Origin of the sequence: Vibrio azureus (assembly GCF_002849855.1) — a bacterium.
GTDB classification, from domain to species: domain Bacteria; phylum Pseudomonadota; class Gammaproteobacteria; order Enterobacterales; family Vibrionaceae; genus Vibrio; species Vibrio azureus.
This window is the reverse complement of the sequence record NZ_CP018616.1, coordinates 1843793-1959135: the sequence shown is the minus strand read 5'-3', so window position 1 is coordinate 1959135 and position 115343 is coordinate 1843793. Positions and strand designations below refer to the sequence as shown.

General features: G+C 41.1%; 106 protein-coding genes, 4 tRNA genes, 1 pseudogene and 1 other annotated feature (1 of these 112 cut by a window edge). Of the genes and pseudogenes, 84 read left to right on the top strand and 27 right to left on the bottom strand.

From position 1 onward, the window contains the following. Positions 1 to 80: 80 nt before the first annotated feature. From acpP to BS333_RS08820, 11 genes are all read left to right on the top strand, one after another. Positions 81 to 314, top strand: a complete 234-nt coding sequence (gene acpP / locus BS333_RS08870) for an acyl carrier protein (RefSeq protein WP_004406112.1) — start codon at positions 81 to 83, stop codon at positions 312 to 314. 92 nt (positions 315 to 406) lie between these two features. Continuing rightward, entirely contained in the window at positions 407 to 1654 is a 1248-nt protein-coding gene (gene fabF, locus BS333_RS08865; RefSeq protein WP_021707864.1) for a beta-ketoacyl-ACP synthase II, read from the top strand. Positions 1655 to 1761: 107 nt separating this feature from the next. Then, a complete protein-coding gene (gene pabC, locus BS333_RS08860) occupies positions 1762 to 2577 on the top strand; it encodes an aminodeoxychorismate lyase (RefSeq protein WP_021707863.1) in 816 nt (271 codons plus the stop codon). Further along, positions 2574 to 3590, top strand: coding sequence for an endolytic transglycosylase MltG (gene mltG, locus BS333_RS08855; RefSeq protein ID WP_021707862.1), 1017 nt, complete (start codon positions 2574 to 2576; stop codon positions 3588 to 3590). Before pabC ends, mltG begins: the two co-directional genes overlap by 4 nt. Continuing rightward, on the top strand, positions 3587 to 4231 hold the full coding sequence (gene tmk / locus BS333_RS08850; RefSeq protein ID WP_021707861.1) for a dTMP kinase: 645 nt from the start codon (positions 3587 to 3589) through the stop codon (positions 4229 to 4231). The genes mltG and tmk overlap by 4 nt, the downstream gene beginning before the upstream one ends. 3 nt (positions 4232 to 4234) lie before the next feature. Then, positions 4235 to 5197: a DNA polymerase III subunit delta' gene (locus tag BS333_RS08845; protein ID WP_021707860.1), complete on the top strand. Its 963-nt coding sequence runs from the start codon at positions 4235 to 4237 to the stop codon at positions 5195 to 5197. Then, positions 5188 to 5955: a TatD family hydrolase gene (locus BS333_RS08840; protein WP_021707859.1), complete on the top strand. Its 768-nt coding sequence runs from the start codon at positions 5188 to 5190 to the stop codon at positions 5953 to 5955. The genes BS333_RS08845 and BS333_RS08840 overlap by 10 nt, the downstream gene beginning before the upstream one ends. 442 nt (positions 5956 to 6397) lie before the next feature. After that, the gene (locus BS333_RS08835; protein WP_021707858.1) at positions 6398 to 8014 is read left to right on the top strand and encodes a PTS transporter subunit EIIC; all 1617 of its coding nucleotides are present in this window, start codon (positions 6398 to 6400) and stop codon (positions 8012 to 8014) included. After that, complete coding sequence (locus BS333_RS08830) at positions 8014 to 8451, top strand: RDD family protein (RefSeq protein ID WP_021707857.1); 438 nt, start codon at positions 8014 to 8016, stop codon at positions 8449 to 8451. The genes BS333_RS08835 and BS333_RS08830 overlap by 1 nt, the downstream gene beginning before the upstream one ends. Positions 8452 to 8864: 413 nt before the next feature. Further along, positions 8865 to 9263 (top strand): hypothetical protein, encoded by a 399-nt coding sequence (locus tag BS333_RS08825; protein ID WP_033003060.1) that lies wholly within the window; start codon positions 8865 to 8867, stop codon positions 9261 to 9263. Positions 9264 to 9621: 358 nt separating this feature from the next. Next, positions 9622 to 11097, top strand: a complete 1476-nt coding sequence (locus BS333_RS08820; protein ID WP_021707855.1) for a hypothetical protein — start codon at positions 9622 to 9624, stop codon at positions 11095 to 11097. Between the two features lie 14 nt (positions 11098 to 11111). On the opposite strand, the pseudogene BS333_RS08815 reads toward BS333_RS08820, so the two are convergent. Next, positions 11112 to 11811, bottom strand: a pseudogene (locus BS333_RS08815) (IS1 family transposase). A gap of 363 nt (positions 11812 to 12174) precedes the next feature. Here BS333_RS08815 and cydH point away from each other — a divergent pair. The 11 genes from cydH to BS333_RS08755 all read left to right on the top strand — a co-directional run bounded on the left by cydH (position 12175) and on the right by BS333_RS08755 (position 29270). Next, the gene (gene cydH, locus BS333_RS08810) at positions 12175 to 12267 is read left to right on the top strand and encodes a cytochrome bd-I oxidase subunit CydH (RefSeq protein WP_158000774.1); all 93 of its coding nucleotides are present in this window, start codon (positions 12175 to 12177) and stop codon (positions 12265 to 12267) included. Further along, positions 12267 to 13424 (top strand): patatin-like phospholipase family protein, encoded by a 1158-nt coding sequence (locus BS333_RS08805; protein ID WP_033003059.1) that lies wholly within the window; start codon positions 12267 to 12269, stop codon positions 13422 to 13424. The genes cydH and BS333_RS08805 overlap by 1 nt, the downstream gene beginning before the upstream one ends. Before the next feature lie 259 nt (positions 13425 to 13683). Continuing rightward, positions 13684 to 15891, top strand: coding sequence for an inverse autotransporter beta domain-containing protein (locus BS333_RS08800; RefSeq protein ID WP_021707851.1), 2208 nt, complete (start codon positions 13684 to 13686; stop codon positions 15889 to 15891). 45 nt (positions 15892 to 15936) lie between these two features. After that, positions 15937 to 16668 (top strand): hypothetical protein, encoded by a 732-nt coding sequence (locus tag BS333_RS08795; RefSeq protein ID WP_021707850.1) that lies wholly within the window; start codon positions 15937 to 15939, stop codon positions 16666 to 16668. Positions 16669 to 16725: 57 nt separating this feature from the next. Beyond that, entirely contained in the window at positions 16726 to 17646 is a 921-nt protein-coding gene (locus BS333_RS08790) for a hypothetical protein (protein ID WP_021707849.1), read from the top strand. Between the two features lie 595 nt (positions 17647 to 18241). Further along, positions 18242 to 20833 carry a hypothetical protein gene (locus BS333_RS08785; RefSeq protein WP_021707848.1) on the top strand — a complete coding sequence of 864 codons (2592 nt, stop codon included), beginning with the start codon at positions 18242 to 18244 and terminating at the stop codon, positions 20831 to 20833. Between the two features lie 295 nt (positions 20834 to 21128). Beyond that, a complete protein-coding gene (locus BS333_RS08780; protein ID WP_021707847.1) occupies positions 21129 to 21842 on the top strand; it encodes a hypothetical protein in 714 nt (237 codons plus the stop codon). Positions 21843 to 22239: 397 nt separating this feature from the next. Beyond that, a complete protein-coding gene (locus BS333_RS08775; protein WP_039990954.1) occupies positions 22240 to 24810 on the top strand; it encodes a hypothetical protein in 2571 nt (856 codons plus the stop codon). A gap of 340 nt (positions 24811 to 25150) precedes the next feature. After that, positions 25151 to 26821, top strand: coding sequence for a carboxylesterase family protein (locus tag BS333_RS08770; RefSeq protein ID WP_021711918.1), 1671 nt, complete (start codon positions 25151 to 25153; stop codon positions 26819 to 26821). Between the two features lie 1143 nt (positions 26822 to 27964). Then, positions 27965 to 28780 (top strand): winged helix-turn-helix domain-containing protein, encoded by an 816-nt coding sequence (locus BS333_RS08760; RefSeq protein ID WP_152428738.1) that lies wholly within the window; start codon positions 27965 to 27967, stop codon positions 28778 to 28780. 91 nt (positions 28781 to 28871) lie between these two features. Next, positions 28872 to 29270 carry a hypothetical protein gene (locus BS333_RS08755; RefSeq protein ID WP_152428737.1) on the top strand — a complete coding sequence of 133 codons (399 nt, stop codon included), beginning with the start codon at positions 28872 to 28874 and terminating at the stop codon, positions 29268 to 29270. Positions 29271 to 29366: 96 nt separating this feature from the next. Here BS333_RS08755 and pyk read toward each other — a convergent pair whose 3' ends face one another. After that, positions 29367 to 30809 (bottom strand): pyruvate kinase, encoded by a 1443-nt coding sequence (pyk, locus tag BS333_RS08750; protein WP_021711315.1) that lies wholly within the window; start codon positions 30807 to 30809, stop codon positions 29367 to 29369. Positions 30810 to 31084: 275 nt separating this feature from the next. Between pyk and mlc the strand changes: the two genes are divergently transcribed. After that, positions 31085 to 32302: a sugar metabolism global transcriptional regulator Mlc gene (mlc, locus tag BS333_RS08745; RefSeq protein ID WP_021711314.1), complete on the top strand. Its 1218-nt coding sequence runs from the start codon at positions 31085 to 31087 to the stop codon at positions 32300 to 32302. Between the two features lie 180 nt (positions 32303 to 32482). Next, on the top strand, positions 32483 to 33445 hold the full coding sequence (locus BS333_RS08740) for a chemotaxis protein CheV (protein WP_021711313.1): 963 nt from the start codon (positions 32483 to 32485) through the stop codon (positions 33443 to 33445). Positions 33446 to 33504: 59 nt separating this feature from the next. Here BS333_RS08740 and BS333_RS08735 read toward each other — a convergent pair whose 3' ends face one another. Further along, a complete protein-coding gene (locus tag BS333_RS08735) occupies positions 33505 to 34248 on the bottom strand; it encodes a YciK family oxidoreductase (protein WP_021711312.1) in 744 nt (247 codons plus the stop codon). Positions 34249 to 34526: 278 nt separating this feature from the next. Between BS333_RS08735 and sohB the strand changes: the two genes are divergently transcribed. From sohB to BS333_RS08695, 8 genes are all read left to right on the top strand, one after another. Continuing rightward, the gene (gene sohB / locus BS333_RS08730) at positions 34527 to 35588 is read left to right on the top strand and encodes a protease SohB (RefSeq protein ID WP_021711311.1); all 1062 of its coding nucleotides are present in this window, start codon (positions 34527 to 34529) and stop codon (positions 35586 to 35588) included. 135 nt (positions 35589 to 35723) lie between these two features. Further along, positions 35724 to 36404 carry a (d)CMP kinase gene (gene cmk, locus BS333_RS08725; protein ID WP_021711310.1) on the top strand — a complete coding sequence of 227 codons (681 nt, stop codon included), beginning with the start codon at positions 35724 to 35726 and terminating at the stop codon, positions 36402 to 36404. A 110-nt stretch (positions 36405 to 36514) separates the two neighbouring features. Then, positions 36515 to 38185, top strand: coding sequence for a 30S ribosomal protein S1 (rpsA, locus tag BS333_RS08720; RefSeq protein ID WP_021711309.1), 1671 nt, complete (start codon positions 36515 to 36517; stop codon positions 38183 to 38185). A 212-nt stretch (positions 38186 to 38397) separates the two neighbouring features. Continuing rightward, on the top strand, positions 38398 to 38682 hold the full coding sequence (gene ihfB, locus BS333_RS08715; protein ID WP_021711308.1) for an integration host factor subunit beta: 285 nt from the start codon (positions 38398 to 38400) through the stop codon (positions 38680 to 38682). Between the two features lie 141 nt (positions 38683 to 38823). Next, on the top strand, positions 38824 to 39138 hold the full coding sequence (locus BS333_RS08710; RefSeq protein ID WP_021711307.1) for a LapA family protein: 315 nt from the start codon (positions 38824 to 38826) through the stop codon (positions 39136 to 39138). 21 nt (positions 39139 to 39159) lie between these two features. After that, positions 39160 to 40335, top strand: a complete 1176-nt coding sequence (lapB, locus tag BS333_RS08705; protein ID WP_021711306.1) for a lipopolysaccharide assembly protein LapB — start codon at positions 39160 to 39162, stop codon at positions 40333 to 40335. 129 nt (positions 40336 to 40464) lie between these two features. After that, complete coding sequence (pyrF, locus tag BS333_RS08700) at positions 40465 to 41166, top strand: orotidine-5'-phosphate decarboxylase (protein WP_021711305.1); 702 nt, start codon at positions 40465 to 40467, stop codon at positions 41164 to 41166. A 480-nt stretch (positions 41167 to 41646) separates the two neighbouring features. Continuing rightward, positions 41647 to 43485: an extracellular solute-binding protein gene (locus BS333_RS08695; protein ID WP_021711304.1), complete on the top strand. Its 1839-nt coding sequence runs from the start codon at positions 41647 to 41649 to the stop codon at positions 43483 to 43485. 125 nt (positions 43486 to 43610) lie between these two features. Here BS333_RS08695 and BS333_RS08690 read toward each other — a convergent pair whose 3' ends face one another. The 3 genes from BS333_RS08690 to BS333_RS08680 are packed head-to-tail and all read right to left on the bottom strand — an operon-like array spanning position 43611 to position 47222. Next, entirely contained in the window at positions 43611 to 44255 is a 645-nt protein-coding gene (locus tag BS333_RS08690) for a PqiC family protein (protein WP_021711303.1), read from the bottom strand. After that, positions 44252 to 45898 carry an intermembrane transport protein PqiB gene (gene pqiB, locus BS333_RS08685; protein ID WP_021711302.1) on the bottom strand — a complete coding sequence of 549 codons (1647 nt, stop codon included), beginning with the start codon at positions 45896 to 45898 and terminating at the stop codon, positions 44252 to 44254. Before pqiB ends, BS333_RS08690 begins: the two co-directional genes overlap by 4 nt. Beyond that, positions 45891 to 47222, bottom strand: coding sequence for a paraquat-inducible protein A (locus BS333_RS08680; protein WP_033004354.1), 1332 nt, complete (start codon positions 47220 to 47222; stop codon positions 45891 to 45893). Before BS333_RS08680 ends, pqiB begins: the two co-directional genes overlap by 8 nt. Positions 47223 to 48018: 796 nt before the next feature. Here BS333_RS08680 and BS333_RS08670 point away from each other — a divergent pair. The 33 genes from BS333_RS08670 to BS333_RS08510 all read left to right on the top strand — a co-directional run bounded on the left by BS333_RS08670 (position 48019) and on the right by BS333_RS08510 (position 75024). Beyond that, positions 48019 to 48264: a hypothetical protein gene (locus BS333_RS08670; RefSeq protein WP_021711300.1), complete on the top strand. Its 246-nt coding sequence runs from the start codon at positions 48019 to 48021 to the stop codon at positions 48262 to 48264. Continuing rightward, entirely contained in the window at positions 48264 to 48812 is a 549-nt protein-coding gene (locus BS333_RS08665) for a hypothetical protein (RefSeq protein ID WP_021711299.1), read from the top strand. Before BS333_RS08670 ends, BS333_RS08665 begins: the two co-directional genes overlap by 1 nt. Further along, positions 48799 to 49281 carry a hypothetical protein gene (locus BS333_RS08660; protein ID WP_033004340.1) on the top strand — a complete coding sequence of 161 codons (483 nt, stop codon included), beginning with the start codon at positions 48799 to 48801 and terminating at the stop codon, positions 49279 to 49281. Before BS333_RS08665 ends, BS333_RS08660 begins: the two co-directional genes overlap by 14 nt. Then, positions 49281 to 49796, top strand: coding sequence for a hypothetical protein (locus tag BS333_RS08655; protein ID WP_021711298.1), 516 nt, complete (start codon positions 49281 to 49283; stop codon positions 49794 to 49796). The genes BS333_RS08660 and BS333_RS08655 overlap by 1 nt, the downstream gene beginning before the upstream one ends. 20 nt (positions 49797 to 49816) lie before the next feature. Then, positions 49817 to 50986, top strand: a complete 1170-nt coding sequence (locus BS333_RS08650; protein WP_021711297.1) for a hypothetical protein — start codon at positions 49817 to 49819, stop codon at positions 50984 to 50986. 6 nt (positions 50987 to 50992) lie between these two features. Beyond that, a complete protein-coding gene (locus tag BS333_RS08645) occupies positions 50993 to 52180 on the top strand; it encodes a hypothetical protein (RefSeq protein ID WP_021711296.1) in 1188 nt (395 codons plus the stop codon). A gap of 126 nt (positions 52181 to 52306) precedes the next feature. Continuing rightward, positions 52307 to 53476 (top strand): type III secretion system translocon subunit SseC family protein, encoded by a 1170-nt coding sequence (gene sctE, locus BS333_RS08640; protein ID WP_021711295.1) that lies wholly within the window; start codon positions 52307 to 52309, stop codon positions 53474 to 53476. 14 nt (positions 53477 to 53490) lie between these two features. Then, positions 53491 to 54237, top strand: a complete 747-nt coding sequence (locus tag BS333_RS08635; protein WP_021711294.1) for a hypothetical protein — start codon at positions 53491 to 53493, stop codon at positions 54235 to 54237. 35 nt (positions 54238 to 54272) lie between these two features. Then, the gene (locus tag BS333_RS08630) at positions 54273 to 54866 is read left to right on the top strand and encodes a hypothetical protein (RefSeq protein WP_021711293.1); all 594 of its coding nucleotides are present in this window, start codon (positions 54273 to 54275) and stop codon (positions 54864 to 54866) included. Continuing rightward, positions 54866 to 55276 (top strand): hypothetical protein, encoded by a 411-nt coding sequence (locus BS333_RS08625; protein ID WP_021711292.1) that lies wholly within the window; start codon positions 54866 to 54868, stop codon positions 55274 to 55276. The genes BS333_RS08630 and BS333_RS08625 overlap by 1 nt, the downstream gene beginning before the upstream one ends. Before the next feature lie 5 nt (positions 55277 to 55281). Continuing rightward, a complete protein-coding gene (locus tag BS333_RS08620) occupies positions 55282 to 55854 on the top strand; it encodes a hypothetical protein (protein ID WP_021711291.1) in 573 nt (190 codons plus the stop codon). Continuing rightward, positions 55855 to 56151, top strand: coding sequence for a hypothetical protein (locus tag BS333_RS08615; protein WP_021711290.1), 297 nt, complete (start codon positions 55855 to 55857; stop codon positions 56149 to 56151). 1 nt (position 56152) lies between these two features. Then, positions 56153 to 58885, top strand: a complete 2733-nt coding sequence (locus BS333_RS08610; RefSeq protein ID WP_101903876.1) for a hypothetical protein — start codon at positions 56153 to 56155, stop codon at positions 58883 to 58885. A 122-nt stretch (positions 58886 to 59007) separates the two neighbouring features. Continuing rightward, positions 59008 to 59610 carry a hypothetical protein gene (locus tag BS333_RS08605; RefSeq protein ID WP_021709163.1) on the top strand — a complete coding sequence of 201 codons (603 nt, stop codon included), beginning with the start codon at positions 59008 to 59010 and terminating at the stop codon, positions 59608 to 59610. Then, positions 59607 to 61496 carry an FHIPEP family type III secretion protein gene (locus tag BS333_RS08600; protein WP_021709162.1) on the top strand — a complete coding sequence of 630 codons (1890 nt, stop codon included), beginning with the start codon at positions 59607 to 59609 and terminating at the stop codon, positions 61494 to 61496. Before BS333_RS08605 ends, BS333_RS08600 begins: the two co-directional genes overlap by 4 nt. A gap of 12 nt (positions 61497 to 61508) precedes the next feature. Further along, the gene (locus BS333_RS08595; protein WP_021709161.1) at positions 61509 to 62558 is read left to right on the top strand and encodes an EscU/YscU/HrcU family type III secretion system export apparatus switch protein; all 1050 of its coding nucleotides are present in this window, start codon (positions 61509 to 61511) and stop codon (positions 62556 to 62558) included. Further along, entirely contained in the window at positions 62536 to 63318 is a 783-nt protein-coding gene (locus BS333_RS08590; RefSeq protein ID WP_021709160.1) for an OmpA family protein, read from the top strand. Before BS333_RS08595 ends, BS333_RS08590 begins: the two co-directional genes overlap by 23 nt. Further along, positions 63315 to 63695, top strand: coding sequence for a hypothetical protein (locus BS333_RS08585; RefSeq protein ID WP_021709159.1), 381 nt, complete (start codon positions 63315 to 63317; stop codon positions 63693 to 63695). The genes BS333_RS08590 and BS333_RS08585 overlap by 4 nt, the downstream gene beginning before the upstream one ends. Before the next feature lies 1 nt (position 63696). Then, positions 63697 to 64701 carry a hypothetical protein gene (locus tag BS333_RS08580; protein ID WP_021709158.1) on the top strand — a complete coding sequence of 335 codons (1005 nt, stop codon included), beginning with the start codon at positions 63697 to 63699 and terminating at the stop codon, positions 64699 to 64701. A gap of 12 nt (positions 64702 to 64713) precedes the next feature. After that, positions 64714 to 65391: a hypothetical protein gene (locus BS333_RS08575; protein WP_021709157.1), complete on the top strand. Its 678-nt coding sequence runs from the start codon at positions 64714 to 64716 to the stop codon at positions 65389 to 65391. Between the two features lie 3 nt (positions 65392 to 65394). Next, on the top strand, positions 65395 to 65607 hold the full coding sequence (locus tag BS333_RS08570; RefSeq protein ID WP_021709156.1) for a FliM/FliN family flagellar motor switch protein: 213 nt from the start codon (positions 65395 to 65397) through the stop codon (positions 65605 to 65607). 329 nt (positions 65608 to 65936) lie between these two features. Beyond that, positions 65937 to 66461: a winged helix-turn-helix domain-containing protein gene (locus BS333_RS08565; protein ID WP_033003551.1), complete on the top strand. Its 525-nt coding sequence runs from the start codon at positions 65937 to 65939 to the stop codon at positions 66459 to 66461. A gap of 176 nt (positions 66462 to 66637) precedes the next feature. Next, positions 66638 to 66928, top strand: coding sequence for a hypothetical protein (locus BS333_RS08560; protein WP_021709154.1), 291 nt, complete (start codon positions 66638 to 66640; stop codon positions 66926 to 66928). Positions 66929 to 66979: 51 nt separating this feature from the next. Beyond that, a complete protein-coding gene (locus BS333_RS08555; RefSeq protein WP_021709153.1) occupies positions 66980 to 67663 on the top strand; it encodes an EscR/YscR/HrcR family type III secretion system export apparatus protein in 684 nt (227 codons plus the stop codon). Position 67664: 1 nt separating this feature from the next. Then, positions 67665 to 68342: a hypothetical protein gene (locus tag BS333_RS08550; RefSeq protein ID WP_021709152.1), complete on the top strand. Its 678-nt coding sequence runs from the start codon at positions 67665 to 67667 to the stop codon at positions 68340 to 68342. Next, the gene (locus tag BS333_RS08545; RefSeq protein ID WP_021709151.1) at positions 68335 to 68619 is read left to right on the top strand and encodes a hypothetical protein; all 285 of its coding nucleotides are present in this window, start codon (positions 68335 to 68337) and stop codon (positions 68617 to 68619) included. The genes BS333_RS08550 and BS333_RS08545 overlap by 8 nt, the downstream gene beginning before the upstream one ends. After that, positions 68609 to 70075, top strand: coding sequence for a secretin N-terminal domain-containing protein (locus BS333_RS08540; RefSeq protein ID WP_021709150.1), 1467 nt, complete (start codon positions 68609 to 68611; stop codon positions 70073 to 70075). The genes BS333_RS08545 and BS333_RS08540 overlap by 11 nt, the downstream gene beginning before the upstream one ends. After that, a complete protein-coding gene (gene vscN2, locus BS333_RS08535) occupies positions 70075 to 71337 on the top strand; it encodes a type III secretion system ATPase VscN2 (RefSeq protein WP_021709149.1) in 1263 nt (420 codons plus the stop codon). Before BS333_RS08540 ends, vscN2 begins: the two co-directional genes overlap by 1 nt. Continuing rightward, positions 71291 to 71692 (top strand): hypothetical protein, encoded by a 402-nt coding sequence (locus tag BS333_RS08530; protein WP_021709148.1) that lies wholly within the window; start codon positions 71291 to 71293, stop codon positions 71690 to 71692. The genes vscN2 and BS333_RS08530 overlap by 47 nt, the downstream gene beginning before the upstream one ends. Beyond that, on the top strand, positions 71689 to 72993 hold the full coding sequence (locus BS333_RS08525) for a hypothetical protein (RefSeq protein WP_021709147.1): 1305 nt from the start codon (positions 71689 to 71691) through the stop codon (positions 72991 to 72993). Before BS333_RS08530 ends, BS333_RS08525 begins: the two co-directional genes overlap by 4 nt. Next, positions 72980 to 73213 carry a flagellar biosynthetic protein FliQ gene (locus BS333_RS08520; RefSeq protein ID WP_021709146.1) on the top strand — a complete coding sequence of 78 codons (234 nt, stop codon included), beginning with the start codon at positions 72980 to 72982 and terminating at the stop codon, positions 73211 to 73213. Before BS333_RS08525 ends, BS333_RS08520 begins: the two co-directional genes overlap by 14 nt. Positions 73214 to 73326: 113 nt before the next feature. Then, entirely contained in the window at positions 73327 to 73704 is a 378-nt protein-coding gene (locus tag BS333_RS08515; RefSeq protein WP_021709145.1) for a type III secretion system chaperone family protein, read from the top strand. Between the two features lie 549 nt (positions 73705 to 74253). Then, a complete protein-coding gene (locus BS333_RS08510) occupies positions 74254 to 75024 on the top strand; it encodes a phospholipase A (protein ID WP_021709144.1) in 771 nt (256 codons plus the stop codon). A 53-nt stretch (positions 75025 to 75077) separates the two neighbouring features. Here BS333_RS08510 and BS333_RS08505 read toward each other — a convergent pair whose 3' ends face one another. Then, positions 75078 to 75980 carry a 1-aminocyclopropane-1-carboxylate deaminase/D-cysteine desulfhydrase gene (locus BS333_RS08505; protein WP_021709143.1) on the bottom strand — a complete coding sequence of 301 codons (903 nt, stop codon included), beginning with the start codon at positions 75978 to 75980 and terminating at the stop codon, positions 75078 to 75080. Between the two features lie 428 nt (positions 75981 to 76408). Here BS333_RS08505 and BS333_RS08500 point away from each other — a divergent pair, with 428 nt between their 5' ends. The 3 genes from BS333_RS08500 to BS333_RS08490 all read left to right on the top strand — a co-directional run bounded on the left by BS333_RS08500 (position 76409) and on the right by BS333_RS08490 (position 80377). Continuing rightward, positions 76409 to 77815: a cation:dicarboxylate symporter family transporter gene (locus BS333_RS08500; RefSeq protein WP_021709142.1), complete on the top strand. Its 1407-nt coding sequence runs from the start codon at positions 76409 to 76411 to the stop codon at positions 77813 to 77815. 121 nt (positions 77816 to 77936) lie between these two features. Next, positions 77937 to 79259 (top strand): CoA-disulfide reductase, encoded by a 1323-nt coding sequence (locus BS333_RS08495; RefSeq protein ID WP_021709141.1) that lies wholly within the window; start codon positions 77937 to 77939, stop codon positions 79257 to 79259. 296 nt (positions 79260 to 79555) lie between these two features. Then, positions 79556 to 80377, top strand: a complete 822-nt coding sequence (locus BS333_RS08490) for a TauD/TfdA dioxygenase family protein (RefSeq protein WP_021709140.1) — start codon at positions 79556 to 79558, stop codon at positions 80375 to 80377. A gap of 160 nt (positions 80378 to 80537) precedes the next feature. Here the strand turns inward: BS333_RS08490 and BS333_RS08485 are convergent, their stop codons facing one another. Together BS333_RS08485 and BS333_RS08480 are read right to left on the bottom strand one after the other, a co-directional pair. Continuing rightward, the gene (locus BS333_RS08485) at positions 80538 to 82397 is read right to left on the bottom strand and encodes a M4 family metallopeptidase (protein WP_021709139.1); all 1860 of its coding nucleotides are present in this window, start codon (positions 82395 to 82397) and stop codon (positions 80538 to 80540) included. A 514-nt stretch (positions 82398 to 82911) separates the two neighbouring features. Then, positions 82912 to 85218, bottom strand: coding sequence for a YgiQ family radical SAM protein (locus BS333_RS08480; RefSeq protein ID WP_021709138.1), 2307 nt, complete (start codon positions 85216 to 85218; stop codon positions 82912 to 82914). Positions 85219 to 85452: 234 nt separating this feature from the next. Here BS333_RS08480 and BS333_RS08475 point away from each other — a divergent pair, with 234 nt between their 5' ends. Further along, entirely contained in the window at positions 85453 to 86163 is a 711-nt protein-coding gene (locus BS333_RS08475) for a hypothetical protein (protein ID WP_033003548.1), read from the top strand. Between the two features lie 182 nt (positions 86164 to 86345). Further along, positions 86346 to 86546 (top strand): DUF4250 domain-containing protein, encoded by a 201-nt coding sequence (locus tag BS333_RS08470; RefSeq protein WP_021709136.1) that lies wholly within the window; start codon positions 86346 to 86348, stop codon positions 86544 to 86546. Positions 86547 to 86589: 43 nt separating this feature from the next. On the opposite strand, the gene BS333_RS08465 is transcribed toward BS333_RS08470, so the two are convergent. Continuing rightward, complete coding sequence (locus tag BS333_RS08465) at positions 86590 to 87501, bottom strand: LysR substrate-binding domain-containing protein (protein WP_021709135.1); 912 nt, start codon at positions 87499 to 87501, stop codon at positions 86590 to 86592. 245 nt (positions 87502 to 87746) lie between these two features. Here BS333_RS08465 and metE point away from each other — a divergent pair, with 245 nt between their 5' ends. Then, positions 87747 to 90059 (top strand): 5-methyltetrahydropteroyltriglutamate--homocysteine S-methyltransferase, encoded by a 2313-nt coding sequence (gene metE, locus BS333_RS08460; RefSeq protein ID WP_021709134.1) that lies wholly within the window; start codon positions 87747 to 87749, stop codon positions 90057 to 90059. A gap of 99 nt (positions 90060 to 90158) precedes the next feature. On the opposite strand, the gene BS333_RS08455 is transcribed toward metE, so the two are convergent. From BS333_RS08455 to trpL2, 12 genes are all read right to left on the bottom strand, one after another. After that, positions 90159 to 90554, bottom strand: coding sequence for a GspS/AspS pilotin family protein (locus BS333_RS08455; RefSeq protein WP_021709133.1), 396 nt, complete (start codon positions 90552 to 90554; stop codon positions 90159 to 90161). 2 nt (positions 90555 to 90556) lie between these two features. Then, complete coding sequence (locus BS333_RS08450) at positions 90557 to 90853, bottom strand: YciI family protein (protein WP_021709132.1); 297 nt, start codon at positions 90851 to 90853, stop codon at positions 90557 to 90559. A gap of 117 nt (positions 90854 to 90970) precedes the next feature. Continuing rightward, positions 90971 to 91369, bottom strand: a complete 399-nt coding sequence (gene yciA, locus BS333_RS08445; protein ID WP_033003547.1) for an acyl-CoA thioester hydrolase YciA — start codon at positions 91367 to 91369, stop codon at positions 90971 to 90973. A gap of 140 nt (positions 91370 to 91509) precedes the next feature. Next, positions 91510 to 92073 carry a septation protein A gene (locus BS333_RS08440; protein WP_021709130.1) on the bottom strand — a complete coding sequence of 188 codons (564 nt, stop codon included), beginning with the start codon at positions 92071 to 92073 and terminating at the stop codon, positions 91510 to 91512. Between the two features lie 154 nt (positions 92074 to 92227). Next, on the bottom strand, positions 92228 to 92470 hold the full coding sequence (locus tag BS333_RS08435; protein WP_021709129.1) for a hypothetical protein: 243 nt from the start codon (positions 92468 to 92470) through the stop codon (positions 92228 to 92230). Between the two features lie 816 nt (positions 92471 to 93286). After that, complete coding sequence (gene trpA / locus BS333_RS08430) at positions 93287 to 94093, bottom strand: tryptophan synthase subunit alpha (protein WP_021709128.1); 807 nt, start codon at positions 94091 to 94093, stop codon at positions 93287 to 93289. Beyond that, positions 94093 to 95283: a tryptophan synthase subunit beta gene (gene trpB / locus BS333_RS08425; protein WP_021709127.1), complete on the bottom strand. Its 1191-nt coding sequence runs from the start codon at positions 95281 to 95283 to the stop codon at positions 94093 to 94095. Before trpB ends, trpA begins: the two co-directional genes overlap by 1 nt. A 64-nt stretch (positions 95284 to 95347) precedes the next feature. Continuing rightward, on the bottom strand, positions 95348 to 96787 hold the full coding sequence (trpCF, locus tag BS333_RS08420) for a bifunctional indole-3-glycerol-phosphate synthase TrpC/phosphoribosylanthranilate isomerase TrpF (RefSeq protein WP_021709126.1): 1440 nt from the start codon (positions 96785 to 96787) through the stop codon (positions 95348 to 95350). A 13-nt stretch (positions 96788 to 96800) separates the two neighbouring features. Further along, complete coding sequence (trpD, locus tag BS333_RS08415) at positions 96801 to 97811, bottom strand: anthranilate phosphoribosyltransferase (protein ID WP_021709125.1); 1011 nt, start codon at positions 97809 to 97811, stop codon at positions 96801 to 96803. Between the two features lie 54 nt (positions 97812 to 97865). Then, the gene (locus tag BS333_RS08410; protein ID WP_021709124.1) at positions 97866 to 98456 is read right to left on the bottom strand and encodes an aminodeoxychorismate/anthranilate synthase component II; all 591 of its coding nucleotides are present in this window, start codon (positions 98454 to 98456) and stop codon (positions 97866 to 97868) included. A gap of 21 nt (positions 98457 to 98477) precedes the next feature. Beyond that, positions 98478 to 100055 (bottom strand): anthranilate synthase component 1, encoded by a 1578-nt coding sequence (locus tag BS333_RS08405; RefSeq protein WP_021709123.1) that lies wholly within the window; start codon positions 100053 to 100055, stop codon positions 98478 to 98480. A gap of 125 nt (positions 100056 to 100180) precedes the next feature. After that, positions 100181 to 100284, bottom strand: a sequence feature (Trp leader region). Further along, on the bottom strand, positions 100231 to 100356 hold the full coding sequence (trpL2, locus tag BS333_RS08400) for a tryptophan operon leader peptide (protein ID WP_081638555.1): 126 nt from the start codon (positions 100354 to 100356) through the stop codon (positions 100231 to 100233). It overlaps the preceding feature by 54 nt. A 93-nt stretch (positions 100357 to 100449) precedes the next feature. Between trpL2 and rnm the strand changes: the two genes are divergently transcribed. From rnm to rluB, 3 genes are all read left to right on the top strand, one after another. Beyond that, a complete protein-coding gene (rnm, locus tag BS333_RS08395; protein WP_021709122.1) occupies positions 100450 to 101328 on the top strand; it encodes an RNase RNM in 879 nt (292 codons plus the stop codon). Between the two features lie 95 nt (positions 101329 to 101423). After that, on the top strand, positions 101424 to 102044 hold the full coding sequence (locus tag BS333_RS08390) for an L-threonylcarbamoyladenylate synthase (RefSeq protein WP_021709121.1): 621 nt from the start codon (positions 101424 to 101426) through the stop codon (positions 102042 to 102044). A gap of 239 nt (positions 102045 to 102283) precedes the next feature. Beyond that, positions 102284 to 103222, top strand: a complete 939-nt coding sequence (gene rluB, locus BS333_RS08385) for a 23S rRNA pseudouridine(2605) synthase RluB (RefSeq protein WP_021709120.1) — start codon at positions 102284 to 102286, stop codon at positions 103220 to 103222. 206 nt (positions 103223 to 103428) lie between these two features. Here the strand turns inward: rluB and BS333_RS08380 are convergent, their stop codons facing one another. Together BS333_RS08380 and efpL are read right to left on the bottom strand one after the other, a co-directional pair. Continuing rightward, positions 103429 to 103749, bottom strand: coding sequence for an HI1450 family dsDNA-mimic protein (locus BS333_RS08380; RefSeq protein WP_021709119.1), 321 nt, complete (start codon positions 103747 to 103749; stop codon positions 103429 to 103431). A gap of 2 nt (positions 103750 to 103751) precedes the next feature. After that, a complete protein-coding gene (gene efpL / locus BS333_RS08375) occupies positions 103752 to 104318 on the bottom strand; it encodes an elongation factor P-like protein EfpL (RefSeq protein WP_021709118.1) in 567 nt (188 codons plus the stop codon). A gap of 317 nt (positions 104319 to 104635) precedes the next feature. Between efpL and BS333_RS08370 the strand changes: the two genes are divergently transcribed. Continuing rightward, on the top strand, positions 104636 to 105403 hold the full coding sequence (locus BS333_RS08370) for a nucleotidyltransferase domain-containing protein (protein WP_021709117.1): 768 nt from the start codon (positions 104636 to 104638) through the stop codon (positions 105401 to 105403). 20 nt (positions 105404 to 105423) lie between these two features. Here BS333_RS08370 and BS333_RS08365 read toward each other — a convergent pair whose 3' ends face one another. After that, positions 105424 to 107787, bottom strand: a complete 2364-nt coding sequence (locus BS333_RS08365; RefSeq protein ID WP_021709116.1) for a DNA polymerase II — start codon at positions 107785 to 107787, stop codon at positions 105424 to 105426. A gap of 652 nt (positions 107788 to 108439) precedes the next feature. Here BS333_RS08365 and uvrY point away from each other — a divergent pair. From uvrY to BS333_RS08320, 9 genes are all read left to right on the top strand, one after another. Continuing rightward, complete coding sequence (gene uvrY, locus BS333_RS08360; protein ID WP_021709115.1) at positions 108440 to 109084, top strand: UvrY/SirA/GacA family response regulator transcription factor; 645 nt, start codon at positions 108440 to 108442, stop codon at positions 109082 to 109084. A gap of 1 nt (position 109085) precedes the next feature. Continuing rightward, a complete protein-coding gene (gene uvrC / locus BS333_RS08355) occupies positions 109086 to 110918 on the top strand; it encodes an excinuclease ABC subunit UvrC (protein ID WP_081638554.1) in 1833 nt (610 codons plus the stop codon). Between the two features lie 46 nt (positions 110919 to 110964). Then, a complete protein-coding gene (gene pgsA, locus BS333_RS08350; protein ID WP_021709113.1) occupies positions 110965 to 111522 on the top strand; it encodes a CDP-diacylglycerol--glycerol-3-phosphate 3-phosphatidyltransferase in 558 nt (185 codons plus the stop codon). 455 nt (positions 111523 to 111977) lie between these two features. Then, positions 111978 to 112051: transfer RNA gene (locus tag BS333_RS08345), tRNA-Cys, on the top strand. A gap of 4 nt (positions 112052 to 112055) precedes the next feature. Further along, positions 112056 to 112131 (top strand) — tRNA-Gly (locus BS333_RS08340). A gap of 76 nt (positions 112132 to 112207) precedes the next feature. Then, positions 112208 to 112294: transfer RNA gene (locus BS333_RS08335), tRNA-Leu, on the top strand. A 10-nt stretch (positions 112295 to 112304) separates the two neighbouring features. Then, a tRNA-Gly gene (locus tag BS333_RS08330) sits at positions 112305 to 112380 on the top strand. Positions 112381 to 112936: 556 nt separating this feature from the next. After that, complete coding sequence (locus BS333_RS08325) at positions 112937 to 113482, top strand: GNAT family N-acetyltransferase (protein ID WP_021709112.1); 546 nt, start codon at positions 112937 to 112939, stop codon at positions 113480 to 113482. 193 nt (positions 113483 to 113675) lie between these two features. Further along, positions 113676 to 114107, top strand: a complete 432-nt coding sequence (locus BS333_RS08320) for a GNAT family N-acetyltransferase (protein ID WP_021709111.1) — start codon at positions 113676 to 113678, stop codon at positions 114105 to 114107. 444 nt (positions 114108 to 114551) lie between these two features. On the opposite strand, the gene BS333_RS08310 is transcribed toward BS333_RS08320, so the two are convergent. After that, positions 114552 to 115058, bottom strand: a complete 507-nt coding sequence (locus tag BS333_RS08310) for an EVE domain-containing protein (protein ID WP_021709109.1) — start codon at positions 115056 to 115058, stop codon at positions 114552 to 114554. 38 nt (positions 115059 to 115096) lie between these two features. Next, positions 115097 to 115343: the 3' portion of a MarR family winged helix-turn-helix transcriptional regulator gene (locus BS333_RS08305; protein WP_021709108.1), read on the bottom strand. Its footprint extends 215 nt past the window's final position; the window shows 247 of its 462 coding nt (coding positions 216-462); its start codon lies off the right edge, out of view; the stop codon is at positions 115097 to 115099.

Sequence of the window (115343 nt, the reverse complement as noted above, 5' to 3'; positions counted from 1 at the left end):
AAGGACCCCCTTGCAACTTTCAATAGTTCGCATAAACTACGGAATCATCGCATTAGGCGAAATCTGTAAAGGAAAAGAAAATGAGCAACATCGAAGAACGCGTAAAAAAAATCATTGTTGAACAACTAGGTGTAGACGAAGCAGAAGTTAAAAACGAAGCTTCTTTTGTTGACGATCTAGGTGCTGACTCTCTAGATACAGTTGAACTAGTAATGGCTCTAGAAGAGGAATTCGACACTGAGATTCCTGATGAAGAAGCAGAGAAAATCACTACTGTTCAAGCTGCAATCGACTACGTAAACAGCGCTCAGTAATTATCTCTCCCAGGCGGTCACCTTGACCGCCTGTGTTTTCTCTAATATCTTCTATCCCTCATATAAACATTCAGTTCTCGGAGAATTATATCGTGTCCAAGCGTCGTGTAGTTGTCACTGGCATGGGTATGTTGTCGCCGGTTGGCAACACAGTAGCATCATCTTGGAAAGCCCTGCTAGAAGGTCAAAGTGGTATTGTTAATATCGAGCATTTCGATACAACAAATTTCTCGACCCGTTTCGCAGGTCTGGTAAAAGATTTTGATTGCACCGAGTATATGTCTAAAAAAGATGCACGAAAGATGGATCTTTTTATTCAATATGGTATTGCCGCAGGTATCCAAGCCCTAGATGATTCTGGTTTAGAAATTACTCAAGCGAATGCAGACCGAGTAGGTGTTGCTATCGGATCTGGTATCGGTGGTCTTGACCTGATTGAAACGGGGCATACTGCGCTCGTTGAAAAAGGTCCGCGCAAAGTCAGTCCATTTTTCGTTCCTTCGACAATTGTTAATATGGTCGCAGGTAACTTATCTATCATGCGTGGCCTACGTGGCCCTAATATTGCCATCTCTACTGCATGTACCACAGGCCTTCACAATATTGGCCATGCAGCTCGTATGATTGCTTACGGAGATGCAGAAGCTATGGTTGCTGGTGGTGCAGAAAAAGCATCGACTCCACTCGGTATGGCAGGCTTCGGTGCTGCAAAAGCACTGTCTACACGCAATGATGAGCCTCAAAAAGCTTCTCGTCCATGGGATAAAGGCCGTGACGGTTTTGTTCTTGGTGATGGCGCGGGTGTTATTGTATTAGAAGAATATGAACATGCGAAAGCTCGTGGCGCTAAGATATACGCAGAACTGGTTGGTTTCGGTATGTCGGGTGATGCTTACCATATGACTTCGCCAAGCGAGGATGGTTCTGGTGGTGCACTTGCAATGGAAGCAGCAATGCGTGATGCCAATATCACGGGTACTCAAGTTGGTTATGTGAATGCACACGGCACTTCGACACCTGCTGGTGATGTCGCCGAGGTGAAAGGCATTAAGCGAGCTCTGGGTGAAGAGGGATCTAAGCAAGTATTGGTATCATCAACCAAGTCTATGACAGGCCACTTACTTGGTGCTGCGGGTTCTGCGGAAGCGATCATCACCATCATGTCACTGGTTGATCAAATTGTTCCTCCAACAATCAACCTTGATGATCCAGAAGAGGGCTTAGATATTGATCTTGTTCCTCATACCGCTCGTGAAGTCGAGATGGAATACGCAATTTGTAACTCGTTTGGCTTTGGTGGCACGAACGGTTCGCTTGTATTCAAAAAGTTTGCTGAGTAAACACAACGACAAGCTTTTCTAAAAATGAGGCTTGTAATCTAACGGCTCGATGCTTAGCATTGGGCCGTTTTGTTTTATTTATTCATCAGACATTAGGTAGCTTGAATATGTTCTTGGTAAACGGAATGCCGCACAATCATGTACCCATCGGTGATCGAAGTTTTCAATATGGTGATGGTTGTTTTACCACCATATTGACCAAGCAAGGTAAATTGGTATTTTGGTCAGAACATATCGCGCGGCTTGAAGCGTGTCTGCATGCTCTACACATCCCAATTCCTGATTGGCAACAGGTTTTAGATTGGATCAATCAGCTGGTTTTGAGTGATGGCCTTGGTGGTATCAAAATCCATATCAGTCGCGGGGAAGGCGGGCGAGGGTATAGCCCTGCTGGACTTAATCACCCGATGGTGACCGTGACCAGCTTTAACTACCCCTCCCATTATTTACAGTGGCAAGAAAATGGTTTAGCACTGGGGATATGTCAAACACAGTTAGGCATCCAACCCATGCTTGCTGGACATAAACATAATAATCGTTTGGAGCAAGTGATGGCCAAAGCTGAACTCGAAGGCAGTGGACTTGCTGACGCAGTGATGCTCAATATCAACCATCATCTTATTGAGACAACAATGGCTAATCTTTTTTGGCTACGGGATAACCAAGTTTATACGCCGGATTTGAGTTTATCAGGTGTGGCTGGAGTGATGCGCAGAAAAGTGTTAACGAATCTACAAAGCCAAGGTTACACCACTCATATTGGTATGTTCACTTTAGATGACTTAGTGCAAGCGGAAGAAGTGTGGATCTGCAACGCGCTACTTGGTGTTGCTCCTATTACCCATTTATCCAACCCGGAATATAATCGGACGTTTTTGATTGGAAAGCTCACTCGACAACTTCAAAGGAATTTAAATACGTGATAAAAAAACTATTGGCTTTTATTGTACTTGTCGCGGCGCTTTTAGCTGCAGGTATTTTTTACGCTATCTCACAAACAAAGCAGTACGTAAATGAGCCGATTCTCATTGAGCAACCTCAGCTCTTTACGGTAGAAAATGGCACGAACTTTCACCGTCTGATGCGTCAGTTAGTGAAGGAGAAGATAATCGAATCATCAGACTATACGCGATTAATGCCGCATCTCTATCCACAACTATTAAATATAAGAGCAGGCACCTACCAACTTGAGCCTAATGTATCGTTGTACCAAGCTCTGCAGCTTTTCAATACAGGTAAAGAGCACCAGTTCTCGATAACCTTTGTTGAAGGGAGCCGTTACAGTGATTGGGTTAAGCAACTCAGAGCAGCACCAAGTATCCAGCACGATTTAGTGGGGTTGTCTGAAAAAGAAGTGGCAAAGAAACTCAATATCGAGCAAGACAAACTTGAAGGTCTTTTTTTGGCTGAAACTTATCACTTCACTTCTGGGACCACAGAAAGCCAGATACTTCGCCGAGCACACAGTAAATTAAACAGTGTCCTTGAACGCCATTGGGTATCACGCCAGCAGAAGTTACCTTTAAAAGATGCTTATGCTGCCTTGATCTTGGCATCAATCATCGAAAAAGAAACATCGATTGATAGTGAACGAGCACGAGTTTCATCGGTATTCATTAACCGCCTAAACAGAGGCATGCGTTTACAAACTGATCCGACGGTTATCTATGGAATGGGCGATGCTTATCAAGGCAATATTCGTAAAAAAGACTTACGTACGCCAACACCTTATAATACCTATACGATTAATGGGTTGCCTCCAACGCCAATTGCAATGGCAGGTGAAGCCTCTATTGCAGCAGCATTAAACCCAGACAGCAGTCGCTATTTGTATTTTGTTGCCAGTGGTAAAGGTGGACACGTCTTTTCGAAGTCCCTTGCTGAACATAACCGAGCTGTGCGAGCCTACTTAAAAGAGTTGAGAAAAAACAAATGAAGAAAGCAAACTTTATTGTCGTCGAAGGCCTAGAGGGTGCGGGCAAGAGTACCGCGATTAAAACAGTTTTAGAAACCCTGAACGCCGCCGGTATCCACGATGTCGTTAACACTCGTGAACCAGGAGGCACGCCATTGGCTGAAAAAATGCGTCAGTTGGTAAAAGAAGAGCATCAGGGCGAAGAACTGAAAGACATGACTGAACTTCTGCTGCTTTATGCCGCACGCGTTCAGTTAGTGGAAAATGTCATTAAGCCAGCACTGGCAAACGGACAGTGGGTTGTCGGTGACCGTCATGATCTTTCATCGCAAGCTTATCAAGGTGGTGGACGTCAAATGGATGCGGCTTTGATGAAAAACCTTCGTGATACAACGCTAGGTGACTTTAAACCGGCTTTGACTTTATACATGGATATTGATCCTAGTATTGGTCTAGAACGAGCTCGCGGAAGAGGCGAGCTGGATCGTATCGAAAAAATGGACATCAGCTTTTTTGAGCGTACCCGTGAACGTTATTTAGAATTAGCCCATACCGACGACGCTATTACAGTGATTAATGCCGAGCAGGGAATAGATGAAGTGGCTTACGATATCAAAGCCGCATTGACCGCTTGGCTAGAGCAATCATCAAAACCGGAGTGATTCATGTTAAATGATTACCCTTGGTTAGAACCTGTGTGGACAAACCTAAAAACGAGTTTAGAGCTTGATAGAATCTCGGGTGCTTTGCTGTTCCACACAAACAAAGGTTTAGGAACCGAAAAGTTGGTAGAAGCTTTGAGTCACGCTTTACTTTGTCAAAATGATAAGAGCGAAGCGTGCGGTTTCTGCCATAGCTGTCAATTGGTTCAGTCGCAAAGCCATCCTGATTTACACTGGGTCAAGCCAGAAAAAGAGGGTAAATCGATCACAGTTGATCAAATTCGCTTAGCAAACCGGCTAGCTCAAGAATCTGCTCAGCTTAATGGCTATCGAGTGTTTATTATTGCTCCTGCAGACGCCATGAATGAATCTGCTTCTAATGCCCTATTAAAAACTTTGGAAGAACCAGGAGAAAACTGCGTTTTTCTTTTGCTTACGGAGCATCAAGAGCACTTGTTGCCAACCATTAAAAGCCGTTGTCAAAAGTGGACAGTCACCACCCCTTCTACACAACAAGCAATAGATTGGTTGAATCAGCATACGCAAAATACGATTCCAGATTATGCACTTAAATTAAATATGGGCTCTCCGCTTGCGGCATTAGCAGCATTAGAAGAAGGTGAGTTAGAGGCTTACCTGAAATTTGAAAACTGCCTAATTGACGCTTTATTATCACCGAATGCAGACCTATTTCATTGTGCGTCTTTGTTTAGTCAATACTCAAACAAAGCACTCGATTGGGCGTGGCTGTTGCTCAGTGATGCGCAGAAAGTACATTTTGGTCTAACTGTTCCTGAGCAACTTCCCGGCGCGGTGCGCTTTACATCCGCTCATTATAATGGTTTACACCGTTCAGCCAACAAACTTTTAGAGCTGAAACAACAATTTCACCGCTTTTCAGGCTTAAACCTGGAGCTTTTATCAATCAATTGGTTAATTGAATCACGAGAGGAACTATGTTCGTAGATTCGCACTGTCATTTAGACAAATTAAATTACGACGATCTTCATACAAGTGTAGAAGACGTGATAAACAAGGCGCAGCAAGCTAACGTAAAAGAACTGCTTTCAGTCGGTGTGACAATGGATGCCTTTCCCAAAATGCTGGAAATGATCATGCCTTATGACAATGTACATGCTTCATGTGGTGTACATCCTCTTGATGTCGAAAGTGCATTTTCGCTTGAACAGCTACGTCAATATGCTTCACATGATAAGGTTGTGGCTATTGGGGAGACAGGTCTGGATTACCACTACAAGCCAGAAACAGCCGCCTTACAAAAAGAGCGATTTGAGCAGCAAGTTGAGCTGGCAGTTGAGTATAACAAGCCACTGATTATCCACACACGTAACGCCCGTCAGGATACCCTAGATATCCTGAAAAATGGCGGTGCGAACAAATGCGGTGGCGTCATTCACTGTTTCACGGAGGACCTTGCCTTCGCGCAAGCGGCCATGGATCTGGGCTTTTATATTTCTATATCGGGTATCGTTACTTTTCGTCAAGCAACAGAACTGAAAGAAGTGGTGAAAGCCTTACCTCTAGACAGGCTTCTGATTGAAACAGATTCTCCTTATCTGGCTCCTGTTCCTCATCGCGGAAAAGAGAATCAACCTGCTTACGTTGTTGAGGTTGCTGCATATATTGCTCAATTGAGAGGTTGTTCCCTGTCTGAAGTTGGGCAGAAAACAACGGAAAACTTCCGTGCTCTTTTTTTGCGCTAGAAAATTAATCCCAAACAACAATAGCGGACTTTGGTCTGCTATTGTTTACAAATGCAACACAAATAAGATATTTAACTCAAACTATTCTTTTTTTTAATAAAAGTGTATTTAAATTATTCAAATGTAATTTTGTTACCAAAAATAACAAGTGTGTTTATTATTTTTTACATGATATTGTGCTGAAAAATAAATATAAACTATTAAATACAGCCACTTGTGTTTATTCTTTTGGCTTTTAGATGAAGAATTTTGGGTGTGATCTGAAGCTTATTTTGAAACTAAATTTCATAACTTTGTAGAAAATATGAAGGACCTCAAGATATATTTAGAGGCGAAAAATATAATGCCTTATCTAATGGCATTTTATAGGGTACTGACATCAGGCGACGGGGGTGTGCCGTTAGTACTCTAAAGTACTTATCATTTATCAGGAGCATAACGTATGAAAAGTTTCTTTAGTAAACTTTCACAAGCTATTATGTTGCCAATTGCCTTGTTACCTGCTGCAGGTATCATGTTGGGTATTGGTGGTAGTTTTACAAACCAGGCAATGATCGAGGCCTACCAAATTGGTGCGTTAGAAGATGGAAGCATTTTGAATAGCTTCCTTCAGGTAATGACAGCTGCGGGTAGTATCGTTTTTGCTAACCTGCCTGTTATGTTTGCACTTGCAATCGCAGTTGGTTTTGCTCGTGCAGAAAAAGGCGCAGCGGCATTGGCTGCTTTGATTTCATACCTTGTAATGAACGTGGTAATTGCAAAGACATTGGTTGTGGCGAACATGATCAACGTTGATACCAATACTGTTGTTCTTATGGGCCAAGAGTATCCTGGTGTTCTTGCTGACATGCTAGGGATCACTAACACGCTTAGTATGGGTGTATTTGGTGGTTTGATTGCTGGTGCGGTAACCGTTGTACTGCATAACAAATACCATGATGTAAAACTGCCTGACTACCTAGGTTTCTTCGGTGGTGCTCGTTTTGTACCTATTGTCAGCGCTTTCTCAGCACTTTTCTACGGTATCGCACTTACCTTTATTTGGCCATTCTTCGGTGCAGCTTTTGGTGCGATCGGTACAGCGTTAGGTGAGCTAACCGCTTCTGGTCACGGTTACATTGCTTCGTTTATCTTTGGTGTTATTGAACGTGCACTGATTCCTGTTGGTTTACACCATGTTTTCTACCTACCTTTATGGCAGACAGAAATCGGTGGCACAGCAGAAATTGCAGGAGAAGTGATCAAAGGCACACAAAACATCTTCTTCCAATCTCTAGCAACAAGTGACTTCTCACAGTTTACTTCAACTAACTTTATGACGGGTAAATTCCCATTCATGATGTTTGGTTTGCCTGCAGCGGCTTACGCAATGTACACACTTGCAGATGAAGAAAACAAGAAAGCCGCTGGTGGTCTTCTATTCTCAGTCGCTTTAACAGCATTTTTGACTGGTATTACAGAGCCTATCGAATTTACTTTCTTGTTCTTGTCACCAATTTTGTACTACGCCATTTATGTTCCTCTTGCGGGCCTTTCTTTCATGTTGATGGATATCTTAAGCGTGAAAGTGGGTATGACATTCAGTGGTGGTTTCATTGACTTTACCTTGTTTGGTCTACTTCCAGGTGTGACTGGCGCAGAAAATAACTGGTACTACATTGTCCTAGTTGGTCTTGCTTATGCCGTTGTGTACTTCTTGATTTTCCGTTGGTTCATCGTTAAGTTCGACATCAAGACTCCAGGTCGCAAAGGCAGCGCTGTGGCTGTCGTTTCTAAGAAAGACTACCAAGCATCTAAAGGTGGTGCTGGTAACTCGGACAAAGCAAAAATGATGATTGATGCTTTGGGCGGTGCCGAAAATATCGTTGACGTTGATGCGTGTATCACACGTCTACGTATCTCGGTTAAAGACAATGACCAAGTAAAAGAGAATGACTACTGGACTCAAGAACTGGGTGCAAAAGGTCTAGTTAAAGTTGGTGACACGGGTATTCAGGCCATTTACGGTGCTGAAGCTGCGGGTTACAAAGCTCAAATTAACTCGTTACTTGGTAAATAATGAACGCAGCAAGAAAGTTTAAAAGAACAGGTGCATTCGTCATTGATGTGATGATCGCTAAGATGTTCACTCAAGTGGTGCTTTCATTGTTGGCGCTCATCACAAATCAGATATTTGATTCTGGTTCTGGCATCTCACAGCTTTCATTGAATGATGACATGGCTTTGCCAACGTTACTCATGCTAATGGTTGCAATTATGATGGTGTTTATTGGTATTTATGTTGGTTACTGCGCAATTTGTTATAAGCTGCTGGGTAAGTCTCTTGGGAAATACTTACTGCAAGTGGATCAGGTTGAAGCAGGTCAAACACCGGATATCAGTCGATACCTTCAACGTGAGAGAAAAAAGATTTTCTTGCTGTTATCAACATTAGGCTTTTACTACCTTTACGCAGGGGTTCAATATTACGTTCATGACGTTGAACCATTTGCATAAAGATACCCCCATATCAAGGCTAGTGTTATTGGTGGTGTGATTTAATCTTATCGCCTGCAGCAGGCTTTGAACTGAAAGCGATTAGAGTCCGAGTATTTAGGTACTCGGACTTTTTTTATTTTTAATTTCCTTTTTGTTAGTATATACCCAAGTGACTTCAAGATGCTTGATTCAGAGCGAAGTCACTGAGTCGAATTCAAGGAAGACAACGAAGCGGAATAGTATTCTATTTCCAAGTTGTCTGTGCAAGAAGTAGGATCGCTGAACACAGCACCTTGAGGTTACTTGTATATAAGCCAAACATCTTAAGGTCACTTGAGCATGTTAGAGAGTTTGGAAACTCCAAGGCTTGGCAAATACAAGGGTAAAAATGCCCTAGGCGGGTTTTGGTATTATTAAATTGAATGGAAAATATGAAAAAAATACTCATTTTGGCGGCAATGTTGCCAGGTTTATCTATGGCACAAGGCCAAATTGAAACATTGAATGTCGGGATGGCGATGGATCAAGGCTTGAGTGTGGTGGTTGAAGCCAATGACCAATACCGTGGCATTATTGGTAATGATGGCCTTGCGTTTGACTTCATTGTTCAGCGCGGTGCATTCGCTAACAAATTGCCGTTTGATTGGTATGTCGGTGCTGGTGTTTGGAATGAATGGGATGATGGGTTTGGCCTCAGAGTGCCGTTAGGGCTTGATTGGAATTTTGCCAAGCGTTGGAATATGTATGGACAACTTCACCCTGAACTTGATTTGAACGATGATTTAGATCTAAACATTGGGGCTGCGGTTGGTATTACCTACGGTTTTTAGCCCTTTGACGGCAAGCGTTTTTAAATCGACATCTTCAATAATACGTGAAAGATAGTTTACCTGTTCAATATCACACCCAAATGGCTTCAAGGTGCCTGACTCAGAGTGAGGTCATTTGGAGATACTTCTTTGCTTGTTATGAAGTAAGATGAAAACTTATGATTTAGTTTATTCATTATTGAAATTAATAATTATACCCAAATGACCTCGTTTTGTATTACTCAGCTTGAAGTGATTGAATATAATCAGTAAAACAATTCTCCATCAGTAAAATTCAAATAAAATCCCATGTCATCAGCAATGCTTGTCTATATAGTCTATCGATAGAATTTAAAATTACTGCTTTGGAAGGCATAAAATGGCATGTTCTAACATATCAATCGAAAGTCGCACTACTCCAGTTGCTGCGCATCATACTATAAAGGGTGAGCCACAAAACGAGCTCGAAATTAAAGATATTAAAAATATTAATTATGACACTAAAAAATATTTTTCTAGTGCTTTCAATATGTTTCAGGCCTTAGCAAAGAAGAAGGGTGAAAATCCTGATTCAGACAAGATAAAACTTAGCGATAATAAACCAAAATTCCAAGGCTCAGTTGACTTAATTGTTTCAAGTCGTGTAGCAAAGTATCCAAAAACGGACTCCAGTGCCTTAACACCTCCATCAGCGCCTGTAGCACCACCACCACCGCCGCCTGTAGCACCACCACCGCCTGTGGTTTCGACTAAGGAAGTATCAACGCCAAAAAGTAGCAGCTCTCCTTCAACTATAAGAAATGATTTATTAAATCAAATTCAAAAATTTGATCGTAATAACCTGAAAAATATAGACCCGTCATCTTCCATGGCAAGTAAGGAGTTTACACACACCTCCGGATCTTCAACACCGCCACCGCCGTCTATGGCAACGCCACCACCTCCGCCACCACCGAAGCCGTCTATGGTACAGGCTACGGAACTATCAAAGCCACAAAGTAGCAGTTCTCCTTCAACTACAAGAAATAATTTATTAAATCAAATTCAAAACTTTGCTCGTGAGAACCTGAGAAATATAGACCCGTCATCTCCCATGGCAAGTAATGAGTCTACATACACCTCAGATTTACTGTTTTCCGATACACTATTAGAAATCGCTCCAAAGATGGATGAGCAACAAAAGCGTCAGTTATGTAACAATTTAAGTAACTATATTGTTCAGGCAATGCCAGTGGATTGGACTCAAATTGTCACAAATGAGCTAGCCAATTATTCGGATATGAACGCAGTAGAAAACGCAGTGAAGAACATGCCTAAACCAATACAAAAATATTGGAATGAAGTGAAACGCTTCCCTGATCTTTGGAAAAAGCCCGATGCAGTATCTGACCAAGCTTTTAACGGAAGTAAAGGTAAGCGGGTGATTGCCGAAGGTATGCGTCGCCTAAACTCTGGAAAAAACCGGACATACTACTCAGATAAGACTAATGGAGCAACAGAAGCCAAGAAAGGCGAATACATTCTTGAATCTGCCTGTCGCTTCGCTAATGAAAGTGCTACGAATGAAGAGAAAAAAACGTACTTAGCTAACAATTATAAAAACTCAGCTTTCCAGGTCCTTACCGAAATGCCATTTATGGAGGTTTTTAAAGCTAAAATCGGCAATGATGCTATGCAGCAATTAACCCAAGACTTTATGGATAGAATGGATAGTATCGATCATTTAGAGAGTAACCTATCGAGCTTTTTGTCGGAAAACTTGACAAATGGATTTGCCTCTTATACATACCAAGGTCAGTCTCAGAAAATCGCTGCACTACTCCAACAAATTGCGAAGTTAGAAAACAGGCCATGACTCCAACCTGTTGATTAAGTGTAATATTCTCGTTCAATAAAGGTGCCGATAACCTTATCGTGCATTTCTTCTGATTTAGAGAAACCAATGGTTTTTCTGGCTAGACGCTTAATACGAGATCTGAGTGTAAGGTTGGTTCTTTCTATCCTTTGGGTGTATCGTTTTCCAATGATATGTTTCTCTTTCGGGAGACTCGATGAGTACACGCTATAGTCATCGGTGCAATAAAATGGGATTGTGAATTTTGATAATAGCCGTTGTAGCTCATTAAAGGTATCGGTATCTCTTTTCCCAAAAGCATGAGCAATCACACGTTTATATCGAGGTTCCCATGCGTACCAAAGTCAACGTTGATTTTTCTTCTTAGCAACAAATGACCATTGCTCGTCCACTTCGCATATCAATTCAATATTGGCGAAGTCAAAAGGTATCGTTGTGACTTGTTTTGGCGTGAGCTTTTTTTAAAGTGCGTAGTACGGTGTTATATCCCACCTTTAATACACGTGCGGTTTCTCTATCACCAGAGCTATTCATAGCCATATCTACGATTTGTTCTTTAACCCATGGCTTGTAGGCTTCGTAGGCATAATCGAGTTGGAATGAACGCTTGCAATCAAGGCAACGAAATCGCTGAAAGCCAGCAGCCCCTATACCATGTTTCCGTACAGGCTCGCTTTGATTACAAAAGCGACAGTTTACTTGAATGGTAGCCATCGAAATACCTCTAAAAAGTGAGGTCATATTCTATCACACAATCAACAGGTTGGAGTCATGACCAGAAAACAAACAGGCCTGAGTCCATTTTAGTGTAATATAGCAAGCTTACTCCTATAATCCCTACACAAGTTCCTTTACTTCGGAACTTGTGTGAACCATCAAGATTTTATTATGTGTGAGTGACAACAATATCGAACATCGCAATTTAAAGTCAGTTGGGTATAGCAATTACTTAAGGAGAAATTTGCTCAATAGGCTTTATTCATCTATATCCTTATTATGGCAGTTAAAAATCGATCAATTATTTTGGTTAGTTTATCTGAAGTAGTTGAACTTAAGCTATAAATGGAGGAAGCACCAATGGAATATGAACTTAAGGCAGCCTTGTCCATCACGGTAACGGTATTTACTGTGTTGATTTCTTTTGCGGCGGTTGCAATATCGGCAGCTTAATCACTGGGGTTAACCCCACGGTACGCAATCGTGGCATCATTACTGATTGTCATGTTGAACTTGACCTCAAGACTTATCAGCATTTTCGCCATGGCAAAACGGCACTGATTGCTCAAGGAGGAGGGCAGAGAGGTATCTTTACCTCTGGCGTCTTAGATGCTTTTTTATTAGCAGATTTCGATCCTTTCGATGTGTTCTATGGCACTTCTGCTGGAGCATTGAATATCTGCGCCTACCTGTGCCGTCAGCAAGGAATGGGGAAAGCTTTTATTACTGAATTGACTCAGTCTGAAGAGTTCTTCCATCTTCTCCGTTATATCCGTAATAGGCAACACATGAAGCTGGAATGGGCATTAGACCGTATTCAGCAACCACCTTTCAGTTTGGATCTCGCCCGGGGACAAGCGACGTTGGGTTCTCGGCAGGCTTTTGCTGCCGTGACGAATGTCGATACTTTGTCGGACCAATATCTGCCTTTATTTAGTGATGATTGGAAGCGTACAATGATTGCAACCTGTGCGATCCCGAAGCTCTATCAAGGGCCTGTCACTATTCAAGGTCAACGTTTTGTGGATGGAGGGGTGGCGGCCTCTATCCCTGTTCAAGAAGCTTGGAGACATAATGCCCGTCATATTGTTGTGATCCGTACCGAACCTTTTAGTGATCAGGAGCTTTCACAGCAAGTTCCTACTCATTCTCTTGTTCAAGAGTGGTTGTATGAACCCTATCAAAATATACAAGAGTCTTGGCAACAAAAAAAAAGTCAATGGCTATCAGAGTGGAATCAGTTTTTAAAACAGAAGATAACCCTTGCACAAGATGTAAAACAGCCAAAGCAACCGATTTTAAATGGAGGCCGTTGGTTATTTGGCGCGGATAACTTGTATCGCTTAAGTCATTTAATCGGTGAAAATTTCGATTCGGGCTTAGCTGACATGCTTATGATTCATTATCAGACTTTCGAGTTGACCCAAGCCTTTCTCACTTCCCCTCCTGATGATGCGTTTATTTTGCAATTGGCCCCCACAGTTGAGCTTCAGTCTTCTTCATTAATGAGCCCAGCAGAGGCTTTAGAACACGATTATCAACTCGGTCTTCAGGTTGGCTCTCATTTCGTAAGTTTATGTGATGAGTTAGCGAAGCGAACACGAGACTGATCCCATTCAAGCAAACTCCCTTCTTATTTTTACCTAAAAGTTACTCACGCATAACAACTCTGCAGCATTTTAATCTTTCATTACTTAATAAAAAATGAAAAATATATTTTTTTATCACAAAATTTGTCTTTATATTTTTATGTATTCGTTTTAACTTGTTGATTTTGTTGTTTTTACCTCTTAATTACTTTGAATCACCTAGTGATTAGTTATTTGTCAGTTAAATTGTTCGGCAAATTATTCATCTAAACCACTTGTCATGATGTTGCAAAGAATTGTTGGTTTCTCATTGGTTGTTCCTTGTGTTTATCTCATCAGTAATACTGCATGGGCTGAAACACCGAACGCGCTTAATGATCGCAAAATAACGGCACAAACCGAAGAGCAAACAAAACACACACAACCAGATGTATACGTTAAATTTGTTTTTTATGGTGATGAAGAAGAAAAACTTCAAACCTTACTGAACATGGGTACGTATTGCCGTGAAGAAATTCAGCCGAGCGGGGCGACACAAATCCAATGTGGCCCATACACGGCAGAACAGTGGCAAACAATACAACCTCTGATTTACGATATTACCAATGATAATTATCAGTTATTCCAAGTCGCGGGTGATCATTTACCTAGCTTGGATCTTATGGTCGAACAAAAAAAGCCAAGTCATCCGTACCTCAATGCGTTAACGGGAGAATTGGTCACGATCAGCCAGCAGCAATATCAAAATGGTAACCTCCAAGCCTATCAGGATCAGCTACCTTCACGTGCAGTAGCTAGCGGGGTAGCGTTGTCTGAGCAATGGCTTTCTCAAGCTTGGGGAGATGCAAAATTCGACATTGGTTTATCGTTAAATGCAGGCCACCAATGGGCGTTCGACCACGTAGAAGCCTTATTGCCGTTTTGGCAGCAGAACGAACAATCGTTATGGTTTGTTCAGGCGGGGGCTCTCTTTAATCGTGATAACTTCCATGGCCGTGATTTTGCTCATATTGGTTTGGGCTACCGACAATTAGATGAGGATCAATACTTCGGTATCAACAGCTTCATTGACTACGACCTTTCTCGCCAGCACAGGCGCATGAGTATTGGCGCAGAGTATGGCATCAACTATTTCACGTTTACCTCTAACGTGTACTTTCCGATCTCGGATTGGAAAGATTCGCCGGATCTGTATGAAGGGATGAATAGCTTGGTTGAACGAGCTGCGAAAGGCTGGGATCTGTCGCTTGATACCTATTTACCGATCGATAATCGAGTGAAATTCAACCTAACTGCTGGACAATATTTAGGCCGTTATGTTGAGCATATGGATGGCAGTCTACCGAGTGAAGATCCTTATCATTTCAGTGTAAACGCCGAGTTTAACCCAGCACCAGAATGGGGTCTGACACTCGGGTATCAACGCGAGCAAGGTGCCAAAGACCAATACTTTGCTGGTGTGAATTATACCCTGTCATTAAGTGGGCTATACCAAGGTGAGCATCGACAATCTCACCAAAGTTTAATACCTAAAAAAGAGCGCTTAACTGAGTTCGTTCAGCGTGATCATAATATGGTCTTGGAATACAAGCAGAAGTATGCCGACATCAGTATCCGCCTGCCGGAGTCTGCACTGGTCGAAGAAAACAGCCAGCAACTGGTCGCGAATTGGATGGAGGTCAAAGGTGGCGCTGATATCGTCAGTTATCAATGGCAAGGTGAAGCCGCTCAGTACCTTAATGATACCCAATCAGCCAAACCGATTTTTCAAGTACCAGCGTATCGCTATGACGGTTTAAATCAATTGTCACTGCAAGTTGTTTACCAGCTACGTAGTGGCGAGGTGAAGCAATCCAATGTCATGAAGATCAAAGTCACGGACAGCAAAGTGCTTGAGTCTCTTGAATTTGTGCCATCTAGCGCCCTTGCTGGAGAAAATATCATCGCTAAAGCCAAATTGAGTAAAGCGGTCAAAGATGTGCCTATGGCTTTTGAAATCACCGCTGAGAACTTACAAGATCTGACAGTAAACGGTGAGCCTATCGAACTTAATCAGCAGCAAAATATCCTGCAATTAGAGGCTAAAACCGATGATCAAGGGATAGCTCAGCTTGTTCTTAACAGTGATAAAGGACAAAAAGTCACGGTCAATGCAATTTATGATCATAACCGAGAAGAGAGTCAGTCAGGCGAAATTGAATGGACACAGAAAACCCATTATCAAGTGAGAATTTTTCATGCGGGCCTGGAGGTCGGTAAAAATGAGAGTGAATCACAACCTTTAATGACTTTGCAAACCTTGAGTGCGCATGTGTTCGAAGAAGAGGGGGCGGCGATTACGGATGTATCTGAGTTTAAATTTCAATGGTGGCGTAGAGCCCATGACAGTCAAGGTGAGTTTGAAAAAATTACGGGTGCCACGCAGCAAAGATACCGCCTGAAGGGGCAAGATCAAGGTTATCAATTTAAAGTAACCGCAACGAATTAAACAATCATCAATAACTAATACAAAAAAAGAAATACTGAGGAAATAATGAAAAAATCAGCAATCACATTGGGTCTTCTTCTAGGCGGTTTAACCGCAAGTGCAGCATGGGCTATCGACAGCGATCCCACTGCACCTGTACAAGGCCATAAACCAACAGTAACGGCTCCTGTGGTGACGACAACTGATATTTTATGGACACCTGCGGATATTGAAGTCGAATTCGATTCACCGACTCTTAAAGACCAAGACGATGATCCCTTCACTACGGTGACGTATTGGTTAGAAGATCAGGGAGGTCAAGAATACGGAAAAGACGAAGGTCCGATCAGTGATTTGGCAAGCGGTTCTATTACATTTCAAAACTACAATGAGTTAAAAAACAAGAATCTACAACTCGTTTGGCAAGTTCATACTCAATACGGCTACCCATCAACAACGCTTGTATCTGATGAAATGACTTCGAACAGCTTCACGGTTCGCGCGCGGATGGATCTAACTATCAGCGGTACAGCAGAAGTGGGTGAAACTCTGACAGTACACGCGGATGACGGTGCGGTTGTTGACCTGGCTATCGCAGATGTGACATTCACACTGACAGAAAATAGTCCCGGTAACACTGCGGGCCTTTACCCGAAAGGCGATGCTGAAACTGAGCTTCAAAAGGCGCTGGTTGACGACGGTAATGACCTAACATTCGTTCTACCGAAAGAGTTACAAGGTTACACGATCAAAGCCACGATGGAAAAGGATCCAATCACTCGCTCAACACTTCGTTAATCACATTTTTAAGCGGGCTTTCTTAAGCCCGCTTTTTCTCGTTATGGGTAATAAGTCATGAAACCTCATTTTATTCCTCTTTTTTTCGCACTTAGCGTGACATTATCAGCCACCGCAGCAACACCGTGTGCAGAAAACACCGTTTGCGCACAAACCAATACGATTGAAGGCCATGGTTTTGGTAATTCTGCCCCAACGTTTGAAGTTCCTTCAGATGATGATCACACCATAGGTAGAAACGGAATCAAAGTAGATCAACTCAGTACAGAAGATGAAGATGGTGATTCCGTTGATATATCGAGTGTTAAGTATCATTGGTGCGTGGATGCAGAAAACTATTGCTTCCAACAAAATAGCCGGGAGTTAGTGCTTGCTCCAAACCAGATCGATAAAGTATTCACTAAGGGTACGGGGTTCAAAAAATTAACAGTAGCCTATAGCGGAGAAATGCAAAAAGGTTATCCAGAAGAGACGCGTAAGTTTACCAGTGAAGCAACAGAGGTCGATTTGGAATATCCCGCTGATTTTACTGATGGTATTTGTTATGAAATTCCTGGTAATGTGGTTGGTTCGATGGATCTTAATACTGATTCTCCTTTAGGAGTTGAAGTTACGCATCACTTAGAGTTTCCACAAATGGCTCTAGATACTTTACCGGGTAAACTGAGCACTAAAACATCAGATCCAGCTGTTAATTTTAAACCTGAAATCAGCGGTCTGAAGTTAAAGTTTCAACAAAAAGCATTGCCAGACGTATTAGAAATTTGGTACTCCAATTCCAATGGTGCTGCGACTCCAAAGAAATTGACCGTGAATAAGGTTACCCCGGGGGGAAATGGTGCCCCAATTATATATTCATTTTTGGGTGCAGTCATAGTTAATGGCATAACAGTTACTAATTTTAGCTTTGTATTAAACACTCAAGATATTGACTACAGAAAGTATATGGCGGAATGCAATGACTTTAATACACCTTAATTAATGTTCAATCGTTCGGTATAATTCACTCTTTCCATCAAACCCTAGGTTTATATTTGTCAAAAAATTGTAAAAGTATTCGTTATTTCGTAAGTAACTAAGCGTTTACTTAAAAGTGTAAACTTCGACTTAAATTATCTAGGGTCTTTTATTCACTTATGATGCATTTATTCTATGGAAGTTTATTTATGCATTTAAGTTACTGAGCTAAAAATACAAAATCTTTAAGTGTCCCCCTTAACTTTTCAATATGTTACTCCTACTCACCCATATCTCGAAAATCTCACTAAAACAGGGTTATCCTTGTGGAAATGCATACTTGATGGTTTGTGAATTGAGCTCGTTGGTCATCAATGCTTACACCCTATTTCAATTCGGTTCATGATAATTGTTTTTTATCTTTTTTATCTTTTTTATCTTTTTATTTTTTGTTTATAACCTTTATTTTCTTGGTTATTTTATCTTTGTTTGTCAAATTCCCCCCCCACCTCATTGATTGAGTGGTTCTAGAATAGTGATTTTTTATTTTAGAAATAACCTTCATCATAGTTTTATGTATAAGACCATTTATAATTCAGAAACAAAGAGGAAAAGAATGAAATTCTCTCCAATTTATGCTGCGTTACTGGCCAGTTTTGCCGGTATCTCGACATCTCATGCTGCCAGCGTGACACAAAATATCGCCGAAAACTACGGAGCAACTAACATCCTCCCGACTCAACGATGTGTAGACTTAAACTTAGACGGACCCAGTAACTTTTGTATCGCAAATATCAATCCAGAAGGTTTAAGCCTCAAACCTGGGCATGAGTTTACGGTCACGACCCCAGTTTCTTTTCCGGTAGCAAGTTGGTGGGGTGAGGATTCGCCGACTGACGTGAAGATATATGGTGCAGATGAGAAGCGTTATGACTGTACACGTATTGAAGGTAATCAATGGTCGTGTATTTTACCCGATGTTGGGTTTCATAGCGGTGGCTTAAGAGTTCACCTCGGTGTTGATAATTGGCGTGCGGGTTGGGGAGGCATGCTTACAGTGGATGACCTCGTTCCAGATAGCCCGGAGTTTTCTAATGCTACTGCTGAATTTGAGCAAGCGAATGACAAATCGGAGGTGAGAGAAGGTAAGCAGTGGCTAGCGACGAAAACACCAGTACAAGTTGAGTTAGAATTTGATTTGGTAAGTGGTAGTGCAGACAGTTTGGCTGCTCACCCAATCCATGTGTTAGTTGAAAAGAGCATGGATACGGATAAGCCAACATCGGAGTGGGTTGTTTTAGACAATCAAAAAGTGGATGTTGTTGATGGCCATTATCGAGTGACTGGGGAAATCTATCCACAGCAAGGTTGGAGTAGTGAAGCGTTCTTTACATTGACGCTCGGTTACAAACTTACGGATAACGATACGCCTATTCCATTTATTGACCCAGACAATAAGACTAGGATGACAGGCCAAGGCGCTTACCTCGATGCCTCTCCAATGCGCATTGTGGACTCAGTCAATACCGACGGTCAATGCATATTAACTCAATCGTTACCACAAACCTGCGATTACCTTGCGAATGGTCGAGAGGTAACATTAACCGATGTCAATGTTTGGCAGGATGCGGATCAAGCTCAAACTATTAAGGTTGACGGAAAACCAGCACAAACCCTGCAAGGAGGGCACATCACTCAAGATCTCTCTTTAGATATGGAAACCACAGGCCAGAAGAGCGTCTCTTGGAATAATGTCAGCACTCGAATTACGTATAATACCGATCCAGAACATATCGTCGTTGAGGACACAAACCCAGTTAATAATGTCAGTTACAAAAACGCTTTCATCTATGGGGCCGTGACGAAAGTCAGTAATACAGGCAGCCATAAAGATGGCCGTGAAGTGAATGATACTGGTATTCATGTTTCCCTTACCACCCTAAATGGTCATGCTATTTCTGGCTTGGAAGGTCAAGTAACATGGAGTGCAGAATATCCACTGCTTGAGTTTGTAAAAATTCAGTACCCAGAGTTACCAAGTTTGGTTGAGCAAGGGTTGCTCCTCGTTCAAAATGCAATCAATAATTATATTTTAGCCAATTCAGCGACGTTTTCTGCATCTGGGGATTTCTATCTCGATGTGGCAACGCTCAATGATGGTATTAGTCAAGCGATCGCGGATCTTGGCAGCCAGTATGATCAATATTTCCCGCGTTTTGCCAACCTAGTTTTACCGTTAGACTTAGTCGCGCATTACCGTGTTAATGGCGTTGATAAAGTGAAATCAAAACGCTTCAACATTGCCATCGGTGATCGAGGGAAACGTATCATCAACTTTAACAGTGGTGATTATACGCCTCAGTGTTTGACCAATATCGGCGGAAAATTTGTTTTCCAAGAGTGTGATACTTCTCATGCGGTCAATGACGAGACGGATCCAAATGTGCTGTTTAAGTTTATTCCAGCGGCCATGGGAACGTTATCACACCCAACCAATGTGTTCCAAGTTCGTCCATTTAGCGATGACTCCCAGTGTCTGACTGTGGCTGAAGATGGCTATACTGTTTCGGCACAGCAATGTGATGCGAATTATGGTGTCGCTCAATTATTTACTTTCCAAGCTCAAGGCGATTATCACTTTGAAGAGTCGATCATCACTTCTGCCAATACACCCAAAATGACCATTGCCTCATTGAAAAATGGCCGTATTTTCGATCGCAGCGGTGGTGGTGGCGTTGGTCAGGCCAATGATCTGATTGTCTATCCGAAGAACTACGAGCAAGGTTCAGTCAACCAGCATATGTATGTATCCCGCTTTAGACTTCAAACTGAGCCAGATAAGCCAGTCACGGTACCTGTAGATTTGACCATGCACTGTGAGACTTGGAGTCAATCCTATTTTTCACAAAGTAATAAGATATCGCTTTCTGCAAGTAACCAGAGTAAACATGATGCCTATGTGTACATCAATTACAGTGGCCGTTGGGCGCTGATCCGAGCTGGCGAATCTAAGCAAATTGACACCCGTACTATGACAGGCTTCAATGGCTTGGAGCAAGTCTATCGCTTTAGACCGGAATATAACCCACATAATAGCTTTTTCTCATTGCCTGCCAACCCAAGCGCTTGTCAAGCTTGGAGAGGAAAAGATAAAAACTTCTCTGAGTATAAGAAAGGCTATAACGCCTTTACCGAAATCCCAGAATAATAGTTAGGTAATAAGAAAATATGCCCAGAGAGCAAAGAAGGATCTTTGCTCTTTTGGGTTAAACAATGTGAGAGAAAAGTTTCTCTCGTGTAGGTAAAAAAATATCAAAAAAAACGGATTAACCGTGATTCTCTTGGCCATTTTTGTTTGGTTCGGCATGGTGGGTGGGCTAGGTAAGGTGATTTTAAGTTTATGGTAAATATGTAAATTTATCGCACATAAGTAAATTAAGTGTGCCTAAATCTAGCTTTTATTAAATAAAACATAATCATCAAAAATAACAAGAGAAAATAATATGAATCGTTCATCAATCTATACTGCGCTGCTAGTGAGTTTTGCTGGTATTTCTGGCGCTCAAGCTGCGACCTTTACCCAAGACATTACAACTAACTATGAGGATTCGCCTATTCCAGACCCCGTTCATTGTGTGACTTTTTCACTTATGGACTGGGGAGATCACTGTACAGCAAACATCGAAACCAAAGGGTTGACCTTAGCGCCGGATCATCCCTTTGTTGTGACAGTTCCGACTTTTGAAGCGTATGAAGGATGGCAAGAGGCAGAGTCACCAAGGCGCGTGCGTGCATTAGGAAAGGTGGGGAGTACCGAATGTGAAGATATGGGCGATAATCAGTGGAGCTGTACTGTGCCAGCTTCAGGTTTCCCTGAAAGTGGTGCTCCTTTAGAGTTATGGGTTGATCCTCTGGAACCTCGTAATTCTTGGATAGGAGAATTAACTATTGATGATCTACAACAAGATGTGCCATTACAAGACTGTATTGTCCGTTCTATCCAATTGGTTGAGCAGTGGAAAAATCAAGCGCTTGACAGCTATCGCTATACGGCAGAAAAACTGCATCTTGCACTGGATGGGATACCAACGAAGCCTTATCAAGATGTGATTGATGAGAACGCCCTTATTTTAGATATCCTACATACTTGTGCACTTCAACCTGACACGGTGCCAGCTTTATTAAAACCTATGCCTGAAAAGCCTAAGCACGATTAAAGCCAGTACAAGATGATAACTCGCGTAATAACGTGATGTTATGCGTTGACTCTGATTGCTATAAGTAGCCAACTCGGCTACTTTTTTTTGGTTTCAGATTTATCTCTAACCGCAAATCTCACTATTATTTTTAATTTAGAAAATCAAAATACAAGTTCGATATTTGAGTCGGCCTTTTGATTTTTGTGCCTTATCATATTGTTTTGTATTGTATTAATGTTTTTTTAATTTGTTTTGTGAAAAAAGCTAAATCTAAATTAACCTTGATTGTCTTGGGGGGTAGGGCTTTTTAGAAGCATGGTGACAAGGCAAAAGACAAAGAGCATTTGGCTCTAAGCCTTACTCCTTTGCCTAGTAATACATCATCAATCAAGACAAGAAAGACAAGAGCAAAAAAATGAAACTTTCTCCAATTTATGCTGCGCTGCTGGCCAGTTTTGCCAGTATCCCGACATCTCATGCTGCCAGCGTGACACAAAATATCGCCGAAAACTACGGAGCAACTAACATCCTCCCGACTCAACGATGTGTAGACTTAAACTCAGACGGCCCCAGTAACTTTTGTATCGCAAATATCAATCCAGAAGGTTTGAGCCTCAAGCCTGGGCATAAGTTTACGGTTACGCCCCCGGATTCTTTTCCGGATCTTAATCCGGACAATGATCCGAATGGCCCATGGTGGCACGAGGGTTCAACCATTGACGTTAAGATATATGGTGCGGATGAGAAGCGCTATGACTGTACACGTATTGAAGGTAATCAATGGTCATGTATTTTACCCGATGTTGGCTTTCATAGCGCTGGTTTAAGAGTTTACCTTGGGGCTGATGATTGGCGTGCGGGTTGGGGAGGCATGCTTACAGTGGATGACCTTGTTCCAGATAGCCCGGAGTTTTCTAATGCTAGTGCTGAATTTGAGCAAGCAAATGACAAATCGGTGATGAGAGAAGGCAAGCAGTGGCTAGCGACGAAAACACCAGTGCAAGTTGAGTTAGAATTTGATTTGGTAAGTGGTAGTGCAGACAGTTTGGCTGCTGACCCAATCCATGTGTTAGTTGAAAAGAGCATGGATACGGATAAGCCAACATCGGAGTGGGTTGTTTTAGACAATCAAAAAGTGGATGTTGTTGATGGCCATTATCGAGTGACTGGGGAAATTTATCCACAGCAAGGTTGGAGCAGTGAAGCGTTCTTTACCTTGACGCTCGGTTACAAACTTACGGATAATGATACGCCTATTCCATTTATTGACCCAGACAATAAAACTAAAATGATAGGCCAAGGCGCTTACCTCGATGCCTCCCCGATGCGTATTGTCGATTCGGCTAACCCAGAGAGTGAGTGTGTACTGACACAAACCCAATCGCAAGAGTGTGACCTGATCGCTAATGGTCACAATGTTCGTTTAACGGGCGTGAACGTTTGGCAAGACGCGGACAATGAACAAACGATCAGTGTAGGCAACACGAACCAAACCCTAAAAGGCGGCCATGTTACGGCTGATGTCCCATTTGAGATTGAAACAACGGGTCAAAAAACCTTTAATTGGAACCAGTTTGCGACGGTCGTCACCTACAACACCGACACAAGTCAAATCGTATTAAAAGACAGCGATCCGCTTAATGATGTGAACTACAACAACGCTTATATTAACGGTGCTGTGATCAAAGTATCGAATAAAGGCCGTCAAACAGCTCAGCGTCAAGCTAGCGATACAGGTATTCGTTTGACATTAGAGACACTTGATCAAAGCCCAATTTCGGGTTTAGAAAGCGTGACTTGGTCAGCGAGATACCCACTGATTGAAATGATTAAAGCGGATTTCCCCGATCTACCAAGTTATATCGAGCAAGGTTTAAAGCCAATTGAAGAGTTGATTAATAGCCAGATTCTAGCAAGAGCGGTTGAATTCTCCGATGATGGCCAGTTCTATTTAGATATTGCATCAGTCAACGATGGTATTGAAGCAATAGGTGGACTGTTTGAAAGTTACCTACCTCGATTTGCTAACATTGTACTGCCACTTGACTTGACGGCTAACTATCGTGTCAATGGTGAAGATAAGCTGAAAACGAAGCGATTTAATGTTGCAGTCGGTGACCGTGGTAAACGTATCATTAACTTTACAAATAACGGAACCCCGAGATGTTTAACGAAGACGGGTGGTCAATTTAAGTTCCAGGATTGTGATACTTCTCAAGCTGTGAATGACAATACCGATGTCAATACATTGTTTAAGTTTGTCCCTGCCGCCCAAGGAACAACTGCGCACCCAACGAACGTGTTCCAAGTTCGTCCTGTCGCTGATGATACTCAGTGTTTAACTGTTAACGATTACAATGTGACTATCAATCGATGCGATATTGATTACGGTGTCTCACAGTTGTTTTCTTTCCAAGCGCAAAGTGATCTTCACCTAGAAGAGTCGATCATTACCTCGACTAACAAAACAGAAATGGCGATTGCGTCCATTGCAAATGGCCGTGTATTTGACGTGAGTGGTGGTGGTGCTGGTGGTAGCGTCGCAGGGGATTTGATTGTATTTCCGAAAAACGGTGATAAAGGTTCAAAAAACCAATATATGTATGTGTCTCGTAATGCTGTGAATATGCAAAAACCACGGAAAGTTCCTGTAGATTTAACAGTGCACTGTAGTGCGCGTTCGGGCTATACGTCACAAACTTATAATTCATTATCTTTAACCGCAAGCAATCATTCAGAATATGATGCTTATGTACTGGTAAGCCGTCTTGGTCGTTCTGTTCTGGTTCGTGCAGGTGAATCAAAGCAAATAGATGAGCATACCGTGCATAATGAGTCTCTTTACTACTCTCAGCAATATTCGTTTCCAGCGATTGTATCTAATGGATTGAATCTTCTCCCATCTATGGGCTGTAGAGCGCTTGGACCGAATCAGAACGTTAACTTTGATCAAAGTGGTTCGTACAATGCACCTACTTCACATTAATATACAGCTTAGTAATAGTTAACCTAAATAGGATTAATCTATTCATAATAAAGGTCTGGCTTGCTTGCCAGACCTTTTTATCTCAAAGTATCTTGAGTCTATTTTGGTATGTTTTTGAAAATATTGTACGATACAAGACCTGACTGAGTTTTTTAATCTATCTCGCTGTAACCTCAATAAAGATCAGTAATTATAAAATAACGGTGATTTCCTTTCTTTAGCAGGTGTTACATTGCATATTAATCCCGCCATATTCACTATCAATACGGCGAAAGACAGTAGCTGAATTATCATCAATAATTTGGCTGTTTGGGTGTCAAAAAAGCATAGATAAAAAATAATGAAAAACTTTTCTATAAATACAGTGTGGTTGAGCTGCTTAGCTTGCCTTTCTTCAGCTCAAGCAGTAACGCTTGATGTCAATCATGAACTATTTTCAAATTCACCGACGGTTGAAATTGATGGCGCCGTTTTGACTGGTCTTGAAACGCAACCTGAGAATCACTCTTCTCCCGTTGAGTCTTTTTTGGGTATAAAGTATGCGACGGCTGAACGATTCCAGGCTCCGCAAACTTATCATTATCAAGCGGGTCATGAATATGCAGTGACTTCAGTAGGCGATATTTGTCCACAAGTCCCACACACTATGGCTGCGAACGGGGTTGTCCAAGAAACGCAAAGTGAGGACTGCTTAAATGTGAATGTTTGGCGTCCAGCTAGTAATACTAAAGTAGCTAAACTTCCAGTGTACGTCTTCATTCACGGTGGTGCATTTGAGCTAGGTTCGAGTTCAGTCAAGCAATTTGACGGTAATAATATCGTGGCTAAAAATGCCGACGAAGACAATCCGTTTATCCTAGTCAGCCTTAACTACCGTCTAGGTATTTTAGGCAGTTTATACAACGAGCATCACTCTGGTAACTACGGTATACAAGACCAAAAAGCAGCGCTTGAATGGATCCACGATAATATCGAAAGTTTTGGTGGGGATGCTGAGAATATAACTCTATTTGGTGAAAGCGCTGGGGCCATGTCAATTGGTATTCAACTGATGGATGACCAACAAAATGCCCGCCTATATCAACGTGCAATCATGGAGAGTAATCCGTATGGCGTGAAATACAAAGACGCTCAATCGGCAAAGTGGTTAGCCGATAAAGTTAAAGACAAACTTGGTAGTGATAAGGACATTAAAACGGTTCCTTTTGAAGACATTGTTGCAGTTCAAGCTGAGATGAAGGCTGCCTTAACTCAAATGAACAATCTCACCACAATTACACCAAAAACATCGGGCCTGTTGTCTTGGGCACCTTACATTGATGGTGAAACGGTTCCTTATCAGCCGAGTGACCTGAAAAAAGTAGAGGGTGTTGATGTCACCGTCGGCTTTAATAAAGATGAGTCAAACATCTTTGTTGCACCGTTTGATGCCTTGCTTAACTTTGCTGGGAGTTATAACCAGTTAATCGATTTATTCTTTGGTGGTGACAAGGGTAAGCAGTTACGTAATATCCCAGAGTTTCACTTATCAATCTGGAGCAGTAATGCTGAGAAACGTAAGGCAAATGCTCGTAAATTGATGAATCAGGTTTTGTTTATGTGTTCATCTCAAAACGTGGCTAAAAACTTAGCAGCAAACGGTTCGCATTCTTCGCTGTACCAATTTAATTACCAACCGGGTTTCTCTCTATGGCCAGACTACTACGTCGAAAGTTTTTCTAAAACATGTTTGCCATCTGAAACATCATGCCACGGTGCCGAGCTGTCATTTATCTTCGGTAATGAAGTGAACGCGGTTTCTGGACCAACAACATTCTCTGTGCAAGATCATGTTGCAAAGGATATTTTGATGTCGAATTGGTTAAAAGCAGATACGTTCAAGCCTTACTCTGTGGATAAAGATAACATGACGGTATTCACTGCAGATGGTTATTTTTCTGATGCTAAAGATTGGGATCATGCCACGAACAAAGATATCTGTTCACAAGTTAATGCCATCATGAGCCGTTAACTTCTTGTTATGGCAACGGCTGTTACTGGGTCGTTGCCATAGCACCCAAATATGACTCGGTCATATTGCTTTGAGACAAGCCCCCTAGGGTCAAATGGGTATCTCTCTTTTACTTGACAGTGCGTAGTGCTCTAAGGCGATCTTGGGTGTTATGGTCTGTCCAATATCTACCGTTAAGCCTTATATAGCCCCTGTGTGGTATAAAATTATGTCATTCTCGTGTTTTTTTGAAAATATCCGTAAAAAAATCTCGTTAGCAAAAAGTCTCGAAGAACTTATTGTTAGGCAAAGAAGAACAAATATTGGTAATTCTGGGCTGACGTTTAAGCACTCTAGAGGCCGCTTAGTTGAGCACAGATATCATAGAGATTCATTATCATCAAGAAAACACTGCTAGATTGAAGGCTGTATACTGAAGTGACTTCAGAGAGACTCTCCTAAGGTCGTCACGTTAGACAGATTAACTTGAGTATATAATATCAACAATTACTTTCCGTCTATAATGTTATACCCAAGTGACTTCAAGATGCTTGATTCAGTGACACGCTCCCAAAGGGCGAGCGGCCTTAACTCTCAGACTTTGTTAACGATTCTCAATGTAGAGCCACTATATCTTCGAATCGTTGCCGCGCCTGAGAGTTAAGGTCATCTCGCTGAACGCAGCATCTTGAGGTTACTTGGGTATATGCTTATACTCATTTTATTCACATTTATTCATTGGTTTTGTCTTTTTAACTGCCAATTATGTCATTTTCACAATTAATTCTGCTCTTATAACTGCTTATAAGTTACTTTTTAATATTGGTTAGTTTTATTTTTATTATAAATTGGGCTTCGTAATTTAATTTAATTTATTATCGATTTTTTTCAATTAATTTTTTTGGTTTTTGAGGGTTTGTCATATTTTTTATGATTTTAAATGCATCATCCGGAACAATGTAGTCCCCATTAAAATCATATTGTTATAGCCTTTGTGTTAAGGGGTGGTTATTTAACAATCTCTAAATTAGCTAATTAATGGTATGATGTTTAATTATTCGTATTGTCATTATTTCAATTAATGTTATTGTTTGGTTTTCATACAAATTAAAAAACTGTAATAATAAATGATACTTTTATTTGCTCGGTTTAATTAGTGCAGGTATGATTGCCCAAGAAAAATGGAATTGCTTTGATATTAAGGTATCTTTTGTGGATGTGAAATTTGATATTGGCGAAAGTTCAGTCACCTACCGAGATAAAAAGACGAGTTTACAAGCTAACGAGCTTAACCTTGCATTATTACTACTGAAAAATCATGGTGAAATGGTAACCAAAGATGAAATTTTCAGAGAGGTATGGAAAAACAAGGTTGTTACTGAAGGGTCTATAAAGAGGAGTATTTCATTATTACGTAAAGCGTTGTCTGAAGTTGAAGTTGAAGTGGAAATTAAGGCTCACCGAGGCTTAGGTTACAGCATTAATACACCATTAAATGTTTTCTTAGATAACCAAGTGGCCCTTTTAACCCCCAGTGAAAGTTCTGAGGATTCAGAGTCGAACTCAGCTTTCTTTTGGGCTAAAAGTTCGCTTCTTTGTATTACATTAATTATATCAAACTTGATATTTAGTAGTTATTTAGTATATGAGAAATATCTTAAGTATGAGGCTTTTCGTGGTGAAGATTATTTTAGTTCTGGATTTATTTCTTTTAAATACAGAAAAAGTCATATCACTAGTGATCACCAAGCATCAGTGACACTCATAACTAATAAAAAAAACACGATCCCTGTTTATTTGAGCAAATTACTGACCATGTTAAACCAAGATATGGTTATTTTTTATCAAGTGAATGATAGCAGGATATATTTCTCATATTCCCTAGAGAAATCAGTTGGCATTTTATATTCTAATAATTATATATTACCAAGGGGTACTGAAGTTGAAAAAATCAAGGAAATTCTTTCACCATTTCAGTAAGCGACATATAGCTGTTCTTTGTAGCTTTATATTATCAATGACCTTATATTCTATCGATGAACCTGAAAGTAATCGACTGCCATTGAAGCACATGTATAATTTTAAAGTTTTTGAGAGCATAGGTGATCAGATAAAACTAAAATCATTAAGCACGTTAGAGTTTCACAACCGTCAGTTCAGTGTTGTTCAATATAATGAGCCAGCGAGTGATAATGCGATGTTAGTGACTTTTGAAGCAAATATCACCGAACAAAATAACAATCAGTTTGAATTTTGTTCGTATGATATTGACGTTAGAAATATTAATGAAACGCTTAATGATGATTTTTATCAACGGCACTTTTTTGATATCTCACAAAAGATCATGAACCTAAAAACTCGGCGGCACCCTCCAATATCAATTGAATACTTCAGTGAAAACGTGGTGCTAGTCAGTGGCGGATTATTTGGACATCCTAGACTCATTTCTCGAGCTTCGCATACTGAGTAAGTTTGTATTCTTTTTTTGTTTTAGTTGGCAATATCCCCAATTATATACCCAAGTATCTAGAAGTCACTTGGGTATATGTGTGCGAAAATAATAAAATTATGCCGATAAAATTCGCATACAGTTTGTTGAACCGATTGTCTCCATGATATCGCCCTGAGTAATAATCACTAAGTCATCATCATCGAGTAAGCCTTGAGCTTTTAAGGTTAAGATTGCTCTGTTTGCTGTTGTTAGTCCAGCTTCACCTTTTGAGTCGAAGTATACTGGTGTAACACCTCGATACAGTGCCGCACGATTTAAGGTTGATTGATTACGTGACAAAGCAAAGATAGGTAACCCTGAACTTAAACGTGACATCATCAGTGCTGTTCGGCCCGATTCTGTCAATGCAATCATGGCTTTTACACCCTCCATGTGGTTTGCAGCATACATCGTGGACATAGCGATAGTCTCTTCAGCACTGGAGAAGGTTTGCTCCAAACGATAGGTTGAAAGACTTGCTTCCGACATCTTTTCTGCGCCTAAACACACTTCTGCCATTGACTTAACGGTTTCGACAGGATAATCCCCTGCAGCGGTTTCACCGGATAACATAACAGCATCGGTTCCATCCAGTACTGCATTTGCGACATCCATGACTTCCGCTCGAGTTGGCATCGGGGAGGTCATCATGGACTCCATCATTTGTGTCGCCGTAATGACGATTCGGTTGAGTGTTCTTGCGCGTCTGATCAGCTTTTTCTGGACTGCAATCAGTTCAGGATCTCCGATTTCAACCCCCAAATCACCGCGAGCGACCATGACGACATCGGAAGCGAGGATTATGTCATCGATGGAAGCATTATTAGCGACAGTTTCTGCACGTTCGATTTTTGCAACCAATTTGGCATCTAGGCCAGCTTGCTTTGCCAGTTCTCTAGCATGGTGCATATCTTGGCTATTACGGGGAAATGAAATGGCGAGATAATCCACTTTCATTTCTGCGGCTGTGGTAATGTCGGCTTTATCTTTTTCAGTTAATGCGTCTGCAGATAAACCGCCGCCTTTTTTGTTAATCCCTTTATTGTTTGATAGCCAACCACCAATGGTAACATGAGTCTGAACCTGGTTACCGTGGACGCCCGTGACTTGTAACTGTACACGGCCATCATCGAGTAGGAGAATATCACCAGTGGCGACATCTTGAGGTAACGCGGTGTAGTCTAGACCAACCGAATGTTGTGTGCCTTGACCCGCTGGGAGATCACTGTCTAATGTAAATTGGTCACCGACATTTAAATGAACTTTACCGTCTTTGAATGTAGACACTCGGATTTTAGGACCTTGTAAGTCCGCGAGAATAGCAATTTGGCGGCCTAATTTTTGTGCAATAATACGGACTTGTTTGGCTCTGTTTATATGATCTTCTCTGGTACCATGAGAAAAGTTCATTCGTACTACATTAGCACCCGCTTTGATGATCTCTTCAAGGTTATTGCCTTTATCGGTTGATGGCCCTAGTGTGGTGACAATCTTTGTTCTTCTTAGTAGTGCGGTCATAGCTTCTCCGATAATCTTCAAATACAGTTAGGCTCAATAAAATATTGCGCTCAAGGCTTGAGTTAAAATTACTTGAGTATCAATATACCCAAGCATCTTGAGGTCATTTGGGTATATTAGTAAATAATTCTAACGTAAATGCTTTTTGGTTATTTGATTGAATACACAAACAAAGCATTTTATACGTGATGCGGGTCACGGAGATTCATTAAGGCGCTTCACAATTACTTCGCAAAGTAAAAAAATTACCCAGTTATGGAATGTTGGAGTACAAGATGTACATGGCTCAACCGGGCCATATTGATCATATCAAACAGGTCAATGCTGGTCGTGTATACAAATTAATTGACTTAAAAGGTCCAATCTCTCGAATTGACCTTTCCAAAGAAAGCCAACTCGCTCCCGCAAGTATTACGAAAATTACTCGTGAACTGATTGAAGCACATTTGATTCATGAAACAACAGTTCAGGAAGCCATCAGTCGCGGACGCCCAGCCGTCGGGTTGCAAGTCAATCATGTGGGGTGGCAGTTTTTATCCATGCGTCTTGGAAGAGGGTATTTGACCATTGCACTGCATGAGCTAGGCGGTGATGTGCTTATTGATACCAAAATTGATATTCATGAACGTGAGCAGGAAGATGTATTAGCCCGCTTACTTCACGAGATTGACGAGTTTTTTCAAACCTATTCCAGTCAGTTGGATCGTGTCACTAGCATTGCCATTACCTTGCCTGGATTAGTCAACTCTGAGCAGGGTGTGGTCTTGCAAATGCCGCATTACAACGTCAAGAACTTAGCTTTAGGTCCAGAGATATACAAAGCAACGGGCCTGCCTGTCTTTATTGCGAACGACACACGCGCCTGGGCTTTGGCTGAAAAGCTGTTTGGTCACTCAAAAGAAAATGATAATTCGATTCTTATTTCCATCCATCATGGCTTAGGGGCAGGCATTATTCTTGATGGCAGAGTACTACAAGGACGGCATGGGAATATCGGAGAATTAGGGCATATTCAAATTGATCCAAATGGACGACGTTGCCATTGTGGGAATATCGGTTGTCTAGAAACGGTGGCTAGCTCTGAAGCCATTCGAAAAGAAGTGGTTAGGCGAATTTCGGATGGTGAGTACTCTTGCTTAGCAGAGCAGGAAGAAATGAGTATAGAAAGTATATGTGATGCTGCCGCAAAGGGGGACCCTCTGTCGGTGGATGTCATAGAAAAGCTTGGGCGTTATTTAGGCTCAGCCATTGCCATTGTGATCAATTTGTTCAACCCAGAGAAAGTGTTGATAGGTGGTGTGATTAACCAAGCAAAAGAGGTGCTTTATCCAGCGATTCGTCATTGTATAGAGGCACAATGTTTGCCGGTTTATCATCAAGATCTAGAATTAGTGGAATCCCGTTTTTACAAACAAGCCACCATGCCTGGAGCTGCACTGATTAAACAAGCACTTTATGATGGTCAGTTACTGATGAAGGTCGTTGAAGGGTAAGTCAGCATTGATGAAACCAAGTAATCTATCAGTTATTCCACTTCGTTACTTTTCTTGAATTCAACTCAGTGGCCTCGCTCTGAAACAAGCATCTTGAGGTCACTTGGGTATAGACATTGCTATATTCAGCACCTTGCTGTAAATTTCATCTGTTAGGCAATATATTAATTAGGTATTTCTATGTCTGGGGTATTAAATAGCGTTGATCAGCGCACCAATCTCGTTGGTGAAAACCGTCTAGAGTTGTTACTGTTTACGTTGAACAGCCGGCAGTTGTTTGCAATTAACGTTTTTAAAGTCAAAGAAGTCATTAAACTACCACCAATGACAAAGCTGCCTGGTTGTCACCATAATATCCGTGGAGTGGCGTCACTACGCGGTGAAACCGTGCCTGTTATTGATTTACGCAGTGCGATTGGTTTTCCTCCTCTAAGAGGAGAAGCCACAGAAGAAAACTTGATCATTACTGAGTACAACCGCTCAGTGCAAGGTTTTCTCGTCGGACCGGTGCGTAACATTATTAATACAGCATGGACAGAAATTCAGCCGCCTCCTGCAACTGCAGGTCGTGCTCACTATTTAACTGCAATCACTCAAGTTAAAGATCAGCAACAGTCCCAAATTGTCGAAATTATTGATGTTGAAAAAGTATTGGCCGAGATCATTGATTACGATGTGACCATTTCAGAGGATGTATTAGACCGGGATTTATCTCAAGCTATGATCGGTCGCAAGATCCTCATTGTTGATGACTCTTCTACTGCGCGTAATCAAGTTCGAGATACACTGTCTCAACTTGGGGTCGAGATCATTCAATGCTGTGACGGCTTGGAGGCATTAACATTACTTAAACGTTGGTGTGACGAGGGTAGAGCAGTTGATCAAGAATTACTCATGATGATTACCGATGCAGAAATGCCAGAAATGGATGGGTACAAATTGACTCATGAAGTTCGTAGTGACTCTCGTATGTCAAAACTGTTTATTACTCTCAATACCTCGTTAAGTGGTCGTTTTAATCAAGCGATGGTCGAAAAAGTAGGCTGTGATAGGTTTATTTCCAAATTTCAACCAGATCTGCTGGTCGAAGTAGCTCAAGAGCGTTTACGTCAGGTGTTACAAGCGAGTGATTTAAAGGCTTAAGCTAAGCGTTATATACCCAAACACCGCAAAGGGATTTGGGTATGTTAATGCTTGTGTGACTAGCGCTTGGGCTGAGCATCAATGCATTGACCGTTTATCTCAGTTACCTTTGGATCCATTAACTTTAAATATAAAGGCATGATATCTTTAGGTGTTTTTAGCGTATTTGCATCTTCACCTGGATAGGCTTTCTCTCTCATTCGTGTACGAGTCCCACCTGGGTTAATCGCATTGACTCTGATTGGCGTATCGCTCAACTCATCCGCTAACACTTGCATCATACCTTCAACTGCAAATTTAGAGATTGCGTATGGCCCCCAAAAAGCACGACCAGAATGACCAACCGTCGAAGACGTGAAGATAATGCGACCCGCTTGAGATTGACGCAGTAAAGGTAAAAACGCCTGAGTCATCAAGACTTCTGACTTAACATTGATTTGCATAATGTCGTCGTAATCTTCTTCATTGATCTGTTCAAAAGGGCACAATGAACTGAGCACTCCTGCGTTATGTAAGAGGCCATCGAGTTGACCAAATTGACCTTCGATAGTGTCGGCCATATCCAAGTAATGCTGTTTACTTGCCCCTTTTAAATCGAGTGGAACGATAGCTGGCTTGGGGTAGCCCAAAGATTCGATCTCATCATAGATAGATTCAAGGTTTTTAACATTTCGTCCAAGAAGAATAACGGTGGCACCATGTTCGGCATAAGAGAGAGATGCTTGACGGCCAATACCGTTACCCGCTCCTGTCACTAGGATGACTTTGCCGCTTAATGCGTCTGCAGAAGTGGAGTAGTTCACGTCGATGAATCCTTATTTATCGTAAAAAGTTCCAACTATAGGCGCTAATCGCGCAAGTTTCGTGATGGAAAACCTTGGTTATCATAGTAAGTTAGTTACAATACAGCAATTGATGTGTTATACCAATTCCAGAGTCACGGTTTGATATCAATGAAAATGCAAAATCAAGAAATTTTAGATAATAAAGAATATTTATGAGTTTTTGTCTTTTTTTGTTTTTATCGTTTACCTCAAGGGATGCCAAACCGTAAACCTAGTAAGAGATAGAGGAGCTCACATTGGAGTTTTTATTAGAATATGGCTTATTTTTGGCCAAAATTGTTACTGTTGTTGCAGCATTAATCGTAATCCTTGTCATTGTGAAATCAGTAGGTGGAAAGGCGGGGGCTATGAAAGGAGAGTTGGAGGTTACTGACCTTTCTGAACGCCACAAACAAACCGTAGAACAACTTGAACATTACTTGCATGATGAGGCGTTTCTAAAAGCGCGTGATAAAGCAGCAAAGAAAGAAGAAAAAGAAAAAAATAAAGCACGCGAAAAAGAGATCAAAAAAGAATCTAAAGAAGGTGAACTTGGTGCAAAACGCGACCCTCATCTCTTTGTTCTTAGCTTCAATGGCAGCATTGATGCCAAAGAGGTGGCGTCATTGCGTGAAGAGGTAACAGCAATCTTAGCGGTAGCACAAGAGGGTGATGAAGTATTACTGCGGCTAGAGTCTGGTGGTGGCATGGTACATGGCTATGGTTTAGCGTCGTCTCAACTGGATCGGATTAAGTCTGCCGGACTGACTTTGACGATTTCTGTTGATAAAGTTGCAGCAAGTGGCGGTTATATGATGGCTTGTGTCGCTGATAAAATTGTTTCGGCGCCTTTTGCGATTGTTGGTTCTATTGGTGTGATCGCCCAGATCCCTAACTTCAATAAGTTACTGAAAAAACATGATGTTGACTACGAGCAGATTACGGCGGGTGAATATAAGCGTACCCTAACCATGTTCGGTGAGAATACCGATAAGGCTCGTGATAAGTTCAAGCAAGAATTGGAAGAAACTCATGAACTCTTTAAGCAGTTCATTCGTGAACGTCGCCCTAGCTTGGAACTTGAGAAAGTTGCAACCGGTGAGCATTGGTTTGGTACCCAAGCAAAAGCGTTGGGCTTAGTTGATGAAATCAGTACTTCAGATGATTTGATTACTTCAGCATGTAAAGAGAAAACAGTCTTGGCTGTTCAGTATGTGCAGAAGAAAAAAATCACAGACAAGTTGGCAGGAGTAGCAGGTAAAGCTGTCGATAATGTGATTTTAAAGATGGCAGAGCGTGGTCAAAAACCGATCGTATAAGGTCTCTTTGAGAGAAGTTCATATTTAAATAAAAGGCGAGGGCAGAATCCTCGCCTTTTTTGTTGATTACCTTTATAATATGCCCTTCGCAAACAACATCAGTTGTACGAGTAAAACTCATAGATGGAGATAAATATGTCCTCTAAAACTCCGGTGGTGACCGTTGATGGGCCAAGTGGTGCTGGTAAGGGCACTTTATGTATGTTGTTAGCCAAGAAGCTAGGTTTTCAACTTCTTGACTCTGGTGCGATTTACCGAGTCCTTGCCCTAGCTGCGATTCACCATGGTGTAGATACCGAGTCTGAAGAGGCGCTCGTTCCCTTAGCTATTCATCTGGATGTGCAATTCATTGCCGAAGGTGACTTAGTTAAGGTGATATTAGAAGGCGAAGACGTTTCTGGCGAATTACGCAAAGAAGAAACGGGTAATGCTGCGTCTAAAGTTGCTGCTTTCCCTCGAGTACGAGAGGCATTATTGCGCCGTCAGCGTGCTTTTGAGACCATGCCTGGGCTGGTGGCTGACGGTCGTGACATGGGCACGGTTGTTTTCCCAAATGCTAAAGCAAAAATCTTTTTGGATGCCAGTGCAGAAGAGCGTGCGAATAGACGCTTGAAACAGTTGCAACAGAAAGGGTTAGATGTTAAATTTGCTGACCTTTTAAGCGAGATCCAAGAGCGTGACGATCGCGATCGTAACCGCCCAGTGGCTCCATTACGCCCTGCTGAGGATGCGCTTGTGCTTGATTCAACGTCGATGAGTATCGACGAAGTGGTTGAACAAGCACTACAATATATTGAATCTAAGCTGGCTGAGTAATTTCGCTCAGTTAGTCTCAGAGCGTCGGTCGCAAGGATGATGACTGGCGAAGCTAATAACCCCATGCGGTAGGATACCCGTGGACGTTTAATTTATTGAAGATTAAATAAATGACTGAATCTTTTGCTCAACTCTTTGAAGAGTTTCTAAACGAAACAGAATTCCAACAAGGCAGCATCGTTAAAGGTACTGTAGTAGCTATCGAGAACGGTTTTGTTCTTGTTGACGCTGGTCTTAAGTCTGAATCTGCTATCCCTGCTGAACAGTTCAAGAACGCTGCTGGCGAACTTGAAGTTGAAGTTGGTGCTGAAGTAGACGTAGCGCTAGACGCTGTTGAAGATGGTTTCGGTGAAACTCAACTTTCTCGTGAGAAAGCTAAGCGTCACGAAGCTTGGATCGTTCTTGAGAAAGCTTACGAAGAAGCTGAAACTGTTGTTGGTATCATCAACGGTAAAGTTAAGGGCGGTTTCACTGTTGAACTAAACGGTATCCGTGCTTTCCTTCCTGGCTCTCTAGTAGACGTTCGCCCAATTCGCGACACTGCTCACCTAGAAAACAAAGAGCTAGAGTTCAAAGTTATCAAACTTGACCAAAAACGTAACAACGTAGTTGTTTCACGTCGTGCTGTTATCGAATCTGAAAACAGCGTTGAGCGTGATGAGCTTCTAGAAACTCTACAAGAAGGTTCTGAAGTTAAAGGTATCGTTAAGAACCTTACTGACTACGGTGCGTTCGTTGACCTAGGTGGCGTTGACGGTCTTCTGCATATCACTGATATGGCTTGGAAGCGTGTTAAGCACCCATCTGAAATCGTTAACGTTGGTGACGAGATCCAAGTTAAAGTTCTTAAGTTCGACCGTGAGCGTACTCGCGTATCACTAGGTCTTAAGCAACTAGGCGAAGATCCATGGGTAGCAATCGCTAAGCGTTACCCTGAAGGTCACAAACTAACTGGTCGCGTAACTAACCTAACTGACTACGGCTGCTTCGTTGAAATCGAAGAAGGCGTTGAAGGTCTAGTTCACGTTTCAGAAATGGATTGGACTAACAAGAACATTCACCCATCTAAAGTTGTTAATGTTGGCGACGAAGTTGAGGTTATGGTTCTTGAAATCGACGAAGAGCGTCGTCGTATCTCTCTAGGTCTGAAACAGTGTAAAGCTAACCCATGGCAGTCATTCGCTGAAGCTCAAGCTAAAGGCGACAAAGTTACTGGTAAGATCAAGTCTATCACTGACTTCGGTATCTTTATCGGTCTAGAAGGCGGCATCGACGGTCTAGTTCACCTATCTGACATTTCTTGGAATGTTACTGGCGAAGAAGCGGTACGTGAGTACAAGAAAGGCGACGAGATCTCTGCAGTTGTTCTAGCAGTAGACGCTGAGCGTGAGCGCATCTCTCTAGGCGTTAAGCAAATGGAAAACGACCCATTCAATGCTTACGTTGCTGATAACAAGAAAGGTGTTCTAGTTAACGCTACGGTAACTGCTGTTGACGCTAAAGGCGCTACAGTTGAAATCGCAGAAGGCGTTGAAGGCTACATCCGTGCTTCTGAAGTATCTCGCGATCGCGTAGAAGATGCTTCTCTAATCCTAAGCGCTGGTGATGTTGTTGAAGCGAAGTTCACAGGTGTTGACCGTAAGAACCGCGTTATCAACCTATCTATCAAAGCGAAAGATGAAGCTGAAGAGCAAGAAGCAATGGCATCTATCAACAAGCAAGACGAAGCTGCTTTTGGTAATGCAATGGCTGACGCTTTCAAAGCTGCTAAAGGCGAATAATTACTCGCTAAAGCTAAAAGGAGCCGCAAGGCTCCTTTTTTATACGTATCTATTTTTAAAGTAGTAATACTAATGTTGATAAACTATGCTATGAAAAAGGCATATATAAAAACTTACTTTGAGTAAATCTTGCCTAAATGCACTAGCAAGTGTTTGTTGGAATTAGTATTACTTACTATAATAAGTAACAAAGATACCCAAAGAGGATAATTATGACTAAATCAGAATTGATTGAAAGACTTTGTGCTGAGCAAACACATTTATCAGCAAAAGAGGTTGAAGACGCGGTAAAAGATATCTTGGAGCAAATGGCCTCAACTCTAGAAGGCGGCGATCGCATTGAGATTCGTGGTTTTGGTAGTTTCTCTCTCCATTATCGTGAACCTCGAGTCGGTCGTAACCCTAAAACGGGTGATAAGGTTGAATTAGAGGGCAAGCACGTCCCGCACTTCAAGCCTGGTAAAGAGCTCAGAGAGCGAGTCAATATCGGTAATTAATATACCCTAAGTAGTTCAAAAAAGCGGCATACATCTGAGTATGCCGCTTTTTTTACCACTCGAGCATTGGTATTATTCGTGGTTTAAAGTAACATTTTGCTGCATAATCTTAACTACTTAATCCTAAAAGGTTGATGGAATATGAACATTGTCACCATTATCAAAGGCATAGCCATTTTAGCGCTTTTTCTTATCGCACTTGCCTTGGGCTCTCAAAACCAAGCACCTGTCACTTTTAGCTTTCTGATCGCGAAAAGCGAATTCCACCTTTCAACCTTATTAGGACTGGTTTTTGTCAGCGGCTTTGCAATTTGTGGTGTTGCTTCTATTTGGGTACAAATCAAGTTAAAGCACCAAATCAAGAACCTGAAAAAACAATTACGTAAATACGAACCAAAAGAAGCACAATCGAACGAGAAGTCCGTATCAAAATCAGTCGCAGTAAAGAAAGCATAATATAGAGAAGGCCTAACGTTAATGCTTGAATTACTCTTCTTGCTACTGCCAATTGCTGCTGCCTATGGATGGTACATGGGGCACAGAAGCGCTCAGCAAGATAAGCAGGAACAATCGCACCAGATATCACGTCAGTATGTGACTGGTCTTAACCTCCTTCTTTCTGATCAATCAGATAAGGCGGTTGACCATTTTATCGAATTACTGCAGGTTGATAATGAGACGATAGATACCCACTTAGCGTTGGGTAATCTTTTCCGTTCTCGTGGCGAAGTTGATCGTGCTATCAGGATTCACCAAAACCTTATTTCTCGTTCTGGGCTAACTCTTGAGCAAAAGAACCTCGCGCTCCAACAGCTTGCAAAAGACTATATGGTTTCTGGCTTTTTAGACCGTGCCGAGAAAATCTTTGAGCAGCTAGTCGAGGAGCCAGACCATCGTGAAAGCGCGCTCCAACAACTTGTTACTATCTATCAACAGACACGTGAGTGGGAAAAAGCCATCCATTACGCAAGCCAGTTAGCTAAGTTGGGAAAGAATCGCGCCCGTATGCGTACCAATATCGCACACTTTTGGTGTGAAGAGGCGATGTTGGAGCAAAGTGATGGCAACACCGCGAAGGCAATTCAGCATTTTAAAAAGGCCTTATCAGAAGACTCTAAGTGTGTGCGTGCAAGTATCGCTTTAGGCAAAATATATCTTGAATCAGAAGACTATAAACGCACCATACAGTATATGGCGGGTGTTTTAGATCAGGACAAAGACTTTGTCAGTGACGTTTTGCCGACGATTGCGGAATGCTACCACCATTTGGGTCAAGAAGATGAACTGGTTGAATTTTTACGCTTGTGTATTGAGAAAAAAGCCGGTGTATCTGCTGAATTAATGTTGGCTCAACTCGTTGCTCATCACGAAAGTTTGGCCGCTGCACAAGATTTGCTAACAAAGCAGCTACTCAAGAACCCGACGATGAAAGGGTTTTATCGTCTGATCGATTACCATATTGCCGAGGCCGAAGATGGTCGTGCTAAAAACAGTTTATCAACATTGCAAGCTATGGTGGGAGAACAGTTAAAAGTAAAACCACATTATCGTTGCAGAAAATGCGGATTCTCGACGCATTCACTTTATTGGCACTGCCCTTCATGTAAAGGGTGGGGAACGATTAAACCGATCCGCGGATTGGACGGTGAATAATGTACCCAAATATTTTGAGAACACTTGGATATATTAATGCAGCTGACAGATTGTCCGCTGCATTTTTTTAATCTTTTACTTGAATAGAATCATTCGTTTAATTAGAACCAAACATTATGAGGAGATGAAATGATCGACCAAAAAGTTATCGTCGCACTGGATTATGATAATCAATCAGAGGCACTGGCATTTGTAGATAGAATTGATCCAGCGTCTTGTCGATTAAAAGTGGGCAAAGAAATGTTTACGCTATTTGGTCCTAGTTTTGTTACGGAACTACATAAGCGCGGCTTCTCTGTGTTCCTAGACCTTAAGTTTCATGATATTCCTAACACGTGTTCAAAAGCAGTACGTGCTGCAGCAGAACTTGGTGTTTGGATGGTGAATGTTCATGCTAGCGGTGGTGAACGTATGATGGTTGCCTCTCGTGAGATCTTAGAGCCTTACGGCAAAGATCGCCCATTACTCATTGGCGTAACAGTACTCACCAGCATGGAACAAAGTGATTTGGCTGGTATTGGTTTGAACCTTGCACCTCAAGAGCAAGTTGTTCGCTTAGCTGCGCTAGCTAAAAATTCGGGTCTGGATGGTGTGGTATGTTCTGCACAAGAATCTTCCCTGTTAAAAAATGAATTAGGCAAAGAGTTTAAACTGATAACACCCGGCATTCGTCCTGTAGGCTCTGTACAAGGCGATCAACGCCGTATCATGACTCCTGTTGATGCGATACAAGCGGGTTCTGATTATCTTGTTATTGGTCGACCGATCACTCAAGCGCCAGACCCAGCAAGTGTTTTACAATCGATCAATGATAGCTTGGCCACGGCATAACTTATGCTGGCTGTAGTTACCAACCTAAGCGACCTCAAGACGCTTTCAATCAAGTGTCTGTGATTACTAGGGGACAATTTTTGCAATGATTAAAAGCGGAGCCAAAAGGTTTCGCTTTTTATTTGTTGGCCTCTATCTCGCACTGAATCAAGCATCTTGTGGTCACTTGGGGATATATTAAAAGCAATAGGCTGAGATTTAACTATATTGTTGAGGTTACTAAGATCGTAGCGTTGTTATTGCTCCAAGATCACTTGAAATCATTAAGGTTACCAAAAATGTAACGATGAGTAAGCAGCCAGTTGCTTTATAAATACCCAAACAATACGATGGAATGCTTTATACACAAGGACTCTCAAGGACGCGCTCGCAAAGATCATTTGCTAAATATAGCCTTTTGAGGTCACTTGGGTATATGAGGGTCAGGGATGAAGACTCGAATATCATACTTACTCGTAAGCGAGACACAAGGAAGTAACCATGAAAAAAATCCATAAAACTAAAATCTTAGCATCAATGCTGATGGTAGGCTTTCAAACTCAAGCGGGCCAACTCCCCAATAATATAGAGTGGATCTCAAACAGTAATGAACCTCTTTTTGCTTCTGATGAGGCTTTAAGGGGGGGAACATTACGGACTTATATCACTAGCTTTCCTCAAACATTACGCAGTGTCGGCCCCGATGCTAATTCAGGCCTGCGTCAATATTTAATGGATGGAGCTCCTAAGTTAGCGCAACGCCATCCCAATACAGGTAAATGGATCCCGCAGTTGGCGAAGGCTTGGGCTTTTGGCGATGATCATAAAACGGTTTATTTCCGATTAGATGAAACGGCTAAATGGTCTGATGGAGAGAGCATTACCGCAGATGACTATCTTTTCATGATGAAATACTACACATCGCAAGATATTATCGACCCTTGGTATAATGACTTCTTCACAAATAGTGTTCTAAGTGTTGAAAAAATTGATGAATTTACCATTAAGGTAAACCTAGCGGTTGCTCAAAGCCAAGATGCTCTTATGGTTTTGATTAACATGCCAAGTAATGGTTTTCAGCCGCGACCAGAGCATTTCTTCAAAAGTGAAACCGATCAAAATAATGATGGCATGCCTGATAATTTCGTACGCAAATTTAACTTTAAAGCAGAACCCACTGCTGCCCCATATTATTTAGACAAAGTTAAGAAAGGTAAGAGCGTCACTTTTAAACATGTGGGTGAAAAGTGGTGGGGTTACAATAATCGTTATTACAAAAATCGATATAATGTTGATAAAGTTCGCATCATGGTGATACGTGATGAAGATATTGCTCTTAAGCATTTTGAAAAAGGTAAACTGGACTATTTTGAGATGGTTTTACCTCATTTCTGGCATGATAAGTCCAATGGTGATGTTTACAAAAAAGGGTATATCCAGAAGTACTGGGGGTTTAACCAAGTACCTCAAGGCGCTGGTGGTTTGTGGATGAATACGGCCATGCCTCTGCTGGATAATCCCGACGTTCGAAAAGGTATCATTGCGGCTTCTGACTTTGACGGTATGATAAAGAACATCATGCGAGGTGATTATCTACGTAAGCCACATGCACTTGGTTTTGGTCATGGCAAATATGACAATCCAAACAATGTCCCGCCAAAGTTTAACCCTGAGCAAGCCATTAAGCATTTCGAAAGCGCTGGGTTTACAAACATTGGTACTGACGGCGTACGTATTAATGAAAAAGGGCAGCGCTTGAGTTTTGCGATTACTTATGGATACCAATCACATACTCCACGAATTGCCTATCTGAAAGAGCAAGCAAAATTAGCCGGATTAGAGTTTAATTTGAACCTAGTCGATGGCTCATCAGCATTTAAATATATCCTTGAGAAGAAGCATCAACTGGCATTTTTAAATATGGGAGGAGGGGAAATTCCGTCTTATTGGGAATATTTTCACTCAGATAACGCCAACAAGGCACAGACCAATGCTCATACTAACTACAGTAGTGATAGTTTAGATAAACTTATAGAAGCATATGACAACGAGTTTGAACAAGAGAAACGTTATCAGCTTTCTCGTCAAATACAAAAATATGTCGAAAATGCGAATGTTATCGTCCCTGGTTATATGGTGCCTTATACTCGGGATGCACATTGGCGATGGTTGAAAGTTGCCCAAGGTGGAATGACGAAACACACGGAGTGGATGTTCCACCCAATGGATATCGGTAACTTTTGGATAGATGCTTCAGACAAAAAGCAAACTCAAAAAGCGATCAAAAGTGGACAAATTTTTCCTGAGGTAACTGTGATTGATGAGCACTATAAGCTCTAAATGAACCTTGGTCCCAAACCAGATTCTATGGACTTGGGACCTTATTTATTTGAGCTATTTCAATATTACTTGAGTTTTTGACCTGATGAGCTTTGAACTGGTGATAGCAGTGAATGTTGAATATTTTATTTAGGTGGGGTAGTTGCCGAGAGTGAGGAGGCCAATTGATAAATCACTTTATTCAAGGAGTCTGAAAGTGCGTCAACGAGCGCCTCGTAGCCATCGGCTGCTAATGGCGTTGTCATCTTGATGGGTTCCGCCATGAGGATTTTTCCGGCATGATTGACCAGCTGCCACTCACCTTGGATTGACGCTTCTCCCTGATAATTGCCATTAAATTGCGTTAAATTGATCTGTAATTGGTCTGCTTGGCTTTGATTTATAAGGCTATCGACTTCAATCGGCCAATAATTTAGCGGCTTACTTTTTACGTTTTGTTTGCTTCTTAATTCATTGATAATACGCTGTGTTAATTGTGCTGAAAGATCATTCGCCCATTGATGATATCGCGCCTGAACGATTTCACTCGGTGAAGTTTGATAGACGATTCCATGGCCATTCAGAAACGCAGTAAGTTTAACTGGGCGTACAACAAGGTAAGGCTGAGATAAATCGGCTTTGAATGGTTGATCAACCTTAATGGTTTCATTAACCGCGGTGGGCAAAAGGTACTGCTTTACCACGGTATCAGATGAACTGCTGCATCCTGCGAGTAGAGTGGCAACTAATAGTAGGTGCAGTTTGCGGATTACGGATTTCTTATCACTCATTGTTGGCCTCTTACAGGGATGGGGTCTTCGATTGCTTGCTCACCAAAAACCAAGGCATTAGGTTTTGTATTCAACTGTTTGAGAATGGGTTTAAATTCCATCATAACTTGGTCAAGCTGTTTTAGGCTTGATTCCATTTCATTATACATAGTCGAATTGGGCCCATAGGCATCGATTGTCTGTTGTAATTTATTAAGGCTTTGGCGAATATCATTAGGAATCGCTTGTGTACCTTCCAGGTTGAGTAGTTTGTCAACGCTGTCCGCCACTCGATTTATCGTCGCTAAAGTTTGCTCTGAGTGCTTAAGAGTTTGGTTAAGTGATTCTACAGTGGTTTCTATAGGTAACTGATTTACTTTGTTGAGGAAATCATTCACTTGACGTTGGACTTGAGCAAATCCACCTTGCTTGGTCGGGAAGACTTCAAAACTTTTATATTGTCGAGGTGTATAAGGAGCATCTTCTGGGTAAAAATCAGTATCGATATATAGAGCGCCTGTTAAAAGGTTACCTGTTTTTAATGTTCCTCTGAGTCCTTTAGAAAACTCTTCTATGAGAGCTGTTTGCAATTCTGGTAATGATGCTTTACTAAAATCACGATAGATACGCCCGATTTCGATTCGGATCAGGACTGGAATACGTTTTGCAGAAAAATCTTCACCAGGGGTAGGTAAGTTCATTGGTACTTTCAGTACAGTGCCAATGCGTAAGCCACGATATTCGACAGGTGCTTTTGGTTTAAGCCCTCGCACTGACTCTTCAAACATCATGACAAATTTAATCGATTCATCATACATGCCTTCACGGACTTGCTTTTTATCATCATAAAGACGGAATTTTGCTAAGTCTTTGGTTAATGGCTCACCGTTTGCCATACCAGATATTGGGCCAAACGTGACTCCACCAGTTAAAATGCTCTCGATCGAACCAAACTTAACATCAAACCCTTCTGCATTTAGCTGGAGATCAATCCCTGAGCTAAGCCAAAAATGGGTCCTAGTTTGAACTAAGCTGTCAAATGGTTTGAAGATGAAAAGTTGATATAAAGCCTGACGTTGATTGACATCAAACGTGGCAGATTCAACTCTACCGACAGTAAAGCCTTGGTAAATGACAGGATCTCCAATGTTGAGCTTTCCGGCCTCTTTATGGGTCAAGATTACCCGCAGACCTTTGGCATCTGGTGGAGCAACAGGCGGTACATTTAATACTGTAAAAAGACGTTGTTCTTGTTTTGCATGGCCAGGCTGAAGCTGAATATAGGCACCTGATAAAAGCGTCTCAAGCCCTGAAACACCTTCGCGGCCGATGCGTGGCTTTACAACCCAGAATAATGAATCTTTTCGTAACATCCTGGCTGCATCTTTGTTCATTTGAGCTTTAGCAATGATGTGATCGTAGTCTTCGCTGAGTTGGACTTTAGTAATTGTGCCAATTTTAACATTCAGAGCTTTAATTTCCGTTTTATTGGCTTCGATGCCCTCTGCAGTTGGTAGGATGAGAGTGATTTCTGGGCCAGTACTTTCGATGTACTTATAAAGCATCCATAGCCCCATAACTAGGGCTAACAAAGGGATGATCCAAATCGCAGAGATTTGCTTTTGTGGCTGTATTTGAGCGGTTGTATTGTTTTTATCACTCATGTTCGGTGATCTCAGTTAAAGGGTTAGAAGCGGGAGATTGCCTTTTGTTGGAAGGTGACTGCCATAAAATACGAGGGTCAAACGACATTGCTGAAAGCATCGTTAAAAGAACGACACCTGCGAAAGAAAGAGCAGCAGGACCAGGATATATCGACATAAGGTTTTGAAGTTGTACTAACGCAACTAATATTGCTACGACGAAGATATCAATCATAGACCATCGTCCGATGAGCTCGGTAATACGAAAAATTTTGAGGCGCGAAAAACTTACATCGGGAGCTAAATATTGGGATTTTTTAGCGTTGTAATATAACCACCCCAAAGCCAACATTTTTGCCATAGGAATGAAGATACTGGCGAAAAAGATGACTACAGCGACAGGGTATGATCCCAATTTCCAGAGTAAAATGACACCTTCTAAGATGGTAGAGCCTTGTGAGTGTCCCAGACTCACGGTATACATCATTGGGTAAAGATTAGCAGGGAGGTACAAAATCACGGAAGCGATAAGTAAAGCCCAAGCTTTCTGTAAACTGGTGGAAGGATTGTAGGGCTTAAGTGGTGTACGACATCGGATGCAATGATGAGATTTACACGAGTTTATAGGGTTAATCTGGTGGCAAACATGGCAGCCAATGTGATTGTGGTTGAGGTGGCTTTGCCCTGCATGGACATTATGGATAGCTCTAGCAGGAATAAAATGCCCCCAAAGCCAACTTTTATCAACGATAGTAATGCACTTTACCACTAAAATAGCATAAGCAAAAAATGCCCAAAATGAAATGCCCATACTGACGGTTGCTAAGGCTGCAATTTTAATTAGACTAACCAATACCCCAATCAGAAATACATCCACCATTAACCAAGGCTTAACTTGAAACAATACCTTACATAGTACTCTGGCTATCCTTGCTCGGCGTTTGCTTAAAGGTAGATGGGGCAATCGAGCTGCCCAAATATGCATAAATAAAATGAGGCTGATATAAAGAGCGGGCAAAATGAGTACAGTGGCTAGGAGCAAACCACCAAGCAAGGCATTGTGATATTCAGCCAGCATTGCTGCTGCGTGTAATAGTGTGATTTGTTGCGTCATGCCTTGAACGCTAAACGACATAAATGGAAAGGAAATACTTAAAATTAGTGCAATGAGGCTGGCTATTGAGACAGCGATGACGCCTTGATATGGCCTTGCAATAATCTTGGTTAATAAATGCTGGCAACGGGGACATTGAGCGCTGTGGCTTGGGCTTATATCAGGAATATGCACAATTAAACCGCACTCTTCGCAGGCAATGAGTTGTTGAGAGTTAGGTTGAACGTGCATGATTAAGGCTTGTGTTAGTAGAAGACAATTAAGCATACTCCGTTTCGTATTGATACCCAAGTGACTTTAAGTAGCAAGCTTCAATATTGTCGCCACTCACGCATAATGCAAAATCAATATACCCAAGGGACCTCAAGATGCTGAGTTAAGGTTACTCACCCTTGGGGCATATCGCTGAGCTGACTTCTTGCACCAAACAATCATTCTTCTTACAAAAATAAGGAATAGAAAACTATTCCGCATCGTTGTTTTCCTTGAATTCGACTCAGTGATCTCGCTCTGAATCAAGCATCTGGAGGCCCCTTGGGTATATGACTTTCTTTGCATTTAACTTGGTCGTATAGGTTTAAATCAATACTCTGAAATTATTTGGGTAGAATCTTGTCATCTCTACACTTCAAGTGTCATTCGAAACTGTTACCACTTCATTCATAAAATTTCACATCTCGTCCTATACACTATGAAAAGCATATTGAATAAAATGATTTTGAAGTACTTTGTAATAAAATAAAAAATTATTGCAGGCTTTTATGGTGTAGGGTTAATTAAATTCATTAATTGTAAATATTAATAAATCCTTTAACTTTCAGTTCCTTGCTTTAGTTTTGTTTATATTTTTATAATTATTTCACTTTTTTGATAGGGGGGGTATGTTTCTGGTGTTGTGGACGCTAGGTTTTTTTGTGGGGTGCCCACTTTTTTCACAATGATTCCAAAGAACACATTAGAGTTTTCGTAGCATATAGATAAGATAAGAGAATCAAACCTAGAAGATCTTATGTTCGTGGGAGTTTACATGCCAACTTTAACAATTGAACAAATTCAACCTTCCATTATGGAAGAGACATTTAATAATGTTGGTGAAGGATTTCAGGAAATACTTGATAATCTAGAGCGTATAAACTCTCGTCAAGCTATTTCTGCTGGAGACTCATTAGCTATTCAACAATCTTTGTTCCATTACAATATGTATCAGGAAACAGTGACGAAAATTGCCTCTAAATCCGCCAATGCAATTAATGAAGTGATGAAGGCGCAATGATGAAAAAACTGTGGATGGTATTTATAGCGCTCTTACTAACGGGTTGTAATGAACAGGAAACAATTCAAGTTGCTAGTTTCGAATCTGCTGATATTGCGAACAAAGTCGTTGTATTGTTGGAGAGGCAACAATTATCCGCGACGTTAGAGAAAAGCAAAGAAGTTTATGAAGTTTATGTTGACAAGCTTCAAGAGGTAAAAGCGCGGCGCTTATTGAGTCAATATAACTTCTACTTTCAACGTGAAGACCTTAATGATTTACTTGAATCCAAGTTTGCTAGTCTGAGTAAATTAGAGATAGTAAAAGGAAACTTACTTGAAAGTCGTGAAATATATAACAAGTTAAGTGTTATACCTAATGTTTTACGAGCTAGTGTAGTCGTGACTGGAGATAAAAGTAAACGTATCTCTGTTCTGATTATGAGCCTTGAGGAAATGGATGTCGATAAAAAAAATAATATTGAACGCTTTCTTAAGGGATTAATTGCTGAACAAGATGCTCTCACTATTAGTTATTTTGTGCAAATGACGACAAATGAAAACACATAAAAAACGTCATCAGAAATTACTTCATCATTGCTTGACTCAACGTGTACTTTGTCCAACGTCATTTTCGGTTTTGACGAAACTTACGGATGAGGAATGCCAGCGTTGGCTATCAAGTAGTCTTGGTGAGGTAAGGCATATTGTCACAACACTTGGTCTAATGCTTGAATACCAGAGATCTCGTGAAGCCAAAAATAGCTTGGCATTTATACAAGTTCGTCAGCTATTAACGCAGAATTTATATTTATGGTCTGATGCAATAGGCGCTCAAAACATACCGCCAGAGTTTGACACTCAGCAACTTGGTTTGATGTTGCTTGCCGAGTACGACAATCGTTTGGCTGTTTTGTGGTCTATACGTCTAAAAATGAAGATTCCATCAACGAAGATAATTGTGAGAAGCAACTTGCGGTTATGTGGTGCTGTAAATCAAGTATTGACACCGCTACTGAATAAATCGGGAATAAACTAATGCATTCAAAAAAAGTTGAAATGAATAAAAAAACAAAGATTGAATTTGGTAAGTCAGGGGAAGAGTTTTATTCCTTACTTGATGGAAAAATGATTGAACAAGAGATAGCTAGTTTACGTAAATCCGAAAAAATCACAACAAATCAGTTAAAAACAATATTTGAACTTGGCGTTGGGTTTTATAATAATTTTCAGTTTAAAGAAGCAGAAATCATCTTTGCTGCATATAGCTCATTAAACCCTTATGACCATAGAGGCGTAGGCTGCTTGGCGGCAATTTATTTAGAGAAGGGCCTGTTTAGTAAGGCATTGGACGCTTTAAATGTATTAAAGACATTTCCAACCAATGATTTAGATGAGACTTTTCTTAACATTTCTCTTTGTCATTATAAACTCGAAGAGCATATTCAGGCAGCTGCTACATTAATTATTGTTCAAGAAAGTAACCTTACCGAGTTCAATAAGACACGCTTCGATTACTTACAGCAGCAGCTAAAACCATATTTAGCTAATTAAATTATATTAAAGGATTTCCAATGAGCTCAAGTTCTATAAATTTATCTTCTTATTTAAATGGGTTTGGTAGTCAATCGTTCAATGATGAATTAAATTTGAAGAGACCTCAAATCGAGCTAATTAATCAAGCAGACGCTGGGCTTAGAAAAATTGATGAAAGCTTTAGTTTATTGGAAAAGCAACCAGCAAATGCTCAAATTTTAGAAATGATAGCCTCACATCAACAACAATTAATTTTGAGTATCGTTGGTAATATTAACTCTGAATTTGCTATTGCACAAATGTTAGCACAGGGGATTGAATCTTTGGGTCATCAACTGGAAGTTCTTCAAGGCTGGACTAATGGTGGTCTTGGTATGTTCGAAAATGCTATGGCAGAAATATTTGAAGCTATGAAAGCGAATGGTGCTAATTCAGGTTATGCATTAGAAGATTTGTTTCAATTAGCTATTATGGATTTTATGTCTCATGGTTATGGTTCTGACATGGATGCTATTATGAGGCACTTTCTAGAAAGTACTGGTTCAGGTTCACATGGCTATCATGAACATTGGGACGGTAATAAGTTTTCGACGAATTGCAAAAATCTTTTCGAATACATGATGCAGAACGCACCTGAGGGAAGTTTGTGTCAAAGTATCTTAAATTATATGAATAATGATTGTGGTGGTGTCGATAGTTTAATTGATCAATTTAAAAATAATTTTAATGAGCAAGGTGGCTTTGTTTGTGACACTGACTATAGCGATGAAAACGGTTTATCGCCAATGCTAAGACTAGCTCTAATGTCAGCATATCTTTCTGAGCATCCTAATGTCGAACAATCAACCATTATATTATTTCTTACTGGATCGATTGGAGAACTAAATAATTTTGTTACTGAAAATACAAACTTCGCCGGTGCAATGGATTTTCTATTTAAAAATGACGGATACCAAGATGATCCAGCAAATGACGGTTGGAGAGCTGTAAGTCAGGGTGGTCACATGGTGATAGATTGGGAAGGGACTGGCTTAGGTGCGGATTATTTCAAAGAAATATATAGCAAATTTCCTCCGAGGGAGTTAACTGATGAAGAAGTCAAAGAAGTACAAAATATCAGTGACCAAATAAAAATGATGCAAGAGACACTGAAATACTGGCTATCCGTTATTCGTGATGGGCAATTATCAATCGCAAGAAATATATAGATAAAAATGAATATAAATAATTTACTAAACACACACATAAAATATGAGTCTCTAGATAATGCATCACTATCAAAACTTTCAACTCTGGATAGTGAAAAGTTTGATAATGCAAGCCATCAATTAGAACAAATCGAAAAATCCATTGCCTTATTAGGCCAAGAGCCAACTGCTAGTATGCTTGCCATGATAACCAAACATCAACAGCAATTAGTTTTGAGTGTTGTCGGAAGTATTAACTCTGAATTTGCGATTGCACAAATGTTGGCAGATGGAATTGAATCTCTTGGAAAAATGGCAGAGGACCTTGAAGAAGCGTGTTCTGGTGCTTCTGCATTTCAAGATGCAATCTGGGATATGTTTAATGCAATGAAAGATGGAACGCTCAGTGGCGTTGATTACGAAGATATGTATCAGCTTGCATTGATGGATGTCTTATCTCATGCAGAAGAATATGGCTTGGACGGAGACCCCCAGCTTCTTAAGGACATAGGCAACTTACTTGAGAAGATAGGTTCGGGAAGTCATAACACCTATAATTTTGATCCTAGTCAACTGGGTGACATTGTTAGCCGAACTTGGAGCGCTATTTCAAATGGCATAACTAGCGGTAGCATTCCTAGTGACAGCCTAGCTTATAAAGCTATGCAAAAGATCTGTGGTAGTGACCCTATCACCGGTACTGTCCCTAATACATTCATGAATCAATTTAAACCGGAAATTTATAGGAATCCAGATCTTGGTGGTTGGATTACAGATGATCTTGACAACATAAGCCCGATGTTACGTATAGTTATTTTGACGAATTTATTATCAAATCCTGAATATTCAGTGAGTAGCGAACAATTAAGGGCAATATTGACTGGTGACATATCCTCTGTGAACTCTGTAATTGACTCTGTAACTAAGAGTGATTTTAACTCAGCCACTGATTACCTATTCGATGATGGCAGTTGGAAAAATCAGAATGGTGGCAACATGCCTTCAGGTGTGAGTGATGCTGTTGACTATCAAGGAACCATTAGTATCGATTATCTAAATAAATTATATGAACAATTTCCAACCCGACCTCTTACAGATGATGAAGTCAAGAAATTGCAGAATATTAGTGACCAGATAAAAATGCTGCAAGAGACGCTTAAATATTGGCTATCCGTTATACGTGATGAGCAATTATCAATTGCAAGAAATATCTAGTTTTCACTCAAGAAAAATAGAGATTTAAAAGAGCATGATACTGTTGGGGACATGCCGCTCGTGAAAGAGATAAAAGTAAGCCAATTGGATACTTATTCCTAGCTTAACACATGAAGGGAAAAATACATGAGTACATTCATGAGTCCTATCTCAGCAGCAGTTAATGTAATTGCTGTTGAGGAAGAAACGAAAAGTAAGCAAAGTGTATCAACTCAAAGCACTGCTACTGAATCTATTACGCCAAAACAACCTCTTCCTGGAAGTTCTGTTAACCTGAATGCTTTATGGCGAATGGTCGAAGAACAATTTAAGGAAGTGGCAAATGCCCTTTCAGGTACAGGTAAAGAGCACTCTGATGCAAAGAAAGCGTTGATTGATGCACAAAAAGATTCTCAGATTAATCAATTAAAGGAACGCGAAAGCAAAATTGCAGAGCAACAGAAAGCAGCTAAAAAGAGCAACTTTTGGAGCAAGTTTGGCATGGCGCTTGGTATTATTGCCGCTCTTGTCATTGCACCATTCAACCCTGTAATGTCTGCCATTATGATTGGTACTATGGTTGCAGCCGTTGTGATACCGAAAATTGCTGATGAAGTGATGAAAGCCGCTGGTGTACCAGAAGACATTCGCAATAAAGTCAAGATGGGCCTTGAAATTGGTATTGGTATTGTGGGTATGTTACTCAGCTTTAGCCCTGCTCAACTGATGAACAATATTGCAAAAACAGCAGCGACCACATTATCAAAAGTGGTACCAAAAGTTGTTACAAATGCCGTTACGAAATTTGCTTCACAAGGTGCATCATTTGCAGGTAAAACTGCCAGCGGCGCTGTAAAAGCTGCTGGCAGAGCGCTTCAGGAAGTAATGGAAAATGCTAATGCGATCCTCAAACTCTTGAAAGCATTTTGTCCAAAGCTAAGCCAATTGATTAGCAAAGCTCAAGCAGGTTTGAATAAAGCTCAAAAGATACTAGACGATCTGCTTGAAAATATACAAGATTTCATGATGAATAGCGAAAAAGCTCGTGTTCGTGCTACACGAGCGAGTCAAGTTATGGAAGTCAGTTCATCTACGAGTTCTGTTGTCAGTGCCGGATATGGCGTTAAATCGGCAGATATCTCTAAAGATTTAGAAATTGATGAGGCTAGACAGCAAGAACTAGAAGCTCGTATTCAACAAATATTAATGATGTTAGATCAAGCTTTGCGTTCTCTAAATGAAGTCTTCCAAAGTATCTTTAAAACCAATAGTGATCATCGCGATTTTAATCAGAAAATGATTTCAATTCATATGTAATCCGGAGAATATAAATGAATATGTCAACTAACATGGCAGCCTTAGCAATGCACTCGATCCCTTCGGATTTAACATTGAATGATGGCCTTAAAGGAACCGAAACATTTTCAGCAATGAAACAAGAGTGGGAAGGTTACGAGAAAGCAGTAATGAAAGCGGATTCTGCTCCTATCTCGATGAATGATCTTTTGGCTTTGATGGCTCAGATTATTGCAGCTTCTCAACGTTTGAGAGCCGAAACCACACAAAACCGAATTGATGAGGCTGTGGCGACGAGTAATATGGCAATGAAGATAGCCGACAATAAATGTGCTGATGCCCAAAAGAAATTTGCAATAACGTTAGCGGCTTCCGTAGCAACTATGGCTCTAACTACTGCGGCAACCGTTAAAATGGGTAAAACTAAAACACTTCGTGATGATCATGTGACGAGTATGACGAGTGGAAATAAGACCTCGGTAAAATCATTAGAATCGAAAGAAATTAATGACTTTAGTAGCCGTTTACAAGAAGCTCGTATAGGTAAGTATAAATCAGTCACTCAAATGAGTGATATGAGCGGTAACATGGTTGGTCATGCTAATGAAATTCAGCATGCCGGTGAAGTTAAAGATCAAGAACAAGCTCAAGCTCTAAAAGATCTAAAAGAAAAATTCGATGCTCAATTAGATCAGTTCATTCAAAATTTGACACAGGAAGCGGTTAAATTGAATGACATTCTAGCAGCGATGACCAGAGCAAGCTTGGCAACAAACCGATAAGGAGTCAGAGCGGGTTCGCCCGCTCTTTTTAGACTATGCGAAGTGTTTCGTTTTCATTGCCTCAAAGAACAGAACGTGTTTCGGATGTCACACCAACCAAAAAAAGTCGGGAAGAAACCTCGGCTCAGCCAAAGCGAGTCCGAGATGTAAAGCAAGCTGAGAAACGCAATAAAAAACAGTCTCGAATTTTTCACATTCGCCGTAAACCAATGACACCGCAGCAGCAACGGCAGTTTGCGAGGATGCTCAACAGTTACCAACTTAGAGCATTAAGAGATTGGCAAGGCTTTACCCAAAGCTTACCAGATAAACAACAGCTTAATGATGCTCAGTTGTTTATTTTGCAAGCAGCTAATCATTGTCAACATCTCTACCCCTCGTCTATTCGTAAAAAAATGGCGAATTACTTAGATGCTCTTGGTGAGTTAGCAGAGGGTATGGAAGCAGACAGTGAGATTTTGCAACAATTGATCGGTAATGACCATTACCTTGAAGGTTTACTTTCTATGCTGGCGCTTTGTCGTAAATACGATGCACGTGAACGTCGATATCAGAGGAAAAGAAATCGAGATGAGCAGGAAGAAGGGGAACGAAAAAGTTCACCAGAATTACATGGGGAAAGTGAATAATGAACAATCACTCACGCATCTCACATTGTAACATTCGTAGTAATCATCTTGACCCTTATGAAATTATCAAAAATAAATCAAAGCGTTTAAGTTGGAACCGATTATCCGATGCTGACACTTATTTAGATAAAAAAGCAGTGATTGAGTGGTTTGAACATTTACGTCACTACTCAGAAGAAACCGTCAAAGCTATTGTAGTAGATGGTCTCTTGGAAAACCAATTTCATAATATCACGTTTATTTTACAACTCGTCAACGAAAATGACTTTAATGCGATGAGTTCTAAAGATACTTATCAGCTTTTGTATGACTTTGTCTGCCAAATCCCCCAAGGTATTAGAGACTGGATTGATGAAAAAGATTATTCTATGAGCCGTGATGTATTAGCCCTTCTATCCAGAAACCGGTAAGAATTATGAAGCATGACATTATAACGTTAACCCCTTTTTGTGAACTAAGTCAGAAGTCTGCAACGCAGATAAATACAGTTGCTGGGCATCAATTTGATAATAATGCGATTCAACTCAATTTTGGAAAGCTGATACTGGAGCCTGGGACTATTGGTGAGTTAGTTGAGGTATCGTTAACTCATATAGGTATTGATATAACTGGATATTTAAGAGTTGCAGATATTGAACGCTTACTGGGATTAGAGCTAAAACACTTAGAGCAAGAGTACATTTCCTATCTTATTGCACAAAATCTTTCGGTAGAAGGTATTCGGTATCTTCGATTTATTGAAAAAGCTGAGGTTACACACTTATCGCCTCTCATGGCCTCTATTTTTAGCTGTAATCGACTGGAAACAAATATGTATGTTGCAATGGAATCGATGGATATAGACCCTGATTACTTACAGATGAAACCTCAGTCTCTTTCTCCGACATTAAAGCTATCAGTCAGCTGGACTCCTTTTGAAACCTATTTAAGTGCTGATGAATTAACCTCTTTGTCTTCTGATGACATGGTCATGGTTTACTCGAAATAAATGCAATTTACTTTAAATTCAATAGAGCAATTTTTGTTTAATCTTGAGCAAAATGAAAAAACGGTATTCAGTGAACATCCTGACTATTTTATTTATCCTCTCGTTCCGTTTTTTCAAATCGTTCATGTTTTAAACATAGAAGATGTGCTCACGCAGTTAAACCAGATTGAAGTCGTATTGGGTGGTTATTTAATACGAGTAGATGGCTATTTAGCCTATACATGTTCTGAATTTGGCGTTCGCGAAGAGGATCTTCGTCGGCTCACAATCCAATTATTAGAGACAATGAGATTTTAAAATGTCATTAAGTACAATATCAACTAACGGTGCTCAACAGACTCTTTCTAAAGATAGAGAAGTGCTATCGGACAAATTGCCTAGTAGTGTAAGTGTGGAGTCTTCTTCTCTATCTCACAGCGGAACAACTACCACTACACCAATCCGACTATCTGTTCCTAGTGTGGCTGAACGTGACTCAACATTCGAAGCAACTGATACTCTAGGTGCTGAGCATAAAGACCCCGATTTAGAAAAGAAAGTTATCCTTGGAGAAAAGAAGGGACTGTATAAATGCTTACACAAAATAGCGGGCAATAAAAAAGAGACATCTAATAGATTTAATAATACATCCAAATCAGGCATGCATCTTTGTGTTTGTACAATTGGCGCTTTAGGTGGCATTGGTTTGGCTGTCGCTTTTCCAATTGGTTTAGTCGGTGTGGTAGGTTTAGCCACTTATCTTAATGCTCTATCTGGTGTGATGTATGGTGGGCATAACTTTGTCGTTGACGATAAGAAAAAAGAGCCTAAAACGGAAGAGATACCTCAAGAAACTGAACCAAAGAAAAGCTTGTTAGATGTTCCTCCTGTTCTTCTTGATTACAAACCAGATTCAGAATCTGATAAAAAAGAAGACCCTACAGACGTTATAACAGACTCTCAATATAAAGAAGCGAGTAATAAATTTATTCAATTTGGTCCACTTAATATACATGCTCCTATAGATGACCAGCCGGATTTAGGTGGTGTAGTCGAGTTTCATCCTAAAAAAAATCATCAATGTGATAATAAAGTCACTCAAGATTCAGAGACACAGACAGATTCTTCAGACAAACCTGATTCTGACGGTTCTCAAGCAAAAAATAATATATTTATTACCAACATTAATACTGTCAACTCTGACATAAAATTTAATGGTGCCATTAATCCTGAAAACGATGGTACCGATAATATTTTATCTGGACATAAGACATTTAAAGTTGAATATAATGACGGAACAAAATTAAATTTAATTATAAATCCAAAGCTTGTTCCTTCGGGCTCTCTAGGTTGGGTGAAGATAGGTGGCACGTGGCAGCCAGCTAAGCAACCAGATTATGTTCAAACGACAGAGGGCTCAGCATCAGGAAGAGCTCAAAATTACCAAACAGACTCCAATACAAATCAAACAAAGGCCAAAGGTGCTCAACTTCATAATGCCCCCCAAAACTTGACACCTCGCGGTGAGATTAATAAGCAAAGTGGTGTTAAAGACCCAGATGTTATGGGCGATGGTTCTGACGATTTTGTAGAACCAAAAATTATAAATGGGCCAGAAATTAAAGAGGCAATAAAAGTTACTAATTCTTTCGTTGCAGATGAACAGGCTCCTTCTACTACTCGAGCTAACATTATCCGTAACGCGAAAGATGCCAATTCTGACTCAGATGTAGAAGGCAGTACTGCAACTGGAAGCGATAATCCTGTAAAAGAAGGGCAACACAACCCGGAAACACCGTCCTCAGGTTCTCTAGGTTGGAAGCCAATTGCTGAAGGTAAGTGGGGGGCTACTAAGCAACCAGATTATGTTCAAACGACAGAAGGCTCAGCATCAGGAAGAGCTCAAAATTACCAAACAGACTCCAATACAAATCAAACAAAGGCCAAAGGTGCTCAACTTCATAATGCCCCCCAAAACTTGACACCTCGCGGTGAGATTAATAAGCAAAGTGGTGTTAAAGACCCAGATGTTATGGGCGATGGTTCTGACGATTTTGTAGAACCAAAAATTATAAATGGGCCAGAAATTAAAGAGGCAATAAAAGTTACTAATTCTTTCGTTGCAGATGAACAGGCTCCTTCTACTACTCGAGCTAACATTATCCGTAACGCGAAAGATGCCAATTCTGACTCAGATGTAGAAGGCAGTACTGCAACTGGAAGCGATAATCCTGTAAAAGAAGGGCAACACAACCCGGAAACACCGTCCTCAGGTTCTCTAGGTTGGAAGCCAATTGCTGAAGGTAAGTGGGGGGCTACTAAGCAACCAGATTATGTTCAAACGACAGAAGGCTCAGCATCAGGAAGAGCTCAAAATTACCAAGCAGACTCCAATACAAATCAAACAAAGGCCAAAGGTGCTCAACTTCATAATGCCCCCCAAAACTTGACACCTCGCGGTGAGATTAATAAGCAAAGTGGTGTTAAAGACCCAGATGTTATGGGCGATGGCTCTGACGATTTTGTAGAACCAAAAATTATAAATGGGCCAGAAATTAAAGAGGCAATAAAAGTTACTAATTCTTTCGTTGCAGATGAACAGTCTTTCTTAGCTACTCAAGCTAACAATATTGGTGGCCCTTATGTTACCAGTGAATCCAATCATGAAGCTCAAGTCACGAAAAACGATCAGAATGTTACCAAAAATACTGAAACTGACGATTCAAACACCGGTAGCAGATCAAGAAGAGAAAATAGTGACAGTATCAGACAAGTTGCTGGTTGGACGTTTAATGGGGAAGGTTGGACAAAGGATAAAACTGCAGATGGAGGTGCTGTTCTAAGTTTAGGTTCAGCGAGATCTAGTGCAAACCTTGGCAACTATACAGAGGGCCTTTATAAAAATATAAAGTCCTTAAGTGAACACCAATTACGGCACCTGAGCAATTTGCAAGATCGTTTGACAATGCAGGAGAGTGCCAAGTTTCGGCCAATTGGTGCGCATTTTGCTAAAGACATGAACCAAGATAATCTTGTATTCACAAATATATAAAACTGTTAAAAGATAAGTTTGTATATAAAAAAGACTAATTTCAGGATTAGTCTTTTTTTTTCTTTTGAGTTTCAGCCTCTCTGTTCGTTAAAGTAACGGCAGAATAGAAGTGAGGTGTTCCCTTGTACATTGCAATTGAATCAGAAGAAAAATCGATACCAAAAATCACGTTTAAACGTGAACGTGATCGAAGCTCAAATGTTATCAAAAAATCTGAAATACAAGTATTCCACGAAGCTAAAGCACTATTACTGGCACTGGAAGATCAGGTACAAGAATATCAAGAAATTCTCGAACAACAAGTTGTGCAGATGATTGAAGACAAAGAATCCGCACTTAATGAATACGTTGAAAAAGCCTATGACACTGTTATGGAAACTTGGATAAGTCAGCAGGATGAATGGTTTGAGCGAGCTCAATATCAATTTTCAGAGTTGCTTAACGAGCAGGAAAATTACCTTAAGCAAGTGAAAGATGAACTGAAACTATCGGTTGCAAATGCAGTGAATTCTCGATTGACCAAACTGAATCAAAGCGAACACCTGATCGGTCATCTTATCGAAGTATTGCATTCTGAAATTGACGATGAAGCAAAAAAACTATCGGTAGAGCAACATGTACAAGATGATGGTGTGATATTAACCATTGAAGATGAAGACAGCATTATCAGTGTTAATACTTCAAGCATCATTGCGGAACTGAGAGCGAGCTTAGAACAGTTATGATCAAAAGTTTTAAGGGTAAGTCATTACTATTCAATCCGAGTAGTGCCATTATTGCTTTACTGCTACCAACGATTATTCTGGTGACCTTACCAGGCGGAGTGATCGATACCTTTATCTTAGTGAGCTTTATTAGTTCGGCTTTATTACTTGTGATAATGCTAGAAAATGACGATCCTCTCAATGTTACTTTTCTACCTACGGTTGTTTTGTTGTTAACCACATTTCGACTCCTACTGTCTATTGCGACGACCCGAAATATTATAGCCAATGAAGATGTAGGTGATGTGATTGAGACCGTCGGTGAATTTGTTATGGGCGGCAATTTGATCTCCGGTTTACTTATTTTCGTCATCATAACCATCGTTCAGTTTTTGGTCGTAACCAAAGGTGGTGAGCGAGTTGCGGAAGTAGGGGCTCGTTTTTCTCTTGATGCATTACCTGGTAGGCAGATGACAATCGATGGTGACTTGAAAAGTGGTTTGATTACGGGAGAAGAAGCACAAAAATTACGTGCCGATCTCAGTACAGAAAATAAACTATTTGGCTCTTTAGATGGTGCGATGAAGTTCGTTAAAGGGGATTCAATCGCCGGTATCTTGATCAGTTTGGTTAACCTTTTTGGTGGCATTTATGTAGGGATCAATCAATTCGATTTATCTCTGTCGGAGAGCGTAAGCCGATTTTCTGTTTTAACCATTGGTGATGGTCTGGTTTCTCAGATCCCTAGTTTGCTACTTTCAATGGCCTGTGGTGTTTACTTAACTCGAATTAAAGGGGCAGGTGAAGAATCAAGTCCATTTATTGAACAGTTAATGACCCAAATTGGTGTTTTCTGGAAAAGCCTATTAATTATTGGATTGGTGATTCTCTTTCTTGGTATTTCGAACAGTAACTTACTTTATGTATGTGCTCCGTTAGCCTTTTTAAGTGGATTACTCTCTTTATTCCTTTGGCGAAAACAAGGAAAACCTGTTGTGACTGTTGCCTTTGAGTCTAAGGGTTCAGGCGTTTATCAATCACTTAAATTTGTTATTCGCGATTCGAATCATCAATTGGTCATTCAACGTCAACTAGAAATTATTGAGCAGGTATTATGGGGACAATCCCTCGGTGCCCCTGCTATTGATATCAACGATAAACTCGACAGTGATATTGAAGTTTATGTCTCTGATATATGTATCTTCAGTTTCAAAAACGATACATCTGAGCCTCTAGTTGATGTGATGGGAGACGATATCTTTGTGCGTGAACAGGATGAGGTGAGTAATGTTGCATCGATCGTTGGCTACTTTTTAAGAAAACGCTTAGTAGAAAAATATAATCTTCAATATACGAGTAATATTGTTGAGGGCCTGGGCGCACAAAGTGAAGTGATGAAAAATGAAATTGATTCTGCAATTGGACTTAATCGAGTTCACGATGTATTGAAAGAAATGATTCGCTCACCAGAATTCTTCTTAGATAAGATCAGCTTTTTTGAGGCATTGATCTATTGGTCTCGCGTTGAGAGTGAGCCAAAAAACTGGCTGATTCGTATTCGGAGTCAAGCGCGTTATGAAATCACATCTCGTTTGTTAAACAAGCAGGAGAAATTGCATGTGGCACTTCTTGATCCACCTGTAACTGAATTGATCGAAGCTTTTGTGATGGGCGAGGTTGAAGATGTTGAGCGCTTGATCGAAGTACAACAGAATTTGCGTAAAGAGCTGGTTCGTTTAACAACTGAGCACGGATGCAAACCGGTTTTGGTCGTTAATGATAGTGAAATCAACCCTGTCAAATCATTCTTCCAACAGGTAATGTCAACGATTTCAGTCTGTAGTCATGGAGATATTGCTGATCATTCTTATGTCGCTACCTCTGAGCCTCTTCAGGTTTTAAATTAAGGTTGGCCCTAGATGGAGTCTTCAGAACCGAAAAAATACCCTCCGACCGAAAAGAAACTGCGCGATCTTAAAAAGAAAGGACAGTTTCCTAAAACTGAGCTGGCAGAACCCACATTTGAATTACTGGTTTTTGCAATTGTGTTTATCGGTGTCATGTACGTTTTGTTTGAGAATGCAGACTATTGGATGGAAGAAATACTGTATTCCGATGTACGTGTTGGCTACGACCTGATGATTTCTTTGATCGGTATTGTTATTGGTAGCTTGGTGTTGGTCAAAATGATTATGGCAGTCATTAACTGGGTAGTCATCAATAAAAATGTCATCAGTACGGAAGCTCTGGGAGTGAAAATTGAAAAATTACATCCAGTTACTGGTTTTAAAAATATTTTCGGCATTGAGGCGATGTCTCGTTCTTTGCGTAAAGTTCTGGAGCTAACTTTTCTTCTGTTTCTACTTAAATATATTTCTGATGTTGCAGGAACTGAACTCCATACCCTTAAAGAAATTAACAATCGCAGTTTTTTTATATATAACCTCTTGTTTTACGTGTTATTAGTGACTCTTATGTTTTTTGTTTATGGCGTGAGTGTTGGTTGTGTGGATTTCTTAGTTGAAAAATATCACTTTGAGAAAAAAAATCGCATGACGTTTACCGAAATGAAAAATGAAATGAAAGAGACGGAAGGTTCGCCTGAAGTTAAATCAGAGCGAAAGCGGTTAATGCGAGAGGTAATGGAAGCTCCGATTACGAAAGGAAGAAAACCAACTTTTGCATTGGCGAATCCAACTCATATTTTGATTCCCATTTGTTATGAACGTGATATTGATAAAGCACCTGTAGTGTTGAAAATATCTACAGACTCACTTGCTCAAGAGGAAAAAGTGCGTCTGAAAAGAATGAAAGTACCAATCATTGAACATAAACCTTTAGCCCGAGCCTTCTATCATAAAATGAAACATGGTGAAGACTTTATACCCAAAGAGTTTTATCAAGAAGTTGCTATGATTATATCTGCCTTGAAAAAGTATCAAAAAAATGAACAAGATAAAAAAAATTAGTCTCTCTTTAGCTTTTCTAGTGACGCTTTCTGCTTGCAGTAATCAAATCCGAGATGACAATGTGATCCTCGACTACGACTGGCAGCCTGATGTGTATAATTTGGTCATCGCAGAAGTTGCAGATGCTGATAATATGGAATTTTGGGTTCGCCAAGAGCCTGAATATTCTGATGGTTCACCTCACTATAAGGCTTGTGTTGAAATCGCCCAGCCGACAGAGAGAAACCGATTCTACATTGCCAATCTGAATACTTATGGCCTGACAGAAGTTAAAAATTGCAACAAGGATTATTTGGCAAGAACTAACATTATTAATCCTAATCAAAGTAAAGCTTATGATATTGATTCATGGAAAGCAAAAGCATTTACTGATCAGAAGTGGTACACGTCTTTCGGTATAAGTAAGAGCATTACCAATGATTCAAGTTTGATGCTTAAGTTTGAAGATTTATTCTTTGTGAATGAAACTCGTCTCACCAGTCGTGCTCAGAATACCTTAATTACGTTGATCACAGAGCTGCAAAAATGGCCGATCGAACAAGTGACGGTATATGGCATCGCCGATTCATCAGGCAATTACCCGATGAATCGCAAATTAGCAGATCAAAGAGCGAAAGTAACACGCAACTTTTTAATAGAGGAAGGACTAAGAAACGTCCCAATTGTTATTAGAGGAAGTGTTGAAAATGGCCGAAAAACGAAACAACAACGAGTGACTCAGCGACGTTTTATGATAGAGGTTAAATTAAAAACAATATGACAAATAGAAAGTTTTACCTGTTGATTAATGAATTTACTCAATTGAGTAATGCAGGAAGCCTGCAACTTGCTGGTGATAGTGCATTGGTTTGTCGATTTGATCAGTGTTCGGTTAGAGTTGAGAATGGTGAGCGCCTAGGGCTAAAAGGTCAAATATTGCTTATCACTAAGCTGGATACGTCGTCATTAGATGCAATTCAGGCTCTTAAACTGAACACGGATTTCAAACTTACTGCGGATGGGTATATTGCCCAAATAAATGAGGGAGAATATGAGTATATTCGTCACGTTTTATTACCAGAACATCCTCAAGAATTACTTCGTTTATTGAATGAGTTTGTAGTTCAAACCACTTTTTTACATGATGAGATAGAGTAATATGTGGTTGATTGAGTTTGTTGATGGCCACTTGCATGGTGTCTCTATTCCGTTACAGAATACTTTCTGCCTGACAGGCAACAAGGAAGTTACAAAGGAAAATCAACTTTCGGTTCCGGAATATTTACCTAGTAATGCTGGATTAGATTTTGCAGTTGAAAACCAAGTTTGTATAGTAAAAGGCCTGCTTCGTGGCGATAAACCGAAAAAGCTGGTTGCTAACCGAATCTATACCTTTAAAGGGTTACGCTTTTTCTTATTCCAAGAGGGCAACAGATCACCACGGCTTCGTCGTTTACGATCTATCCAATATGCACCTATATTAGCTCTAAGTTTATTATTGAACATAGGGCTGGTTTATGGTGGCTTTACTTTTCTTCAAAGTCAGCAGCAGGCTTCGCTTGGAGGATATCTGAAGCAATTAAATACTGGTTTTATCAAAGATGGAAAACTTCATATTTTTGATAAATCTATATTGCAACAGCTTCCAGATTATTGGCGAGATAACCTTCAATTAATTGAATCTGATCAATACCTTCGGACTACTCAGTTTGATATCGATCTCGTTTCTTCTTATTCAGGCAAGCATATAAAAGGAAAGTTAGTTGCTCAAGAAGATAGAGATAAAATTTATATCGATACCTACGAAGAAGATAATCAAATTATGCGTTTGTTTGGTGAACGTGGATTAATGTTCAGTCAACAAAATGGATATTGGTTTGTTTCTGATTATGCTGAAGCAGCGCAAACGCTTAATAGAGCGGGATTAGGTTCATTAGTTAAGCAACTAAGATCAAATGATACTAGGTCAGAAAACATTCCAACAAGTGAGTTTCCTTATTCCATTTTTTATTCGACCACATCCGGTCGTTATATTTATGATCAACAAGGACGTTATTGGGAAGGTAGTACTGTCCCTCACCTTGGTGTCATTCAATCAATATCACGAGATAAAGTTATTTTTAAAGATAATCAAAATACCCGTGTATATTTTATTAATCGATAATAGGAAGATATAATGTCTCAGTCTACTAATATAATGACTAACCCAATACTTGATGGCAAAAGTGCCTGCCTTGATATGTCAGAGTACTCACCTTCCCAAATAATGAAGGTAGATAATTACATTAAAGAAAAACTAAAAAATAGTGAAGTGCTTAAAAGTGCAGTAAAGGAAGCCCCAGAAACTGCACGTAAAGAACTCTTTACCCCAGGGCTTAAAGACCCTTTATTTCTTGTTGAAGAGTTGTTGGATAAGTACTTTGCAGCTCAAAACCAAGCTGCAGAGGATATAGCTAATATTATACAGAGAAATTCGAAAGCGATTGCTGAAATAAATAAATTATGGAGCCTTATTAAAGGTGATATGCTTCCTAATCTTGATCCTAATAAACAAGATGATTATGAACCTATTGGGCATGAAGATATTATAGGAAAAATAAATGCTGAAATTGCTAAATTAGGTGTTGATGAAAAAACTATATGGGATGTCGCTAACAAGGGCAATAAAGTTAATGAGCTTACCTACGGTCAGTTACAGGAATTTAGCACACGAATTACTTCATTTTGCGATAAAATCAAAGTAGACCTTGATACAAGAGAGCAAGAATTTAGCAATAAGATGACGACCATTACATCAATTCAAGAAGAGATTCGTGATCTTCACCGTTTCATGGTCTCAATGGCACAGAGGTAATTGATGAAGATTGCAGTCGATGTTGTCGTTGGACATACTACAATGACATTAGAAGAATTAAATCAATTACATAAAGGTCAGATTAAACCTCTGTCAGACTTTGTCCAATCTGAAGTCATGCTGAAAAGTGGAAATGAGCTTATTGCGACAGGAACACTTGTTAAAATTGATGATCAGTTTTGCGTTTCAGTTGATAATATAAACAAAGAAAAATAATTCTTGTGAATAATGGCCAAAAAAAAATAAATGTGAAAAATTATTTTTTGGCCATTTGATTTTTTTTTATATTATTCTTGATTTTTTTTAACCGTTTTTTCATTTCGTTTCATTGCTTTTGTCAATAATTAGTACATAATTTTTTATTATTATATCTTCTCTATTTTAAGGATTGAGCACATGGCCTTATGTCTATTGAAGTCGCCTTTTAAAGCCGCCGCTCTCTTTATTATGAAGTTAAATATCTATTTTAATGAGTTATTTGACTTACCAGGAGATGTTAACAGAAATAACAAAGCAACATAAATCATTGAATGCAGGGGTGAATTGTGGAAAGAAATTACGTATTGGGAAATCAGGTGATTTTTGACGTTCTAAAGCGTGAGATCGTAGCCTCCGACCATGTTGTTAATCTGGGTGGACGTGAAGCTGCAATATTAAAGCTACTTTGTGAACGAAGTAACCATATCCTGAGCAAAGATGAAATCCATGAACAGGTGTGGGGACGTGTCCTTGTTAGTGAAACATCTCTTACCAAAGCAATTTCAAATTTACGTAAGTCACTAACACTTTTCAATGAACTGGCTTGTGAGATAAAAACAGTACCTAAAGAAGGCTATATGTTGATTCTAGATGGAGAATTTACCGATCAACTTTCGTCTGAAGAAATCCCGACATTAGCTATTAAAAGCATTGTAAGCAGTACTAAAAGTACAATTCATCCTTCCTATATTAGTGCGAAAAATGAAGCGATCAGTGCTTCTGTTAAAGGGAGTTTTTGGTTTACCATGCTTTTTTCAGCAGCTTTATTAGCCTCGATTATTACGATCAGTATTATGCTATTTTTAAAATAGTAATATTAACTTCTTATACATGTCATGTTGATTCTGAGTCCAACTAGATGCGTCAAAAATGGAAAAAAGATGGAAAACTCAGTCATGTTAAAAATCATGGATTTTCACTTTTTCATTATGTGTAAATAAGCTAAATTTCAAAAGATTCTTCTTAAATATTAATATGAGGTGAGATTATGCCAGCAGGTGGATCAACTAAACCAGCGGGACAACCAGTTACGGTAAATGATGATGGTGAAGTAACAACAAACGAAGTGTCAGATATTTTCGAGGCACAAATAAGTGCAGCTGATGCCGATATAGAAAAGTGGCTAAAAGACAACTCGGATGCTAATGGTGGAATGAGCACTACAGATGCAGTAACTCTTCAACAAAAAATGGCAAACCAGAGTATTATTGTGCAAACCGGAACAAGCACTTTAAAAGGTATTAAAGACTCAATACTTGCTGCGGTAAGAAATATTTAATAATCTAGGGCTGATTACTCAGCCCATGTTTTTACGAATTAAAGTACTTTTATGATTGAGTTGCTTAGTCCAAGTAATCCGTTTTCTGGTGCAAATCTAGTTATAATTCTAGTCCTCGTTTTACTTTCAACCGTATTTTTTATCTGTTTTTCTGGATTTGTAAAATATAATATAGTTCTTAATATTATAAAAAATGCAGTTGGGACACAACAAATACCACCGACCATCGTCGTGAATTTGCTCGCTGCACTCATGGCTCTTAATAGCATTTGGCCTGATATTAAACCGGGTATTGAGAGGGTAAAACCCTACTTTTCACAGCAGCAAGAGACTTTATCGTTACCGCTTGATTTGACGCCTGAAAAAGAATTACCTGAAAATATCACAATGTATTATTTGGCTAGTAATATCTTTGATTTTTTCCCAGAATTACTTGAACGCGCAGTGGAAAAAACCAATAAACTGACTAGTATGATCGATATACCGATTAACTTTGATGAAGAAAATGATAAATTCAAATACTTTTTAGGTAATCTGATTTTTGATTTATACAAAGGCTTTGAGTTGGGGTTAAAACTATATATGGTCTTTGTTAGTATTGACTTTCTTATTGCTGTTGTGCTGAGTGGTGTTGGTATGACGATGTTATCACCTACGGTTATTTCTACTCCAGTTAAATTAGCTGTATTCTACTTTTCGGATAGTTGGACACTATTGTTTAGGGCGCTTGGTTAGTATGGAAAATTTATTGTTTCCTGATTGGCTACTCTTTGCAGGTTTCTTCTTTTTCTTGAAAATTTACAATCCGACAAGGCTATATTTAGATAATGTTACCTGTCTTGCAATATCGATAGCGTTTGCGATATTTATTGATGTAGAGCAATTAACACAGCTTCCTACGTTTGGTTGGGTGTTGTCTATTCTAATTTTTGCTTTTATTTCATCTGTTCCTTACTGGCTTAGTGGAACGGTAGGCAGTGTTATTCAACAGCTACTTTTGCTTAATGAGCAGTCAGTACAAGATAAACGTTTTACTGATGAATCGGAAGCATTAGCAAAGATCAGCAGTTTGACTTTCTTAATTTATGCACTGCAGGATGGTTTGCTGTTTAGGCCTATTATTGATTCTATCTCTTACAGTGGAGATTCAACTTTAGATTTCGAACAGTTTTTTTTCCTTATTACAGATAGCCTTACGATGATGGTTGTTGTTTCAGGTAAATACATAATTATTTTGCTAGCAATAACAATTTGTTGTGGTTATGTTGATCTTTTCTTCAAAAAGGCATCGCTATCGCTTTTTGTAACACCAAATATAAAGGCGATAGTTGTAATTATTCTATTAAACCTCTGGTTTTTACATGACCAGTTTTATGTTTTTAAACAAATGATGACAAAGGTAGGTTATGACTAGAATTGATATGAGCCACTCCCTTTTAACAACTGAACATTCATCGGTAAAATCTGATTTTGAGTTAACAGCTGAAAAAATAGAGAAAAACAATCAATATTTGAGTGAGTTTTCAAATGTAAATGAAGACAATCCTCCTTCTGATGAAGTGGTTTCTGAGTTGATTCTTTCAGAGCAAGATACCATTAATGTTATTATCAGTGGTGCAATAATGAATGAGGTAATTCAAAGAATGAAGTTAGATCAACAACGCTTAAAAGAGATATTTAATGAAATATAAATTATTAGTTTTTTTATTGTTTTTCTCTGCCCTAACTCAAGCGGAGGTCTTCATTAAACAGCAAGGTATAAATTTACAAGGTGCCCTTAAAGCCATTGCAAAAGACATGCAAGTTAAATTGTCCGAGGATTTTGATAGTGCTACAGAACGTCAACTAATCACTCAAACTTTATCAGGTGATGGGCCTAATTTATTAAGAAAATTGTCTGAAGTCTATGATTTTGATTGGTATGTGTATGGTGGGACCCTGACAGTGCAGTCAGGTCAGGCTTATATAAATTATGTTTTTAAGCCTCGTAATATTGCCCCTAAAACATTGCTCAAAGAACTGAAACAAAACTTTAAGACAAACATGACGACAAAAGTAAAGTTGGTTGAGCGCGGCAATTCTATTTTATTGTCCGGTACACGTCAGTTTGTCAATGATGCCGTGGGTTATGCAACCATGGTTGATAAAAATCAATTTCTGGAAAATGGTAACAATCTTGAACTAGCAAGAATTAATTTCCATTATCTTTCTGTTTTCGATCGTCAGATCGCGACTTTTGATGGTAATGTTTTATTTCCGGGGGCGGTCACTCTAATTTCATCTGCAATCTTAAACCTTGGACAATTTCAAAATGTTAGTGACGATGAAGTTCTGCAAAAAGCCTATAAAGTGAAATTAAGTAATGGGGATAAGCAGCAACTTGACGAGCAAGATGATACGTCTAAAGTGCAACCATTACCAGGTTCTAATGCGATTCTTATTCGTGGTACTCCCGAAGAAGTAAGGTTGGCAAAACGAATTGCCGCTCTAATTGATATTAAGCGTCAACAATTATTATTTTCACTCAAAGTCTATGATATTGCTGTAACAAGAACTGAGAATTTAGGTATTGACAGTGCTTGGCTAAATGGCAGTCGTGGTGTTTATGATGTTGTGGTTCCCCCTTTTATGGAGACCATAGATTTCTTACAAAACTTTCAGGCGCTGTCTTCTAATGGTTTAGCCCGTGGGGTTTATGAAACCAATTTGCTTATTCTCGAAAACCAGCAAGGAAAATTTGGTAAAAAGGATACCGCAACCATTACTTTGATTTCTGATAAGGAAGTGAAGACACAGGAAATCTCTGCCGATAATAGTCTTTATGTTACTGGTCGACTACTTCCTTCTGGTGATGTACAAGCCAAAATTGAATATGTCGAAGAGTCCTTAAATGATAGCGGTGATGGAGATGGAAATAATTCTCAACCGCCAAGGGTAAGTTCCCAATCATTGCAGTCTGAAGTTTATATCCGCCCTCAGCAAACGGTTATTCTTGGTGGTTTTGATAATACCATCACTCAAAAAACAGAATCCGGTGTTCCAATACTTTCTAGTATTCCACTTTTAGGTGAGCTTTTTAAAAGCACTAACGAAAGTAAGCAAAAGTATAAACGTTATGTATCAATCTCTTTCAAGGTGATTGACTAATGTTAACGCATTTTTTTAAGGTCAAAGAGTCTTACCAAGATACGATAATTTGTCAGGTTTCTATTGACACTTTCGTTGGACAAGAGTGCTTTATCCACACGGTCACGGGTGAACGCATTCGCGGTGAAGTAATGAAAATTGCTGGATCTAGAGTCGAAATTAAGCTCTTGCAACCTGGATCTGTTCAACGCGGTGGCCGAGTAGAAATTACGCCGCGTCGTTTTTGCTTTCCTCTAAATGAGGATGCTTTAGTCGGTAAAGTTATTAATTGCTATGGCGAATCCATTTATGGTGAGAGTTATCTTGAGCAGGATGGCCAATTTCACGATTTACCTATTGCAGTAGAGCCGATTCCTCTTCACGTTCGTGCTCCGATTGAAACCGTTTTTCCAACCAAACTTAAGATTATCGACGGCCTTTTTACCATTGGAGAAGGACAACGTTTAGGTTTATTCGCTCCCGCCGGGGCAGGTAAGACAACGACCGTTTCTATTATGGCTAATAACATGGATGCTGATGTGGTTATTTTTGCCATGATTGGAGAACGTGCTCGTGAAGTGGTGGAGTTTCTTGAAGGGGAAATCGGTCCTGAAGTGATCCAGAAGTCCATTACCATTGTATCCACTTCAGAAGCGAATCCTTTAGAGAAGGTACGCTCAGGTTTGGTCGCTGTTTCCCTTGCCCGGCATTATATGGAACAGGGTAAAAAAGTGGTGTTGTATTTTGACTCACTCACTCGTTTTGCTCGCGCTCAAGCTATGTTAGATAACACGCCCATCCAAGGTGGAATACCCATTGGTGTTTCATTGGCGCTATCTCGCCTAGTTGAAAGTTGTGGTAATTCGATTCATGGCTCAGTCACCGGAATCTTTACCGTTCTCATCGAAAAAGAGATCGATGATGACCCCATCGCACATGAAGTTAAATCCTTGATTGATGGTCACTTAGTTTATTCTACGACCATTGCTTCAACAGGCCGTTACCCTGCGATCGATGTATTAAAAAGCAAAAGTCGATTACAAAATAAAGTGCAGAACAAATACTACGTAGAGCTTTCAGAGCGAATAAAAGACATGGTGTATCGTTATTTCAATGTTGAATTGTTGATTCGAGTAGGAGAATACGAAAAAGGGAATGATTTAGACACCGATGAGGCCATTGATCGTTACCCCCACATTATGTCTTTCTTAAAACAAGGGTTTGATGGAGTGGAGTATGAGGAAACCCTCCAAGAAATGGAAGGAATTTGGTCAGCTTATTGATATTGTCGATATTCGTATCGGCAAGAAACAGAGAAGACTCGTTACTCTTCGAAAGCAGTATCAGGATTTATTAGATGTCATTGAAGATAAATGGCATCAAATTGAACGACAACAGCAGTATTTAAAAAGTATCAATGTCGTAAACGAACCCAATGCTTTAAGTCGGCTGTTTATGCGCCGAGAAAGCACTAAATCGGCGATAGAGTCTCTTTTTTTTGATGCTTCTATAAAACAACAAGATGCACAAGAATTGGCTTCGCAAATCACAGAAGTGGAAGCTGAAAAGCGAAGATTAGAAAAACGAAAAGATGCGCTTGCTGAGCTTCGTGAACAGATGAGGTATGAAAAGTCATGATGAATGAATTAATAGCCATCACTAGCCGTTCTACGGTGAGTTGTGATGAGGAGTTTGAGCTAGACCCACACTTTAATGAAGTGAGTAATTCTGATTTAGATAAGTTTTTTCAATTTGATCAACAAGAATTAGAAACCGAAGCGGATGTTCCTGCATTCAAGGAAATACCTCGTAATAGTGAGCTGAATATACTTCCTCTTGCTGCTTTTAACCAAGCAGTTAAACGTGAACAGCATGCACCGTTGACCACAAAGACTGTTTTGGTTGAAGCATTGACGGGACAGAAAAACGTCAATAGGAAGCATCAGGGCCTAGAGCTATCGGGTATTGGCTATGACAAACTTACTTTAAATAAAGTCACTCTACAAAATGTCAGATTACCACGTTCTCGCTTGCATACATCGTTAAACACGATGCCTGTTGAGGCGAAGTTAAATCACTTGTTGGGTAATGCTCCAATGACTGTTAATACACTTCCTCAACAAGACGTGACCAATCAAGTTGCTGTGAAGAAAGGCCATCTTACTCATGAATTAAATGGTCGTCTCGGGATGGCAACTGTTCAACCCAAGACTTCGCTTATCAATGGCTCCGGCAAGAGAAGTGTCATGAATGCAAAACCGTTAAGCTCGGCAGCAAACATGGCTGAACACGTCATCCCACCTTTGACTAAAAACTTAGCAAAAAGTAATAGTCTACTGCCGAAGAAAAATACCAGAGCATCAAATGAGGCTGAACGTGTCGCTTCACCTTTGGCTAAAAATGAAGTACAGAGTAATAGTCTACTGACGAAGAATAATACCAGTGCATCAAATGTGGCTGAACGTGTTGCTTCATCTTTGACTCTAAATAAAACCCATTTGCTTCATTCACAGACACTCAGTCGTAATGGTGTCAACAAGGCTGAGAGTAAGATGGCAGAGACGGTGCCGCAGACTAGATTGCCTAAGATGGAAAGTGTTTCAAATCAGGTGCATAGTTCAGTCAATAGTCTTACCAGTATTACGGAGCGTTCATCTTCAGAAGTTAGAAATATCCCTCTTTCTTCTATAAATATGTTTACAGAGGCATCAAAAGTTACGATTGAAAGAGGGCTGACAGTACCTTCTACTGTTGCATTACAAACCCTGATACCTGTCGCGGGAATGGCGCGCACAAATTACGATTTGGCTCCAGAAATGTTCTGGCAATATCCACAAATGAACAGCTATCGAGTTCTGTTTCGCAACAAATACTACCTGTTTGAATTTGTAGAGCATCAGATGACTAATTTTATGGAGGAGTACAATGACCGTACTTGATGTGACGGCTGCCTGCTTAACTATTGTAAAGGATGCGATCATTATCTTTTCCGTGAGCTTTGTAATAACAGGTGTGGTGGTTGGCCTACTTCAGACGGTGTTTAGCGTCCAAGATCCTGGGTTGCCTATGGCAGCAAAGTTAGTGGTGTTTATCATTTTGCTGACTCAGGTTGGCGGAAGTATTTATGATCAATTTCACTTACTGTTCCAGCAGTTATAACAATAAGTTATGCCCAAGTAACCTCGCTCTGAATCGAGCATCTTGAGTTCATTTGGGTACATTAAAAATTACAATTAAAACATAATTAAAATCAAGAAAGTCCATAGGAGTTAATGTTGAAAAAGCTACGAGAAATCGCGTACAAAACCTTGGTAGAAAATTTAGGTGTCCCCGCAAACATGCTGTCAAGAATCGAAGGTGATCAGCCTATCGCGATTGAATTGGTCGGTGGCGAGGAAATTTTTATTTCGTTGAATGAAAAGAGTATTCAAGCATTTGTTGAGATTCCTTTACGTGATCGACGTGTTCTATCTCTTAAAGCAGCAAAACTCATGGATTTACTGGTATCGGATGAGCAAGTATTTATGAATACCACAAAAGATAAGCTGATTATGCTGTCTGAGTGGGAAGTAAATATAGCAACTGTTGAAAGGCAGCTCGCTGATAAGTTGATGTTATTTAATAAAGCAGTACATTGCATCAAATCTTAAGCGACAATTTGAGTTGCCTAAAATTTTATCAGTATGAAAACGACCTTGTTTTATTGGCTCGATTGACGGTGATCATCGTTAGATTGGGTATCAGGGTCGTCTCCTTGGATGGGCGTATCTTCTGTTATTGTTACAGATGCATTTCTTTCTTTTTCCCTATCTTTCCCCTTTGTCTTCCCTTATTACACGCTGCAGCACTTAGGGCGTCTCAAACTCTACCTTTTTCTTGTGACAACATGCATGAATTCGCTCATACAATTTTCTTTAGTGCTTTGCACTATCAAAACTGATTATTAAAAAGGAAATGTCTGTCGATAGTGGCAGTCATGAAGCATGGTTAGTAAGAAAAAATAGCCTTATCAGCTCGTTGTTTGTCAGATAACGCCTAAACTTTATAAGGCAAGAAAACAGATGAATGTCTGGAATATCACAATGTTAATGTATTTGTTCTGTTTACTTGGCGGCTTTTTCATAGAGGCTGGGCCTCATTGAGAGGGTCAGTTTCTTATTGTCATTGTCTTAAAGTGTAAGATTATTTAAAGGATTATTATGCTCACATTGAAAGGGTTAGCTTATACATCTATTTTGGGTTTAATGCTGTCTGGTCATGCCATGGCCAACTATGGTCGTTTCTCAGCACACCATGATAATTACTTGCTCCCTGCTTATTGGGAGTCAGATGTGAATCAAAATCGGTTTAAACCACTAAACCCAAATGGTCACGCCGCAAAAGATTTATTTGTTCAATTTCAACTGAGCATGAAATACAAATTATTATCGAGTGGGCCACATGGCTTATTCGTTGCGTATACTCAGCGTTCTAACTGGGAGGCGTATGATGATTCTGCATACTTTCGTGATAATCAATATAACCCAGAAATCTTCTATCGTTGGGACAACCTACGTTGGCAGTGGTCTTTTGGGTTTGAGCATCAGTCTAATGGAGCGGGTGGTCAGGTAGAGGTGAGTTGGAACCGACTCTATATGGATGTTCAGTGGCAATTACGCTCTGGCTTTATTCGCTTCAAACCTTGGATTGATGTCGGTGATAATAAATATAACCCGGATATTGTTGACTTCCTTGGTCATGGAGAAATTCAGCTTGGTTGGCGCCCTGATAGCAACAGTATTATCAAGCTGACCGCGGGTAATATTTTGACTAAGGATTGGCAGAATGGCTTTTATCGTATGTCGTGGGACTTCCCTGTTTACCAAGGCTTACGTGGTTATATGAAAGTAGAAACAGGTTACGGTTTAACCATATCAAATTATAACTTTGATGAAACGGCAGCGGGCATCGGTTTCGCCTTTGACTTCTAATACCTTAATGCTAAGTCTATATACCCAGGCACCCTCAGGTTACTTGGGTATGTTTAGCCAAATTTGCGTTGATATCTTGGCAGCATAGACTCGTTACCTACTATTCCTCCTTGATGGATATAGAGTAGGGTCTTATGGCGATTTGTTTCCAACCAAGGTTTTAGGCATAGCCACATATAAGGGTCATAAAGCAGATCGAACTCGACTTGTGTTTGCTTGTATAGTTCAGACCAGACCGTGTAATCACTTTGATATAAGCGGCCAAAATGATGCTTTGTTCGTACAGATAGGATGGTTGGGTGATGGGTTGTTTCTAAAAGATTGAATTGCTCGGTAAGGTACGCATCTCCTCCAACACAAGCACAAGTCAGTACTTCAATACCATGGGGTTGAAGATATTTACTTAAATATAATGATGTTGTTCCTGTTCCTGACGGTAAGGCTATGACCAAAGAAGAGGAGGGAATGTGCTGTTGGGCTGACCAATTTAAGATTTCTAGCGCAAGTTGTTTGATACCTTGCTCAGACATACTCGAGTATCCACCCTCGGGTACGAATAATACGGAATCATCGTTTTCTTTTATTCCCTCTACGTAATTTTTTGGGTGGAGGTCAACTTGAAGACTGTGTAAGGAAATGATGTCCATACCGAGCTCAAGTGCAGCTCGATAGTTACCAATAGGGTTGTGTTTTAACCAGTTAGGGATTTGTTGTACATAATATTCAAATTTCCAGCTTTTTAGCCGTGCAAGCGCAGCGAGTGAATACATTGCATTCGATTGAGCTGAGCCATAGCTAACCAAGGTGTTTATTCCTAGAGGAGGCGTTTCCAGCAAAGACATGAACTTACGTGCTTTATTACCGGAAAAATGAGCATGTAGGAGATCGTCTCGTTTGAGGAAAAAGGGCTGTCCATTGAACTGGTGCTGGGTTACTGGGCTGTCACTTAGAGTCATCAATTGATTACGCGCTTTATGGAGCGGCCTTATAGAGAAAAAGCGACACAGTGTAGCGTGATATGAAGACCAAAATCTAGAAAATTACGATTGAAGAGACGATTTATGACAAGTGATGTTGACTTATTTTTCTTGCCTATTTATTTGTCTTAGATCATTAAAAGTCGCTTTTCTATTCCGGTCATGAAATCTTGATGTGTCGCCTATATTGATGATTTAACCCTCATTTTTTCGTGATTAAAATCTAATTTTCACTCCCTATATTCTACTTTATCTCTCGCTTTTAGGTGTTTTTTATCTCTGATATTAAAATATTAAACAGGATATCATATTGATTGATCGGTGACTAAGCAGTAGATTCAGGCCGTAAAGTTTCATTTTTGGCCCTGAAAATATGGCCTATGAATGGGTATCAATAGGAGATTCTCATGAACGTTTCATTTATTGGGTTGGCGGTACTGTTCTTTGGGTTTTATGCATTGCTTGCAAATTTCAAAAAACAAAAGAAAAGCTTTAATTTTCGTGTTCTGAGTGCCTTGGCTGCAGGGCTATTATTTGGCGGAATTATTCAGCTTGTATTTGGTGTCGGTAGTTCAGAGACAGCAGGCTTTGAAGCACTGATTTCGGTATTTGGTAAAGGTTACATCAAGTTACTGCAAATGATCGTTATACCACTTGTATTTGTTGCGATGATCTCATCGATCATGAATGTACAAGGTGGTGGTGCACTATCGCGTATTGCGCCCAAAATTATCGGCGTATTATTGGTGACTTGTGCGGTATCTGCGGGTATTGGTATTGCCAGTATTTATCTGTTTGGTATTGATGCTAATGCTTTAGTCAGCACTATCGGCTCTAATAGTGCCATTGAAGCACGTGGTGATACTTTAATCGCAACTCAGGATGCCATGACCAATAGTGGATTCACTGGCATGGTGTTGGCGATAATACCAACCAATATTTTCGATATGCTAACAGGGTCGGAAAGAACGTCTACGCTATCAACGGTCTTATTTGGCATGTTCCTTGGTTACAGCATTTTACAAGTAAGAAATCGTAAGCCAGAGAAGGTGCAGAACTTTGTTGATTTCATCAATTCCGCGAAAGAAGTGGTGCTGTCTATGGTTCGAGAGATCCTTAAGTTAACACCTTATGGCGTGTTTGCTTTGATGACAACTTTTATGATGACCAATGACTTGTTTGCACTTGCTGAAATGGGACGTTTTTTAGTGGCAAGTTATGCTGCTATTGGTGTTATGTTTGCTATTCACTTCGTTATGGTGTCGATGTTTGGCCTTTCCCCAACTAAGTTTATGAGAAAGATCTGGCCTGTTTTGGTGTTTGGTTTTGGTTCTCGTTCGAGTATGGCAGCGATACCACTCAATGTAGAAACGCAGGTTCAACGCTTGGGAGTGGATGAAGAGACAGCGAATATGTCAGCCACGTTTGGTACCAGCATTGGACAGAATGGTTGTGCCGGAATTTATCCTGCAATGCTTGCGATTATGGCTGCTCAAGTGATGGGAATGCCTGTTGACTTTAGCTTTATTGCACAGTTGGTTGTGGTGATTACCATTGCTTCATTTGGTATTGCTGGTGTTGGCGGAGGGGCGACGTTTGCTGCGGTTGCTGTACTGACTATCATGGGGTTAGATATCACTGTGGTTGCGATTTTGGTTTCTATCGAAGCATTAATTGATATGGCGCGTACTGCACTTAATATCTCAGGCTCTATGCTATCAGGAGTGGTGACATCCAAGAAAAATGGCTCACTGAACTTGGAACAATACAATGCTGATATTGAGGTGACTAAAGCAAAAGAAGCGACCGTTTAGGGCGGCTCTAGCAAGTTAAAACATGTATACCCAAGCTTATAAAAGCCATCGGGTTTCAAAAACCGCGTAACCGATTGTGTTACGCGGTGATGATAAAAATAAGTCAAATTAGGTTGGAAATATGAAAGTCGTTGTTGTTGGTGGAAGTGCTGCAGGTATGAGCTTTGCGGCAAAATATAAGCGTAATCAGCCTTCGGATGATGTGATTGTTTTGGATCGTCGCGATTATATTTCTTTTGGTGCGTGTGGGTTGCCTTATTTCGCTGGTGGTATGTTCGATGATACTGAAAGGATGATCTCTCGCACGCCAGAGCAAGCGAATCAGTCGGGCTTGGATGTTCGTATTGAAACTGAAATGTTGGCATTGGACCGTCAAAATAAGTGCATTACTCTTCGTAAAGATAATCAAGTGAGTGAGTTGTTTTATGACGTTTTGGTTATCGCTACAGGGGCGACGCCCATTATTCCGTTTTTTGGTGAATTTAAACCTGATAATGTTTTTACGCTCACCAGCTTATCTGATGGATTAGCGCTGAAAACAGCACTGAGTGATCCAGAGAATCAGCGTATTTGTGTGATTGGTGGCGGTTTTATTGGTCTTGAGGTATTTGATGCTGCTCATGGGTTGGGAAAGCAAGTGACCATTATTGAGCGTGAGCATCACTTAATGAGTAAACAGTTCAGCCCTGAAATGATCGAAGAAGTGGAGAGTGCAATCAGAGAGAGCGGGGCAGATCTCAAAACTGGCTGTCGTGTCACTACTATTCGTGATGGCGAACAAGGAGGTTACTTGATCATGACCGACCAAGGTGAAATACAAGCCGACGTTGTGGTTTTGTCATTAGGCTTTCAACCAAATACTGGTGCTTTTAATTTGGCGAAAGCCCCTAATGGAGCCTTGTTAGTTGATGAGTTTGGCACAACCGACGATCCGCATATTTTGGCTGTGGGTGATTGTGCCGTGGTGCACCATTTAGCGCTTGGTCAGTCCGTTTATGTTCCTCTTGCAACAACAGCCAATAAGCAAGCACGAATGATCGCGGACAAGCTAGCAGGAAAAGACACTTATATGGCCGGTTTCTTGGGCTCATCGTGTTTGAAGGTGTTGGATTATGAGTTAGCATGCACTGGTATTTCTGAAAGATTGGCACAAGAGCATCATTTAAAGGTCAAAGCCTCTTCTATCTCAGACAAAAACCAAACGGATTACTATCCAGGGCAAGAAGACATCAAAATCAAGCTAGTTTATCACCCAGACAGTCATGTGCTATTGGGAGGCGAAATCGTTGGTAAGAAAGGGGCAGTTGGACGAATTAATGCACTGGCGGTTGCCATCACGGCGAAAATGACCACACAACAATTAGGCTATTTGGACTTCTGTTATGCACCGCCTTTTGCCCGTACTTGGGATGCGCTTAATGTTGCTGGTAATGTTGCGAAGTAAAATGAGAGGGAGCGTTTGCCTTTGGTTAGTATGTTATTGAATCAAGCATCTTGAGGTCATTTGGGTATATTCATATAAAGAAAGTTTTATTCTATAACATTCCTTTTCAGTTCTTTTCATACCCCTATTTCTGATAGTAATATCATTTGATTGAGGCGGGAAAATTAAATCATTATCGTTAATTGATAGATACCCAAGCACCTTAAGGTCACTTGGGTATATCCGCTTCGTCTATTTGGGACAGAGAGAACTATGTTACTAGGGGAAGAAGTTATGCTATTAGAACAGAGCAAGCTATGTTAGAGATTCGAGCGATAACACCAAATATCGGTGCTTATGTTGATGGTATCGATTTAACGCAAAGTAGCGCTAGAGAGCTGGATGCTTTGTATCAAGCATTTTTAGAATATCAGGTAATCTTTGTCGATGCTGAATCTCTCTCAGCAGAACACCATTTACGTCTTGCAGAACGATTTGGTCAGCTCGAACCACCGCACCCTTTCTTTCCGAATGTTCCGGATGCTCCGCAAATCAGTGTGATTGAAACCATTCCGGGTCATGCACCAGTAGAAAGCCAATGGCATACCGATCTCACTTGGCGAAGTGAACCTTCAAAAGGATCGCTGTTACATGCCCAACACATACCCGATGTAGGTGGTGACACGATATGGTGTTCTATGACGGCCGTGTTTGAATCACTAGACAAAGTGACTCAAGATAAGCTCAGAAAGCTAAGGGCAGTACACTCTTTAGTGGATCTAGAAAGTGAATCACATAAAAACATTCGATATGAATGGCAGAAAAAGTTGGTGGACATTGCTCAAGCCAACCCTGCGGTCGCTCACCCAATGGTACAAACTCACCCAGAGACGGGAAAAGAAACGCTGTACATTAATGAACAGTTCACACGCTATATTGAAGGGATTAATCGCCATGAGAGCCAAGCGCTGTTGAATGAGTTATTCGCACGAGCACGTCAACCAGAGTTTCAAGTGCGTTATAAATGGAAAAAAGGGGCCTTGGCTATCTGGGATAACCGTGTCACACAACACTATGCCGTGATCGATTATGGTGATACACCAAGAAAGATGCATCGAGTAACATTTATATCCAAGTAACCCAGAGAGGACGCGCTCAGAGAGGTGACCGTAGTTCTTAGGCGCGTTAACGAGATCTTGGTTCTTTACTGATACATTTTGGTCACGTAGGTTAATAAAAACAGTGCAGATGAATGCTGGTCTGAACGTCAAACCAGCATATCATCAGTTGAAGCTGAATTTACTCAACGTTCGCGACTAAACGATAGTTGTTGAAATCAAAATAACCTCTTACCAAGATGAGGTATAGGCCTGGTTCTGGTGCGGTGAAACGGCACTGTTCTAGACGTCCATCACCTCTTGACTGGCATTGTGCTTCTGTTGAGGTAGGCTTTTCCCCGAGGCTAACGTATAAATCGGCATCGTTACTGCTTTGATGATCAGAATGTTGTAAATCTATAGTGAGTTTACTTGACCCAGCAGGTACATAAACAGAGTAATAGTAATCTTCATTTTTACGTCCAGATAATCCTTCGACAGGAACACCCAATTCAAGTTTAGTAATCTCGGCAGGCAGTGAGCATATAGCATTTACCCCGACAGCATAGAAGGCATCGACAACATCTCGTTGATCAAGGTTTAAGTCTTTAGCAGCTCGTTTGACACCGCAGGCTGCATGGTCGAAGGTTGATTGTTCATGCCAGTACAGTTGATTCGCAAGGGCAAAAGCATGGAATGCATCTTTTATGTTCCATTGGTTTTGAGTCACCAATAAGTAGAAAGCTTTATTGAAGATACCGCTACTCAAATGTACATTGATGTCATCATTGTAATCACGGAAGTGAGCGATCGAGTGGCCATCTTTCTCCGGTTGGTCAAAGTAGCGAAGACCGCCTTCACCTTTGGTAATATCAGCACCTACAATCCAGTCAACACTGCCTTTCATGTAATACTCAGCGGCTTCACCAGCGATGTCTGAGAATGCTTCGTTGATACCTCCAGACTGTTTACTGTACTCCAAATTCGAGTTTTGTTCAGTAAAGCCATGGCTGACTTCATGAGTGCTTACATTAATATCGACCAGTGGATAAAACTCATTTTCACCATCACCGAATGTCATGGCCTCACCATCCCAGAAGGCATTTTCATATTCAAAGCCAAAGTGGACCCGCATTTTGAGTTTAAAAGTCAGTGGAGCGGTATTAACCCAATCTTGATATAAACGATAAATAACATTGCCAAAGTAATGAGCATCATTTAAAGCAGAATAAGCTCCATTAACGAAACGTCGGTCATTGGTGTTTGTTTCATCGTAACAAAGGTAAGAATAGGCAGGGTACTCTTCTTCTAAGTCCCAACTGTAACGCATATCAATCGTCATGACTTGATCATTGTCGAGATAACAACGGTTATTTTCTTTGGTTATATTCAAATGATCATATTGTGTACCATAACGATACGCTTGGGTTTTTTCATTACCACCAATACCATTTCCAAGCGCTGGCACTTTTGCTTGATGCATTCCATCCCATTCTCTGATGAATTCACCTGTCTTGGCATCAACAATAATAAAAGGACGTTTTACTTTTTTACCGTTAATTTCAATATAATTGAGTTGATAAACATAACTGGCTTTTTGATTCGCATCTAACTCGATGTATTTCTGTATTTTAAGAGTATTTCGTTGCGTTTGGCTAAGGTTACGTCTTGTCGCGACGAGATCTTTCATCGTTGCAGAGTCAATCATTGGCCTATCAGTCGCCAGATCGCGAGCCAAGCCTCGAATGACTAATCCGTGTGCTTCAATAAAACGACGAGGGTTTTTCGGGTCTACTTTGATTGTTACATTAGCCGATTTAACATTGGCGTTATTATATTCTTGACTGAATTTCTGTTTTTTACTGCCGTCAGGTAATTCTTGAGTCAAGGTTAAAACTAAATCACTTGATTGCTCAAGAGCTAATAAGTTTCTGAGTAGTGAAATTTCACCCGATGGAATGTTGATCTGGTCTAGATCGACCACTGTTGCTGAGAAAGACTTTGTAGAAATGAGATACGTTATTCCAAATAAAGCACCTGTTAGCATGGCAATTTTTTTCATAATTTAACCTCTTTGATGGGGTAAAATTACACTACATGAGAAAATTCAGAGGCCATAATCAATTGTAACAACAGTGTAAAATATTATTTGCTGATGTTGTGTGGTTTTATTCAGTGTATACCCAAGCGACCTCGCTCTGAATCAAGCATCTTGAAGTTATTTGGGTATATACCTAAGTATCTCGAGGCTAATTGGGGATATCTATAAGCAAGTAACCCCAAGATGCTTGATTAAACTTTAAAGTCTTCTTACCAAATAAGGTATCTTGAGGTTACTTAGGTATAAAAAAGCGGGGTTAAAAATAAGAATAAAATGTGAGCAGTTTTACTTTTGTTGACAGCTGTAAAATATAGATATTTATTTTTACTGAATATAATTATGTTATATTTGTGTGATAAGGGTCATATTTAACACCTACATTCTTTAAGGGGAATGAGGCATTAAATGTGACCTTGATAGTATTTTATAGCCGTGTTGGGCAGAAGGTATCCACCTCAAGACAAACTTTTAATCTTTAGCGCTGTCTCGACTTTGGTTTTCCTTGATTGTTGGATTTCCTTCCATTCGTTGAGTTTGTGCCGTGGTTGTTGCCGTGGCCACTGCCATTATTTCGTGAACCTGACTGACCATTTTTAGGTTTACCAGCACCAGAACGATTGGTCGGTTTCTCTCCTCGCGTTCCTTTGTCTGATGACTTATTTAGGTGGCCACCGAAGCCAGGTTGGTTTTTGGTATGCTTTGTCGCGAAACGATTTGCACCATGTCGCCCAGATTTACGGCGTTGAGCTGGTGTCAGAGTATCGGTATCTTCAGCAGGAACTAGACAGCTAGGCTTATCACCAATCAAATGTTTTTTGCCCATATTGATTAGGGCTTCGCGTATGATTGGCCAGTTAGCTGGATCATGATAACGCAGTAGGGCTTTATGAAGACGACGCTGACGTTCCCCTTTAGCAACGGGAACATCTTCGCGTTTCTTGTACTTCACGCGCTTAAGTGGGTTCGTCTCTGAATAGTACATAGACGTTGCATTACACATCGGTGATGGGTAGAAGTTTTGCACTTGGTCACATTCGAAGTTGTTTTTCTTCAGCCAGAGGGCAAGATTCAACATATCTTCATCTTCAGTTCCAGGGTGAGCAGAGATAAAGTAAGGAATCAGATATTGCTTTTTGCCAGCTTCCGCACTGTATTTCTCGAACATTTCTTTGAATTTATCGTAGGTGCCCATGCCTGGTTTCATCATAAGATCCAGTGGGCCTTTTTCAGTATGTTCAGGTGCGATTTTCAGGTAACCACCAACATGGTGAGTGACCAACTCTTTGACGTACTCCGGTGATTCGATGGCAAGATCATAGCGAACGCCTGACGCGATCATGACTTTTTTAATGCCATCGACTTTACGAGCAGCGCGGTAAAGATCGATAGTATGCCTATGATCGGTATTGAGCTTGTTACAAATTCCGGGGAATACACACGAAGGTCGGCGACAATTCGCTTCTGCTTTGGGATCGCTACAGCCTAAGCGGTACATATTCGCTGTTGGTCCGCCAAGGTCCGAAATGGTTCCAGTAAAGCCAGGTACTTTGTCACGAATTTCTTCTAGCTCATTAAGAATCGACTCTTGAGAACGGTTTTGGATGATGCGTCCTTCATGCTCGGTAATCGAACAGAATGAACATCCGCCAAAACAACCACGCATGATGTTAACCGAAGTTTTTATCATGTCATAAGCAGGGATTTTTGCCTTGCCATACATAGGATGAGGAACACGAGCGTAAGGCAAGCCAAACACAAAATCCATCTCTTCGGTGGTAAGAGGAATCGGCGCTTGGTTGACCCATAATTCTCGGTCACCATGACGTTGCAGCAAAGCTCGGCCTGAATATGGGTTGGTTTCTAAATGCAATATACGGCTAGCGTGGGCATAAAGAATACGGTCGTTGTGCAGTTTTTCAAATGACGGTAAACGAACGGCAGTATTCGCCGCGTCGTGGCGTGATGGGCGAATCGTGATCGGTTGCGCAACGGGCTCATCTTTTTTAGTATCACACTGCGTCTCAACTTCATATGGGTTTTTCGGCACAAATGCTTCTTTGCGTGGTTTTTCGATGCGAGATGAGTCAATGACTTTATAACCTTCGGGTTCTGCAGGCAAAGTTACGGCAGTACCACGAATATTGGTCATTGTTGCAATATCTTCGCCATTTGCAAGACGATGTGCGACTTCCACAAGCGCGCGTTCCGCGTTACCAAAGAGTAGGATATCTGCCTTAGCATCGAATAACACCGAGCGGCGCACTTTATCAGACCAGTAATCATAGTGGGCGACTCGGCGCAAACTGGCTTCGATACCACCAAGAACGATTGGGGTCCCTTTGTAAGCTTCTTTACAGCGTTGAGAGTAAACCAATGTGGCTCGGTCAGGACGCTTGCCGCCTTCATTATTAGGGGTATAAGCATCGTCATGGCGTAATTTTTTGTCAGCTGTATAACGGTTAATCATTGAATCCATGTTACCAGCAGTGATTCCAAAGAACAGGTTAGGTTGACCAAGTTGCATAAAAGCATCTTTGTTATGCCACTCTGGTTGAGCGATAATACCAACACGGAAGCCTTGGGCTTCGAGCAAGCGCCCAATGATTGCCATACCAAAACTTGGGTGGTCTACGTATGCATCTCCCGTGACAATAATAATGTCACAACTATCCCATCCTAGGGCATCCATTTCTTTGCGGCTGGTCGGCAAAAAAGGTGCCGAGCCAAAACACTCTGCCCAGTATTTTTTATATTCGTGAATAGGAGTCATGTCGTTGGTCATATTTTGTTCTCTGTTCCAGGGAGCGCGAATTATAGCGATTTGATGATCAGGTATCCAGCGCCAAACAACAGATCCCGCCGAGTTGGATAAAAATTTATAGATTTAGATACTTATTTCTAATAAATAAGACGCAAAGCTGGCCATATCCAAACATTTTAAGACCACTTGAACGGCCTACTTAAGGTATAGAAGCTGTGGTTTGCGCTAGGTTGATTTGCTATTATCGACCACTAAATTATCTTTGAGCTTACATTTCTTATGTTTCAACAACTCCTGTTAACTTTTCCTCCAATGTTATTGGGGGCACAAACATTGTTGACGTTGCTATTGATTAAGGGCGAGCTTTGCCCAGGACAGCGTGGCCGTTTGCACAAAATGTTGCCACCGATTGCGTTACTTTGGCTTGCTGTTGCCTCGTTACATCTTGGTGCGATGGTGATCGCTTTCGCAATTTTTTATTTTTATTCGCAAGTCCAAACGAAAAAAACACGTCAGCAAGGACCTCTGTGGGTACTTCATGTATCGAATTTATTGGCACTGGTATACGTTGGCCTTCAAGTGTTTGAGCAGCCTCATTGGGCCGCTTCAGGTGCGATGATTCTGATGATTTTCTTTATCGGAGCCATTTTTGCACAGCTATTACTCACGATAGCTCGCAGTCGATTGCAAGCATTTCATCGGATCTTACCTGTAACGGGCATTTTGTCTGGGATGTTGCTGGCTGTGACCATGCTTTTTTCGGCTTATCAGCTTGATGAAGCCGCATTGAAAGCAGAAACACCTGCTATTCTGATTGCTTTAGTGTTACTGATTGCGGCCATTGTCCTTTGGTGCTGGCATTTATTTTTGCATAAAGCACCGAATAAGATGCAATTGGCGTTGGCTCTTCTGTTATCTTTATCCTCAATGACGGTTTTACAACATTTGTTTTTGATCAGTCATTAAGTGCTACTTATACCCAAGTATCTTGAGGTTGCTTGGGGCTCTAGGCGAGTGAAGCAAACAGGGAAAAGTTGCACCGTTATTGGGACTTCGACTGAGTTCACTTCTATATTGTTAAATTAAGTCTACGCTTTGGGTATACCTAAGTATCTTCAGGTCAATCGGGTATAGAGAGGAGAAACAATATGGATTTAAGCAATGTACGGAACTTTGACAGTGTCATTTTGTTAGGGATTGTTAATGAAAAACTTCGCTTAGAATGCGATAGCTTTGAAGAATTGGTCTCTATGTACGAGATGGATACGGAGTCAGTGATTGGTAAACTGGACATGCTAGGTTATCAATATGATCCACTCACGAACCAGTTTAAGGCCTATCACCGGTAATGGTTCGTCTCTTCTTATCACCTTTCTTAGCTTTTCATCTACTTTAAGCCATCTTGATACCTTCAAGGTGGCTTCTGCATTGCCGACGTGCAGTCGCAAAAAAAGCACTTAAATAATGTTTATCTTTTTCTGCATGCCGAGTGGCGGCAAATAAACGTCGCCAAAGACCGTTACCAAATGGGCGGCTTGCGATTAGCCCTTGCCGAGAAAATTCTTTAAGGGCCCAATTTGGCAGGGCAGCGACCCCTAAACCCGCTGAAGCCATTTGGATGATCATTAAGGTATTGTCAGCTTGCTTCCAAGACAATGGTTCAATTCCCGCGGGGTGTAAAAAATGTTTAACCACATCAAGTCTCTGTTTTTGAACTGGATAAGAGAGCATGGTTTGATCGGCGAGATCGTCAGGTTGGATGGTCTCTTTTTTAGCTAGAGGGTGGTGGGGAGCCGTAACGAGGCGCATCTCAAAGTCAAACAGAGGTTCATAATGGACATCTGAACGAGGCTGAATATCAGAAGTAATGACTAAGTCCAATTCACCTGCGAGCAAGGCAGGAAGAGGTTCAAAGCCAAATCCAGAGGAAAAATCGAGTGTGACACTTGGCCAAGACACTTGATATTCTTTAAGCGCAGGCATCAACCACTGAAAGCATGAGTGGCATTCTATGGCCATGTGCAATCGCCCATTTACGTCTTCCTTTAGCCCTGCAAGATCATTTTCTGCTTGAGCAATCTTAGGCAAAATCTCATCGGCAAGACGAAGCAATATATTTCCTTCAGAAGTAAACTTGACAGGACGAGTCTTCCTTAAGAAAAGTGCTCCACCTATGCGTGTCTCAAGTTCTTTAATCTGATGAGAGAGAGCTGATTGGGTCAGATGAAGGTTCGTGGCAGTTGCAGTCAGTGAGCCAGTCTCTCGAAGGGTAGTTAGCGTGCGCAAGTGCTTTAATTCGATCATGAACGTCCTTTGTCCTTTTATCATCTGAGTTTTTAACCAACCTGATTTAATTTACCGAGAAAAATTAGATATGTAAACGTCTAGATGTCTATTTATGTGGTTTTGTTTTGCTCTGATTATGAATTTTTTTCATCGTTAAGTTGAGTAAATGGAGATTGTATCAATAAGGGTTGAAATCTAATAATAGCCATCTAGACATCTTTTTGGTGGCTAAAATAGAATTCATGGAAAGAAGGAAAGTAGATATGGCAACGACAACGCATATTCTTGGTTACCCAAGGATTGGAGAAAAGCGAGAACTTAAATTTGCATTAGAACAGTACTGGCGAGGGGACATTGATCAGGACGCCTTGAAGCAAGTAGGGAGTGAACTGCGCAACAAGAACTGGAATACTCAGGCAGAATCAAGCTTGGGTCTAGTCACAGTAGGAGATTTTGCTTGGTATGATCATGTTTTGACGACTTCTTTGTTATTAGGGCATACCCCTAAGCGACATGCTGAGCAGGGGATCAATCTAGATACATTATTTAGAGTCGCCCGCGGTCAATCTCAGAAAGAAAGTGTTTGTTTAAGTAGTGGAGGTTGCTCTGGAAATGCCGCATCAGACATGACCAAGTGGTTTAATACCAATTACCACTATATTGTTCCTGAATTCAGTCAAAACGATAGCTTTAAAGTCAGTTGGCCGCAATTGTTCGAAGAAGTCAGCGAAGCAGTTAACGCTGGGCATCATGTGAAACCCGTGCTTCTTGGTCCATTAAGTTACTTATATCTTGGTAAAGAGGTGGATGACAATTTTGATCGCCTCACCCTGCTACCAAGATTGCTTGCCGCTTATCAGAGCATTTTAAGTAAACTTTCTCAGCAAGGTGTTGAGTGGGTGCAGATTGATGAACCTATTCTTGCGCTTGAATTGGAAGAAAAATGGCAAAACGCTTTTAAACTTGCTTATCAAGTGATGAAAAGTGATCTCAAAGTTTTACTGACGACTTACTTTGATTGCGTCACCGAAACACTGGATAAAATCGTACAACTACCAGTTGATGGTCTTCATATTGACTTATCTGCGGCACCACAGCAGCTAGAGTTGGTTATGGATAAGTTGCCACAAGGCTGGGTGCTTTCAGCTGGGGTGATCAACGGACGCAATGTTTGGCGCTCAGATTTGAGTAATCAACTCAAATGTCTCCAGCCAGTCAAAGCGAAACTTAAAGATAATCTGTGGATTGCAAGTTCTTGTTCTCTATTACACAGTCCAGTTAATTTAGAGTTAGAAAACGCATTGCCTGCAGAGACTAAAAGCTGGTTTGCTTTTGCTAAGCAAAAAGTCGCGGAAGTTGCTTTATTAGGTCGGGCGCTCGACGGTGACGCAGAGGCCATCGCCGATTGTCATACTTACAGCCAGCCTTTAAGAATACGTGAGACCGCCAATTATGTGCATAAACCTCACATTCAATCCAGAGTTTGCCAAATCACACCAAGTTTTTCCGAGCGAGAGGCGCCTTATGCTGAGCGAGCAGCACACCAAGCAGAAGTCCTGAAGCTGCCTTTGCTACCAACCACGACCATTGGTTCTTTCCCTCAAACCGATGCGATTCGTTGTCAACGATCGGCTTACCGTTCAGGTCAATTATCAGAGACTGAGTATCATCAGGCATTAAAAAAACATATTAGTGATGCTGTGCAGAGACAAGAGTCACTGGATTTAGATGTTTTGGTTCATGGTGAAGCTGAACGAAATGATATGGTTGAGTATTTCGCTGAAAACTTAGCGGGCTTTCAAACGACACAATTTGGTTGGGTGCAGAGTTATGGTTCACGTTGTGTCAAACCGGCTGTGGTTGTCGCTGATATTGAAAGAGAAAAGCCAATAACAGTAGAGTGGACGAGTTATGCGCAGTCTTTAACTCAAAAGAAAATGAAAGGGATGCTGACGGGGCCAGTAACTATCTTGTGTTGGACTTTCCCACGTGAAGATATCCCGCGTCAAACCGCCGCACGTCAGATTGCCCTTGCACTGAGAGATGAAGTGACCGATTTACAAAAAGCAGGGATTAATATCATTCAAATTGACGAACCTGCATTGCGTGAAGGATTACCACTTAAAACGCGAGAGCACAATCATTACCTCGCCTGGGCTATTGAAGCCTTTAAAATTTCCGCGGCCAGTGCAGCACCCGCAACTCAAATTCACACCCACATGTGTTATAGCGAGTTTAATGAAATCATCGCTTCGATTGCCGCTTTGGATGCGGATGTTATCACCATCGAAACATCTCGCTCTAACATGGCGCTACTTCAAGCGTTTGAGGAGTTTAAATACCCAAATGAGATAGGGCCTGGTGTGTATGATATTCACTCGCCGATTATTCCAGCGGAGGAGTGGATCGAAGGGTTGATCAAAAAAGCGGCAGAAAGTATTCCAGTGCAGCGTTTATGGGTAAATCCAGACTGTGGTTTGAAAACGCGAAATTGGCCGGAAACTGAAGCGGCTTTAGCTAATCTTGTTTCAGCAGCGAAGAAATTAAGAACTCACTATGGCGAGCAAGTATCTTAAGGTCACTTTAGGGTAATCATTAAAAGAAAAAGCGAGTCCTGAAAATTAGGGCTCGCTTCTAGGGTTTTATATTTGTGGCCAAAATCGAAGGTTAGAGAGTTACTTCTTTTTAGCTTGGCAAGTTTGCGCAGAGATCAGTTCATCAGTCATGAGCTGGCCACGCGAGTTGCGAATTTTGATGCGGTAAACCAGTCCCATATCGAGCTGTTCAAGTACTTCACTTGATTTACAGTAACTGTATATACTGGTGTTCAATACCTGCTTGAGCGGCTTTGCTCCTTTTGCGGTATCGTTATATATCATCATCATTTCAACAGCATTCTTGCGTGAAGAAACACGTAAAATTTTCAGTGGTCCGTATTCAAGTGGTAAGCCCGCAGATAGGACACCGGCACGGTTTGAAGCCATTAGCTCTAGTTGGCGTTGTTTTTCATCATTGGAAGAGCAACCAGCTAGTGTGCCAAAAGCAAGTATGAGACAGAGTAATTTTTTCATAATTAAAACACTTTTTTAAACGGTTTTACGATCACATTGTGGTAAACACCCGCTTCAACGTAAGGATCTGAGTCCGCCCAAGCTTGAGCTTCTTCCAAGCAGTTAAAGTCAGCTATGACTGTCGAACCTGTAAATCCAGCTTCACCTGGGTTATCAGAATCAACAGCTGGCATTGGACCAGCGGTAAGAAGACGTCCTTCATTTTGAAGCTGTTGCAGGCGCTCAAGATGCTGAGGGCGAACACTAAGACGTTTTTCTAACGAATTCTCCACATCTTGTGAAAAAATAACGTACCACATCGCACAATTCCTTAATTAATAGGGCAAAGTCTTAATTTAACGCCTTTTTTCATTGACTAACAAGTTATGTTCTAAATTTGTGAGACTGCTTGGGGCAATTTAATAATAAAGCTTGCGTTATGACTTATTTATAGGGCGAGGTTTACCGTCGCTATCAATGGCAACATAGTTAAATGTGGCGTCACAAACCATGAATCGATCTCCGATGCCATTTTCTTTGACAGGCTTGACCCAAACTTCTAAATCGATACTCATTGAAGTGCGACCAATTCTGGTGCATTCACCGTAACAGCACACAACATCACCGACACTCACTGGCTTTTTGAATGTAATGCTTGAGACGGATACTGTAACAATGCGACCGGCAGAAATTTCTTTAGCAAGGATTCCACCCGCTAAATCCAGTTGGGACATGATCCAGCCGCCAAAGATATCACCATTTGCGTTGGTATCGGCGGGCATAGCCAAAGTACGCAGTAATAACTGACCACGGGGTGAAGAAAATTCATGACTCATATTGACATCCATTAGTACTAGCTAAGCAACAAGAGTGGAAAGAACAGAGGGTAAAAAGCACTCAAGTCACAAGAATAAAACAGCGACCATAGGGTCGCTGTGAAACATCTGTTTAACTAGATTATAGCAAAAATGAGACTTTAATCATCAACGGAAATATCAGATGAGCTGTCTTTTTGTTCTTTTGGCATGTGTTTGTAGATATAAAACCCAGTTATTACCATATAAGCAAAGGTAGCAATCAATAACCCGAATACTTTAAAGTTTACCCAAACATCGAGTGGAAGTTCATAAGCGACATAAATATTAACCGCTGCACAAACAGAGAAAAAGGCTACCCAAGCCCAATTTACTTTTGCCCAGACAGAGTCAGGTAATGTAATTTCCTTGCTCAGCATGCCTTTTATGGCGGATTTACCCATTAAATGACTGATGGTCAAGCCGAGCGCAAAAACAACGTATACTATGGTGACTTTCCATTTTATGAAATTATCATCATGCAAAATAATGGTCATGCTGCCAAAAACCGCCACCATTAAAAAGGTGATGAGCTGCATTTTTTCGACTTTCTTATAAATGGCATAGGTCAACACAAGCTGAACGGCAGTTGCAACAATCAAGGCGCCTGTTGCAACGTAGATATCGTACATTTTGTATAAGCCAAAAAATATGATAAGTGGGATAAAATCAAGAACTTGCTTCATTATGAAAACGTTATGTAGTGATTAAGTAGAGAACAGTCTAACGGAAATTACGTTAATGTGAATAGTTAGAGATAAATGGATACAAAAATTGCCGTGTTTTAACGGCAATTTTGTTTGGTGTTTTGCTCGAAAGGTTGGTGTAGGTCAAAAGGCCTTAGGCAACCGTTTGGTAGTTGGCGATTAAAGATTTAACGTCCTCCAAGTATCCTTCGTGGAGTAAGTTATCTACCGTTGCTTCTAGCTCGTCATATGACATAGTAAAACACGTTGACTTACCTGTCATTAAGTTCAAATACTGATGGTATTCTTCTTCTGTGTAATGCCCAACGCGATCGAGAAGCAATGCTTTAATACCGTGATGAATCAAGCCGTAGTACGTATGTCGATGAATTGTCATGGCTATCCCCTTATCAAATATACTCCCAAACTACGGAGGATTTGAAACAGTGAGTCGTTGTATTTCTAATTTCATCAATGCATAACAGATGCCAATTTTTGATAGAGAAAACCAAAAATATACGGCAACATATTCTCACCAGCACTGGATGTGTTTATCTTCTTAATAAAATGTACAGGGTTTAGACGATGGATTAAGCTCAGCTTAAAGTAGGTCTATGGTGCTAAAGCGCTTAAAATAAATGCTTACTTAATAACTTAAACTGTCAATATTAAAAATATAGCTTAGCTTTTTACTTTTGAAGCGCTTTTGGAAGGCATTGTGAAGTCAGTTCCAAACTCTTAATTGCTGCTAAATGCTTACTTTTAATGACCAACCACATCCTCTTTTTCGTTAGGTTTGATAGCGGTTTCAATACCATTGAAACAAGCACCCAAGTCATTCATAACAGCAACATTTGCTGTTATTTTCAATTTGAAAGTCGCTATGGGAATCAAAATCATAAATCGCCGAAGAATCGGTATGAATGAGTGAATATGTTAGATAGAAGAAAATGGCTGGAAAATTTAAGTGATTGATATTTAGATATATATTAGTTTTAAGTCACGGAGTGGGTACGATTGGGGGCATTGAATGGAAGCTTCAAGATTTGGCTAAAGTCGATTTATACCTTGCAACAGCACCTTTTCCTATACCCAAGCATTTTGAGGTTGATGCTTGGGTATGGAAGGATTAAGTGATACACCTTGTCTCGCCTAAAACGATGTTATCTTGAACAAACATAACCAAGAGGGTCAACGAGGTGAATCGATCATTTTATCGTTTGGTTGCGTTCTTCATTGAAGAAACAAACTTGGCGAGTTGATCTAACATCAATTGTGGTTGATCAATATAGGTTTCGATGATCCTAACCACGGCAGAGCCAGAAATGGCACCTGCGGCTCCTGATTCCAGAGCCAGCTTGACCTGCTCGGGTTCTGATATACCAAAGCCAAGTAAAGCTGGTGGCGCATCAAATTGATTAAGTTTTTCCAGCATATGATCAACGGGCATATTGGCTTTGGTTTCAGCACCTGTTACGCCAGCACGAGATAGCAAATAAGTGTATCCTCCACCAAGCTTTGAGACTTGCTGTAGTGTTTCATCACTGGCTGTCGGTGGGGCAATGAATATTGGGTGAATACCGAATTTCTCTGCTGCAGCAACAAATTCTGAGCTTTCGTTAGTCGGAACGTCAGCAATCAGAACCGAATCGATGCCAGCGTTTGCACAACGCTCATAGAAGTTTTCAATACCGCGTGAGTATACAAGATTTGCATACATCAGCAGCCCAATCGGAAGATCCGGGTATTTTGCACGGATCTTACCGATTTGCTCGAAACAAATATCTGGGGTGACACCGGATTCTAATGCACGAATATTAGCGCCTTGGATCGTTGGACCGTCGGCAAGAGGATCGGAGAAGGGAATACCTAATTCAAGGGCATCCGCCCCAGATTCAACCAATGTCTCCATAATCTGATAAGACTGATCAGCATTAGGATCACCCACCGTTACAAACGGTACAAATGCGCCTTGATTTTTCTCATTTAGACGCGCGAACATCTTCTCATAACGACTCATTAGAGCACTCCTTTCTCTTCAAGTATGGCGTGTACGGTGAAGATGTCTTTGTCACCACGGCCTGATAAATTGACAACCAATAATTGCTCTTTTTCTGGATTCTCACGTGCCATACGTAGAGCATGAGCAACAGCATGAGAAGACTCAAGAGCAGGGATGATGCCTTCATGGCGAGCAATTTCTTGGAACGCCTCAAGTGCTTCGTCGTCTGTTACGTTGTCGTATTCCGCACGGCCAATCGCATTGAGGTGAGCGTGTTGCGGACCTACTGACGGGAAGTCAAGACCTGCAGATACTGAGTAAGACTCTTCTACTTGGCCATTGGAGTCTTGCATCAATGGTGCTTTCATCCCAAAGAAGATACCCGTTTTACCGTGTTTGAGCGGTGCGCCGTGTTGGTCAGTGTCGATGCCTTTACCTGCAGGCTCGACACCGATTAAACGCACGTTTTCTTCATCAATAAAGTCAGCGAACATGCCAATCGCATTTGACCCGCCACCTACACAAGCGATCACCGCATCCGGCAGGCGGCCTTCGCGGGCGAGGATTTGGTTTTTTGTCTCTTCGCCAATCATACGTTGGAAGTCACGAACGATCGTTGGGAAAGGGTGAGGGCCTGCTGCGGTACCAAGCAAGTAGTGTGCGTCTTCATAAGTGGCAGACCAGTCGCGCAGAGCTTCGTTACAGGCATCTTTAAGAGTCGCTGAACCAGAGTGCACAGGAATGACTTCTGCGCCCATTAATTTCATACGGAATACGTTCGGGCTTTGTCGTTCAACGTCTTTTGCGCCCATGTAGACTCGGCATTTTAGGCCAAGCAGTGCACATGCCAGTGCCGTTGCTACGCCATGTTGACCTGCACCTGTTTCAGCAATGATTTCGTTTTTACCCATGCGTTTTGCAAGCAGTGCTTGACCTAACACTTGGTTGGTTTTGTGTGCGCCGCCATGAAGTAAGTCTTCACGCTTAAGATAAAGTTTGGTTTTGGTTCCTTTGGTCAGGTTACGAGTGAGAGTCAAAGCGGTAGGACGACCTGCATATTCTTGCAGCAGGGTCATAAATTCACTGCGAAACGTCGGATCTTCTTGTGCATCGATAAAGGCTTGTTCTAGTTGATCCAGTGCAGGAACTAGAATCTGCGGTACGTACTGACCGCCGTATTCGCCAAAGTAGGCATTCAATTTTGCCATCGTTATATTCCTTCTCGTATTTTTTTGCTACGAATAGCTTTAAATTTTTAGCTTCAAACAAGCTTTAGTAGTTGCGAATGGCATCAAATGCAGATTGCAACTTCTGTGAATCTTTTTTACCCGGTGCGGCTTCTACGCCAGAGTTTAAATCTAATCCCAAGCAGCCCAGTTTTGCCGCACGTTGCGCATTTTGTGGTGATAATCCACCAGCGAGCATAATTTGGCTTGGATCGCCTATCAGTGCCCAATCGAACACTTGGCCAGTACCGCCAGTTTGGTTACCTACTTGAGCGTCGAGAAGATGACGATCAATGTGATTAGAAAGCAAATTGGGTTGTGAATCAACGACACCATAAGCTTTCCAGATCTCAATTCCCACTGGCAGTTCTGCTTTCAATTGGTTCACGTAATTTTGATCTTCGTGACCATGCAATTGCACGGCTTTTAGACCAAGTGAAGTGACGATCGAAGCCACGTAATCAATGTCGTGATCTTGGAAGACACCAACATACTGAAGAGGAGCGCCGCTCATGGTGAGCCGAGCCTGCTCAAAGTTAACAGCACGCTTTGATTGTTCGACAAAGATCAGGCCACCAAATACCGCGCCTGCTTGGTAGGCTTTTGCGGCATCATCAGGGTGAGTAAGACCACAAACCTTGTTTTCGCCTAAAGTGACTTTACGGACTGCTAATTCTAAGTTGTCTGCTGCCATCAACGAGCTGCCGATCAAAAAACCGTCTGCGAATTCCGCTAAATCACGAACTTGCTGGTGGGTATAAATGCCGGATTCGGATATTACCGTCGCATTAGGGGCAAGTTGGCGAAGCATAGGTGCAAGTGCCTTAGTACGATTCAAGTCAGTACTGAGGTCACGCAAATTGCGGTTATTGATTCCAATCACACGTGCACCGAGTTTAACCGCACGATGAAGCTCTTCTTCGTTGCTGACTTCGGTTAAAATGCCCATGTTAAGACTGTGTGCTGCTGCTTCTAACGCTTTGTATTCTTCGTCATTGAGTACAGACAGCATCAACAGCACCGCGTCAGCACTGTAATGGCGCGCCAGATAGACTTGGTAGGTATCAACCATAAAGTCTTTACACAACACCGGCTGCTGTACTTGTCCACGGACTTGCGGAAGAAAGTCAAAGTTGCCTTGAAAATACTTCTCGTCAGTGAGAACTGAAATCGCATCTGCATGATTATTGTAAACTGAAGCAATATAATCTAGGTCAAAATCATCACGAATCAACCCTTTGGATGGCGAAGCTTTTTTACATTCAGTAATAAAGACGGTTTTTTGTTTGCCTAGAGCATCATAAAAACTGCGATCAGATGGCAGCAAATCTGATTGAAACGTGCTCAGTGGCTGGGAAATTTTGCGCTCCGCTACCCACTGGTATTTATCACGCACAATTTTCGCTAATACTTCTGCCATTTGTGCGTCTTGTTTGGATACGTGTTCAGATAAATTGCCTGATTGCTGAGTATTGAAATCCGTCATTTTTCATCATTCCTTAAGCGTGAGCAGCAAGTTGTTGAACCAATTGATAGGCTTTACCTGAATTCATTGCATCAATCGCTTTTTGTGCATTAGCTTTTAAATCTTCATGGCCGAACAGGCGCATCAGCAGAGCAACGTTAACCGCTACAGCCCCCAATTGTGCTGCGCTTCCTTTACCCGTCAGAATATCGGTGGTGATGGCTTTATTTTCTTCAGGAAGCCCACCTTTAATGGCTTCTAAAGGGTGCTGCTCAAGGCCAAAATCTGCTGGTGTGAGTTTGTATTCTGTGATCTTACCATCTTTGATCTCTGCTACTGTCGTTGAGCCATGAATAGCCACTTCATCTAAGCCGCTTCCATGGATAACGGCAGCACGCTTCATACCCATTTGTAACATGGTTTCAGCGATAGGGCGAACCAACTCTTCACTGTAGACACCCATTAACTCGATGTTTGGTCGAGCCGGATTAATTAGAGGGCCGAGAATGTTGAATAGCGTGCGTGTTTTCATGGTTTGACGCACTGGCATTGCGTGGCGAACACCGCCGTGATATTGCGGTGCAAATAAGAAAGCAACACCAATGTCGTCTACTGCTTTGCGTGTGTCTTCTGCGCTCATCGCTAAGTTGATTCCGAAAGAGTCAAGTAGATCAGAAGATCCGGATTTGCTTGAGACGCTTCGGTTACCGTGTTTGGCGACTTTGAGGCCACATGCTGCAGCCACAAAAGCCGCTGTGGTTGAGATATTGATAGTGTTATGACCATCGCCACCTGTACCAACAATATCAGCGAAGTCGTAATCTGGGCGCGGGAAGGGATTTGCGTTTGCCAGTAGTGCTTTTGCGGCACCTGCGATTTCATCAGGGGTTTCGCCTTTGAGTTTTAGTGCTGTGAGTGCCGATGCCATCAAGATAGGGTCGAGTTCACCACGGATTATGATGTCGAACAGTTGTTGGCTTTCTTCTTGAGTCAGAGAAGTTTGCTCATAAAGTTTCGCCATAATCGGGCTGATGATTGCTTCCATATTTACTCTCCTAAATTTCTTATCTGCCTATTGACCTTAATGGGGTTGCGTTACTTATGCTGCCTTTGTTTCGAGGGCCCATTCAATAGCGTTAGTTAACAGAGTGGCACCGTAGGTTGTCATAATGGACTCTGGATGAAATTGAAATCCACACACTTTATCTTCTTCATGTACAACCGACATCACCAGGTCATCAACTTCTGCTGTGATGGCTAAGCCTTGAGGAACTTCTGTCGCCACTAAAGAGTGGTAACGTGCGATCGCAAGAGGTGAGGGTAGGTTTTGATAAATCGCGTGGTTTTGGTGTTCCATCATAGAAACCTTACCGTGAATAATTTCCCCTGCACCAGCAACGGTACCGCCGTAGGCTTCTACAATAGCTTGATGACCAAGACAAATGCCGATCATCGGTACTTTACTTTTTAAACGTTGGATCAGTTCTGGCATTGACCCTGCTTCTGAAGGGGCTCCAGGACCTGGCGATAGCAGGACCACGGGATTTTCCAGCTCGTTAACCGCTTGTTCAATCGATTGAGCTGGAATGTTATTACGGTAAATTTTTACGCAATGACCCAGTGAACGGAATTGATCCACCAAGTTATAGGTGAATGAGTCAAAGTTATCGATAAAAACAATATTAGCCATCTTTGAGTCCTATTCCTTATTTTACTTTATGGGTGGCTGTGCTTTATGGGCGGCTTGAATCGCAGAAATGACCGCTTGAGCTTTACCACGCGTTTCGTCTGCTTCTGCTTGAGGGTCCGAGTCAAATACCACGCCTGCCCCAGCTTGCACTTGCGCAACCCCATCTTCAACGTAAGCGGAACGGATCACGATGCATGTGTCGAGTGTCCCTTCACCGGTTAGGTAGCCAACGGCCCCACCATAACTGCCACGACGAGCACCTTCGACGTCTCGAATCAATTGCATAGCTCGAATCTTTGGTGCTCCTGTCAGTGTGCCCATATTCATACAAGCTTGGTAGGCGTGCAGAGCGTCTAGATCTTCACGAAGCTGACCGACGACTCGAGATACCAAGTGCATGACATGGCTATAGCGGTCGACTTTTAATAGGTCCGCAACATAGCGAGTACCAGCTTGTGCAATACGAGCAACATCGTTACGGGCGAGATCGACGAGCATCATGTGCTCTGCATTTTCTTTTGTGTCGCTACGCAATTCCAGCTCAATGCGGCTATCTAAATCAAAGTCGATTTCACCGTTTGGTCTTTTTCCACGACGACGAGTCCCTGCAATTGGGTAGATTTCGACTTGATTAGTATCGGTTTCGTATTTCAATGCGCTTTCAGGTGAAGCACCAAATAAAGTGAAAAGCTCGTCTTGCATATAAAACATGTAAGGGCTTGGATTACTCTGCTTCAGCTCTTTATAAGCGGCGAGTGGAGAAGGGCATGGAAGAGTGAAACGGCGAGAAGGTACGACCTGAAAGATGTCACCTCTTACCACGTATTGTTTCAAATCACGTACTATTTGGCAGAAGTCAGCATCAGATACGCTAGGTTGAACATTTACACTGGTGATTTGCTCAGCACTTGGCAGATTTTTTGGGGTTGAACAATGGGCTTTAATTTCAGTGACACGAGCTTCTATTACGGCTTTTTCTGAGTCGTCAACAAATAAAGTTGCTTGTAGCTGACAAGATTCGGTCTGGTGATCGATGATAAGAAGTGTTTCTGCGACGTAAAAGACATAATCGGGGCACTGGTTCGTAACTTCGGCTTGGCCTAATGGTTCGAAGTTAGCGACTAAATCGTAGGCGAATAAGCCTCCAAGGAAAATAGCGTGCTTGTCTTGTGTTGAAATGTCGAAGCTCTGCTGCACTAAACGAAGTGCGTCAAAGGATGAAGCTTCACGCAGTCGAGAGTCTTCATCGAGTGTGTCGTCAGGCTGAGTAAAAGTTAATGTGAGTGTTTCACCATCAAACTCAGCGTTAACGTCAGCATGAACATTTTGTATTAAATGTGCAAGTAGGCTTTTACCGTTGTTCGTTAATGCATGCATGCTTACCGTATTGCCATGACAAACGATACGTACGGCTGAATCAACGACGAGAAGTGATTTTAAATCTTGCTTAGAATCAATTTCAGCGGATTCTAGCAGCAAACTGTCTTTTTTATGTTCACATAGAGTATGGAACAATCGGGTCGGATCTTGAGTATAAGGGACGGAAGTCTTTAGCACTTCAAGTTGACCAAGTTTTTTTATTGTAATGGCCTTATTCACAAGACCTCCTTATTGCTATTTACATCTTCCTGCCATACATACTCGCACAAAGATAACCGCCACCCAATTAAGTTTTTTGTTTATTTGACCAATGTTTAGGCGATTGGTTGTGAAGTCGATGGCAAAACAAAAAGCCCGCTGGGGATGCGGGCTTTGTGACGTTTCATTCTGTTAATTAGAAGTACACATTAGCCCGCCAAGAACTTGTCCAAACGCGCCACCATGCAATATGCGTTGAGTTCATTTTATTATCATGAACTTTTATTTTTGCATTCTGGTTTAAGGCAAATTCTTGTAACATAGTGAACCTTGAATCGTGATTTGTATTTGTGTACTAGTTAACTAGTGCGGCGTTCAAAAGTCAACCCCAAAACAGAATTAAAGCGACAAAAATATGAGAATTGATTTACACAGTCACACTACAGCATCTGATGGTCGTTTATCACCGCAAGATCTAGTAGATAGGGCCTTAAGCTTTGATCTCGATGTTTTGGCGATTACCGACCATGACACTACTGACGGTTTAGCCATAGCCAAGCAGTATGTTCAAGAGAATAATTTGGCCATAAAGATCATTAACGGTATTGAAATATCGACCGTGTGGCAGAACAAAGATATCCACATTGTAGGTTTGAATATAGATCCAGAAAACTCGGCATTGATGGATCTGATTCAACAACAAAAAACACACCGTGTATCACGAGCTGAATTAATCGCAGAGCGTTTGCAAAAAGCCACTCGTGACGGTGTATTAGAAGAAGTTCAGCAAATTGCTGGTGATGCTCCTATTACCCGTGCACACTTTGCAAAGTGGTTGGTAGACAATGGTTACGCAAAAAACATGCAGATGGTGTTTAAAAAATACCTGACGCGTTCCAATCCTGGCTATGTACCACCTAATTGGTGCTCAATGAGAGATGCGGTTGATGTCATTCATGCTGCAGGTGGACAAGCGGTACTTGCTCACCCAGGGCGATACCAATTAACAGCAAAATGGGTCAAACGGTTATTAAGTGCTTTTGTTGAAGCAGGTGGTGATGCAATGGAAGTTGCTCAGCCTCAGCAAGCGCCACAAGAAAGGCGCAACTTAGCAGACTATGCGATACAATACGAATTACTGGCTTCACAAGGGAGTGACTTTCACTATCCTTCACCTTGGATGGAGCTAGGTAGAAACCTCTGGTTACCTGCAGGGGTAGAGCCAGTTTGGAAAGATTGGGGAATTGAACCTTTGCCGATTGTTGAGCAAGACGGCGGGCTTGAGACACCATAATATTTAATATGTACCCAAGTAACCTCAAGGTGCTCTCAATCAAGCACCATCATAATTGGATATAGAGCCGAGAGGTTCGATAACGAGGAATAACAATGAGCCAGTTTTTTTATGTACACCCTGAAAACCCGCAGGCTCGCTTGATTAATCAAGCAGTGGCAATCGTCCGTAATGGCGGAGTGGTGGTATACCCGACCGATTCTGGGTATGCATTGGGTTGTCAATTAGAGAATAAACAAGCACTTGAGCGAATTTGTCAGATTCGACGTCTCGATGATAAACATAATTTTACTTTATTATGCCGTGACCTATCGGAACTGTCCCTTTATGCACGAGTGGACAATACGGCATTTCGCTTATTAAAAAGTCATACGCCGGGCCCTTATACCTTTATTTTTAAAGGGACTAAAGAGGTGCCGCGCCGTTTAATGAATGCCAAGCGTAAGACCATTGGCATTCGTGTGCCTGATAACCGTATTGCACTGGATCTGCTGGAAGCGCTCGGTGAACCAATGATGTCTACGTCTTTGATTCTTCCGGGGTGTGATAGTACAGAACACGATCCAGAAGAAATTCGTGACAAATTGGAGCATGCAGTCGATGTCATTCTAAATGGCGGCTATTTGGGAGAGCAGCCAACGACTGTGATTGATTTTAGTGAAGGTGAAGCGGTCATCGCTCGTTTGGGGGCAGGAGATCCATCACCATTTGAATAAGGCGGGTGTGCGGCTCCTGGGTGAAGCGTCTGTAGTCCCCGTTTATATTCCGTTAAACAGATTTTGACTAAAAATCATGTCGGTGATGTTCATCAAGGCGACAACAGTAAGAATTTGTCTTACATTAAAAGAGATAATCCCGTATAATACCCGGCCGAAAATCCCGATAGCCGGGTAGTTTGCATAATGAAGACCGCTGAAGGTCTCGACGTCTGTGAAGACGACACATAGGTAAATAAATGAGCGAAAAGTTACAAAAAGTATTAGCACGTGCTGGACACGGTTCTCGTCGTGAAATTGAATCGTTGATTAAATCCTGCCGCGTTAGCGTGAATGGAATCGTAGCTAAACTTGGTGAAAGACTAGAAGATGAGAACAGCGTTGTCCGTATCGATGGTCACATTGTGTCAGCAAAAGCACAAGAAGAAGTGATCTGTCGAGTTCTAGCTTATTACAAGCCTGAAGGAGAACTCTGTACTCGTCACGATCCTGAGGGTCGTCGCACTGTTTTCGACCGTTTGCCAAAAATTCGTGGCTCACGTTGGATTTCTGTAGGTCGTCTTGATGCGAACACATCAGGCTTGTTGTTATTCACGACCGATGGTGAACTGGCAAACCGCTTAATGCACCCAAGTCGCCAAGTTGAGCGTGAATATCTCGTTCGCGTGTTTGGTGAAGTGACAGAGCAGAAGGTAAAAAATCTAGTACGTGGTGTTGAACTCGAAGATGGCATGGCTCGCTTCGAAGACGTCGTGTATGCGGGTGGTGAAGGTATGAATCACACCTTCTATGTCGCTATTAATGAAGGTCGTAACCGCGAAGTTCGCCGTTTGTGGGAATCTCAAGATACGACAGTGAGCCGCTTGAAGCGTGTTCGCTATGGTGATATCTACCTTGATAAGAAGCTACCACGTGGTGGCTGGATGGAGCTTGATCTCAAAGAAGTTAACTACCTGCGTGAGTTGGTTGAGCTACGTCCAGAAAAAGAAACCATGTTAGATCTAAACAAAGACAACACATCACGCAAACGTGAACGTGCTCGTAGCCAAAAGATTCGCCGTGCAGTGAAACGCCACGAAGAACGAGTGAGCACCCCAAAAGGTCGCAGTAATAACCCTTCTCGACGTAAGCCGAAGAAGAGTGCTGGTGACCAAGGTGCACGTAACAAGCATCGCTAGTCAATAGCATAAAACAATCAAGGCTTGCTTAAATTGGCAAGCCTTTTTGTTTTCAGCGTCATTGCCAACTTAGTGGGGGCTTTGAGGCGGATGTATTTGTTGTGACCTGATACTGTTTCTATAAAAAACACCAGACTTATGCTGGTGTTTTTTTTGAATATACCCAAGCACCTTAAGGTGGCTTGGGGATAAAAGCTGTGGAATGGTTAGTCACGTTTCCAAAGCATGTGGCAGAACTTATGCTCTGGGTCACGACTGATCAGCATACGAGCGAAAACGTCGTCCAATACGTCGTTTTCCTCATTAACTAAACCGATACGCACTTCGGCATACACTTCTTTATCGATCTCGAAGCCAACGTGTTCAATCCAGTCATCACCGGTTTCGACAAGCTCTGCAGCACCTCTGTCTTCAAATTGTGCTGTAAACAAAATGACATCTGCAGGTTCTAGATTATCAGGAGCCATCTCAAGAAAAATATCATAAGCGGCGTCGATGACATCATCGTAAGAAATCAAGTCAGACATGTCTATGCTCGGCTCATGTACTTGCGTTCGGTCGTGTTGACGATAACACGATCACCGGTTGCGATGTATTCAGGAACTTGAATCACTAAACCGGAAGCAAAGCGTGCTGGCTTGGTACGTGCAGAAGCAGAGGCTCCCTTAATCGAAGGGTCGGTTTCTTCAATAACAAGTTCTACAGAAGAGGGTAGCTCAATGCCTACCGCTGAACCATTAACTAAGATGATATGAATACCTTGAGTGTCTTCGTTGATGAAGAGCATGTCATCTTCTATTTCGTTGTGCTTGAACGTGTATTGTGAGTAGTCTTCATTGTCCATAAAGATATGCTCATCACCATCAGCGTATGAGTACACAACCGCACGTTTATTCATATCCACGGTTTCGACTACATCATCAGACTTAAAGCGCTCGTCTACACGAGAACCCGTGTTTAAATCTGTACAACGCATCTTATAGATTTTTGCACCGCCACGACCGCCTGGAGTTGTCACTTCGATGTCTTTAACTAAAAGCGTTTTACCATTAGATTCGATGGCGAAGCCTTTTTTGATTTCACTTGCCTTTGGCATTGTCTATTCCTATTTACACTGAATTAAGCAAAACGGCATGATTATAGCGCTAAGTTTGTTGTATGGCATTAAAATTCCATACTCAAGCGGTCAAGATTCGTTGAAACGGTTGTTGAGGTGATTTGGGTATTCAGATATCTTTAACTAAAGAGAGCATTAGCTTGAGAAAAAGCTAATTTAAGAGTAATACTAACTTGAGCTAATACTAGCTTGAGATAACGCTAACTTTAGATAACCTAGCTATAAAGGCTTGATTCCCTGTTCGTAGTGATGGATCATATGAATCAGCATTTTAACCATCGAGATTTTGCCAATTAATGCCTCTCTCTATCATCGATTCGCAACAACCTTTTCAGCCAGAATTTGAACCTCTTATTCAAGAAATTCTGCGATACTTAAAAAGTGGGCTTGGCTCTAATCTGCACAGTGTCTATGTGTATGGTAGTGTTGCACGCAAAACGGCCGTGGTTGGTAAGTCTAATCTTGACGTTATTGTGGTGACCAAATCAAGCTTTGAAAACAATCGAGCCTCGTTACTTAACACCATCAAATGGCGTGCCCAGCAAGGATACCCCTACGTTAAAGGGGTGTCGATACGAACGGCAACGGTCAGGGAAGTCGCGAATCTTGATAGCCTGTTTACATGGGGTTTTTTACTCAAACATTGCACTCATTGTGTTTATGGAGATAACTTGGCTGAGTGCTTTGGCGACTATGTGCCAAGTTGGGAAATTGCCAAACATTGGAATATGGACGTTGCAGAGTGGTTAACCGTATACCGAGGTAAAATTGCCCAAGCACAAAGTATTGATGCATTAGTCTTTGCGCAAACCATTATCGCTAAAAAATTGCTCCGTGCCGCCTATTCGTTGGTGATGTACCGTGATAAACGTTGGTTTGATGATCCTGTTGAGTGTGGCGAGATATTCTTAATCTATCATCCGGAGAAGCAAGTTGAGATAGAGCGACTCGAGATTTTACTCTCTGGACGTCATGTGCCTAAACGTTCTGTGATTGGTTTAATTGATAGCTTTGGCGAATGGCTGGTGAAACAATATCAAAAAACCGAGTTTCGAATCGGCTAAATCACTTGAGTATAGGTACTTTAAAATAAACCTAACTGCGGAGCTGACAATCGCTCAAAATCCAGACCAACAAACGGTAATATAGCATCTGCGATCGGCTTTAATTGCTTATCAATATAATGTTGATAGTTGATTGAGCTTTGCAGATATTCTAATGGCTCTGGCCCATTCAAGGTGATCACATACTCGATTCGACCTTTATTTTGATATTGGAGTTTGCGACCTAATTTAGCATTGATTTCATCGGCCAACCGAGCAGCTCTAACTTGTGGTGGGATATTTTTCTGATATTCATGCAGTTTTCTTCGCAGGCGCTTTCGATAGACTAATTGCGGATCAAATTCACCGCTATTGGTTTTCTCTACCGTTTCACGTATGTAGTCGGTTGGGTCTTCACCATGAAAAATCATATTGTAGAGCGTGTTTTGAAACGTTTGTGCTAAGGCGGTCCAATCGGTTCGAGCACTCTCTAAACCTTTAAAAACCAACTTTTCTTGTGCACCTTCGCCGATTAATCCGGCATAGCGCTTTTTAGAACCGGTTTCTGAACCACGGATGGTCGGCATCAAAAACTTCCGGTAATGGGTTTCATATTCTAATTCGAGAATCGAGGTGAGGTTATATTCTTCACTAAGGAATTTGTTCCACCATTGGTTGATATAGGCCACCAACTGGTGCCCGATCTTATCGGCCTCAATTTGGTTATAGGTGCCATTAAGTGAGACAAACGTCGAATCAGTATCACCATAAATGACTTGATACCCTTGCTCTTCAATGAGGACTTTGGTTTGTTTCATGATTTCATGGCCACGCATGGTAATACTTGAAGCAAGCCGAGTATCAAAGAATCGGCACCCAGATGACCCCAGCACACCATAAAAAGAGTTCATGATGATCTTTATGGCTTGAGAAAATGCTTTTTCGTTATTTTTTTTCGCGACATCACGAGCTGCCCATAGTTTTTCGATCATTTCTGGCAAAAAATGTTTGTTACGATCGAACTGACCACCTCGAAAGCCCGGTATTGCTTGATCTTTTTGATTACCAATCTCAAGTTGCAAGCCTTCTACAAGCCCGACTGGATCAATCAAGAAAGAGCGAATTATCGAAGGATAAAGGCTTTTAAAGTCCAGAACTAACACCGAGTCATAAAGATTAGGGATGGAGTCCATCACATATCCGCCAGGGCTCGCGATCCAATTTTCAGGATGTAAATTCGGGGCGATGTAGCCAATTCGGTGAATCTGGGGCAGATACAGATTGGTAAACGCCGCTACGGAGCCGCCGATACGATCGAGTTCAACGCCAGTTAAACGTGAACGTTCGATTGCAAAATCGAGTAAATGAGTGTGTGCAAAAATACGATTAACCAAAATGCAATCTTGAAGATTGTATTTGGCAAGAGAAGGCTTGTCGGACCGAAACATGCGGTTGATTTCATCCATCCTATCATGAACATTTTGGATGGCTTTCCCTTCCCCAAGTAGCTCTTGTGCGACGGATTCTAGTGACCAAGAATGAAAATGATAGGTGGCGGTTTTGAGTGTATCGATACCATCCAATACAACTCGGCCTGGGATTGAAATGAAACCTTGCTGACTTTGGGCTGAAAGGCGAAAGAAGCTGGCTTGGTCTGCTCGACCTATACTCAATTTTATGTTGTGCCATTCCGCTCGTTTATGCAGCAAACGAAAGTCAAAATCAATGACATTCCAGCCAATGATCACATCGGGGTCGAATTTTTTGAACCAATCAATTAACGCCTTGAGCAACGCTTTTTCATCTTTGACCCATTGGATACAAGTGTGAGAAGGTTCTTCTTCACCGACCATGATGACACGAGAATCCATCGGGCTATCCAGACCAATTGAATATAAGATCCCTTTTTCAGAACATTCTAAGTCCAGAGATACGATGTTCAGTTTAGGTTGGTAATCACCACTGCGGCATTTGGCGTTGTTTACTTTTGTAAATCCGTGTTGCTTCTTTTCAATACCAGTAAATTCAACGCCACCTTTGATAAATCGTTCCATCAGATAACGATCGGCCAAACGAATATCACCTTCGTAATGCACGAGGTCGTTATGTGTGAGGAGATCTTGTAAGGCTAATGATTCTTTTGATGTTTTTGTGTAGCAAGCTGCCAATGGTAAATGGTCAAAGGTTTTGAGTGGAAGAGGGCGAACCTCTGTGGCGACGTTATGAGAGAGCGCTAATTGTTTCACTCTTTCAAGCGCAGATTGTTCGATAAAAAATACGGGCTTCTCACCCTGAATAAGCAACTGAGCCGGACCATCGTCTGTGGCTAACCAAAGCTCAATCTGTGTTTGGCCGTTGAGGTCTCTAGCTTGGCGAGTCAGTAGAAAGCCTTGGTTGATATTCAAAAGAGAGCTCCTAAGATTTGTTGCTCTTTCGCAGTAAAATTTTGTTCGACGTAATATCATTTAGGCGAGAAAGAATGTACGTCACTCAATTATTTTAAGAAAATATACCCAAGCATCTTGAAGTCACTTGGGTATACACTTTAAGCAAAGCATAGAATGATAACAAAGCATAAACGAGAATCGCGAACCCTTTGGGGGAACTATCTGATGTATTCTATCATTAACTACCGATGAGCTGACGAGTAAAATGCAGCAAAACGAGATTGTTTTATTCAGAGTATTGCTCCGCAAAACTCAATGTTTTACCAAATCAGCCTTATATCCAAGAATCCTAACGCTCTGGCAACTTCTTACTGTGCATAAAGTACTCACTTTCAATTTATAGTGTGCATTGCTAGGCAATATGAAACTTAGTTACTTGATTTGTAGGAGATTATAATGTTAGTTTCTATCTATTGGGAGACGGTCATTATTGCTAGATGATCAAACGCTCAGACTGTGAATTAATTCTTGCTAAACTTTGTGTTTCAGCACATATTCATAGTGAGCAAATTTTTGCCTATTGTATTATTATATGGGCACCCGTACCGAAATTCACATTGGTTGTTTGCAATGTGGAAACCGGGCCAATACTAAGTGTGGAGATACAAGTTTGATAAATGTTTTCCTTGTAGATGATCACGAGCTGGTTCGCACAGGGATAAGACGTATCATTGAAGACGTCCGTGGAATGAATGTAGCAGGGGTAGCTGACAGCGGTGAAGAAGCTGTGAAATGGTGTCGCAATAATCATGCTGATGTCATTTTAATGGATATGAATATGCCGGGTATCGGTGGACTGGAAGCCACCAAGAAGATTTTACGTATGAGCCCTGATGTTAAAATTATTGTTTTGACGGTACATACAGAAAATCCTTTTCCGACTAAAGTTATGCAAGCTGGAGCATCAGGCTACCTGACTAAAGGAGCTTGCCCAGATGAGATGGTGAACGCCATTCGAGTTGTGAATAGTGGTCAGCGTTATATCTCGCCAGAAATTGCTCAGCAAATTGCGTTGAGTCAGTTTTCATCATCTTCTGAAAACCCCTTCAAGGATCTTTCAGAGCGTGAGCTTCAGATCATGATGATGATTACCAAAGGTCAGAAAGTAACGGACATTTCTGAGCAACTTAATTTAAGCCCTAAGACGGTCAATAGTTATCGTTACCGTTTATTTAGCAAATTGGGGATTAATGGTGATGTTGAGTTAACGCACTTAGCCATTCGCCATGGGATGTTAGACGCCGAGACTCTCTAGCGTGAATCCTCCTTTCGATTCGGCTTCTTTTCTCAAAACAGTAACTCATCAGCCCGGCGTTTACAGGATGTATAACGCTGATGCTGTTGTTATTTATGTTGGGAAAGCCAAAGATTTACAAAAGCGTCTTACCAGTTACTTCAGAAAAAAAGTTGATAGCGAAAAAACGCGAGCGCTTGTCAGTCATATCGCTAAAATCGATGTAACGGTTACCCACACAGAAACAGAAGCTCTGATTCTAGAGCACAATTACATCAAGCAATATTTGCCCAAGTACAATGTCTTGCTTCGGGATGATAAGTCTTATCCGTACATTTTTATCAGTGCGCATAAACACCCGCGCTTATCCATGCATCGTGGCGCTAAAAAACGTAAAGGCGAGTACTTTGGGCCTTATCCTGACTCCAGAGCAGTACGAGAAACCTTACATTTATTACAAAAAATTCTGCCAGTTCGCCAGTGTGAAGATACCGTCTATTCAAATCGCACTCGGCCGTGTTTAATGTATCAAATTGGTCGCTGTGCAGGCCCGTGTGTCAGTTCGCTGATTTCTGACCAAGATTATGCTGAATTAGTGGAGCTTGTGCGCTTATTCTTGCAAGGTAAAGACCAGCAAGTGTTAGAACAACTCATCACTAAAATGGAGTCAGCCAGCCAACAGTTGCGCTTCGAAGATGCGGCTAAATTTCGAGATCAGATCCAAGCGATTCGACGTGTCCAAGAACAACAGTTTGTCTCCGAGGACAGCATGGATGATATGGATGTGTTGGGTTTTGCTCAAGAAAATGGCATCGCCTGTATTCATATTCTCATGATTCGTCAGGGACAAGTGCTTGGTAGCCGTAGCCATTTCCCCAAGATTCCAAGAAATACAGACTCTGAAGAGGTTTTTGATAGTTTTCTTACCCAGTATTACCTTAGCCACAATGAAGCGAGAACCATCCCAACCCGGATCATATTAAGCCGGGAATTTGGTGATCAAATTCAAGCTCTACAGCAAGCCTTGAGTGATGTAGCGGGAAGGAAGATTCAATTCCATACATCCCCAACTGGCACACGAGGTCGTTACTTGAAGTTGGCAAACACGAATGCTTTGACCGCAATAACCGCCAAAATTAATCATAAAATGACGATTAATCAGCGTTTTAAAGCGTTGAGAGAGCTTCTAGGGAAAGAGACTATTTCTCGAATGGAATGTTTTGATATTTCACATACCATGGGAGAAAGTACCATTGCTTCTTGTGTAGTTTTCAATAATGAAGGCCCTGTTAAACAAGAGTATCGGCGATATAACATTACCGGTATTACAGGAGGGGATGACTATGCAGCAATGGGCCAAGCTCTAGAAAAACGCTATTCAAAGCAATTGGAAGTAGAAAAAATACCCGACATTATTTTTATCGATGGTGGGAAAGGTCAACTCAATCGAGCTCACGAGATCATCTCACAATATTGGACGGATTGGCCTAAGCGGCCTACTATGATGGGCATTGCAAAAGGTGTCACCCGAAAGCCCGGTTTGGAGACTTTAATCACGGTTGATGGTGAAGAGTTCAATTTGCCCAGTGATGCACCTGCATTGCACTTGATGCAGCATATTCGTGATGAAAGTCATAATCACGCAATTGCAGGACATAGAGCGAAGCGAGGTAAAACTCGACGTACTAGTGTACTAGAGGGGATTGAAGGTGTGGGGCCTAAACGTCGGCAAGCTTTGCTGAAATATATGGGAGGCCTTCAAGAACTTAAGCGTGCAAGTGTTGAAGAAATCGCCAAAGTGCCAGGAATTAGTCACTCTTTGGCAGAAATTATTTTCCAAGCATTGAAACAATAAAGAAAATCCCGCAACATTATGACGTAATGTTTAAGAGAATAATGAAATGCGCTTGAATATCCCTAACATTCTATCTCTGCTGAGACTGTTCTTAATCCCAGTCTTTGTGGTTGTGTTCTATTTACCCTATTCTTGGGCACCTTTTGCTTCAGCCATGGTGTTTTGGGTTGCGGGCTTTACTGATTGGCTCGATGGCATGCTAGCTCGCAAACTTGGGCAGACCTCTCGCTTTGGCGCTTTCATTGACCCCGTCGCGGATAAAGTTCTAGTCGCAACAGCGTTGATTCTTATTACCGAGCATTACCACTCGATTTGGGTAACCATCCCTGCAGTCACGATGATTGCTCGAGAAATTATCATTTCCGCGTTGAGAGAGTGGATGGCTGAAATTGGCAAGCGTGCTAGTGTGGCTGTCTCGTGGATAGGTAAGGTGAAGACACTGGCACAAATGTTTGCTTTGTGGGTACTGATTTGGCGTTATGATGATTGGATGGTATGGATCGGCTTTGGTTCACTATACATCGCAACATTCTTAACATACTGGTCTATGGTGCAGTATTTAGCGGCAGCAAAAAATGACTTACTGAGTGAAGAGCATCAGTAGCATAGTGTGCCTCAAGTAGGTATTTTGTAACCTACAGACCAAACTGAATGATAGAAGCAGGCATCAAGCCTGCTTTTTTATGTTTCCAAAAACGTCATGGGTATATATTTGCCATTAGGTGCTTGGATGAGTTATTAAATGTGACTTAAATCAAGGTTTGCTATGCGAAATGTAACTTTGCGCGTTTTTTTAAGGTCATCTACGGCTTTGTAGCGGTGCAGTAGGCTTAGTTATGCTACACATACAGCCCACCTTTTAAGATAAACAAGGATATTTGAGTCTTTTTTTGTATTGAAACTAATCAATTTAACGCTTTTTGGATGTTTTGTGTTCAAACGCTTTAAAAAAATAAAAATAGTGTTGACTCAGCCCTTCGAATCAGTAGAATGCATCCCGTCCCCAAGAGCAATAAGCTCAAAAGGGTAAGTAACTAAAGCATCGCTTGGTTACATTGAGGCGCCTTGGCAGAGTGGCTATGCAGCGGATTGCAAATCCGTGGACCTCGGTTCGACTCCGGGAGGCGCCTCCATCTTGCGACACTAGCTCAGTTGGTAGAGCGCAACCTTGCCAAGGTTGAGGTCACGAGTTCGAACCTCGTGTGTCGCTCCAGATTAAATGATATGGCTTCGGCGGTATCAGATGGTGTTTTACTTTTCTAGTAAAGGCATCGCAAAGAAATTTGTGTGCCCTGGTGGTGGAATTGGTAGACACAAGGGATTTAAAATCCCTCGACGTTCGCGTTGTGCCGGTTCAAGTCCGGCCCGGGGCACCATCTCAAACATGCGACACTAGCTCAGTTGGTAGAGCGCAACCTTGCCAAGGTTGAGGTCACGAGTTCGAACCTCGTGTGTCGCTCCAGATAAGAAGCCCTGACCAATTGGTCAGGGCTTTTTTCATTTTCAGCTATCGTAATAAAGAAACTTTGCTGGTCTTCAAAAGTATTTTTCGTGTTTATCTTATCGTGTGCCGTTAGCATAGTTCTATTGTAATACTCTATGTCTTTCTCAGTAATCTGTTACCCGAAAAGAGTGTGTTCGTTTATGGCTCCACGATTGATGACTTTGTCGCAAAAATAGCCAGAGACGTTGTATATCAAGACTCCAGAGACAATGATTCAAGCGTTTTTAGTCGACTCTCATCAAGCCGGATAAGTGTTGCCCCGAAAACATTTAGGTTAAATGTTCACACAATTGAGAGGGCGTGCGTTTACCCTACTAAAACTTATTCGATTGAGTTGATAACTGTTCATTCTCGTCATTAGGCGAAATCTTGCAGCCTCATTTCCCTTCATGTGGCATAACTTATTGATTATCAGTTGAGCCAATATAAAAAAGGCTGCATTATTGAAGGATGAAAGACGACAATTTATCGTCTAATAAGCGTTATGTGTAATCGATGGAGTACAGAATATTAGATGGAAATTGTAGAAGCAGAAAAATCGGATTTAGATTCATTCTTTGCGTATCTTGAAAATCAGCTGTTTGAAAATGGTAATGGTGAGGTTCCTCTTTTCCAGCCAATGTCCAGAGAGCAAAGTGAAATTCCAGAAGCAACAAAAGATAGGTTCATCCAAGGTTTTTCCCATCAGTTTGGCGATTTAGGCTGGAGAAAACTCTGGGTTGTAAAAGACACCTCTGGAAGTATCAAAGGTCATATTGATCTTCGCCACCACAGTGATGAAAGCCGTTCGCATCGAGTTCTACTTGGTATGGGCGTAGATGTTTCTTGCCGGAAGCAAGGTCTTGGTCAAAGGCTCATTGATGCTGTTATAAATTTTTGCCAAGAAAAAGCTGAAATTGACTGGCTTGATCTTTGTGTATTATCAGATAATTTCCCAGCAAAGAACCTCTACCTAAAAGCAGGGTTCAATGTTGTTGGAGAGTTCAGAGATCAATATAGAATCGACGGTTTGTCTGTCTCAGAAACAGCAATGACAAAATGCGTCAAAAATTACGCATAACAAATTGGAATGAAAGATGGGCAGATACTCTAATGCCACATTCTGTGTTAGCCTTCTATACATCTGAGTGCTAATTGTTGTTCTTTCCTTAAACAAAAGTAACGTCGATACTAAATGGACGTCCACATAATTTGTCGGTAAAATGCTTTCTCGCGGCTGCACATGAATTTCAGTCAACCTTAGAGAAAATCCAATGATTGTAGAAAATGTGCTTCCTGAAAATTACGCAGAAATGCTTAGTGTTTGGGAAAATTCAGTCCGAGCAACTCATGACTTCATAACAGAAGAAGATATTGAGTTTTTTAAACCAATTATCATTGAGCAGGCTTTTCCTGCTGTTACGTTAAGATGTGTGAAAAATGAAAGCGGTTCAATTCAAGGTTTCGTAGGTATCCACGAGTCAAAGATTGAGATGCTTTTCATCCTAAACGAGGCAAGAGGTCACGGAATTGGTAAATTGCTACTACAATACGCAATAGAGCAGTTAAGCGTAATCAAAGTCGATGTCAACGAACAAAATCCACAGGCAGTAGGCTTCTACGAGCATATGGGTTTCAAAGTTGTTTCTCGCTCGCCACTTGATGATATGGGAAAACCTTTTCCAATTCTGCATATGACACTTTAAAGCTCGGTTTGTCGGAACCAAGTTTGCTAGAAGAAAAGCCCAAAGCTAATAACTTTGGGCTTTTCCGCATGTTCGCAAATAAAAATTGTCCAGAGGCGTGTCGCATGCGAGATCACGACTATACCCCATTATGTATATGGCATTAACTTTGTTGCATTAGACCCAGATGGTCACCGCTTACGGGTATTTGCTTAACATTGCCTTGTAGTTCAAAAGCTAGCATCTTTGCTAGCTCATTTATGTCCAAGAACTTCTTAGGTTGAATTATTAGCTCTAATCTAACACCTGTACTCACAAAAACTCAAATGATTGCACCAATTGCTTCCTATGAATTACTCAACAGGCTTTATAGGAAGTAACTGGATCGTGTTTATATAATAGGAGTAATGAACACCGATTTTTGAGAGTTTTTGTATCATTTGTCTCTTTGCTCGGTGTCTAGGTTTACAGGTTTAGATCATTCCATAATTCACCCTGATGTGGAATATTTGATGCTGTCCCACCATACAAGTTAAAGACCTCAGTCAATGTAGAAAGGCCCAACATTCTCTGCCCTATAGTAAGGAAATCGTACTGCGATAGCTCAAAGTGACCAGACCTTAATTTAAAACCCCAGTTTCTATTGCCAGCGGTAAATTCTAACTGATCGAGCATTGGATGAATTGCTATTTCCTTGCCGTTTATATATGTAATATCTCTGCGGTATGGAACGAAGTTTGGCGTCATTTGAAACTTATAGCTACCTTCTCCTGTAACTTGACCAATGGCTGTAAACTTCTGACATTTTTCCTTACCCTTGAATTCAAGCGTGGGTGAGTAAAAAACGATCCCGTCACCAACTGACATTCTATTCAAAGGGGCCGATTTACCATGGCATACTTGGCAAAACCCTCCAGCTACTCCTAACTTAATGTGCTCACGAGAAACAACACCACACCAAAATTTCTTCAAGGTACCTCCTATACAATGTTTTTATATGAGCTGCTATTTTATAAAGTATTACTTTTTATTAGTAATGATGTCAGGGATTTATAGTGTTTAAGTTGACTCTCGGTTAAGCAAGAAAAAAAATCGTCATCAGTATTTTCAACAGCAAAGATAGCTTTAACGATTAAATTTTCTCCTTCAGTTGTTAATTGAACATTAGTATTTCGAGCATCAAGGACTGAGGAGGAACGTTCGACTAAACCATTCAACTCTAGCTTTCGAATTGCTTTCGATAGTGTCATTTTATCA

Bases quoted from the DNA above. Each gene is read 5' to 3' on its own strand.
- acpP (WP_004406112.1), top strand. From the start codon at position 81: ATGAGCAACATCGAAGAACGCGTAAAAAAAATCATTGTTGAACAACTA.
- pabC (WP_021707863.1), top strand. From the start codon at position 1,762: ATGTTCTTGGTAAACGGAATGCCGCACAATCATGTACCCATCGGTGAT.
- tmk (WP_021707861.1), top strand. From the start codon at position 3,587: ATGAAGAAAGCAAACTTTATTGTCGTCGAAGGCCTAGAGGGTGCGGGC.
- BS333_RS08845 (WP_021707860.1), top strand. From the start codon at position 4,235: ATGTTAAATGATTACCCTTGGTTAGAACCTGTGTGGACAAACCTAAAA.
- BS333_RS08840 (WP_021707859.1), top strand. From the start codon at position 5,188: ATGTTCGTAGATTCGCACTGTCATTTAGACAAATTAAATTACGACGAT.
- BS333_RS08835 (WP_021707858.1), top strand. From the start codon at position 6,398: ATGAAAAGTTTCTTTAGTAAACTTTCACAAGCTATTATGTTGCCAATT.
- BS333_RS08830 (WP_021707857.1), top strand. From the start codon at position 8,014: ATGAACGCAGCAAGAAAGTTTAAAAGAACAGGTGCATTCGTCATTGAT.
- BS333_RS08825 (WP_033003060.1), top strand. From the start codon at position 8,865: ATGAAAAAAATACTCATTTTGGCGGCAATGTTGCCAGGTTTATCTATG.
- BS333_RS08820 (WP_021707855.1), top strand. From the start codon at position 9,622: ATGGCATGTTCTAACATATCAATCGAAAGTCGCACTACTCCAGTTGCT.
- cydH (WP_158000774.1), top strand. From the start codon at position 12,175: ATGGAATATGAACTTAAGGCAGCCTTGTCCATCACGGTAACGGTATTT.
- BS333_RS08800 (WP_021707851.1), top strand. From the start codon at position 13,684: ATGATGTTGCAAAGAATTGTTGGTTTCTCATTGGTTGTTCCTTGTGTT.
- BS333_RS08795 (WP_021707850.1), top strand. From the start codon at position 15,937: ATGAAAAAATCAGCAATCACATTGGGTCTTCTTCTAGGCGGTTTAACC.
- BS333_RS08790 (WP_021707849.1), top strand. From the start codon at position 16,726: ATGAAACCTCATTTTATTCCTCTTTTTTTCGCACTTAGCGTGACATTA.
- BS333_RS08785 (WP_021707848.1), top strand. From the start codon at position 18,242: ATGAAATTCTCTCCAATTTATGCTGCGTTACTGGCCAGTTTTGCCGGT.
- BS333_RS08780 (WP_021707847.1), top strand. From the start codon at position 21,129: ATGAATCGTTCATCAATCTATACTGCGCTGCTAGTGAGTTTTGCTGGT.
- BS333_RS08775 (WP_039990954.1), top strand. From the start codon at position 22,240: ATGAAACTTTCTCCAATTTATGCTGCGCTGCTGGCCAGTTTTGCCAGT.
- BS333_RS08770 (WP_021711918.1), top strand. From the start codon at position 25,151: ATGAAAAACTTTTCTATAAATACAGTGTGGTTGAGCTGCTTAGCTTGC.
- BS333_RS08760 (WP_152428738.1), top strand. From the start codon at position 27,965: ATGATTGCCCAAGAAAAATGGAATTGCTTTGATATTAAGGTATCTTTT.
- BS333_RS08755 (WP_152428737.1), top strand. From the start codon at position 28,872: ATGTATAATTTTAAAGTTTTTGAGAGCATAGGTGATCAGATAAAACTA.
- pyk (WP_021711315.1), bottom strand. From the start codon at position 30,809: ATGACCGCACTACTAAGAAGAACAAAGATTGTCACCACACTAGGGCCA.
- mlc (WP_021711314.1), top strand. From the start codon at position 31,085: ATGTACATGGCTCAACCGGGCCATATTGATCATATCAAACAGGTCAAT.
- BS333_RS08740 (WP_021711313.1), top strand. From the start codon at position 32,483: ATGTCTGGGGTATTAAATAGCGTTGATCAGCGCACCAATCTCGTTGGT.
- cmk (WP_021711310.1), top strand. From the start codon at position 35,724: ATGTCCTCTAAAACTCCGGTGGTGACCGTTGATGGGCCAAGTGGTGCT.
- rpsA (WP_021711309.1), top strand. From the start codon at position 36,515: ATGACTGAATCTTTTGCTCAACTCTTTGAAGAGTTTCTAAACGAAACA.
- ihfB (WP_021711308.1), top strand. From the start codon at position 38,398: ATGACTAAATCAGAATTGATTGAAAGACTTTGTGCTGAGCAAACACAT.
- BS333_RS08710 (WP_021711307.1), top strand. From the start codon at position 38,824: ATGAACATTGTCACCATTATCAAAGGCATAGCCATTTTAGCGCTTTTT.
- lapB (WP_021711306.1), top strand. From the start codon at position 39,160: ATGCTTGAATTACTCTTCTTGCTACTGCCAATTGCTGCTGCCTATGGA.
- pyrF (WP_021711305.1), top strand. From the start codon at position 40,465: ATGATCGACCAAAAAGTTATCGTCGCACTGGATTATGATAATCAATCA.
- BS333_RS08695 (WP_021711304.1), top strand. From the start codon at position 41,647: ATGAAAAAAATCCATAAAACTAAAATCTTAGCATCAATGCTGATGGTA.
- BS333_RS08690 (WP_021711303.1), bottom strand. From the start codon at position 44,255: ATGAGTGATAAGAAATCCGTAATCCGCAAACTGCACCTACTATTAGTT.
- pqiB (WP_021711302.1), bottom strand. From the start codon at position 45,898: ATGAGTGATAAAAACAATACAACCGCTCAAATACAGCCACAAAAGCAA.
- BS333_RS08680 (WP_033004354.1), bottom strand. From the start codon at position 47,222: ATGCACGTTCAACCTAACTCTCAACAACTCATTGCCTGCGAAGAGTGC.
- BS333_RS08670 (WP_021711300.1), top strand. From the start codon at position 48,019: ATGCCAACTTTAACAATTGAACAAATTCAACCTTCCATTATGGAAGAG.
- BS333_RS08665 (WP_021711299.1), top strand. From the start codon at position 48,264: ATGAAAAAACTGTGGATGGTATTTATAGCGCTCTTACTAACGGGTTGT.
- BS333_RS08660 (WP_033004340.1), top strand. From the start codon at position 48,799: ATGAAAACACATAAAAAACGTCATCAGAAATTACTTCATCATTGCTTG.
- BS333_RS08655 (WP_021711298.1), top strand. From the start codon at position 49,281: ATGCATTCAAAAAAAGTTGAAATGAATAAAAAAACAAAGATTGAATTT.
- BS333_RS08650 (WP_021711297.1), top strand. From the start codon at position 49,817: ATGAGCTCAAGTTCTATAAATTTATCTTCTTATTTAAATGGGTTTGGT.
- BS333_RS08645 (WP_021711296.1), top strand. From the start codon at position 50,993: ATGAATATAAATAATTTACTAAACACACACATAAAATATGAGTCTCTA.
- sctE (WP_021711295.1), top strand. From the start codon at position 52,307: ATGAGTACATTCATGAGTCCTATCTCAGCAGCAGTTAATGTAATTGCT.
- BS333_RS08635 (WP_021711294.1), top strand. From the start codon at position 53,491: ATGAATATGTCAACTAACATGGCAGCCTTAGCAATGCACTCGATCCCT.
- BS333_RS08630 (WP_021711293.1), top strand. From the start codon at position 54,273: ATGCGAAGTGTTTCGTTTTCATTGCCTCAAAGAACAGAACGTGTTTCG.
- BS333_RS08625 (WP_021711292.1), top strand. From the start codon at position 54,866: ATGAACAATCACTCACGCATCTCACATTGTAACATTCGTAGTAATCAT.
- BS333_RS08620 (WP_021711291.1), top strand. From the start codon at position 55,282: ATGAAGCATGACATTATAACGTTAACCCCTTTTTGTGAACTAAGTCAG.
- BS333_RS08615 (WP_021711290.1), top strand. From the start codon at position 55,855: ATGCAATTTACTTTAAATTCAATAGAGCAATTTTTGTTTAATCTTGAG.
- BS333_RS08610 (WP_101903876.1), top strand. From the start codon at position 56,153: ATGTCATTAAGTACAATATCAACTAACGGTGCTCAACAGACTCTTTCT.
- BS333_RS08600 (WP_021709162.1), top strand. From the start codon at position 59,607: ATGATCAAAAGTTTTAAGGGTAAGTCATTACTATTCAATCCGAGTAGT.
- BS333_RS08595 (WP_021709161.1), top strand. From the start codon at position 61,509: ATGGAGTCTTCAGAACCGAAAAAATACCCTCCGACCGAAAAGAAACTG.
- BS333_RS08590 (WP_021709160.1), top strand. From the start codon at position 62,536: ATGAACAAGATAAAAAAAATTAGTCTCTCTTTAGCTTTTCTAGTGACG.
- BS333_RS08585 (WP_021709159.1), top strand. From the start codon at position 63,315: ATGACAAATAGAAAGTTTTACCTGTTGATTAATGAATTTACTCAATTG.
- BS333_RS08580 (WP_021709158.1), top strand. From the start codon at position 63,697: ATGTGGTTGATTGAGTTTGTTGATGGCCACTTGCATGGTGTCTCTATT.
- BS333_RS08575 (WP_021709157.1), top strand. From the start codon at position 64,714: ATGTCTCAGTCTACTAATATAATGACTAACCCAATACTTGATGGCAAA.
- BS333_RS08570 (WP_021709156.1), top strand. From the start codon at position 65,395: ATGAAGATTGCAGTCGATGTTGTCGTTGGACATACTACAATGACATTA.
- BS333_RS08560 (WP_021709154.1), top strand. From the start codon at position 66,638: ATGCCAGCAGGTGGATCAACTAAACCAGCGGGACAACCAGTTACGGTA.
- BS333_RS08555 (WP_021709153.1), top strand. From the start codon at position 66,980: ATGATTGAGTTGCTTAGTCCAAGTAATCCGTTTTCTGGTGCAAATCTA.
- BS333_RS08550 (WP_021709152.1), top strand. From the start codon at position 67,665: ATGGAAAATTTATTGTTTCCTGATTGGCTACTCTTTGCAGGTTTCTTC.
- BS333_RS08545 (WP_021709151.1), top strand. From the start codon at position 68,335: ATGACTAGAATTGATATGAGCCACTCCCTTTTAACAACTGAACATTCA.
- BS333_RS08540 (WP_021709150.1), top strand. From the start codon at position 68,609: ATGAAATATAAATTATTAGTTTTTTTATTGTTTTTCTCTGCCCTAACT.
- vscN2 (WP_021709149.1), top strand. From the start codon at position 70,075: ATGTTAACGCATTTTTTTAAGGTCAAAGAGTCTTACCAAGATACGATA.
- BS333_RS08530 (WP_021709148.1), top strand. From the start codon at position 71,291: ATGAGGAAACCCTCCAAGAAATGGAAGGAATTTGGTCAGCTTATTGAT.
- BS333_RS08525 (WP_021709147.1), top strand. From the start codon at position 71,689: ATGATGAATGAATTAATAGCCATCACTAGCCGTTCTACGGTGAGTTGT.
- BS333_RS08520 (WP_021709146.1), top strand. From the start codon at position 72,980: ATGACCGTACTTGATGTGACGGCTGCCTGCTTAACTATTGTAAAGGAT.
- BS333_RS08515 (WP_021709145.1), top strand. From the start codon at position 73,327: ATGTTGAAAAAGCTACGAGAAATCGCGTACAAAACCTTGGTAGAAAAT.
- BS333_RS08510 (WP_021709144.1), top strand. From the start codon at position 74,254: ATGCTCACATTGAAAGGGTTAGCTTATACATCTATTTTGGGTTTAATG.
- BS333_RS08505 (WP_021709143.1), bottom strand. From the start codon at position 75,980: ATGACTCTAAGTGACAGCCCAGTAACCCAGCACCAGTTCAATGGACAG.
- BS333_RS08500 (WP_021709142.1), top strand. From the start codon at position 76,409: ATGAACGTTTCATTTATTGGGTTGGCGGTACTGTTCTTTGGGTTTTAT.
- BS333_RS08495 (WP_021709141.1), top strand. From the start codon at position 77,937: ATGAAAGTCGTTGTTGTTGGTGGAAGTGCTGCAGGTATGAGCTTTGCG.
- BS333_RS08490 (WP_021709140.1), top strand. From the start codon at position 79,556: ATGTTAGAGATTCGAGCGATAACACCAAATATCGGTGCTTATGTTGAT.
- BS333_RS08485 (WP_021709139.1), bottom strand. From the start codon at position 82,397: ATGAAAAAAATTGCCATGCTAACAGGTGCTTTATTTGGAATAACGTAT.
- BS333_RS08480 (WP_021709138.1), bottom strand. From the start codon at position 85,218: ATGACCAACGACATGACTCCTATTCACGAATATAAAAAATACTGGGCA.
- BS333_RS08470 (WP_021709136.1), top strand. From the start codon at position 86,346: ATGGATTTAAGCAATGTACGGAACTTTGACAGTGTCATTTTGTTAGGG.
- BS333_RS08465 (WP_021709135.1), bottom strand. From the start codon at position 87,501: ATGATCGAATTAAAGCACTTGCGCACGCTAACTACCCTTCGAGAGACT.
- metE (WP_021709134.1), top strand. From the start codon at position 87,747: ATGGCAACGACAACGCATATTCTTGGTTACCCAAGGATTGGAGAAAAG.
- BS333_RS08455 (WP_021709133.1), bottom strand. From the start codon at position 90,554: ATGAAAAAATTACTCTGTCTCATACTTGCTTTTGGCACACTAGCTGGT.
- BS333_RS08450 (WP_021709132.1), bottom strand. From the start codon at position 90,853: ATGTGGTACGTTATTTTTTCACAAGATGTGGAGAATTCGTTAGAAAAA.
- yciA (WP_033003547.1), bottom strand. From the start codon at position 91,369: ATGAGTCATGAATTTTCTTCACCCCGTGGTCAGTTATTACTGCGTACT.
- BS333_RS08440 (WP_021709130.1), bottom strand. From the start codon at position 92,073: ATGAAGCAAGTTCTTGATTTTATCCCACTTATCATATTTTTTGGCTTA.
- BS333_RS08435 (WP_021709129.1), bottom strand. From the start codon at position 92,470: ATGACAATTCATCGACATACGTACTACGGCTTGATTCATCACGGTATT.
- trpA (WP_021709128.1), bottom strand. From the start codon at position 94,093: ATGAGTCGTTATGAGAAGATGTTCGCGCGTCTAAATGAGAAAAATCAA.
- trpB (WP_021709127.1), bottom strand. From the start codon at position 95,283: ATGGCAAAATTGAATGCCTACTTTGGCGAATACGGCGGTCAGTACGTA.
- trpCF (WP_021709126.1), bottom strand. From the start codon at position 96,787: ATGACGGATTTCAATACTCAGCAATCAGGCAATTTATCTGAACACGTA.
- trpD (WP_021709125.1), bottom strand. From the start codon at position 97,811: ATGGAAGCAATCATCAGCCCGATTATGGCGAAACTTTATGAGCAAACT.
- BS333_RS08410 (WP_021709124.1), bottom strand. From the start codon at position 98,456: ATGGCTAATATTGTTTTTATCGATAACTTTGACTCATTCACCTATAAC.
- trpL2 (WP_081638555.1), bottom strand. From the start codon at position 100,356: ATGTTACAAGAATTTGCCTTAAACCAGAATGCAAAAATAAAAGTTCAT.
- rnm (WP_021709122.1), top strand. From the start codon at position 100,450: ATGAGAATTGATTTACACAGTCACACTACAGCATCTGATGGTCGTTTA.
- BS333_RS08390 (WP_021709121.1), top strand. From the start codon at position 101,424: ATGAGCCAGTTTTTTTATGTACACCCTGAAAACCCGCAGGCTCGCTTG.
- rluB (WP_021709120.1), top strand. From the start codon at position 102,284: ATGAGCGAAAAGTTACAAAAAGTATTAGCACGTGCTGGACACGGTTCT.
- BS333_RS08380 (WP_021709119.1), bottom strand. From the start codon at position 103,749: ATGTCTGACTTGATTTCTTACGATGATGTCATCGACGCCGCTTATGAT.
- efpL (WP_021709118.1), bottom strand. From the start codon at position 104,318: ATGCCAAAGGCAAGTGAAATCAAAAAAGGCTTCGCCATCGAATCTAAT.
- BS333_RS08370 (WP_021709117.1), top strand. From the start codon at position 104,636: ATGCCTCTCTCTATCATCGATTCGCAACAACCTTTTCAGCCAGAATTT.
- pgsA (WP_021709113.1), top strand. From the start codon at position 110,965: ATGCGCTTGAATATCCCTAACATTCTATCTCTGCTGAGACTGTTCTTA.
- BS333_RS08325 (WP_021709112.1), top strand. From the start codon at position 112,937: ATGGAAATTGTAGAAGCAGAAAAATCGGATTTAGATTCATTCTTTGCG.
- BS333_RS08320 (WP_021709111.1), top strand. From the start codon at position 113,676: ATGATTGTAGAAAATGTGCTTCCTGAAAATTACGCAGAAATGCTTAGT.